83 protein-coding genes, 2 tRNA genes and 1 pseudogene (1 of these 86 cut by a window edge) are annotated in these 100,209 nt (G+C 66.9%); 33 read left to right on the forward strand and 53 right to left on the reverse strand.

All coding sequences use genetic code 11. The features are described 5' to 3' along the window. Window positions 1-114: the end of a UxaA family hydrolase gene (locus N8A90_RS19395; protein WP_262076660.1), read on the forward strand. Its footprint begins 1,413 nt before the window's first position; the window shows 114 of its 1,527 coding nt (coding positions 1,414-1,527); its start codon lies beyond the left edge, outside the window; it ends in the stop codon at window positions 112-114. A gap of 13 nt (window positions 115-127) precedes the next feature. Beyond that, on the forward strand, window positions 128-1,186 hold the full coding sequence (locus N8A90_RS19400; protein WP_262076661.1) for a malate/lactate/ureidoglycolate dehydrogenase: 1,059 nt from the start codon (window positions 128-130) through the stop codon (window positions 1,184-1,186). 124 nt (window positions 1,187-1,310) lie between these two features. Here the strand turns inward: N8A90_RS19400 and slmA are convergent, their stop codons facing one another. Beyond that, the gene (slmA, locus tag N8A90_RS19405; RefSeq protein WP_262076662.1) at window positions 1,311-1,961 is read right to left on the reverse strand and encodes a nucleoid occlusion factor SlmA; all 651 of its coding nucleotides are present in this window, start codon (window positions 1,959-1,961) and stop codon (window positions 1,311-1,313) included. A 138-nt stretch (window positions 1,962-2,099) separates the two neighbouring features. Here slmA and galE point away from each other — a divergent pair, with 138 nt between their 5' ends. Next, window positions 2,100-3,119 (forward strand): UDP-glucose 4-epimerase GalE, encoded by a 1,020-nt coding sequence (gene galE, locus N8A90_RS19410; protein ID WP_262076663.1) that lies wholly within the window; start codon window positions 2,100-2,102, stop codon window positions 3,117-3,119. Here the strand turns inward: galE and N8A90_RS19415 are convergent. Genes N8A90_RS19415 through N8A90_RS19430 form a run of 4 tightly spaced genes read right to left on the reverse strand, consistent with a single transcriptional unit; the run spans window position 3,110 to window position 7,460 of the window. Continuing rightward, window positions 3,110-4,069, reverse strand: coding sequence for a nucleotidyltransferase domain-containing protein (locus N8A90_RS19415; RefSeq protein ID WP_262076664.1), 960 nt, complete (start codon window positions 4,067-4,069; stop codon window positions 3,110-3,112). The genes galE and N8A90_RS19415 overlap by 10 nt on opposite strands. A 52-nt stretch (window positions 4,070-4,121) precedes the next feature. Further along, window positions 4,122-5,015, reverse strand: coding sequence for an acetylglutamate kinase (argB, locus tag N8A90_RS19420; protein ID WP_262076665.1), 894 nt, complete (start codon window positions 5,013-5,015; stop codon window positions 4,122-4,124). Further along, window positions 5,012-6,340, reverse strand: a complete 1,329-nt coding sequence (locus N8A90_RS19425; RefSeq protein WP_262076666.1) for a flippase — start codon at window positions 6,338-6,340, stop codon at window positions 5,012-5,014. The genes argB and N8A90_RS19425 overlap by 4 nt, the downstream gene beginning before the upstream one ends. Before the next feature lie 25 nt (window positions 6,341-6,365). Then, window positions 6,366-7,460: a glycosyltransferase family 4 protein gene (locus N8A90_RS19430; RefSeq protein WP_262076667.1), complete on the reverse strand. Its 1,095-nt coding sequence runs from the start codon at window positions 7,458-7,460 to the stop codon at window positions 6,366-6,368. A gap of 51 nt (window positions 7,461-7,511) precedes the next feature. Here N8A90_RS19430 and N8A90_RS19435 point away from each other — a divergent pair, with 51 nt between their 5' ends. Beyond that, window positions 7,512-8,279, forward strand: coding sequence for a glycosyltransferase family 2 protein (locus tag N8A90_RS19435; RefSeq protein ID WP_262076668.1), 768 nt, complete (start codon window positions 7,512-7,514; stop codon window positions 8,277-8,279). A gap of 34 nt (window positions 8,280-8,313) precedes the next feature. Here N8A90_RS19435 and N8A90_RS19440 read toward each other — a convergent pair whose 3' ends face one another. The 17 genes from N8A90_RS19440 to rfbB form a co-directional block, all read right to left on the reverse strand. Next, window positions 8,314-10,209: a hypothetical protein gene (locus N8A90_RS19440; protein ID WP_262076669.1), complete on the reverse strand. Its 1,896-nt coding sequence runs from the start codon at window positions 10,207-10,209 to the stop codon at window positions 8,314-8,316. A gap of 153 nt (window positions 10,210-10,362) precedes the next feature. Then, window positions 10,363-12,015, reverse strand: coding sequence for an acyltransferase family protein (locus N8A90_RS19445; protein WP_262076670.1), 1,653 nt, complete (start codon window positions 12,013-12,015; stop codon window positions 10,363-10,365). A 182-nt stretch (window positions 12,016-12,197) separates the two neighbouring features. Then, window positions 12,198-13,193 carry a lysylphosphatidylglycerol synthase transmembrane domain-containing protein gene (locus tag N8A90_RS19450; protein WP_262076748.1) on the reverse strand — a complete coding sequence of 332 codons (996 nt, stop codon included), beginning with the start codon at window positions 13,191-13,193 and terminating at the stop codon, window positions 12,198-12,200. Window positions 13,194-13,223: 30 nt separating this feature from the next. After that, complete coding sequence (locus N8A90_RS19455) at window positions 13,224-13,910, reverse strand: glycosyltransferase (protein ID WP_262076671.1); 687 nt, start codon at window positions 13,908-13,910, stop codon at window positions 13,224-13,226. Further along, on the reverse strand, window positions 13,907-15,124 hold the full coding sequence (locus N8A90_RS19460; protein ID WP_262076749.1) for a protoporphyrinogen/coproporphyrinogen oxidase: 1,218 nt from the start codon (window positions 15,122-15,124) through the stop codon (window positions 13,907-13,909). Before N8A90_RS19460 ends, N8A90_RS19455 begins: the two co-directional genes overlap by 4 nt. A 67-nt stretch (window positions 15,125-15,191) precedes the next feature. Beyond that, window positions 15,192-17,201: a hypothetical protein gene (locus N8A90_RS19465; RefSeq protein WP_262076673.1), complete on the reverse strand. Its 2,010-nt coding sequence runs from the start codon at window positions 17,199-17,201 to the stop codon at window positions 15,192-15,194. A gap of 85 nt (window positions 17,202-17,286) precedes the next feature. Beyond that, complete coding sequence (locus tag N8A90_RS19470; RefSeq protein ID WP_262076674.1) at window positions 17,287-18,231, reverse strand: glycosyltransferase family 2 protein; 945 nt, start codon at window positions 18,229-18,231, stop codon at window positions 17,287-17,289. Next, window positions 18,228-19,574, reverse strand: coding sequence for a glycosyltransferase (locus N8A90_RS19475; RefSeq protein ID WP_262076676.1), 1,347 nt, complete (start codon window positions 19,572-19,574; stop codon window positions 18,228-18,230). Before N8A90_RS19475 ends, N8A90_RS19470 begins: the two co-directional genes overlap by 4 nt. A 13-nt stretch (window positions 19,575-19,587) precedes the next feature. Continuing rightward, window positions 19,588-20,529, reverse strand: a complete 942-nt coding sequence (locus N8A90_RS19480; protein WP_262076678.1) for an NAD-dependent epimerase/dehydratase family protein — start codon at window positions 20,527-20,529, stop codon at window positions 19,588-19,590. A gap of 45 nt (window positions 20,530-20,574) precedes the next feature. Continuing rightward, a complete protein-coding gene (locus N8A90_RS19485) occupies window positions 20,575-21,915 on the reverse strand; it encodes a glycosyltransferase family 4 protein (protein WP_262076679.1) in 1,341 nt (446 codons plus the stop codon). Further along, window positions 21,912-24,830 (reverse strand): methyltransferase domain-containing protein, encoded by a 2,919-nt coding sequence (locus N8A90_RS19490; protein ID WP_262076680.1) that lies wholly within the window; start codon window positions 24,828-24,830, stop codon window positions 21,912-21,914. The genes N8A90_RS19485 and N8A90_RS19490 overlap by 4 nt, the downstream gene beginning before the upstream one ends. Window positions 24,831-24,986: 156 nt before the next feature. Beyond that, window positions 24,987-26,210 (reverse strand): ABC transporter ATP-binding protein, encoded by a 1,224-nt coding sequence (locus N8A90_RS19495; RefSeq protein WP_262076681.1) that lies wholly within the window; start codon window positions 26,208-26,210, stop codon window positions 24,987-24,989. Beyond that, entirely contained in the window at window positions 26,200-27,051 is an 852-nt protein-coding gene (locus N8A90_RS19500) for an ABC transporter permease (protein WP_262076682.1), read from the reverse strand. The genes N8A90_RS19495 and N8A90_RS19500 overlap by 11 nt, the downstream gene beginning before the upstream one ends. Further along, entirely contained in the window at window positions 27,048-27,596 is a 549-nt protein-coding gene (rfbC, locus tag N8A90_RS19505) for a dTDP-4-dehydrorhamnose 3,5-epimerase (protein WP_262076683.1), read from the reverse strand. The genes N8A90_RS19500 and rfbC overlap by 4 nt, the downstream gene beginning before the upstream one ends. Continuing rightward, a complete protein-coding gene (gene rfbA / locus N8A90_RS19510) occupies window positions 27,593-28,480 on the reverse strand; it encodes a glucose-1-phosphate thymidylyltransferase RfbA (protein ID WP_262076684.1) in 888 nt (295 codons plus the stop codon). Before rfbA ends, rfbC begins: the two co-directional genes overlap by 4 nt. A 15-nt stretch (window positions 28,481-28,495) precedes the next feature. Continuing rightward, entirely contained in the window at window positions 28,496-29,389 is an 894-nt protein-coding gene (gene rfbD / locus N8A90_RS19515) for a dTDP-4-dehydrorhamnose reductase (protein ID WP_262076686.1), read from the reverse strand. Continuing rightward, window positions 29,386-30,465: a dTDP-glucose 4,6-dehydratase gene (gene rfbB / locus N8A90_RS19520; RefSeq protein WP_262076687.1), complete on the reverse strand. Its 1,080-nt coding sequence runs from the start codon at window positions 30,463-30,465 to the stop codon at window positions 29,386-29,388. Before rfbB ends, rfbD begins: the two co-directional genes overlap by 4 nt. A gap of 323 nt (window positions 30,466-30,788) precedes the next feature. Between rfbB and N8A90_RS19525 the strand changes: the two genes are divergently transcribed. From N8A90_RS19525 to N8A90_RS19550, 6 genes are all read left to right on the forward strand, one after another. After that, entirely contained in the window at window positions 30,789-32,225 is a 1,437-nt protein-coding gene (locus N8A90_RS19525) for a mannose-1-phosphate guanylyltransferase/mannose-6-phosphate isomerase (RefSeq protein WP_262076688.1), read from the forward strand. A gap of 8 nt (window positions 32,226-32,233) precedes the next feature. Next, complete coding sequence (gmd, locus tag N8A90_RS19530) at window positions 32,234-33,358, forward strand: GDP-mannose 4,6-dehydratase (protein ID WP_262076689.1); 1,125 nt, start codon at window positions 32,234-32,236, stop codon at window positions 33,356-33,358. Between the two features lie 10 nt (window positions 33,359-33,368). Beyond that, window positions 33,369-33,863, forward strand: a complete 495-nt coding sequence (locus N8A90_RS19535; protein ID WP_262076691.1) for a phasin family protein — start codon at window positions 33,369-33,371, stop codon at window positions 33,861-33,863. A 97-nt stretch (window positions 33,864-33,960) separates the two neighbouring features. After that, complete coding sequence (locus N8A90_RS19540) at window positions 33,961-34,635, forward strand: TetR/AcrR family transcriptional regulator (protein WP_262076693.1); 675 nt, start codon at window positions 33,961-33,963, stop codon at window positions 34,633-34,635. A 41-nt stretch (window positions 34,636-34,676) separates the two neighbouring features. Beyond that, on the forward strand, window positions 34,677-35,513 hold the full coding sequence (locus tag N8A90_RS19545; protein ID WP_262076695.1) for a hypothetical protein: 837 nt from the start codon (window positions 34,677-34,679) through the stop codon (window positions 35,511-35,513). Window positions 35,514-35,554: 41 nt separating this feature from the next. Next, window positions 35,555-35,812, forward strand: a complete 258-nt coding sequence (locus N8A90_RS19550) for an acyl-CoA-binding protein (protein ID WP_262076697.1) — start codon at window positions 35,555-35,557, stop codon at window positions 35,810-35,812. Here the strand turns inward: N8A90_RS19550 and N8A90_RS19555 are convergent. Then, window positions 35,798-36,931 (reverse strand): aminopeptidase, encoded by a 1,134-nt coding sequence (locus N8A90_RS19555; RefSeq protein WP_410087714.1) that lies wholly within the window; start codon window positions 36,929-36,931, stop codon window positions 35,798-35,800. The two genes, N8A90_RS19550 and N8A90_RS19555, sit on opposite strands and share 15 nt — an antisense overlap. Continuing rightward, complete coding sequence (locus N8A90_RS19560; RefSeq protein WP_262076698.1) at window positions 36,921-39,008, reverse strand: molybdopterin-dependent oxidoreductase; 2,088 nt, start codon at window positions 39,006-39,008, stop codon at window positions 36,921-36,923. Before N8A90_RS19560 ends, N8A90_RS19555 begins: the two co-directional genes overlap by 11 nt. A gap of 58 nt (window positions 39,009-39,066) precedes the next feature. Between N8A90_RS19560 and N8A90_RS19565 the strand changes: the two genes are divergently transcribed. Beyond that, window positions 39,067-40,191 (forward strand): ABC transporter substrate-binding protein, encoded by a 1,125-nt coding sequence (locus tag N8A90_RS19565; protein WP_262076699.1) that lies wholly within the window; start codon window positions 39,067-39,069, stop codon window positions 40,189-40,191. Here N8A90_RS19565 and N8A90_RS19570 read toward each other — a convergent pair whose 3' ends face one another. Further along, the gene (locus N8A90_RS19570) at window positions 40,192-41,601 is read right to left on the reverse strand and encodes a PLP-dependent aminotransferase family protein (protein ID WP_262076700.1); all 1,410 of its coding nucleotides are present in this window, start codon (window positions 41,599-41,601) and stop codon (window positions 40,192-40,194) included. Window positions 41,602-41,698: 97 nt separating this feature from the next. Between N8A90_RS19570 and N8A90_RS19575 the strand changes: the two genes are divergently transcribed. From N8A90_RS19575 to N8A90_RS19605, 7 genes are all read left to right on the forward strand, one after another. Continuing rightward, a complete protein-coding gene (locus tag N8A90_RS19575; RefSeq protein WP_262076701.1) occupies window positions 41,699-42,298 on the forward strand; it encodes a LysE family translocator in 600 nt (199 codons plus the stop codon). Next, window positions 42,295-43,227, forward strand: a complete 933-nt coding sequence (locus N8A90_RS19580) for a DMT family transporter (protein ID WP_262076702.1) — start codon at window positions 42,295-42,297, stop codon at window positions 43,225-43,227. The genes N8A90_RS19575 and N8A90_RS19580 overlap by 4 nt, the downstream gene beginning before the upstream one ends. A gap of 70 nt (window positions 43,228-43,297) precedes the next feature. After that, complete coding sequence (locus N8A90_RS19585) at window positions 43,298-44,512, forward strand: PLP-dependent aminotransferase family protein (RefSeq protein WP_262076703.1); 1,215 nt, start codon at window positions 43,298-43,300, stop codon at window positions 44,510-44,512. A gap of 11 nt (window positions 44,513-44,523) precedes the next feature. After that, the gene (locus N8A90_RS19590) at window positions 44,524-45,165 is read left to right on the forward strand and encodes a glutathione S-transferase family protein (protein WP_262076704.1); all 642 of its coding nucleotides are present in this window, start codon (window positions 44,524-44,526) and stop codon (window positions 45,163-45,165) included. 10 nt (window positions 45,166-45,175) lie between these two features. After that, a complete protein-coding gene (locus N8A90_RS19595; protein ID WP_262076705.1) occupies window positions 45,176-46,087 on the forward strand; it encodes a PhzF family phenazine biosynthesis protein in 912 nt (303 codons plus the stop codon). Window positions 46,088-46,099: 12 nt separating this feature from the next. Then, window positions 46,100-46,792, forward strand: coding sequence for a VOC family protein (locus N8A90_RS19600; RefSeq protein ID WP_262076706.1), 693 nt, complete (start codon window positions 46,100-46,102; stop codon window positions 46,790-46,792). Window positions 46,793-46,821: 29 nt separating this feature from the next. Next, window positions 46,822-47,796 (forward strand): threonine dehydratase, encoded by a 975-nt coding sequence (locus N8A90_RS19605; protein WP_262076751.1) that lies wholly within the window; start codon window positions 46,822-46,824, stop codon window positions 47,794-47,796. Here N8A90_RS19605 and N8A90_RS19610 read toward each other — a convergent pair. Continuing rightward, on the reverse strand, window positions 47,780-51,118 hold the full coding sequence (locus N8A90_RS19610; protein ID WP_262076707.1) for an autotransporter outer membrane beta-barrel domain-containing protein: 3,339 nt from the start codon (window positions 51,116-51,118) through the stop codon (window positions 47,780-47,782). The genes N8A90_RS19605 and N8A90_RS19610 overlap by 17 nt on opposite strands. Window positions 51,119-51,348: 230 nt before the next feature. Here N8A90_RS19610 and N8A90_RS19615 point away from each other — a divergent pair, with 230 nt between their 5' ends. Beyond that, window positions 51,349-52,023, forward strand: a complete 675-nt coding sequence (locus tag N8A90_RS19615) for a histidine phosphatase family protein (protein ID WP_262076708.1) — start codon at window positions 51,349-51,351, stop codon at window positions 52,021-52,023. A gap of 40 nt (window positions 52,024-52,063) precedes the next feature. Here N8A90_RS19615 and N8A90_RS19620 read toward each other — a convergent pair whose 3' ends face one another. From N8A90_RS19620 to N8A90_RS19635, 4 genes are all read right to left on the reverse strand, one after another. Then, window positions 52,064-52,390, reverse strand: coding sequence for a hypothetical protein (locus N8A90_RS19620; RefSeq protein WP_262076709.1), 327 nt, complete (start codon window positions 52,388-52,390; stop codon window positions 52,064-52,066). A gap of 33 nt (window positions 52,391-52,423) precedes the next feature. Then, window positions 52,424-52,669, reverse strand: a complete 246-nt coding sequence (locus N8A90_RS19625; protein WP_262076710.1) for a GlsB/YeaQ/YmgE family stress response membrane protein — start codon at window positions 52,667-52,669, stop codon at window positions 52,424-52,426. A 61-nt stretch (window positions 52,670-52,730) separates the two neighbouring features. Then, window positions 52,731-54,407, reverse strand: a complete 1,677-nt coding sequence (locus N8A90_RS19630; RefSeq protein ID WP_262076711.1) for an ATP-binding protein — start codon at window positions 54,405-54,407, stop codon at window positions 52,731-52,733. Window position 54,408: 1 nt separating this feature from the next. Continuing rightward, entirely contained in the window at window positions 54,409-55,941 is a 1,533-nt protein-coding gene (locus tag N8A90_RS19635; protein WP_262076712.1) for an ATPase domain-containing protein, read from the reverse strand. A gap of 118 nt (window positions 55,942-56,059) precedes the next feature. Here N8A90_RS19635 and N8A90_RS19640 point away from each other — a divergent pair, with 118 nt between their 5' ends. Beyond that, on the forward strand, window positions 56,060-56,689 hold the full coding sequence (locus N8A90_RS19640) for a YbhB/YbcL family Raf kinase inhibitor-like protein (protein ID WP_262076713.1): 630 nt from the start codon (window positions 56,060-56,062) through the stop codon (window positions 56,687-56,689). A gap of 7 nt (window positions 56,690-56,696) precedes the next feature. Here N8A90_RS19640 and N8A90_RS19645 read toward each other — a convergent pair whose 3' ends face one another. After that, on the reverse strand, window positions 56,697-57,548 hold the full coding sequence (locus N8A90_RS19645) for a creatininase family protein (RefSeq protein ID WP_262076714.1): 852 nt from the start codon (window positions 57,546-57,548) through the stop codon (window positions 56,697-56,699). A gap of 301 nt (window positions 57,549-57,849) precedes the next feature. On the opposite strand from N8A90_RS19645, the gene N8A90_RS19650 reads away from it, so the two are divergent. Genes N8A90_RS19650 through N8A90_RS19665 form a run of 4 tightly spaced genes read left to right on the forward strand, consistent with a single transcriptional unit; the run spans window position 57,850 to window position 62,227 of the window. Further along, window positions 57,850-59,901, forward strand: a complete 2,052-nt coding sequence (locus tag N8A90_RS19650; protein ID WP_262076752.1) for a TonB-dependent siderophore receptor — start codon at window positions 57,850-57,852, stop codon at window positions 59,899-59,901. A 13-nt stretch (window positions 59,902-59,914) separates the two neighbouring features. Continuing rightward, window positions 59,915-61,078, forward strand: a complete 1,164-nt coding sequence (locus N8A90_RS19655; protein ID WP_262076715.1) for a PepSY-associated TM helix domain-containing protein — start codon at window positions 59,915-59,917, stop codon at window positions 61,076-61,078. 10 nt (window positions 61,079-61,088) lie between these two features. Next, window positions 61,089-61,811, forward strand: coding sequence for a hypothetical protein (locus N8A90_RS19660; RefSeq protein WP_262076716.1), 723 nt, complete (start codon window positions 61,089-61,091; stop codon window positions 61,809-61,811). Continuing rightward, entirely contained in the window at window positions 61,808-62,227 is a 420-nt protein-coding gene (locus N8A90_RS19665; protein ID WP_262076717.1) for a hypothetical protein, read from the forward strand. The genes N8A90_RS19660 and N8A90_RS19665 overlap by 4 nt, the downstream gene beginning before the upstream one ends. On the opposite strand, the gene N8A90_RS19670 is transcribed toward N8A90_RS19665, so the two are convergent. Together N8A90_RS19670 and N8A90_RS19675 are read right to left on the reverse strand one after the other, a co-directional pair. After that, on the reverse strand, window positions 62,149-62,649 hold the full coding sequence (locus N8A90_RS19670) for an SET domain-containing protein (RefSeq protein ID WP_262076718.1): 501 nt from the start codon (window positions 62,647-62,649) through the stop codon (window positions 62,149-62,151). The genes N8A90_RS19665 and N8A90_RS19670 overlap by 79 nt on opposite strands. Then, on the reverse strand, window positions 62,646-63,575 hold the full coding sequence (locus N8A90_RS19675; protein ID WP_262076719.1) for a LysR family transcriptional regulator: 930 nt from the start codon (window positions 63,573-63,575) through the stop codon (window positions 62,646-62,648). The genes N8A90_RS19670 and N8A90_RS19675 overlap by 4 nt, the downstream gene beginning before the upstream one ends. An 84-nt stretch (window positions 63,576-63,659) precedes the next feature. Between N8A90_RS19675 and N8A90_RS19680 the strand changes: the two genes are divergently transcribed. Then, window positions 63,660-64,670: a zinc-binding alcohol dehydrogenase family protein gene (locus N8A90_RS19680; RefSeq protein WP_262076720.1), complete on the forward strand. Its 1,011-nt coding sequence runs from the start codon at window positions 63,660-63,662 to the stop codon at window positions 64,668-64,670. Between the two features lie 22 nt (window positions 64,671-64,692). Here the strand turns inward: N8A90_RS19680 and N8A90_RS19685 are convergent, their stop codons facing one another. Beyond that, a complete protein-coding gene (locus N8A90_RS19685) occupies window positions 64,693-66,036 on the reverse strand; it encodes a PQQ-dependent sugar dehydrogenase (RefSeq protein ID WP_262076721.1) in 1,344 nt (447 codons plus the stop codon). A 128-nt stretch (window positions 66,037-66,164) separates the two neighbouring features. On the opposite strand from N8A90_RS19685, the gene N8A90_RS19690 reads away from it, so the two are divergent. The 5 genes from N8A90_RS19690 to priA all read left to right on the forward strand — a co-directional run bounded on the left by N8A90_RS19690 (window position 66,165) and on the right by priA (window position 73,757). Beyond that, a complete protein-coding gene (locus tag N8A90_RS19690) occupies window positions 66,165-66,926 on the forward strand; it encodes an alanyl-tRNA editing protein (RefSeq protein WP_262076722.1) in 762 nt (253 codons plus the stop codon). A gap of 48 nt (window positions 66,927-66,974) precedes the next feature. Beyond that, window positions 66,975-69,152: a protein-disulfide reductase DsbD family protein gene (locus N8A90_RS19695; protein ID WP_262076723.1), complete on the forward strand. Its 2,178-nt coding sequence runs from the start codon at window positions 66,975-66,977 to the stop codon at window positions 69,150-69,152. 121 nt (window positions 69,153-69,273) lie between these two features. Continuing rightward, window positions 69,274-69,966: a redoxin domain-containing protein gene (locus N8A90_RS19700; RefSeq protein WP_262076724.1), complete on the forward strand. Its 693-nt coding sequence runs from the start codon at window positions 69,274-69,276 to the stop codon at window positions 69,964-69,966. A 200-nt stretch (window positions 69,967-70,166) separates the two neighbouring features. Further along, window positions 70,167-71,270, forward strand: a complete 1,104-nt coding sequence (gene hemE / locus N8A90_RS19705) for a uroporphyrinogen decarboxylase (RefSeq protein WP_262076725.1) — start codon at window positions 70,167-70,169, stop codon at window positions 71,268-71,270. 378 nt (window positions 71,271-71,648) lie between these two features. Further along, window positions 71,649-73,757 (forward strand): primosomal protein N', encoded by a 2,109-nt coding sequence (gene priA / locus N8A90_RS19710; protein ID WP_262076726.1) that lies wholly within the window; start codon window positions 71,649-71,651, stop codon window positions 73,755-73,757. 27 nt (window positions 73,758-73,784) lie between these two features. Here priA and N8A90_RS19715 read toward each other — a convergent pair whose 3' ends face one another. The 3 genes from N8A90_RS19715 to N8A90_RS19725 form a co-directional block, all read right to left on the reverse strand. After that, window positions 73,785-75,008: an OmpA family protein gene (locus N8A90_RS19715; RefSeq protein WP_262076727.1), complete on the reverse strand. Its 1,224-nt coding sequence runs from the start codon at window positions 75,006-75,008 to the stop codon at window positions 73,785-73,787. Next, the gene (locus N8A90_RS19720) at window positions 75,005-76,654 is read right to left on the reverse strand and encodes a serine/threonine protein kinase (RefSeq protein ID WP_262076728.1); all 1,650 of its coding nucleotides are present in this window, start codon (window positions 76,652-76,654) and stop codon (window positions 75,005-75,007) included. Before N8A90_RS19720 ends, N8A90_RS19715 begins: the two co-directional genes overlap by 4 nt. 302 nt (window positions 76,655-76,956) lie before the next feature. Further along, the gene (locus tag N8A90_RS19725) at window positions 76,957-77,913 is read right to left on the reverse strand and encodes an AEC family transporter (RefSeq protein WP_262076729.1); all 957 of its coding nucleotides are present in this window, start codon (window positions 77,911-77,913) and stop codon (window positions 76,957-76,959) included. Window positions 77,914-78,043: 130 nt separating this feature from the next. Between N8A90_RS19725 and N8A90_RS19730 the strand changes: the two genes are divergently transcribed. Genes N8A90_RS19730 through N8A90_RS19740 form a run of 3 tightly spaced genes read left to right on the forward strand, consistent with a single transcriptional unit; the run spans window position 78,044 to window position 81,722 of the window. Then, entirely contained in the window at window positions 78,044-80,131 is a 2,088-nt protein-coding gene (locus N8A90_RS19730; protein WP_262076730.1) for an ATP-dependent helicase, read from the forward strand. Beyond that, window positions 80,128-80,571, forward strand: coding sequence for a hypothetical protein (locus tag N8A90_RS19735; RefSeq protein ID WP_262076731.1), 444 nt, complete (start codon window positions 80,128-80,130; stop codon window positions 80,569-80,571). Before N8A90_RS19730 ends, N8A90_RS19735 begins: the two co-directional genes overlap by 4 nt. After that, window positions 80,568-81,722, forward strand: coding sequence for a phospholipase A (locus N8A90_RS19740; RefSeq protein WP_262076732.1), 1,155 nt, complete (start codon window positions 80,568-80,570; stop codon window positions 81,720-81,722). The genes N8A90_RS19735 and N8A90_RS19740 overlap by 4 nt, the downstream gene beginning before the upstream one ends. An 82-nt stretch (window positions 81,723-81,804) precedes the next feature. Here the strand turns inward: N8A90_RS19740 and N8A90_RS19745 are convergent. The 16 genes and pseudogenes from N8A90_RS19745 to N8A90_RS19820 form a co-directional block, all read right to left on the reverse strand. Further along, window positions 81,805-81,880: transfer RNA gene (locus tag N8A90_RS19745), tRNA-Phe, on the reverse strand. Window positions 81,881-81,898: 18 nt separating this feature from the next. Continuing rightward, window positions 81,899-82,597 carry a response regulator gene (locus N8A90_RS19750; protein WP_262076733.1) on the reverse strand — a complete coding sequence of 233 codons (699 nt, stop codon included), beginning with the start codon at window positions 82,595-82,597 and terminating at the stop codon, window positions 81,899-81,901. Between the two features lie 72 nt (window positions 82,598-82,669). Then, entirely contained in the window at window positions 82,670-84,988 is a 2,319-nt protein-coding gene (locus tag N8A90_RS19755; protein WP_262076734.1) for a sensor histidine kinase, read from the reverse strand. Further along, window positions 84,985-85,695: a DUF4390 domain-containing protein gene (locus N8A90_RS19760; protein ID WP_262076735.1), complete on the reverse strand. Its 711-nt coding sequence runs from the start codon at window positions 85,693-85,695 to the stop codon at window positions 84,985-84,987. Before N8A90_RS19760 ends, N8A90_RS19755 begins: the two co-directional genes overlap by 4 nt. Beyond that, the gene (rsmB, locus tag N8A90_RS19765) at window positions 85,637-86,989 is read right to left on the reverse strand and encodes a 16S rRNA (cytosine(967)-C(5))-methyltransferase RsmB (protein WP_262076736.1); all 1,353 of its coding nucleotides are present in this window, start codon (window positions 86,987-86,989) and stop codon (window positions 85,637-85,639) included. The genes N8A90_RS19760 and rsmB overlap by 59 nt, the downstream gene beginning before the upstream one ends. A gap of 57 nt (window positions 86,990-87,046) precedes the next feature. Continuing rightward, the gene (locus N8A90_RS19770) at window positions 87,047-87,643 is read right to left on the reverse strand and encodes a lema family protein (RefSeq protein WP_262076737.1); all 597 of its coding nucleotides are present in this window, start codon (window positions 87,641-87,643) and stop codon (window positions 87,047-87,049) included. Window positions 87,644-87,777: 134 nt separating this feature from the next. Next, entirely contained in the window at window positions 87,778-92,010 is a 4,233-nt protein-coding gene (gene rpoC / locus N8A90_RS19775) for a DNA-directed RNA polymerase subunit beta' (RefSeq protein ID WP_262076738.1), read from the reverse strand. A 21-nt stretch (window positions 92,011-92,031) separates the two neighbouring features. Beyond that, window positions 92,032-96,156, reverse strand: coding sequence for a DNA-directed RNA polymerase subunit beta (rpoB, locus tag N8A90_RS19780; RefSeq protein WP_262076739.1), 4,125 nt, complete (start codon window positions 96,154-96,156; stop codon window positions 92,032-92,034). A gap of 290 nt (window positions 96,157-96,446) precedes the next feature. Continuing rightward, on the reverse strand, window positions 96,447-96,821 hold the full coding sequence (rplL, locus tag N8A90_RS19785) for a 50S ribosomal protein L7/L12 (RefSeq protein WP_262076740.1): 375 nt from the start codon (window positions 96,819-96,821) through the stop codon (window positions 96,447-96,449). 44 nt (window positions 96,822-96,865) lie between these two features. Further along, window positions 96,866-97,396, reverse strand: coding sequence for a 50S ribosomal protein L10 (gene rplJ, locus N8A90_RS19790; RefSeq protein ID WP_262076741.1), 531 nt, complete (start codon window positions 97,394-97,396; stop codon window positions 96,866-96,868). Between the two features lie 252 nt (window positions 97,397-97,648). Continuing rightward, a complete protein-coding gene (gene rplA / locus N8A90_RS19795) occupies window positions 97,649-98,347 on the reverse strand; it encodes a 50S ribosomal protein L1 (protein WP_262076742.1) in 699 nt (232 codons plus the stop codon). Further along, entirely contained in the window at window positions 98,347-98,778 is a 432-nt protein-coding gene (rplK, locus tag N8A90_RS19800; protein ID WP_262076743.1) for a 50S ribosomal protein L11, read from the reverse strand. Before rplK ends, rplA begins: the two co-directional genes overlap by 1 nt. A 143-nt stretch (window positions 98,779-98,921) precedes the next feature. Then, complete coding sequence (nusG, locus tag N8A90_RS19805; RefSeq protein ID WP_262076744.1) at window positions 98,922-99,527, reverse strand: transcription termination/antitermination protein NusG; 606 nt, start codon at window positions 99,525-99,527, stop codon at window positions 98,922-98,924. Then, window positions 99,528-99,911: a preprotein translocase subunit SecE gene (secE, locus tag N8A90_RS19810; protein ID WP_262076745.1), complete on the reverse strand. Its 384-nt coding sequence runs from the start codon at window positions 99,909-99,911 to the stop codon at window positions 99,528-99,530. It lies immediately after the preceding gene. A 134-nt stretch (window positions 99,912-100,045) separates the two neighbouring features. Continuing rightward, window positions 100,046-100,121 (reverse strand) — tRNA-Trp (locus N8A90_RS19815). Between the two features lie 9 nt (window positions 100,122-100,130). Further along, window positions 100,131-100,209, reverse strand: a pseudogene (locus N8A90_RS19820) (elongation factor Tu); the annotation flags it as partial.

Below are 100,209 nucleotides of genomic sequence, written 5' to 3' on the forward strand. Positions count from 1 at the left end.
CAGCGCATCTTCGAGCGGGTGCTGGCCACCGCGTCGGGCGAGCCGTCGAAGAGCGAACAACACGGCTACGGCCAGAACGAATTCGTGCCGTGGCAAGTCGGCGCGGTCATGTGATCATCCAACACCTATGGCCCTCCAAATCCAAGCCGCGCGACTGCGCACCCACGTCGCCCGCATCCTCGTTGCGGCGGGCAGTTCCACCACCGAGGCCCAGCAGGTCGCGGCCAACCTCGTGCTGGCCAACCTGAGCGGTCACGACTCGCATGGCGTGGGCATGGTGCCGCGCTATGTCGACGCCGTGGCCGAGGGCGGTCTCAAGCCAAACACCGGCGTCAAGGTGCAGGTCGACATCGGCACGCTGCTGTCGCTCGACGGCCAGGGCGGCTACGGGCAGATCGTCGGCGTGCAGGCGATGGAGATGGGCATCGCGCGTGCGAAGCAGCACGGCAGCTGCATCTTCACGCTCGCGCATGCGCACCACCTCGGCCGCATCGGCCACTTCGCCGAAATGGCCACGGCGCAGGGCCTGGTGGCGATGCACTTCGTCAACGTGCTGTCGCGGCCGGTGGTCGCGCCGTGGGGTGGCGGCGACGGGCGCTTCGGCACCAACCCCTGCTGCATCGGCGTGCCGCTGGCGGGCGCAGAACCCTTCGTGCTGGACTTCGCCACCAGCCGCGTGGCCCAGGGCAAGATGCGCGTCGCGCACAACAAGGGCGAGCGCGTGCCGCCCGGCTACCTGATCGACGAACAGGGCCGCCCCACCGACGACCCCGGCGTGGTCGTGGTGCCGCAACCCAACGGATTGTTCGGCGCGCTCATGACCTTCGGCGAGCACAAGGGCTACGGCATGGCCGTGGCCTGCGAGCTGCTGGGCGGCGCACTCACCGGCGGCGGCACCTGGCACCGGCCGGCCGACACCGCGCGCTCGGTCTTCAACGGCATGCTCACGGTGCTGATCGACCCCGCCAGGCTGGGCACGCAGGCCAGCTTCGAGGCGGAAGCGAAGGCTTTCGTCGACTGGCTGCGCCAGAGCCCGCCGGGCGCCGGTTTCGATGTTGTACAGATCGCCGGCGAACCCGAGCGACGTGCCCGCGCCACGCGCGAGCGCGACGGCATCCAGATCGACGACGCGACCTGGGCCGAAATCGTGCAGACCGGCCAAAAAGTCGGTGTGACAGTTTCGTGAAGTTGTTCCGCGTTTCTGTGGATAACGCTGTGCGCAGCAGTGGGACTACGGCGCGCGAAGCCTGACGCCACGGGGCTTCCCACCGCATTGCCTGTTGCGCGGGCACCCCGCGCCGGGCGCCCCTTCAGAGCATCAGCTGGATCGCAGCGTCCAGGTGCTCCGACGGCAGGCGGCGAAAGCCCGAGCGCGCGAAGCGCTGCAGCCGCCCCACGACGAAGGCGGTGAGCGCGCCCGCGCGCACCTGTGCATCGACGGTCGGCGTGTCCGACCCGTCGGCGATCACGGCGTCGCGCAGGGCCTGCCGCAGCGTCGATTCGATCTTGTCGAAGAACTGGTTCATGCGGCTCTGCAGGCGCTCGTTCTCGTAGACCAGCGCATCGCCCACCATCACGCGCGTCATGCCGGGGTTCTTCTCGGCGAACTGCATCAGCATGGTGACGATGCGGGCGGCCTGCTCCTTGCCGGCGCTTTCGCGCTCGAGGATCTGGTTGACCAGCGTGAAGACGCTCTGCTCGATGAAGTCGATGAGCCCCTCGAACATCTGCGCCTTGCTGGCGAAATGCCGGTAGAGGGCGGCTTCGCTGACGTCGAGTTGCGCGGCCAGCGCGGCGGTGGTCACCCGCTCGGCACCCGGGCGCTCCAGCATGGCCGCCAGCGTCTGCAGGATCTGCACCCGCCGCTCGCCCGGCTTGGGCCGCTTCCGCACGGCCGGGGCCGGCGCATCGGGCGTCGAAGCGGCGTCTGCGGCCGGAGCGCTGAACTCTTCGTTTTCCATGGGCGGCGTGCGCATATGTAAAAAAATGATTCTCGCACAGCGACGTGAGTGCGTGCCAACCCGTCGCGAAAGGAACACACCGACGCGTGCGACCTGCTCGCGCAGAATACGCATTTCGACAGCGAGACCGGACATCCGATGAGCAAGAAGAACATTCTGGTGACAGGCGGCGCGGGCTTCATCGGGAGCCACACCTGCGTGGCCCTCCGCGAAGCGGGCTACGTGCCGATCATCCTGGACCACCTGGGCAACAGCGACGTGCGCGTGCTCGACCGGCTGGCCGCCATCACCGGCCACCGGCCCGCCTTCGTCGAAGGCGACGTGCGCGACCGCGCACTGCTCGACGCGGTGTTCGGCGAGCACGACATCGCCGGGGTGATCCACTTCGCCGGCCTCAAGGCGGTCGGCGACTCGGTGGCCGACCCGATCACCTACTACGAGAACAACGTGCACGGCACCTGGGTGCTGGCCGCCGCCATGCAGGCCGCGGGTGTGAAGACGCTGATCTTCTCGTCGTCGGCCACGGTGTACGGCGAGCCCGACCGTTCGCCCATCCCGGAAGACGCGCCCTGCCGCCCGGCCAACCCCTACGGCCGCTCCAAGCGCATGGTCGAAGAGTCGCTGATCGACTTGCAACTCGCGCAGCCCGACTGGCGCATCGCGCTGCTGCGCTACTTCAACCCGGTGGGCGCGCACGAGAGCGGCCGCATCGGCGAACACCCGCAGGGCAAGCCCAACAACCTGATGCCCTTCGTGTGCCAGGTCGCCGTCGGCCAGCGCGAGAAGCTGGCGGTGCACGGCGGCGACTACCCGACGCCCGACGGCACGGGCGTGCGCGACTACGTGCATGTGATGGACCTGGCCGAAGGCCACGTCGCCGCGCTGCGCCACACCGAGAAGGCGCCGGGCCTGGTCACGCTGAACCTGGGCACCGGCACCGGCGCCTCGGTGCTGGATGTGGTGAAGGCTTTCGAGCGCGCGTGCGGCAAACCGATTGCCTACGAAATAGGCCCGCGCCGGCCCGGCGACGTGCCGGCCTACTGGGGCGACCCGTCGCTGGCCGAGGCCACGCTGGGCTGGCGCGCCAGGCGCGGGCTCGATGCGATGTGCGCCGACAGCTGGCGCTGGCAGCAGGGGAATCCGCGCGGCTACGAGTGAGCCTCGAGGTGCGGGAGGTATTGCGCCAGCATGGCATCCACCGTGTCGGCCTGCAGGGCATCCTTGCGGCGCTTGAGCGGGTCTCGCGCGGCCTGCGCTGCAAGCCAGCGCTTGACCCGAACAAAGGTTCGCGGATCGATGGTTGGCATCCGCGCCATGCTGCCCGACGCTGAAACGACCATCTGACTGAATCGCATTGCGTTCAGCAAGGTCTGTCCGGTGGCGATCTGTACGGGCCACAAGTCTTCCTCGTCGCCGCTCAACCGCAAGGGATGCGGATCGTCTTCGACCGCCAGGCGACGCACGACATCGATCTCGAACCCCTTGTCGTTGACGACGGTGTAGCGTTGCCCGGTGCGCACCCGAAAGGTCTTGTCGGCTTGGCGGAGAACGGCCAGAAAGGACGTGTCCAGACGTTGAAGCCTGCTCCAGAAGTTCAGTCGCTTGCGGGTATCGAAGAGCAGATCCACGTCCTGGGTCGCCGTCGCGCCCGCTTCGAGCATCACGCCGGCAGCCGCTTCGTAGGCATAGAGGGCGTGGGTGCCAATCACCGTGAAGTTCGAGTGCAGGTCCGCCTTGGCGATGGCATTCAAAGTGTCGATGACGATCGGCGGCGCACGCCCGACACGCAAGGCCCGGTTCAATCGCTGCTGCTCGGCCAACGCGGTCTTCAGCTGTCGCACGCGCTCCTCGTCCACGCGCTTTTTTTCGGTAAAGCGCTCGTAGATGCCGACTGTCTCTTCGCCGCGCGGCCCCAGCGAGGTCTGGGCACCGGCCGTCGACGTTCGGATCAGGTAGCTGCGCCCATGCTGTTCCCGCCAGAACATGGAGCCGCGAACCGACGATGCATCGCGAGATGCCTCTTCAAGTGCGCTGAAAACAGCCTCCGCGTCGATGTACTGCCGCACCTGAGCAGCAGACAACTCTGCGAACCGTATCGGAGTTTTCATGCATTTTCCAGATTATCTGGAATTTTACTGAAAACCCATATAAAACAGCAACTTATCGCGCCCGGATCATCGTCCCGTAGGCTTGGTCCGTGAGGATTTCCAGCAGCATCGCGTGCGGCACGCGGCCGTCGATGATGTGCACCGCGTTCACGCCGCTCTTGGCCGCGTCGAGCGCGCCCTCGATCTTGGGCAGCATGCCGCCGGAGATGGTGCCGTCGGCGAAGAGTTCGTCGATCTCGCGGGCGCTCAGGTCGGTCAGCAGGTTGCCGGCCTTGTCGAGCACGCCGGGCGTGTTGGTCAGCAGCATCAGCTTCTCGGCCTTGAGCACGGTGGCCAGCTTGCCGGCCACCACGTCGGCGTTGATGTTGTAGCTCTCGTTCTCCTCGCCGAAGCCGATCGGGCTGATGACGGGGATGAAGGCGTCGTCCTGCAGCGCCTTGACCACGCTCGGGTCGATCGAGACGATGTCACCGACCTGCCCCACGTCATGCATCAGTGCCGGGTCGGCGCGGTCGGCCAGCTTGAGCTTCTGCGCGCGGATCAGGCCACCGTCGCGCCCGGTCAGGCCCACGGCCTTGCCGCCGGCCTGGTTGATCAGGCCCACGATGTCCTGCTGCACCTCGCCGGCCAGCACCCATTCGACGACTTCCATCGTCTCGGAGTCGGTCACGCGCATGCCCTGGATGAAGTGGCCCTTCTTGCCGAGCCGGTTGAGCGCGGCCTCGATCTGCGGGCCGCCGCCGTGCACCACGACCGGGTTCATGCCCACGAGCTTGAGCAGTACCACGTCTTCGGCGAAGTCGGCCTGCAGGGCCGGGTCGGTCATGGCATTGCCGCCGTACTTGATGACGATGGTCTTGCCGTGGAACTTGCGGATGTAAGGCAGCGCCTGGGCCAGGATCTCGGCCTTGTCGCGGGGAGGAATATTGAGGACGGGATCGGTCATGGACGTTCCGGTTCGGAGGTGGGCAAATTGTGCCGCAAGCCCGCACCCGGTGGTCGGATGAACACCGACCGGCGCGCGACGACGAGCAGCAGCACCAGATCGATGCCGACGCGCGTGGTCCAGGCGAAGGCCGCGCCGGGCAGGCCGAATTCGTGCAGCCCGAAGACCAGCAGCGGGAAGTAGATGAACGCTTCGGCCACGTGCAACTGCGCGGTGACGCGTGCCAGGCCGGCCGCCTGGACGGCCGCGAAGGGCACGAAGGCGATGCCGTTGAACAACAGGCCGAGGGCGAGGAGGGAAGCCACCGGCGCGGCGCGGTCGGCGAACGCCTCACCGAGCCACAGCGAGAGCCCCCCGTGCGCGCCGAAGGCCAGCGCCCCGGCGATCGGCACCAGCACCGCGGCCACGAGCAACAGCGACCGGCGGTAGACCTGCGCGGCAGCCGCCATGTCGGTCGCCATCAGCGACGCCAGCCGCGGGAAGAGCGCGCCGGTCAGCGCACCCGGGAGGATGAGCACGCGCAACAGCACCTCCGACGGTACGGTGTAGTACGCCACCACGGCAGCGCCGAGCACGCCGGAGATGACGAATCGGTCGGCCGTGACCATGAGCGGGCTGATGACGTTCGACACCGTCATCCAGGCGCCGAAGGACAGCAGCTGGCGCAATTCCCGCCGCCCTGCACGCACCCCACCGACGCCGCGGCCGAGATACCGGCGCACGGGCACCCAGTGCGCCACGACGAAAACCAGCCGCGCCAGCATGAGCGCGGCGACGATCCAACTCAGCGAAGGCCCGAACAGCATCACGCTGAGCGCCGGCAAGCCGAAGGTGGCGACGCCGAGCACCATGCGCAGGATGTTGACCGCGCGGAAATCCTCGTAGGCCTCGAGCACGCCGCGCAGCCCCACCGTGACGGTGGTCAGCGGCACCGCCGCCGCCGCGATGAGCAGGGCCTGCACGACATCCGCATGCAGCGACGGCGACACCTTCAGCCCCCGCGCCGCGAGCGGCTCGGCCGCCAGCGCCAGCACGATGCCGCCCAGCACGCCCGTCGCGCCCGCGAAGAGCAACCCGGTCTTCACCAGCGCCGGCACCTCGGCCGAGCGACCGGCCACGCGCTTCTGCGCGACCTGCTGCGTCAGGGCGCGCCCCACGCCCAGATCGAAGAGGCTGAAATAGCCAATGAGCGCCCAGATGAGCGTGAGCACGCCGAAGGCTTCGACGCCGATGCTGCGGACCAGATAGGGGAAGAGCGCCGCGCCAACTAACAGCGGGAGCCCGGCGCCCGCCAGGTTCCAGAGCGCGTTGCTTCGCAGGGACATCAACGGCCGGCGACGCGATCGGCGCTCAGGGCCGCAACCAGCGCGGGACCTTGAAGCGGACGATCATCAAGTAGGCAATCACGTAAGTCGTGACGAACAACAGACAGCACCCCATCAGCACCAGCGTGTTGTTCCAGAACAGCACCGCAGGCACCACCGACAGCGCGGCGAACATCCACAGATACGGCGAGGTGCGGTTGTTGCGCGCGAGCAGCTGGCGCGCCTCGTCGTCGCTGAAGGCGACCCGCACGATGCGCCGGAAGATCAGCTGATGGAAATGCAGCGCGTCGGCCATGCCGGGCGACTGGCCGCGCGCCACCTTGCGGTAGATGGAGAACACCGTCTCCCACACCGGGTAGATCAGCAGCAGCATCGGGAACCACGGCGACACCGTGGGGTGCCGCTGCACCAGCGACACGCAGGCCACCGCGATCACCATGCCCCAGACGTAGGCGCCACCGTCGCCCGCGAAGATCTTGCCGCTCGGGTAGTTCCACATCAGGAAGCCCAGCGTGGCGCCGACCAGGCAGATGACCATCGCGGCCAGTTGCCGGTCACCCACCTGCAGCGCCACGTGCGAGATCGCCAGGCAGACCAGCACCGCCACCGTGCCGGCCAGCCCGTTGTAGCCGTCGATGATGTTGAAGGCGTGCGGCAGCCCGCCGATGGCGACCACGGCCAGCAGCACGGCGAAGATGGGCGCGGCGCGCATCCACCCGTCCACCAGCACGAAGCCGGTGCGGTGCACCCCGAGCCCGAGCACCCAGCACAGCAGCAGCGCCGACCCGATGGTCAACGCCAGGCGGTAGCGCACCGGCACGCGCTGCGTCACGTCTTCGGTGATGCCGCTGAGCACCGCCGGCGCGATGCACAGCAGCACCAGGCCCGAGGCCGTGGCCGGCCAGCCGACATTGAACGGATCGCCGAACCAGCCGGCCGAGAGCCATGCCAGCCCCGTGCCGACGAAGACGCCCGCGCCGCCCAGGCGCGGCACATGGCCCTTGTGGAACCGCTGCGGCATGTCTGCCGCGTAGCGCCGCGCGTGCTTACGGGCGCGCCGCATGACCACCAGCACGGCCAAGGCGGAAAAGACGAAGCTGATGACGATCAGGGCAATCATGAGAAAAAGGGAAGGTTCGGGGAACCTAGAATTCCCGAGCGAAATTAGACCATGCCCTTTTCCCCGCCCCTCTCGCCCACCTCGCGCCCCGTCACCGTCTCGATCGTGAGCCATGGGCAGATGGACCTGATCCTGCCGCTGCTCGAACAGCTTGACCGCTTCAGCAGCGCCATGGTCGACAAAATCGTCCTCACGATCAACATCCCTGAGGCTGACGTGCTCGGTGATGCGACTTTCCGGTTTCCGATTGAGCGCATCGACAACTCTGCGCCCAAGGGCTTCGGTGCGAACCACAACCAGGCCTTCCAGCACTGCCAGACGCCGTGGTTCCTGGTGCTGAATCCGGACATCCGCTTCGACCGCGACGTGCTCGCGCCGCTGATCGCAGAGGCCGCCCCCGACAGCGGCTTGCTCACGCCGCGCATCCTGGAGCCCGGCAAGAGTGAACCGGAGCAGCACCGGGCCATCATCACGCCGCTGGAGATCCTCACGCGGCGACGGCCGGGCTATGTGCGGCCGGCCGTGCCGGCGTGGATCCCGGGGTTGTTCATGCTCTTTCGCGCCGAAGCCTATGCAGCCATCGGCGGCTTCGATGAGCGCTTCTTCATGTACGGAGAAGATTTCGACATCTGCGCGCGGACGCAACTCGCAGGCTGGAGATTGCAATCCGTTGAAAACCTCACGGTTGTTCATGAGGCTCGCCGCGCCAGTCACCGAAGCCTTCGACACTTTTACTGGCACGCCACAAGCCTGCTCAAGGTCTGGTCATCAAGGCCGTTCTGGCGCCTTCGCGCGAGATCAAGCATTCCAGCGGGCTAGTTCGGCACTGCAATCAGCGTTGGCTCCCACAGACCTACCGCCGCGACCGCAGGACCGAAGAAACGGCCAAAAGCACGGCAAATGTGAAGATGGGAACAAGCGGGACCATGTAGCGCACCTGGACACCGTCCCATGAACTTGCATCGAGCACGCCCAACAGTGCCGCACGCGACAACACCATCACCGCAGCCAAGCCGCAGAACACGAGCACCGGGACATTGACTCGCCGGGTCACAGCCCAATAAAGGACCGCTCCCAGCAATGCCAGCCTGAGCATGATGTTGATGCCCCCATATACCTTGCCTAGCTTGTGTACCCAGTCGGGCGCCACCTGTCGGCCAGTCAACCAAGACAAGCCCCGTTCGAGCTGCGTCGTAGGTTTGCCATAGATGAGTTCGTCGACTCCCAACGTTGCCTGGAGGGCGCCCTCCGTCTGCGTCATCACGCCTTGGCGCAGGCGCGAAAGCGGAATATCAGTGGATTTGCCGTCGGTGGTTTTCGCGATCAAGCGCAGATCGGAACCTGCGGTAGACAGCCCGAGGTTGAAGGAATAGGCACCCGGCACGTCGGCCCGCTGCGGAGGAGCCAGCACCACCCAATCCGACGGCTCACCGCCGGCCGGGGCGATGCCCAAGGACGATCCGACAGGCAACACGATCCAGCCTCGAACACTGACCGAAGGCAGCGGATTCCTGCGCCCGGCGATCTCGATGAATTCGGCCAGTTGCTTCGGCGTCGCATTTTCATCCGGCGGCCGCACCCAGTCAGGATTTGTTTCGAACAGGAGACCCAGAATGGTCCATGTCGACGACGGCACATGGCCGATCCATTTGTGGAAATCAGGATCGACAAGCGAAGGTATCCAGGATGGATACGCCTTCAATTGCCCTTTGTCGAAGGCGGCCTGGAGTTCGTCGGCAATCGCGGCGTATTTTTGATCCGCGTACCTCGCGTTTCGGTGCCAGCCGGCAATGGCCCCTGCGTCACGCAATGCCCAGTAGAACCAGCCGTTTCCGATCTCACCCTCATGTCCGATGAAGCGCGCGGAGTGCGCAGCCAGCACGCGGCCGGACTCGCCCTCGAAGAAGCCCTGCAGCTCGCGGAAGGTTGGACTGAACTGGTAAGCAAGTTGACGCGACCTGCGGGACACGGTCACATGCAACGGGCCAGGTCCCGCATCGACTCGGCTCAATGCAGCCATCGCACGAACATAGCCGGGCGCCGCCAATTCATAGCGAGCGGCAAGCCCCCAGCGCGCGTAATTCAAACCGACCAGTATGACGCCGACCAACAACGTCGCCAGCAACGGCAAGGCGATCAGGCGCATGCCGAGCGTTGCCCGACTCAGCGACGGCCACCACTGCTTTCGGCGAACAAAAGAGAGCAACACCAAGAGGCCGATGGGCAGCAGGAACAGAGATCCTTCCTTGCGGATGTGGAACGCCAATGCGAACGAAACGGCAAAGAGCGCGGTCGCGACACCCCCTCTGCGACTGGGGGCCGCATCACGCGTATTCCAGATCTCCAGGCTGGACCCCAGCATGAGCGCGACGAGAACCACTAGCAGGGTTTCCGATAGCGCGCGGTCGAACAGCACGATGAGCACCGGATGAAAGACGCAGAAAACCCAGAACGCGGCGCCGAGCCACACCTTTCCGGAGAACCGCGTTAGGGAATAGCCGGCATAGGCCGTCGATGCGATCCAGGCTAGATCGATGCCAAGTCGGGCCGGGATACCGAGCAGGTTCAGCACGGCCAGCCACATCGAGTAGATCGGCAGATGGGCAAATGCCATCAGGTTGTAGTCGCCCCCCCACACCATGCGCGCTGCATTGTGAATGAACCAGTATTCGTCGTAGGGCGCATTGAGGGCCACGACGTCGCGGTCGGCAGTGAGCATCAGCCGAACGAGGACGAGCACCAGGGCCATGCCCATCCACAAGCCCCTCTTCTGCAGTAATCTTGAAGAATAACTGTTGCGCATCAATTGAATATTTGGCGTCATTGAGATCTCAAAATTCCGCCGTCATGTACTTCGATGGTTTTGAAGCAATCAGACGGAGCAAAAGGCTCTGCAGGGCGATCACTCGTTGCAACGATCAAATGGAATGACGAGCCGGTGCCCCTCCCAATCGGTCTTCGAGTGATCGATTTTCATCAATTTTCCATTTTCCCCAACGATTCCGACGGCAAGCGCGGTCGCTTTTGAGGGCACCTGTGCCGGGCGAACAAGCACATTGTCCACCCACATTTTTCCGAGTTTCATGTGGCGTACCCTGTCCGCCTGGCTGTAGTCAGCCTGCCCCAAGATAGCGCCTTCAGGGCCAATGACGTGAACAGCATGGCTTAGCGACGCCGAGACAACGCCTGTTTTCTTCCAAACCAGCCGCGCGATTAGATCTTTTTCGCGGCAAGAAAATGAGACCCCGCGCAGCTCAAAGATTCCAGAGAAATTCGCACCGATGAAATCGGCAGATTGGTCCGACGTCATAGCGCGAGCGGATCTTTCGCCTATCGGGCCAAATCCCTTCCAGTACGAAAATCCAGAGAATGCCATCAGAAACAGCACCGACGCCATTGCCGCATATCCAGACGCTTGAACATGGCGACTGGCGGTTGCAGACTGGCTCCCAACGGATCCGCTTCGCATCAAAATTCGGCGTCCGGGCCGCTCGACGCCAAACCATATCAGATACGAACTTACAAGCAACACGCCGAAGAAAGTAGCCAAACCAACAGAATCGCTCAACCAATAGAAGTCGGCAGCATTCTTTAGATAGAAAGCAAGAAATATATTATGGATTAAGTAAACCGAGAAGCTTATCTCGCCCAAAACAACAAGCAGCGGATTGGTAAGCATTTTTGACACCCAACCACGCCCGACCGCGAACACAAAAACCAATACGCCAAACGCCAGAAATGAGCCACTATGCATCAACCACGTTGCGGCCGCCTGGCCCATCGTCGCTGCCACCTCACGGCTAGCAACACCCGTGTAATAAATCGAGAAAAAACACAGCAGAATGGCGCCGAGTTCCGCTAGGGTAGAAAATCTAAGCGTCCAATTCCAAGCTCGACTCCGCCAAAACCCGGCGACGACAGCCCCGAAGATGAACTCAAAAATTCGAGACACCGGACTGATGTAAATCAAGCCGTTCTGGGTGATCTTCATTCCGTCCGCCGTGGCCGGACTTCCGTAGTCCGGCAAGCCCAGCCTTTCAACCAGCAATAGCCAAGCCAGAAGCGCCGCTGCAGCAAAGAACAACAGGGCGCCCGATGCTTTGGGTTGAAGCAGCATCAGAAGTGGGAATACGACATAGAAAAAAAACTCTGTCGAGACACTCCAGGCGACACCGTTATACGAGAAATAGTAAGCCGATACTGGAATCCACCCCTGCAGCATCGTCAAATGGGCAATTAGCGTCCCCGGACTCCAAACATAGCTTGTAAGGATGGCGCCAATCAGGAACGCGGCCAAGTAGGCCGGAAAGAGACGTGCCCAGCGCGCCCAGAAGAACCGGCGAATTTCCGATGAACTGTTAAACCTCGGGTAGACGTAAGCAAGAATAAACCCTGACAACACAAAAAAGAATGAGACGCCCTGCCCCAGATTCAACGGCATGCTCTTCACGCCGAAAGTTCCGGCAAGATGGTGAAAAACCACCATGATGGCAGCAAAGAACCGAAGCGCCGTGAGCTGATCGAGTCTTTTGCTTTTCGCAGCATCGCTATTCATTTAGAGGAATTTTCTCGATCCAGCATTCTTCGCAATCCCAAGAGCCGCCGATGATGAGTGGAAATGCGGAATTTGTAGCGTTGCCTTTGCGAACGCCATTCCATCCGACCGCACGTGCTTATTGACAGGGCGCGGCTTCGCCCGCCCGCGTACTTAAAACAGACGCACTAACCCTAGGCGCACTAAAGTTCGCCCGCCTTGGAGTCGCCATGCGACGCTTTCAAAGCATCAAGTTGCCCAGTGCGTGCCGCACTGAGGTAGAAGGGCAGCCCCGCCAGACGGGAAAAAGCGCCCAGCGACTGAAAAAGCAGCCCAATCAGCGCGCCATTCCCGATGTTCAACAAATGCGAGAGGAACAGGTCGAAGCCGGCTGTTCCCAAGCCGAAGCCACCGGCGACGCCGAAAATGTTGCTGAAGATCGCCAACGGGAACACCACAAATCCCTTGATCCAGTCCACTTGGTCTCCGACAGCGCGGGCGATGCAGAGCAGCGATAGGCACCAGAACATGTGATTGAAGACCGAAAGGCCCAGCACGGCCGCCATGCTCGCGGGCCTTTCGCGCAACTGATTGAACGCGCCAATCAGTTGGCGTATCCGCGCACCCCAGCTTCTCTTCTCGGAGAGCCTGACCAGCATCGGGAGGTTGTACAACCGCCTCGCGCCCAGAATCCGAAAACCAAGCAGCACCCCAAAGCTGGCGCCAAAGAGACCGAGCAACAGCACATTGCGAGCAGGCATGTCGCGAACAACCGACCAACCGATCAGCGACACGACGCTGGCCAAAAGAAAGAGGCCCAGCAGCCCGAGCACGCGGTCAAACAACACAGCCATGATCGCGCGCGTGCGCATGCCGGGGCCCACATGCTTGACCACATAACCCGCCTTCACGATATCGCCGCCGTTTGAACTGGGCATGGCGAGATCGAAGAAAGACCCGACCATGGTCCAGCGCACGGCCTCACGCAGGCCGACGTCCACACCCTGGCTGCGCAGGATGATCTGGAACCGGTAAGACACGATCAGAAATGGCGGCAGCATCAGCGCCAGTGCCGCCAGCAGCCACGGCCAGGTTTCGCCCAGTTGCCGCAGCGCCTGGGGCTCGATTCGATTGAACGCGAAAAGCAGCCCGACCACGATGACGGCGACACCGGCCTTGAACCATATCGATCCCAACACGCTGCGCAAGCGCCCCTTCGTACCCATACCTCAGTCCCGTCGCTTCAATTCGAACCACAGATAGGCGAGCAGGCGCTTGCCCGTCGGCCAGATCTTGAAGTGGGTTTCACCATAGCCGCGCGCCAGCTCCTGCGTGGGGAACTCGCAGCGCTTCTGGCGCAGCTTGTAAGAACGAACCACCATTTCGATGTCGATGGAGAGGCCATGGTCCAGCACCTTCATGGCAGTGAACGCACTGCGGGTCCAGCCTTTGAAGCCGTGCAGCACATCGCGCACCACATAGCCCTCGCGGCGCCACACCAGCGCGGCCAGCCAGGCCAATCCCAGAACGGCCCATTTGCGCGGGCGCAGAAAGTGTTCATCTTCCTCATTCACCGACCCAGCGACCTGGCGGCTGGCAACCACCAGCTCGTTGCCGGCTTCGAAGAGCGGGCGAAACTTCAGCACGTCTTCGACGGGCAGCGTCCCCTTGGTGAAGAACACCACCACCGCGTCCCCGGTCGCCATGTCGTTGGCATGCACATAGGCCGCATTCAAGCCGCGCTTAGGCTGGCGATGCACGGGAATCCCCATGGACTCCAGATATTCGACGGTGCCATCGGTACTGCCGCCATCCACGGCAAAGACTTCATCGAACTGGTCCCGCGGCAGGCGGGGCACGTCGGCCTCGCAGCCCTTCAGTTCGTTCCAGACAATCAGGCAAAGAGAGACTTTCAAGCTGCCACCTCTTTCGCGGCAAGCGCGCTCGCGACCTGCAGCGCTTCAGCCACTGCCACGTCGGAGTTCATGTGTTCCCAGCGTCCCCAGCGCCCCATGCCCACGATGCCGTGGCCCGCGGCCCATTCGAGAATGCGCGCCACCGTTTCCGGCTTGCCGAGCGTGTTGACGGGGTAGGCGTACTCATTGTGAAAGCGGACCCCTGCGGTCGGCTTGGACCGCGAGGCATTCGTCTCTGTCCAGTAGCCCCGGGCATTCTTGGCGAAGTTGGCCCGGAGAAGGACGCGGTGGTAGGAGACGGATTCGTCGGGCTCATAGGTCCAGTGGGAAGGGCTGTCGAGCGTGTCAGGGCAATAGTCGACATCGATCGGCGCATTGCGCAAGCTACGCACGTCGTCTGCGATCGCCTGTGGGACTGGTGCGCAATCCAGCCAGCAGGTCCAGGGAATCGAAGACACGATCTTCTCGGCCTGCCAACGCCCGTTCACCACGCGGTTTTCAATATCCACGCTCTCGAGCGAACAGTTCGTCACGAGCGAATCGCCGAGGGCCTCGCCCATGCGACGCCATACCTCGCCGTAGCCGAATTCCTTCGGGTAAAGGAAAGTACCGTGCGCCGGCAGCGACCCCATCGGCTTGCCTTCGAGGCAGCTCAGCAAGGTTTCGCGAAACGAAACGTCCGGAAGCTTGTAGAGCCAGTAGGTGCCGAGTGCATCCGGGTCCATCGACCAGATCTTGCGGTTGTAGGGGAGCATGTACTCCTGCGCGATGCGGTCACCCAGCTTCCACTCGATCCACGCGGCGAACGATTCCGGCATCGGTTCCCCACGCACGCAACCAGCTTGGGCAATCGACTCCAGGTAGTCAGCTTGCACCTCGACAGGAAACTGCCAGAGGTTGGCTTCCAGCGGATGGTCGACCTCGATATCTCTCAGGCGGATCTTCGAGACACGATCGAACAATGCCCATTCTTCGCGCGGCATGAAGCGGAAGATGAAGTCCAGCACCTCCTTGCGGCGCACATCGAGGAAGTGGCCGCCACCGATGTCGAGCGGCGCACCGTCGACCTCTTCGGAGCGGCACAAGCCCCCAGAGACGGCCTCTTTGTCCAAGACGACGATCTGGTCGCGAGGCACGCCGGCATCGATCAACGAATGAGCGAGCGTCAAACCACTGGGGCCTGCACCCAGCACTACATATTTTTTCTTAATCATCAATACCCACTTCCATTGAAATGGCATTCTTAGGAATGCCAGGCAACCAACAATTCATTTCGGCACATCAACTCTGGAACGATGGCTTCTTATAAACCCAGAACGACCTAGCCGCCAAAACGACAGCAACAATCCACAACGCAAAAATAGGCGCGACATACCGAGGCTCGACCTCCCAGGCAAGACGATCAAGGACGCCATAAAAAACCAATCGCTGAAAAATCACGCCGACAATGAAAATCAGCAAGACGACCGCCTCATTCGAACGCCTTTGTTGTCCGAAAAATAAGCAAAACACAGCCGCAACACAGGCAAAACAGACCAAAGCGAGGCCCACCGTCTTGACTACACCCCAGCCGACCCAATTCAGGATATCCCTTTGAATTTTAGCGCGAAGGCCTTGACTGGACTCATCTCCGGAAAACGCAAAACGATCGATTGCCGCCAGAAATTCACCTGCTTCCGCTGAGTTCAACTGACGCACCACATCAACCTCGTTGTCGGCGCTCAGCAAAACACCGCGGTTCGTGAAATATCTCAGCTGAAAACCTCTCTGAGTAGACTCCGCATTTTTCACTTCAAACCCAAGCACATTCACCGCCTTTCCCAACCGGGAAGAAAGGCTCGAAGTGACATCGTCCCTGGGATGCAGCGTCGCATCAACCCACGTCGTCACAGACGTGTCGCTGGAAGACGGAACGCCAATTTGCACCCGCGCGGGAATGGTTTCCGCCGATAGAGCGGCGACCCACCCCCGCAATTGGATGTTTCCAACTTTTCGCTCGACCAATGTCGTTCGCCTCAACGCGAGCTCATCAAACTCATCGCTCGCAAATTGCCGGTCGAGCTGATTCGGCATGAAGACGAATACTTTTTCGTACGCAGCGAGCAATCCCGCAGGCAGACTCTTGATAATCGAAAGCGGCCCACCCGAAATAAATGGATGCAGAACAAAACGACGCCTCAAGGCATCGGAAGCATAGGCAGACTCAAGTTCGTTATTCACTTTCCCCCAGAACGCATCCAGACTCTCAACCGTCCGGGGGTTCGGAAGCACAGCGAGCGCGGCATCGTTGAAAACATGCCACACCCATCCATTGCCAATCTCGCCAGCAGGCAGGCCAGCGGCGTGGCTGGCCGCCATATACATATTTTTCTCGTCCTCAATATGGGGCTTCAAGATGGAGAGTGAGGGGCTGGCAGCATATGCCTTGAGTCGAGCCTCCTTGCTCACACTGATTCTCGGCGTCCTGTCGCTTCCCACGTCGATCGCCGCCAAGTTGCTGAGCAACTTCATGTGAGATGGAAGCTGCGGTAGTGTCTTCACCCATACGCCTTGAACAGCCCAATGAAAAGCGGCTGGCGTCGCGCCCAACAGGGCAACAACGCCCACCGTACACAGAAAATTCCTGGCCACAGCCAGCGACTGGGATCTAGAAAGCTGCCATTTTCGCACCCTCCACACAAGGAAGATCGCCAGCCATCCGAGCCACGCAAAAATGATCTCCGACTCGTTTCGCACCACCCCCATGAACCCCAAGACAACGCCCAAGAAAAGGTAGGCTGGAAAGCCAAGGATAGAAACGCCCTGGATCAGGCGAAAAGAAAGACCCATGCAAAGCAGCACAAGGCATACATACAAGGCATCGCTTAACGCGTTGTCAAAGAGGTGAAATGAGACTGGGCTGAAAAACAAAAGAAACATTAGCGCCAGCGAGCAGCGCCTACCAAGAACACGCCCAATCTCTTTACACAGATAAAAACAACAGAAAAGATAAAGCAGTTCGATTGCAATTCTCTGCGGCACTCCAACCAACTTCACAACCAAAAGCCACAATGGATACCCCACCGGCGGGCCAAGCTCCGAAACTCCAGACAAGGCGAACTTGACAAAGACTGCCGAATCATTTGGAAACGCAAGGACCTCGTTTTGCGCAACCAACGTCAGCTTCAAGAGAACGAGGAGCCAGAAGAAAATTCGGCCGCCAACCGAAGAGAAAAAGCCCTCTCCCGACGACCCATTGATCCAGAGATGCTTTCGCGAGCATGAAATCGAGCGCTTTATCAAAGCAGTCACTTATAAATTCCAAATATCGACCAAATAAATATTCGCAGCGCCGGACCGCTCGGCGATATCACTTTCAAGCAAATCCAGAGCCCCGTCATTTACGGCCAAATATTCGCCACAAGTCAAAACAATGCGCCTTTCGCGCACTTTGGATCGCCAACCTCTTTCCCCAGAACTTTGGGATTCCAAGAATCGAATCTCTCTTCGCTCGCCAGGCAATACGTCCCTGAAAGCGAGCGGCGAGCACGATGACACTCGCAATGTTGAGCGCGACGTGAATCGGAAGAAATAGCCAAAACAGCGATCCCGGCATGTTCTTGACAAAAACCCACACCAGATTCCTATGCCCGTGATATGTCGCGAAATTGCTGTGTTGACCACCAACGGCACCTGATCCGACATGGTGGACCACCGCACCGGGCACGTACCAAGCGCGATGCCCCAGCAAACGCATGCGGAATCCAAGATCGACGTCTTCGGCATAGCAGAAGAAATCCTCGTCGAAGCCTTCGCATTCGCGAAACACGTCCAACCGATACATCGCTGCCGCGGCACACGGGGAGAAGATTTCTCTCGCCATCAAATCGGATGGCATGCAGCGTTGGCGATAGCCCGCACGGCGAATTCGCCCGCTGATGAAGTACTGGTCGCCGGTGCCGTCCAGCATGCCGTCCACACCTTCCTGCATTTGCCTCGACCCGAAAGCGGCCACGTCGGGACTGGCTTGCGCCGCATCGAGCAGCGCCTCAAGCCAGCGGGGCTCGGGAAAGGCGTCGGGGTTGAGCAAGACGACGAAGTCGGTCTCGCAGCATGCCACCGCGCGGTTGTTGCCCGCCGCAAAGCCGAGGTTGGTCGGCATTCGCATCAACGTCACGCCGGGCAGTTCGTCCACGCCCTGGAGCGAATCGTCCTGGCTCGCATTGTCGACGACAAAGATGCGATCGGCGGGAACGGTCTGCTCGAGACACAGCCGCAGGCACTTCATCAGCATGGGGCCGCTGTTCCAGTTGACGATGACGATGCTGACGCTGGGCTTCATGCTGCCTGCCAGATTTGCATGAGCTCGCTCACGTAGACGGCGATCGACTTGGGGGGCCTGATGGCGGCGCGCAGGCGAGCTCGCCCTTCAGAGGACGTCAGACGGGTCAGCTGGCGTGCCAGCGCCAACGCGTCGCCCGGCGGGAAGAGCAGGCCGTCGACACCGTCCCGCACGGCTTCCGACAGACCGGGAAAGTCGGACGCCACGACGATCGTTCGCGCAGCCTGAGCCGAATAGATGACCAGCGGCGTGTTCTCGTACCAGAGAGAAGGCACGACCAGCACATCCAGGTCGGCCATGACGTCGGAGATCTCGTCGCTGGCGAAGGTGCCGGCAAACTGGATTCCGGCGATGCCGACAGCGCGTTCTCGAAGCGCATTCACGTAGTCGGGGAATTCCGAAGTCTTGCCGTAGATGCGAAGGCTCGCCGTATCGCGTGGGAGCTGACGAAATGCCTCGACCAGCACGTGTGCGCCCTTGTGGGGCGCCAGCGTGCCGATGAAGCCAAGCCGCAGCGGTCTCGCCGTGTCCCCTTGGTCCCGGTCGGGTATCGGCTGCTCAGGCAATTGGACGCCAAACGGGGCGTCCACGATCCGATGCGGATCGACGCCGTGTTCGACCAGCTTGTCACGCATGAAGGCGTTCGGGGCCACGATGCTCTCCAGCCGGTTGAGCCGAGCAACGGTCTTGCCAAGACGCCGCCCGAGGGCCTGGATGTCATCGATCGCGGGCATCCCGCTTGGCACCGCGGCGAGCGTCAGACGGACCAGCGCATCAGCTGTGCGGGTGGGAATCACGCGCGCCATCGCGCGGATGACGCCGGCCCGCGCAGGGTTCTGGGCGAAGTGCTTGACGCAGTTGCCCGCATTGCGGCTCGGACCGTCGCAAAGCCGACCGTCCGGGTAGCGCAACTGCGCGGTGGGGCAGATCGTCCAGAAGTCAGTCGGCGTCATGGACTGCCGGACGCCCGCCTTCTCGGCCTCGACGATCAGGCCGGTGCCAAGACGATTCAGGTGAAAGTAGTGCACCCGCTGCGGCCTGAAGTCGGCAAGCACGGCGGCGAAATAGCGTGCGGCCAGATGGTTGTCCGATCCCACCTCGATCATCGATGTCTGACCGGCCATCGGCACGTAAGCGTGGTGGAAGCGGTACACCTCGAAGCCTTCGTGCCGGTAGCGGTCGCAACGGCCGGCCTCCGGCAGATCGTTCCGGCCCGGATGGGCCGTGAAGACACGGACATCGTCGCCGCGCTTGCGCAGTTCGCGCGCGACCCCCAGCGTCAACACCTCTGTACCAGCGGTGAATTCGGGAAAGAACTGGTGCACGACCAGGAGGATCTTCACAACGACGCCAAGCTCATCCAGCGGGTCTGGCCAGACTCCGGCGCATCCAGTCGACGGTGCGTTCGATGCCGACCCGCATTTCGATGCGTGGGGACCAGTTCAGCTCTTGCCGGGCCAATGCGTTCGACAGCACGTTGACGGCGACGTCGAATGGGCGACCTGGGCGGTAGTTCACATCGATCGGACGATCCAGGACGTCGCCCAGCATTCCGATCAATTCGTTCAGTGTGACGCCAACGCCCGAACTGATGTTGAAGCACAGCTTTTCGCCCTCGTAGACCAGGGCGCGCGCGAAGGCATCGGCCACGTCATGCACGTGAACGTAGTCCCGGGTCACCGAGCCGTCACCCCAGATTTCGATCGGCAGACCCATGATGGCCCTGTGCGCGAACACGCCGATCGCACCTTGGGCCGTTTCGATGCGCTGCCGCTCTCCATAAGGGTTCGCGACCCGCAGGATGACCGGTTGAATGCCATGCACATGCTGGTAGATGCGCAGGTATTTTTCGATCATCAGCTTCGTGATGCCGTATGACACGAGTGGCTCCGTCGGGTGCTGCTCGTCGATCGGAAGATAGCGAGGCGTTCCATAGACCGTCCCGCCGGACGAAATGAAAACCAGACGTTTCACGCCCTGCCGGACCATGGCCTCGAGCAACTGCAACGTCCCAACCACATTGGACTGCACGTCGTAAATCGGATCGTCGTTCGATCCCTTCGGCAACGTGGTTGAGACCAGATGCACGACCGCATCGACGCCGATGAGCGCCTCGCTCACGTCGTGCGTACTCGAAAGATCACCACCGATCCATTCCACTTGCTCGGGCGCCGAGAACTGCCGATACGGCACGACGCGGGGGCGCTCGAAGATACGCAGCGAATGTCCGTCGGCCAACAACCGGTCGGCAATGGTCGACCCGATGAAACCACCGCCGCCAAATATCAGTATGTTCATTGATCGGCCATCCAAAGGTGCCGCATCGTGCAGTGACGGTGCGGGCTAGTGCGGCGCATCGTAGAGCGCCAGCGTTTCTTGCGCCATCAGCGCGGTGGTTCGAGGGTAGTTGGTCGTGGTGGCGAGCCTGCCCAAGGCATCGGCGTCGGCAACCAGACTCGCCAAACGCTGCGCCAAGTCGTCCACGCTGCCGCGCTCGAACGCATATCCGTTCGACCCCGGCTCCAGAAACTCGGTCATTCCCGCAACATCCGACACCAGCACCGGTGTGTGCGTGGCAAGCGCATTCAAAAGAACCAGAGGGCTGTTTTCATACCAACGCGACGGGATCACCAGCAGGTCCATCCCTTGCAAGATGGTCGCCATCTGTTGCGACGGGAAGGTCCCCATGAATGACACGGCATGGCCCTGCCCCAGGGCCTTGAGGGTGTCCATGTACGCCGGGTCTTGATCCGCCGGTCCGTAGATATGCAGCTCTGCAGCGTTTGCCGGCAGCCGTTGGAATGCCTGAAGCAAAAGGTCCGTGCCTTTGTGCGGGGCGATCTGCCCAATGAAGCCGATCACAGGACGATGGCCCTTGGGCCGAATCGGCTTCGGCGCACGATCGATATCGACGCCGAACCAGATGTCGGTCATCGGCGTCTTGATGCCGTTGGACTCGTATGCGCTCCGCAGGAATCGGGTCGGCGCAACGGCACTGCGATAGCCGCGGTTGTAGAGACCCACCAACGTATCGGGACGCTTTGCAATGTCTTCGATCAGCCCATCGACCGGGCCGCCCCTCATACCAGGAAGGCGTCGCCCAACATTGGCAAGTTCGGCAATCCACCGTGCAGACCGCGGTGTCGTTGCACGCCTGATCCATGGATCGGAATGCGGACTGCGTGCTGCGTCCTTGATGTAACACGCCACGCAGTTCGTTCGGGTTGGCGACGGGCCTGCGCACAACTCGCCATCTGCAGCCTCCAGTTTGTTGTTGAGGCAGAAGCCGAAGAAGTCGGTGAAGGTGGCGTAAGTCGGTATGCCCAGTTCCGCTGTCACCTCGAGCAGCGCCGAGGTGTGATTGATCAGATGCGTCACGTGGATCACATCCGGATCGATGTCGCGCAGCACGCCTTCCAACACGGGACGCATGTCCGGCTGGTAGTACGTTTCCTTGACACGCGTATGCGGAATCTTGTTCTTGTCGATGGATACGACAGGGATGCCCTGGTACTCGTAATGGCTGACCATCGCTTCTGCAGCGCGCTCCCCTTGGAAGACGGCCGAGACAACCACCACCTCATGGCCGGCTGCGCGGTAGTGGTGTGCCAGGCCCAGCGTGTAGGTTTCTGTGCCGTAGAAATGGTCCGGGAAAAAACAGTGGACAAAAAATGCAATTTTCACGAACGTTCCTGCTGCGCGCTCGCTGTCAGTTCCGCATAGATCTGGGTGTAGTGCGCAATCATGGCTTGAACAGAGAACCGTTCTTCAGCTCGCCTCTGCTGCGCGCTGCCGATGTCGCGTCGCAGTTCAGGTGCATCCAACAGGTCGACCACGATCTTGGCCAATGCTGCTTGGTCAGCAGCCGGCGCTAACAACGCCGGGTTCCCGATGATCTCGCCGATGGCGCCAACGTCGTAGCCGACAACAGGCACCTTCATGCTCATGGCAAAAGGTGCGACCTGTCCAAAGCTTTCCTTCCATATCGGCGCGACGAAAACGCTCATGCGTCTGTAGAGATCGGGCAGCGCGTCATAGGGCACATAGCCCGTGAACTCGAAACGATCGGCCACGCCAGCCGCCTTGACCGCCGCCTGGAATGGCTCCAGCAGGCTGCCCCCGCCGACAATCAACACACGCGTCTGCGGACGCAGTTTGGCGATCTCGATAAACGGCAGAATCGCCCCTTCGTTGAGCTTGTCCCGCTCCAGTCGATAAACCATGCCGACACAATCGTCGGGCGCATGCTCATCGCTCGCACGCGTGAACAGGCTGAAGTCAGAGCCGGGATAGACCGTGACATGCCGCGCGTCGGAATCGCCGAACACGCTGCGTACATAGTCACTGACGTACACATAGCGCTCGACCGCGTCCGAACGGTGCGGCTCGATCGGCGTGTTGATGTTCTCGATCACCGGCAAGCCCAGCTGCCGCGCAGCCTCGATCACCTTGGCGTACCACGGCTCATCGCAATCGCCCCAATAGTGCACATGCACGAAATCGGGTTGCGTCCGCTTGAAGTATTCGACCAGTGGCGCAATGTCCGTCGACGACCGACATTCCTCGATTTCCAACGCTTCGTACGCAGGGGGATCCGGGTTGAAGCTGGTCAGCACCGTCTGCCGATAGTTCGCGCCGAGATGCTCGACCAGATCGACCACCAATCTCGACGAGCCACCGGTCATGAAGTTGGCGATGGCATGCACCACCCGGGGTGCGTCTGCGGCGGGTGTACCCGGCACCTTGACGCGGTAGGCGCGGGGCGCATCTGTCTTCTTGGCAGGCGGGGCGGCAGGCGTCAGGCCGAACAGCCGCTGCATGGGTGGCACCAGCCGTGAATGCCAGCGACGGGGCAACAAACCACCGCCGATCGTCGCAGCCACCAGGATCACCTTGCGGAGGCCAAAAGGGTGGACCAACAGCAGTTCACGCAGCCGGAACCAACGGGTCAGTTTCAAGGTTTGCAGTGTCGCGGCGGTGCTTTGCAGTTCCGCCTTCACTTGCTCGTGGCGCGATGTCGCTTCTGCCAGCGCCTGTTCATAGTGCTCGTAGCGGAGTTTTGCTGATGCAGTGAGTTGTTCTTGGCGCAACTGCGCTTCTTGCAACGCTTGGTCCCGCGCCCTGACAGAAGAGTCCAGTCGCTCGACCTGCTCGGCCAAACCGTAGGCAGAAAACCGCAATGCGTTCTTCTTTTTCTCCTGATCTAAAAACTCGTGCACGACGTCCACTGCATCGTCGAACATCACCGCCGCAGCAACATTGGGGAGCGGCTGCTTCGAGCAGAACGCGATGTAGGCGAGCGGAATCAGTCGCTTGCTGGCTTGTTCCTGCAACACCTCGAAAGAGCTAGGCGCTTGCGTCTGCGTTGATTCGAACGAAACGCTGTTGCGTACGCGTTGCTCAACGATATGCAAGTGTTGGAAATGCGGGCCTAGCAGCTCTGCAAATTCTTCGCGCGTCATTTCCCGCAGGTGATACGGGTTTGCGCCGTACATGCCTGTGATCTCGGGGTTGGGTGTGGAGATGACAAATACTCCATCGTCGCGAAGCAGCCGTGCGATTTGCTCAATCGCTCGATGCTGCGTCTGTAGATCGACGTGTTCGATCATCTCGAAGCAGGTGACGACGTCGAACGACGCCGATGGCAGGGTGGCGCCTAGGTCGTCACAACAATGAAACTGAGCGCCAGAGCCAGTGTGCGTGGATCTTGCCCACGCAATGGCTTCAGCATCGATGTCCAGTCCCAACACGCGACCACCTGCCCCCGCCAGCACGGCTGAGCCATATCCGGTGCCGCAACCAAAGTCCAAGACGGCCTTGTCCTGGACAAAACGCTTGGCCAGCGCATAGCGCGGCAGATGCTCGTACTCCGCGATCTTCGACCAAGTGCCTGGTACATAACGTTCACGCATGAATTCGGTGAAGTTACTGCCCTCGGCCTCGACGTGAAGCCCGGCATAGTCGGCCAACGTCTGCTCGCCCGTCGCCCGGGACGGTTGCAGATGCTCGCCACGGACCCGGATCGAATTGAACCCGAGCTTGCTCAGGAGGAACTCGAAGGTTTTCGCCCGGTAGTACAGCAGATGCGACGGGGGATGACGATAGGTCCAGCCAGCCGGGTCAACGCTGGCCTCATGGGACCCTGCATTCGGTGTGGTGATGATGACGCGCGTCTTGGGGGTGATGGCACCAATCGAGAACAACGAATAGAACAATGCGTAAGGGTTCGCCAGGTGCTCGATCACATCGAGGATCAGCACCACGTCGAACTCGTGCGGGATGAGCTCTCCAACCTCCTCGGTGATATAGGCGCGCCCGCCCAGGCGCTTCTGCGCGATGCCGCGGGCATGGGCAGAGATCTCGGTGCCGAAACACTTCCAGCCCAAGGCGGCAGCGGCGTCCAGATGCGCGCCATAGCCGCATCCCACATCGAGGATGGACAACCCGGTCTTCCCTGCGAAGTCCTGATCCAGGATGCGCTTGAGGGCGTCGACCGACCAGCGCGTCTGCTTCTCGTAGTCCTGGTAGCCCCCTGGTTCTCCGCCCTCAAACCACTGCTCGCGGTCGTAATAGGCCTTGAGCTCTTGTTCGTTCGGCATGGGGTACACGTGCTCGGCCCCACAATGCCCGCACCCGAAAATTCGGTACGCATCGACTTCACATAGATCGAACAGAGTGTCACCCCGCAGGCAAACGGGACAACGATGATCATTCATGACGGCAACCACAGGTCAATTCCTTGCTAAACAGATACGCTACTCAGAACCCGTGATCCAGGCACAGGGATGATGAAACTTGCCCCATGTGGGGTAGCTTGAGCGAACCGAGAACGGTGAGCACAAATCCGTCATGGCAAAACAGACGGAAAAGTCTTCGTTGTATGCCGCGACCGAAATCAAATAGTCGCCGGGCACCAAACAAAGAGCACGGAAATCCAAGTAGCCGCGACACACCTGACCCTGCGGGACTTCGTTCCAGAAAACCTGGTCTTCGCGGCTGGTCTGCCCGATCACCCAATCCCCATCCGCTCGATAGATGCTGACAGCGAAGACCAACTTTGGAAGGTCTGCCAACGCTCTGACGGAAAACCCCAGTCGGAACGGCTCACCCAGCATGAACCTTCCGCCTTCGCCGCCCGAGAGAGAGATGTCCACAAACTGGGCCTTCCCCGTGTTCTGCTGCGGCAGCACCTTGGCGCCGCTAACAGCCGAACCTGGCCCTTGGGTAGGCAGACTACTGACGTAGTAGTCCTGCGCGATCCTGATCGGGTCACCGCTGTCGATCATCTCACCATGACTGAGCCAGACCACCCTGGAACACAGCAGCTGAAGCGTTCCCAGATCGTGGGTCACAAACAAGATCGTGACGCCGTCTGCCACAAGGCGCTGGATGAACTCCATGCACTTGTTGCGAAACGCGATGTCTCCGACGCTCAATGCTTCGTCCACGACCAGAATGTCTGGTTGCACGTGCACTGCAACTGAGAAGGCCAAGCGAACCATCATGCCGCTCGAGTAAGTCTTGACCGCTTGATCGATGAATTCACCGATGTCGGCGAACGCTTCGATGGCTGCAAAGCGGGACTCCATTTCCTCCCTGGTCAATCCGAGCACAGCCCCGTTCAGATAAACGTTCTCCCGCCCGGTGAATTCTGGGTTGAACCCGGATCCGAGCTCGAGCAGCGCGGCAATTCGACCTCTGGTTTCGACCCGCCCGGCTGTCGGGGTAAGCGTTCCGCAGATCAGCTGCAGCAAAGTGGACTTCCCGCTGCCGTTGCGCCCGAGAATGCCGATGACTTCGCCCTTCTTCACCTCGAACGAGATGTCACGCAGCGCCCAAAACTCGCGAAAGTAATTTTTCCCGCCACGGCCGGCAAGACGCGAAGAGCGGAAAAATTGCTTGAGCCGATCACGTGGACTGTCGTATATCTGGTAGCACTTACTCAGTCCGGAAACCCGGATGGCGATTTCAGAGGACATCGGCAAATCCTTTGCGTGTCTTCTGAAACCAGAAATAGCCCATCCAGGCGACGCCGATGGCGACGAGCGTGTATACCCCGAGCCCCACCCAGTCCGGTGATTTACCCCAGATCAGCAGCCCGCGGGCCTGCTCGATGATGAACGTTGTCGGGTTGAGAAACAGCCATCCACGAATACCCTCCGGCAAAGCCGACAGGGGATAGAAAACGGGAGAAAGGAACATCATCGCCGCGGTAAGAATCCCCATCGTCTGCCCGACGTCACGCAAATAGACGCCCAGCGAAGCAAGCATCCAGGCGAGGCCACACGCCAGCACGATCAACGGCACCAGCACCAGCGGAACAAAGACGACGGTCCAATGCAACGAACCGCTGAAGATGACGACGGCGACCATCAGCACGCCAAGGCTGATTGCAAGGTGAAATAAGGCAGCAAGAACGCCAATCAACGGCAGGATTTCCAGCGGAAAGATGACCTTCTTGACGAGATTGACGTTGCCCAACACCAGCGTAGGCGCACGATTCAGCACTTCGGCCAACAGGCCATGGACCATCAGGCCCACGAAAAGCACCAACGCAAACTGCGCTTTGCCCTCTTCGCCCCCCCCCCCCCAACGCGCCTTGAACGCCACCGAGAAGACGAAGGTGTAGACCACCAGCATCAAGATGGGATTGAACAGGGACCAGGCCATGCCCAGGAATGACCCCTTGTAGCGGCCCACCACCTCCCGCCGGGTCATCTGCACGATCAACTGGCGATGCTGCCGAATACTCCGCACAAGCGCCGTGAGAGACGTGGGCTGTGCGGCATGGGGGTCGATCACCACGGAAGAATGGGTCATTCGAATAGCTCGGCGGCCGTCAGCATGGGGCTGGACTGATCCTTCTGCGACAGCACAGGCTCGCCCTCGCAAGGCCATTGAATTCCCAGCGAAGGATCGCTCCAAGCAATGGACCGCTCATGCGTGGCTGCGTAATAGTTCGTCGTCTTGTACAAAAAATCTGCCGTATCGCTCAACACCAGGAAGCCATGCGCAAACCCTGGCGGAATCCACATCTGGCGGCTGTTTGCCTCGCTCAGTTCCTCGCCCACCCATTTACCAAAGGTCGGCGACGACTTGCGGATGTCCACCGCCACGTCGAACACGGCGCCTCGGGTGACGCGGACGAGCTTGCCCTGAGCGTGCGGCGGCAGCTGATAGTGCAGGCCACGCAGCACGCCTTTGCTGCTGCGGCTGTGGTTGTCCTGCACAAACACAACTTCCAGCCCGGTGGCCTGGTTGAAGGCGTTTTGGTTAAAGCTCTCGTAGAAAAAGCCCCGCGCATCACCGAACACCTTCGGCTCGATGACGATCACGTCGGAGATGGCGGTGGGCGTGGCCTTCATGCGCGCACGCCCTCTGCCAGCAGATGGTTCAGGTACTTGCCGTAACCATTCTTCTGCAGCGGCGCAGCCAGCTTGCGAAGCTGCTCGGTGTCGATGAAGCCGGCGCGCCAAGCAATCTCTTCAGGGCAGGCGATCTTCAAGCCTTGTCGATGCTCCAGCGTGGCGATGAACTGCCCTGCCTCCAGCAGACTTTCATGCGTGCCGGTGTCCAGCCACGCATAGCCACGCTGCATGATCTGCACGTTGAGCGCGCCGGCGTCCAGGTAGGCCTGGTTGACGGCGGTGATCTCCAGTTCGCCGCGCGCGCTAGGCTTGACGGCCTTGGCGATGTCGACGACCTGGTTGTCATAGAAGTACAGGCCCGTCACGGCGTAGCTGCTCTTGGGGTGGGTGGGCTTCTCTTCGATGCTGCTGGCCCTACCACCGATGTCGAACGCGACCACGCCGTAGCGCTCCGGATCCTGCACGTGATAGGCGAAGACCGTGGCACCGGAAGGCTGCGCATCTGCGTCTGAGAGCAGTTGCGCGAAGTCGTGGCCGTAGAACAGGTTGTCGCCCAGCACCAGCGCGCTCGGCGCCCCCGCAAGAAAGTCCTCGCCGATCAGGAACGCCTGCGCCAGCCCGTCCGGACTGGGCTGCACCGCGTACTGAAGGTTCATGCCCCACTGGCTGCCGTCGCCCAGCAATTGCTGAAAGCGCGGCGTGTCCTGCGGCGTGCTGATGATGAGGATGTCGCGCATGCCGCCGAGCATCAGCGTGCTCAGGGGGTAATAGATCATGGGCTTGTCGTACACCGGCAGCAATTGCTTGCTCATGGCCAGCGTGGCCGGGTGCAGTCGGGTGCCGGAGCCACCGGCCAGGATGATTCCCTTGCGTTTTGTCATTCGTGATGTCCCTTGTTATCCGAGAGTTTCTTGCAGCATCCGGGCCACGCCCGTCTGCCACGCTGGCAGCACCAGCCCGAAGGCCGACTGCAGCTTGGTGGTGTTCAGCCGCGAGTTGAGTGGCCGCTGGGCCGGCGTCGGGAAGTCGGTGGTGGGCACCGGGGCGATCGCGTCGGCCGCGACCTTGATGTCGACGCCGGCCGCGCGGGCGTGCTCGATCACGAAGCGTGCGTAGCCGTGCCAGGTGGTTTCACCGCCTGCGACCAGGTGATACAGGCCCGCCTTCCCGGGATCGGTCAAGGTAGCGCGAATCGCGTGCGCCGTCACGTCGGCCAGCAGCTCAGCGCCGGTCGGCGCACCGAACTGGTCGTCGATCACGGTGAGCCGCTCGCGCTCCTTGGCCAGGCGCAGCATGGTCTTGGCGAAGTTGCCGCCGCGTGCGGCGTAGACCCAGCTGGTGCGAAAGATGAGATGCCGCGGGCAGGCCTGCGCGACCAGCTGCTCGCCTTCCAACTTGGTTCGCCCGTAGACGCTCAGCGGGCCCGTCGGGTCGTCTTCCGTTCGCGGCGCGCTGCCGCTGCCGTCGAAGACGTAGTCGGTCGAGTAATGGACCATCAGCGCGCCGACCTCATGGGCGGCCTGGGCCACGACGCCTGGCGACGTGGCGTTGAGCGTGCGCGCGAACTCGGGTTCGCTTTCGGCCTTGTCGACGGCGGTGTGCGCCGAGGCGTTCACGATCACGTCTGGGCGAACCTTGCGGACGGTGTCGGCCAGCAGCTCAGGCCGGCTGAAGTCGGCATGGAGCTCGGCGCTGTCGAAATCGAGGGCGACCAACTCGCCCAGCGGTGCCAGGCTGCGCTGCAGCTCCCAACCGACCTGCCCGCCCTTTCCCAGCAGCAGCAGCTTCATGCGCGCGTCGTCGCCGAAGGCGCCTCATATTGCTTCTGCACCCAGTCGCGGTAGGCCCCGCTTTGCACGTTGGCCACCCACTCGCCGTTGGCCAGGTACCACTCGACCGTCTTGCGGATCCCGGTGTCGAAGGTCTCGGCCGGCTTCCAGCCCAGCTCGCGTTCGAGCTTGCGCGCGTCGATGGCGTAGCGCCGGTCATGGCCGGGGCGGTCGGTCACGTAGCTGATCTGTTCGCGGTAGCTCTTGCCGTCGGTGCGCGGACGCAACTCGTCGAGCAACGCGCACACGGTGTTGACGATCTCGATGTTGGGTTTCTCGTTCCAGCCGCCGACGTTGTAGGTCTCACCGAGCCGGCCGTCCTGGAGCACGCGGCGGATGGCGCTGCAGTGGTCCTTCACGTAGAGCCAATCGCGCACCTGCATGCCGTCGCCGTACACCGGCAAGGGCTTGCCGGCCAGGGCGTTGACGATCATCAAGGGGATCAGCTTCTCGGGGAAGTGGTAGGGGCCGTAGTTGTTCGAGCAGTTCGTGGTCACCACCGGCAGCCCGTAGGTGTGGTGCCAGGCGCGCACCATGTGGTCGCTGGCCGCCTTGCTGGCCGAGTAGGGGCTGTTGGGCTCGTACTTGTTCTCTTCGGTGAACGCCGGGTCGGTGGCCGACAGCGATCCGTACACCTCGTCCGTCGACACATGCAGGAAGCGGAAGGCATTTTTTTCCGCGGGGGGCAGCGAGTTCCAGTAACCGCGCACCGACTCCAGCAGCCGGAACGTCCCCAGCACGTTCGTCTGAACGAAGTCCTCGGGCCCGTGGATGGAACGATCCACATGCGACTCCGCGGCGAAGTTGACGACGGCTCGGGGTCGGTGCTCGGCCAGCAGGCGGTCAACCAGTGCGCTGTCGCCGATATCGCCCTGGACGAACACATGACGGGCGTCTCCCGCGAGAGACGCCAGCGTCTCCCGGTTGCCGGCATAGGTCAACTTGTCGAGATTGACGATGGGCTCGTCGTGCTGCGCGAGCCAGTCGAGTACGAAGTTGGCGCCGATGAAGCCGGCGCCGCCGGTGACGAGGATCATGTGGGAGGTCGGTGATTAATTTGGGGCACCCTTGTGAGGGCCTGTGGGATTATCCATGGGCTGTGACGGCTGGATGACTGCGTGCCGATGTGGGCAGCCGAAGTGTGCTTCCAAGCGAAACGGAGAGCATTCAGGGTGATTCAGGCATTAGGATTCGCGCAGAAAGCCACAAAGCGATGGTTCCCCACCATAAAAGTCAACACGATTGGAAACAATCTCGCGCTACAGTCTGTTTGCTTTAGTTTTAATCCTGCCATCGGATGCATCGTGACCCCCGCGATCCCGTCCGGCGTTTCCAGGGCCTGCGAGCCCAGGCTCACACAATGACCATCACCATTCATCCTGTCGTCCTGTGCGGCGGCAGCGGCACCCGGCTTTGGCCGCTTTCGCGCAAGGCGTTGCCCAAGCAGTTCGCGCCGCTGATCGACAACAAGAGCCTGCTCCAGCTCACCCTGGAGCGGCTGCGCGAACTGAACAGCGACATCTGCTGCGTGGCGTCGGACGAGCACCGGTTTCTGGTGCAAGAGGCGTTGGACGCCGCCAAAGTCCAGGGCAAGCAGATCCTCGAACCGGTGGCGCGCAACACCGCGGCCGCGATGGCTGCAGCCGCCCTGCTCGCGGACGCCGACGACCTGCTGCTCTTCGCGCCGGCCGATCACCACATCCCGGACGCCGCCCTCTTCGCCCAGACGGTGCGAAACGGCGTCGACGCGGCGCTGGCAGGCCACATCGTGACCTTCGGCGTGGTGCCGAGCTTCCCCAGCACGGCCTATGGCTACATCGAGTCCGGCGCGGCGCTGGCCGGTGCAGTCGATGGCGCCGGGCGCGCAGTGGTGCGCTTCGTCGAGAAGCCGACCGCCGAGGTGGCGCAGGCTCTGCTGCTCAAGGGCGGCTACTTCTGGAACGCCGGCATTTTCCTGGTGCAGGCGCGTGTGCTGATCGACGCGCTGCGCCAGCACGCGCCGGACATCCTGGCCGCCTGCCAGCAAGCGACCAACGCACCGGACGTCGACGGCAGCTTCGTGCGCCTGAACCGCGAAGCCTTCGAGGCCTGCCGCAGCGACAGCATCGACTACGCCGTGCTCGAAAAACACGCCCACATCGCCGTGATTCCGTTCGCCGGCGCCTGGAGCGACGTGGGCAGCTGGAACGCCGTGGCCAACCTGTACCCGGCCAATGAAGACGGCAACCGGCTCAGCGGCATGGCCAGCGCCCTGAATGCGCGCAACACCTTCGTGCACGCGCCGATCCGCCCCGTGGTCGCCCTGGGCACCGAAGACCTGATCATCGTGGACACGCAAGACGCCCTGCTGGTCGCCAGCACCGCCTGCGCCGAACAGGTGAAGGACGTGGTCGCCATGCTCAACCGAGAAGGCCGCCTCGAAGCGACCGAGCACCGCCGCGTCGCACGCCCATGGGGCGCCTACGACAGCGTCGACGCTGCAGAGCGTTTCCAGGTCAAGCGGCTGACGGTCAAGCCGGGCGCCAAGCTGTCGCTGCAGATGCACCACCACCGCGCGGAACACTGGGTGGTGGTCAAGGGCACCGCCAAGGTGACGCGCGACGACGAGACGATCCTCGTGCGCGAGAACGAGTCGGTCTATATTCCCCTGGGCGCCGTGCACCGGCTGGAGAACCCCGGAAAGATCATGCTCGAAGTGATCGAGGTGCAGTCCGGCGGCTACCTCGGAGAGGACGACATCGTCCGATTCGACGACACCTACGGCCGTGTCACCCCTATCACCGCAAAAACAAAATAACGTTAGCCATGACCGCAAAGAAAGCACTCATCACCGGCATCACCGGCCAGGACGGCTCCTACCTCGCCGAATTTCTGCTGGAGAAGGGCTACGAGGTCCACGGCATCAAGCGCCGCGCCTCGTCGTTCAACACCGAACGCATCGACCACCTGTACCAGGACCCGCACGAAAGGAACCGCAAGCTGCACCTGCACTATGGCGACCTGACGGACACCAGCAACCTGACGCGCATCGTGCAGCAGGTGCAGCCCGACGAGATCTACAACCTTGGCGCACAGAGCCACGTGGCGGTGAGCTTCGAGGCGCCCGAATACACGGCCGACGTCGACGCGATCGGCACCCTGCGCCTGCTTGAGGCGGTGCGCCTGCTCGGCATGCAGGACAAGACCCGCTTCTACCAGGCCAGCACCAGCGAGCTGTACGGCCTGGTGCAGGAGATCCCCCAGCGCGAGAGCACGCCCTTCTACCCGCGCAGCCCCTACGGCGTGGCCAAGCTCTACGCCTACTGGATCACCAAGAACTACCGCGAGGCGTACGGCATGTACGCCTGCAACGGCATCCTGTTCAACCACGAAAGCCCGCGGCGCGGCGAGACTTTCGTGACGCGCAAGATCACCCGCGGCATCTGCAACATCGCCCAGGGCCTGGAGCAGTGCCTGTTCGTCGGCAACCTCGATGCGCTGCGCGACTGGGGCCATGCCAAGGACTACGTCCGCATGCAATGGATGATGCTGCAGCAGGGCGAAGCCAAGGACTACGTGATCGCCACCGGCGTGCAGTACAGCGTGCGCGACTTCGTGCGCAAGACGGCGGCCGAACTCGGCATCACGCTCGACTTCGTCGGCACAGGCGTCGAAGAGAAGGCCGTGGTGCGCAGCATCGAGGGCACCGACGCGCCGGGCGTGAAGCCAGGCGACGTGATCGTGTCGGTCGACCCGCGCTACTTCCGCCCGGCCGAAGTCGAGACGCTGCTGGGCGACCCGGCCCTGGCCAAGCAGGACCTGGGCTGGATCCCCGAGATCACGCTGGACGAGATGATCAGCGAGATGGTCGCCAACGACCTCGAGGCCGCGCGCCAGCATTCGCTGCTCAAGAAACACGGCTACAGCGTAGCGGTCAGCCGCGAACACTGAAGGCACCCCCATGGCCACCCAGGACGACAAGTCCAAGGACCCCATCAAGGACTCGGCGCAGCAGATCTGGCTGGCCGGGCTCGGGGCCTTCGCCAAGATGCAGCAGGAGGGCAGCAAGGCCTTCGAGGCGCTGGTGAAGGACGGCGCCGGTCTTCAGAAGAAGACGCAGCAGGCGGCCGAAGAAACGCTGAGCCAGGCCCAGACCCGCATGGCCGGGCTGGCCAGCGAGTTCGGCGCGAAGGCCAGCGGCGGCTTCGGGAAGCTGGAGAACATTTTCGAGGAACGGGTGGCACGGGCGCTGGAACACCTGGGCGTTCCGTCGGCCGCCGAAGTCGCAGCGCTGCGGGCTCGCGTCGAAGAGCTCGAGGCACGGCTGGCCACGCAGAAGCCCGCGGCGGCAGCGTCGCGCAAGCCGCCGAGCCGCGGTTCGGCCAAGGCCGGTGCTGCAGCCGCCAAGGCCGCGAAGCCATCGCGCCGCCGTGCGCCGCGTGCAGACAAACCCTGATCCGGCCCCTGCGACCCTGATCCGGGGGCACGACCCGCATGCGCACACGCCCCCCTTTGCGCTAGAGTGGCCCCCAAGAGACAACCGGGGCTTCCACATGGCCAAGAAGGCGCCGCGCCGCACTGCCGAGCGCATCCTCGAAGCAGCGCTCGACCTGTTCAATCGCTTCGGCGAGCCGAACGTGTCGACCACGCTCGTGGCCGGCGAACTGAACATCAGCCCCGGCAATCTCTACTACCACTACCCGGCCAAGGATGAGCTGATCAACCGGCTCTACAGCCAGTACGAGGCGGAGCTGGACGAACTGCTGCATGCGAGCGAAGGCGTGCACGACGTGGAAGATGCCTGGTTCTTCATGCACAGCCTGTTCGAGCTGCTGTGGCGCTACCGCTTCCTCTATCGCGACCTGAACGACCTGCTGAGCAACAACCGCCATCTCGAGACGCAATTCCAGCTGGTGCTGCAGAAGAAGGCGGCGGCCATCCGGACGCTGCTGGCCGGGCTGGACGCCGCGGGCCACCTGGGCATCGACCCGCGCGAGGTCGACACGCTGGCGCAGAGCATGGTGGTGGTGCTGACCTACTGGCTGAGCTACGAGTACGTGCGCAACCCGCGCGAGGCGCTCGAGCCGGCCCATGCGCAGAGCGCGCTGATGCGCGGCGCGCACCACACGCTGCACCTGATGGCGCCCTACCTCGCTCCCGAGCAGCGGCGGCATCTTCTGACGCTCAGCAGCGCCTACGAGCGCGACGATCTGGCGCTGGCCGCCTGATCGATCCCGACCCACCCGCCCCACACCAGGAGCAAGACGCCATGACTCCCGATATGCGTCCCGTGTCGCTGCTCCCGCCCGGCTGCCATGCGCCGACCGCGCAGGCCGGCCGATGGGCACCGCTGCCCTATGCCGACCTGCCGCGCTTCGATACGCAGCGCCTGCTCGCCGCCTGGCCGCGCCTGCATGCCGGCAACCCGCTGGCCCCGCCCGAGCCGGGGCCGCTGGCCGACGGCTGGGTCTGCTATCACAACGGCGAGTTCGAACGTGCCGCCGCCATCGGCCTGCAGCTCGGCACCGACGGCCTGATGCTGGCCAACCAGGCGACCGCGATCTACGCCAACTACCTCGAGCCGCGCGAGACGGTGCGCCTGGCGCTCTTCCTGCAGGTGGCCGAGCGCGCCGCGGGGCACGCCGCCGCCGAGCCGGGCAACGCCCACGCGCTTTTCTGGGAAGCCTATGCGCTGGGCCGCTATGCCCAGGGCATCAGCGTGGCCCGTGCGCTGGCGCAGGGGCTGGGCACCAAGGTCAAGACGGTGCTGGAGCGCGTGATCGCGCTGGAGCCGCAACACGCCGATGCCTACATCGCGCTGGGCGCCTTCCATGCCGAGGTGATCGACAAGGTCGGCGCGCTGGTCGGCTGCATGACCTATGGCGTGCGCGCCGAAGCCGCGGTCGCGCTGTTCGAGCGCGGGCTGGCCTTGAACCCCTCGTCGGCCAGCGGCTGGATGGAATACGCGCGCGGCCTGCTGATGCTCGAAGGCGACGGGCGCCTGCCCGAGGCCACTCGGCTCTACGAGAAGGCGGCGGCCGTCGTGCCGGCCGATGCGCGCGAGCGCCTGGACGTCGAACTCGCTCGGGCCGGCCTGACGGATTAGGGCTCGCTTAAGATGCCCAGCCCTTTCGCCAACGCCCGCCCATGTCCGACCTGAACTCCCTTTTCGAGGCCGCCCAGGCCAACGCCCAGCTGTTGCCCGAACGCCCGGACAACCCGACGCTGCTGAAGATCTACGGCCTGTTCAAACAGGCCACCGAAGGCGACAACGCCGCCAAGCGGCCGAGCTTCAGCGACGTGGTGGCGCGCGCCAAGTGGGACGCGTGGACCGCGCAGAAGGGCCTGTCGGCGGACGAGGCGAAGCAGAAGTACGTCGAACTGATCGACTCACTGCGCGGCTGAAGGCTGCGCTGCCCGCGCGGTGTGGGTCGGCGGGGCCACGCCCTGCAGCGCGGCGTGGCGCTCGTCCTTCGGCAACGCCGCGAGCTTCCTGACGGCCGCATAGAAGCGCGGCCAGTCGCGGCCCTCGCGCTCGAACAGCGCCTCGAAGCCAGGCACCAGGTCGTCGTAGGCCGCCTGCGCGCCGAAGGTGGCGTTGTTGGCCCGCGCGGCCCAGGCGTCGTAGGCCGCCTGGCGCTGCGGCGGCCAGCCCTTGCGCAGCGCCGCGAAGTCGGCGCGGAAGGCGTCCATCGCCTCGCGCTTCATCGCCTCCACCGCCGCCCAGTCCTTCGCCTTGGCCTGCGGCGAGGTGTAGACCGCCTGCAGCCGCCGCCGCGTGGCGAAGGTGAGCGCGCGGAACTGCTGGCGCCGCGCGTCGTACTGCGCGTACTCGGCGCGCGCCGCCTCGCCAGCCTCGGTCGCGAGCCAGCGGGCGCCGCCGATGCGCTCGACCGCGGTGGCGAAGGATTCGTTGAAGAGCGTATCGCCCGACACGTAGAGCAGCTGGTGCGACAGCTCGTGGAAGATCAGCCGTGCCAGCTCGCCCTCGGGGTAGCCGATGAAGGTGCTCAGCAGCGGGTCGCCGCCGGCCCAGTTGAGCCAGCCCAGCGTCGAATACGCCGGCACCGGGTAGACGGCGGCTTCCCGCCCCTGCGCACGCTGGGCGTCGGCCTCGGCCTTCGCCTGCGCCTCGTCGTAGTAGCCGCGGTAGCCGACACAGCCCGCCACGGGAAAGCACCAGGTCTCGAGCGTCAGCGAATACGGCGGCGCGGCCACCACGTTCCAGACCGCCGCGTTGCGGTGCAGGTCGGCGTAGCCGGTGTAGCTGGGGTTGTCCGGCAGGTGCAGCTCGGTCACGGCGAAGCGGCGGATGCGCTGGGTGAGTTCGAGCTTGGCCTTGAGCGCCGCGGGCGTGGCCGGGTCGTCGAGCCACTGCGGCACCGGCCGCGCCGCGCGCATCACGCCAATGTGGCCGCTGGCCGACTGCCAGTAGTAGCCGAGGTCGGCGCAGCCGGCGAGCAGACCGGTCGCCAGCAGCACGAAGACGGCGGCAACGCGCCGTGCCATCGCCTCAGCCAGCATCGCTTGGCTCGACTTGGACCAGGCAGTCGTAAAAGGTCGGTCCCCGCCCGATGTCGGTCAGGCGCTGGCTGGTGAGCTGGTTGACGTTGGTGCCGTCGAAGCCCAGCTTGCGCCACCAGATGCCCATGCCGTGCACCACGCCCGGCCGCGCGCGGCGCGATACCTCGGCGCGGCAGCGGTGCTCGCCGCGCTGGTTGAACACGCGCACCATCGCGCCGTCGACGATGCCGCGGGCGGCCGCGTCGTCGGCGTGGATCTCCAGCAGCGGCTCGCCCTCGATGGCGCGCAGGCTGGTCACGTTGACGAAGGTGGAGTTGAGGAAGTTGCGCGCCGGCGGCGAGATCATCGCGAGCGGGAACTGCGCCGAGCTGCCCACCGCCTCGTGGTTCGGCACATGGTCGGGCAGACCGTCCTGGCCCTGGGCGGCGAGGCGTTCGCTGAAGAATTCGCAGCGGCCCGAGGGGGTCGGGAAGTTGCCCTCGGCGTAGGGCGCGTCGGGCAGGCGCAGCGTGGTGAAACCGTCGCGGTGCAGCTGCGCGACATCGATCGCACCGGGCGCAAAGGCGGCGGCGCACAGGGCCTCGTCGTCGTCCGAAAAGCAGGGCTCGTCGAAGCCCATGCGACGTGCCAGCTCGCGGAACACCCAGGCGTTGCTGCGCGCCTCGCCTCGCGGCGCCACGGCCGGGCGGTTGAGCAGCACGTCGGTGTGACCGTAGCTGGTGTGGATGTCCCAGTGCTCGATCTGCACCGTGGCCGGCAGCAGGTAGTCGGCGTAGTCGGCCGTGTCGGTGCGGAACTGCTCGAGCACCACGGTGAACAGGTCCTCGCGCGCGAAGCCGGCGGCGACCTTGCCCGACTCCGGCGCCACGGCGACCGGGTTGCTGTTGTAGACCACGACCGCCTTCACCGGAGGCCCGTTCGACAGCGCGGGCGCGTCACCGGTGAGCGCATCGCCGATGCAGCTCATGTTGATGGTGCGCGGCCGGCGTCCGGCCAGCAGGTCGGGCCGCTGCAGCGCGGCGCGGTCGACCGGGTACAGCCCCGAGCTGCTCAGCAGCAGGCCGCCCGCACGATGCCGCCAGGCGCCGACCAGCGCCGGCAGGCAGGCGATGGCGCGCGCCGCATTGCCGCCGCCGTGCACCCGCTGCATGCCGTAGTTCAGGCGGATGGCGGCAGGCTTCGTCTGCCCGTAGTCGCGGGCCAGCGCCACGATCTGCGCCTCGGGCACGCCGCACACCGCGGCGGCGCGGGCCGGCGGCCATTGCAGGGCGCGCTCGCGCAGCGCGTCCCAGCCGACGGTGTGGCGCGCGATGTAGTCGTGGTCGAGCCAGTCGTGGACGATCAGCTCGTGCATCAACGCCAGCGCCAGCGCGCCGTCGGTGCCCGGCAGCAGCGCGATGTGCGCGTCGCACTTGTCGGCGGTTTCGGTCTTGCGGGGGTCGATGCACACCAGCTTCGCGCCGGCGCGCCGGGCCGCCTGCGCGTGGCGCCAGAAGTGCAGGTTGCTGGCGATCGAGTTGCTGCCCCAGATGAGGATCAGCTTCGACTCGGCGAAGAACTCGACCCGCATGCCCACCTTGCCGCCCAGGGTCAGGCTCAGGGCCTCGCCGCCGGCGGTGGAGCAGATCGTGCGGTCCAGCAGCGACGCGCCGAGCTTGTGGAAAAAACGACGATCCATCGATTCGCCCTGCACCAAACCCATGGTGCCGGCGTAGCTGTAGGGCAAAATCGTTTCTGAACTGTTACTTTCGGTTAGATTCTGCAACCGGCGTGCGATGTCGTCGAGCGCGGTGTCCCAGCTGACGCGCTCGAACTGCCCGGCGCCCTTGGGGCCGACGCGCTTCATCGGGTAGAGCAGCCGATCGGGGTGCGCCGTCCGCTCGAGGTAGCGGGACACCTTGGTGCACAGCACGCCGCCCGTGTGCCGATGGTCCGGGTTGCCCTGCAGCTTGACGGCCTGGCCGTCCTGCACGGTGGTGACCAGCGCGCAGGTGTCGGGACAGTCGTGCGGACAGGCGCCCAGCACGGTGACCGAGGGGGTGGGAGACGTCGAAGAAGAAGCGGTGGCAGCGACCATCGGCCGAGTCTAGTTCCAGTCCTTGTTGTTGGCGCGAGCACGCGCGGAGGTTCGACCTATGATCAATCGCAGGCATTTTTCGATGGCGGCCGGTGCGGCCGCACTCGGTGGTTTCCAGCTGGCGCGCGCGCAAAGCGAGGCGCCGATCGTGCTCGGCCAATCCGCGCCCTTCAGCGGGCCGGCCGCGCAGTTGGGCATCCAGTTCTACCAGGGCGCCAAGCTCTACCTCGACCAGTACAACGCCTTGCCGGGCCACCGCGACGTCGAGATCAGGTTCCTCGACGACGGCTACGAGCCCGACCGCACCGTCGCCAACACGCAGAAGCTGATCGCCGAAGACGCCTTCGCGCTGTTCGGCTACATCGGCACGCCGACCAGCCTGGCGGCGCTGCCGCTGGCCGTGAAGGACCGGGTGCCCTTCGTCGCGCCCTTCACCGGCGCCATGGCGCTGCGCGAGCCCTTCCACCGCAACGTGTTCCACCTGCGCGCCTCGTACAACGACGAGACCGCGCTGATCGTCAAGCAGCTGACCAACCTGGGCCTGAAGAAGATCGCGGTCTTCTACCAGAACGACGCCTACGGCAAGGCCGGCCTGGACGGCGCCACGCTGGCGCTGGCGCAGCTGGACCTCAAGCCCGCCGCGCTGGCGACGGTGGAGCGCAACTCGGTCGACGTGGCCGCCGCGGTGAAGACGATCACCGCCGCCAAGCCCGACGCGGTGATCCAGGTCAGTGCCTACAACTCCTGCGCCGCCTTCATCCGTGAAGCCCGCAAGGCCGGCTACGGCGGCACCTTCTACAACGTGTCCTTCGTCGGCACGCAGGCCCTGGCGGACGCGCTCGGCAAGGACGGCGCGGGCGTGGTGGTCACGCAGGTGGTGCCGTCGCCGTACAGCCCGGCCAACGCGATCACGCGCGAATTCAGCGACGTCGCGAAGAAATCCGGCGGCGCCACCAAGCCGAACTTCTCGAGCATGGAAGGCTATCTCGCGGCCAAGGTGCTGACCGAGGGCCTGCGCCGCGCGCCGGGCAAGCTCAGCCGCGACGGGCTGATCCAGGGCCTGGAGAGCATCGACCGCCAGCAGTTCGGCGGCTTCGAGGTGTCCTTCTCGCCGAAGAACCATGTGGCGTCGAAGTTCGTCGAGCTGTCGATGATCACGGGCGACGGGCGCATCCGCACCTGATCAGCCCCGCACCCTGGCGAACACCTTCCAGAAGGCCGCATCCTGCGCCGTCGCGAAGTTGATGCGCATCAGCGTGCTCGGCGGCCGGCGCGCGTGAAACAGCGAGCCGGGCGCCAGCAGGTAGCCCTCGTCGAGCATGCGCTGGGTCAGCGCGTCGGTGTCGACGCCGGTGTCGACCCAGCCGAACAGCCCCGCCGGCTCCGACTCGAAGCGGCAGCCGTGCGCCAGCGCCAGCTTCACCGTGCGCGAGCGCGCGCCGTCGAGCCGCAGACGCACGCGCTCGGCGTGCCGGCGCAGCTGGCCCTGGTCGATGCACCAGGCCAGCGCCCGCTCGAACAAGGCCGGCGTGGTGAGCGTGGCCAGCAGCTTGGTCTCCAGCAGGCGGCCGAACACCTGCGGCGCCGCGGCGAGAAACCCGATGCGCCAGTTGGGCGCGAGGATCTTCGCGAAACCGCTCACGTAGATGGTGCGCTGCAGGCCGTCGAGCACGCACAGCCGCGTGGCGTGCTCGGGCGCGAGATGGCTGTAGGTGTCGTCCTCGACGATATGGAAGTCGTGCTGGTTGGCCAGCTGCAGCACCCGGTGCGCGCTGCCCGGCGACAGGCTGTAGCCGGTCGGGTTGTGCAGCACGCTCACGCTGACGAAGAGCTTGGGCTTGTGCGTTTCGCAGTACTGCGCCATCACCGCCAGGTCGGGCCCGTCGGCGCGCCGCGGCACCGGCAGGATGCGCATGCCCAGCGCTTCGAGCCGGGCGAACTCGATGGCCCAGCCCGGCTCCTCGACCATCACCGGGTCGCCGGCGCGCAGCAGCGTGCGGCTCACGATGTCGAGCGCGTGCGTGGCACCGATGGTGGTGAGGATCTGCTCGGGCGCCGCCGGGATGTTGATGCCCACGAGCTTCTGCGACAGGCTGCGGCGCAGCGCGCCGTCGCCGGCCGGCTCGCCGTACTGCAGCGAGATCTCCTGCAGCGCGCGGGTGCCGGTCAGGCGCCGCAGCGAGGTCGGCATGAAGGTCGAATCCATCCAGTCGGGCGGGAACACGCCCATGCCGGGCTGCGGCTTGTCGCTCTGGCGGTGGAACATGCCGCGGATGAGCGAGCTGGCATCGGCCGGCACGCCGCCCACCCGCGAGATGTTCGCCGGCACACCGTCGCGCGCAGGCCGTGCTTCCAGCGCCGGCGCCGCGTCGCGCACGAAGAAGCCGCGCTGGCGCCGCGCCTCGACCAGGCCCTGCGCCAGCAGCTGGTCGTAGGCCGCCACCACGGTGTGCGGGCTCACGCCCTGCTGCCGCGCGCATTCGCGCACCGACGGCAGGCGCGCACCGGGCGCCAGCAGCCGGGTGCGGATGCGCTCGGCAAAGCGCTCGGCCAGCTGGCTGGTCAGGGACTGGGTGGAGGTTCGTGTCAGCATGCGGGGTTCTGTGTCGTGCATTCGACCGACACAGTCGGCATCTTTGTCTGCGGAACTGTATTGGCACTGTAATGGTCATCAGTCTAGAGTGTGTCCCATGAACTGGCAAGAATTCACGGCGCTGCTGGTGATGGCCGCGGCGATGAGTTTCTCGCCCGGGCCCAACACCACGCTGTCCACCACGCTCGGCGCCAACGGCGGCCTGCCGCGCGCGATGCGCTTCGTGCTGGCGGTGCCGATCGGCTGGTCGTTGCTGCTGGCGCTCTGCGCCGCCGGCGTCGGCGCCCTGGTGATGGCCGCGCCGGCACTCAAGTGGGTGATCAAGGCGCTCGGCATCGCCTACCTGCTGTGGCTGGCCTTCAGGCTCAGCCGCAGCGGCGCGCTCGGCCAGACCGGCGACGACTCGGTGCGGGTCGGCTTCGGCCAGGGCGTGATGCTCCAGTTCCTCAACGTGAAGGCCTGGCTGCTGGCGCTCACGCTGGTGGGCGGCTGGATCGCCGGGCATCCCGACGCGCTGCACCGCTTCGCCATCGTCGCACCGGTGATGCTGGTCTATGCCTTCGTCAGCAACTTCGTCTACGCCTTGGCCGGGTCGCTGCTGCGCGGCTGGCTGGCCACCGGGCGCCGGCTGCTGTGGTTCAACCGCGCGATGGCGGTGCTGCTCGTGCTCACGGCGGCGTGGATGGTGAGAGCATGAGCGCCGTGCCCCTGGAAGACCGCCCCCTCGGCATGCGCCGCGAAACGCTGGGCATGTGGCTGGGTGTGCTCGGCGTGGCGCTCTTCGCGGTCACGCTGCCGATGACGCGGCTGGCCACCGGCACACAGGCCGCGCCGCAGCTCTCGCCCTGGTTCATGACGCTCGGCCGCGCGGCGCTGGCCGGAGCGCTGTCGATCCTGTTCCTGCTCGCCACGCGCGCGCCGCGCCCCGAGCGCCACCAGTGGAAGCCGCTGGGCATGGCGGTGCTCGGCAATGTGATCGGCTACCCGCTGCTGCTCGGCTTCGCGCTGCGCGCCGTGACCGCCAGCCACGCGGCGGTGGTGACCGCCCTGCTGCCGCTGGCCACCGCCGCCATCGCGGCCTGGGTGCTGCACCAGCGCGCGCGCCTGGGCTTCTGGGTCTGCGCCGTGGTCGGCAGCGGGCTGGTCGTCGCCTTCTCGCTGCTGCGTGCCTGGCAGCAGGGCCATGGCTTCGGCTTCGAGTGGGCCGACCTGCTGCTGGTAGGCGCGGTGCTCGCAGCCTCGTTCGGCTACATCTACGGCGCACAGGTCACGCCCGCGCTCGGCGCCGAGCGGGTGATCTGCTGGGTCTGCGTGATGGCGCTGCCGGTGACGCTGCCCGGCGCCCTGCTCACCTGGCCGTCGCAGCCGGTCGCATGGACGGCCTGGGCCGGCCTGGCCTATGTCGGCGTCTTTTCGATGTGGATCGCCTTCTTCGCCTGGTACCGCGGCCTCGCCATGGGCGGCGCGCTGCGGGTGAGCCAGGCCCAGTTGCTGCAACCCTTCCTGTCCATCCTCGCCGCCGTGCCGCTGCTGGGCGAGCCGCTCGATGCGGTCACGCTGGGCTTCGCGCTCGCCGTGGTCGCCACCGTGCTGATCGGCAAGAAACTCTCGCAGGGCCCGCGCTGACGCGGCACACTTTTCGGTTCCTGCTCCGACAACGACCACCACAACCCTCCCCTCGCCTCCAGGAAAAATCATGACGACATGGAAGATGGCCGCCCGCGCCGAGAAGATGAACCCCTCAGTGCTGCGCGAGATCCTCAAGGTGACCGACCAGCCCGGCATCATCAGCCTGGCCGGCGGCCTGCCCTCGCCCAAGACCTTCCCGATCAGCGCCTTCGCCGACGCCTGCGCCCATGTGCTGGCCAACGACGGCGCGGCCGCGCTGCAGTACGCCGCGAGCGAAGGCTACGGCCCGCTGCGCCAGGCGGTGGCCGACATGCTGCCATGGAACGTCGACCCGGCGCAGGTGCTGATCACCACCGGCTCGCAGCAGGGCCTCGACCTGGTGGCCAAGGTGCTGATCGACCCGGGCAGCCGCGTGCTGGTCGAGACGCCGACCTACCTCGGCGCGCTGCAGGCCTTCTCGCCGATGGAGCCGACGCCGGTGAGCGTGGCGAGCGACGACGAGGGCGTGATCGTGGACGACCTCATCGCGAAGTCGAAGGACGCACGCTTCATCTACCTGCTCCCCAACTTCCAGAACCCGACCGGCCGCACCATGAGCGAGGCGCGCCGCGCCGCCGTGTCGGCCGCCGCGGCTGCCGCCAACCTGCCGATCATCGAAGACAACCCCTACGGCGACCTGTGGTTCGACGAAGCGCCGCCGCTGCCGTTGACCGCGCGCAACCCCGATGGCTGCATCTACCTGGGCTCCTTCTCGAAGGTGCTGGCGCCGGGCCTGCGCCTGGGCTTCCTGGTGGCGCCGAAGGCGATCTACCCGAAGCTGCTGCAGGCCAAGCAGGCGGTCGACCTGCACACGCCGATCTTCACGCAGCGCATGGTGGTCGAGGTGATGAAGGACGGCTTCCTGTCGCGCCACGTGCCGACCATCCGCGCGCTGTACAAGCGCCAGCGCGACGCCATGGCCGCCGCGCTGACGCGCGAGATGGAGGGCCTGGACGTGACGTTCAACGCGCCCATCGGCGGCATGTTCATGTGGGCCCGCCTGCCCGAAGGCATCGACACCGTGAAGCTGCTGCCGAAAGCGGTTGAGCGCGGCGTGGCCTTCGTGCCCGGCGCGCCCTTCTATGCCGACGGCCAGGGCGACCCGCGCACGCTGCGCCTGTCCTTCGTGACCGCCAGCGTCGAAGAGATCGACACCGCCATCGCCGCGCTGGCCGCCACGTTGCGCGAGCAACTGGCGCACGATGCCGCCGCCAAGGTGCAGCGCGAGCTGGCCGCCACCTGAAGGAGCGACCCATGCTCAACATCTGGGGCCGCATCAGCTCGATCAACGTGCGCAAGGTGGTGTGGTGCGCGCAGGAGCTCGGGCTCGACTTCCAGCGCACCGAGGCCGGCGGCAAGTTCGGCGTGGTGCAGACGCCCGAGTACCAAGCGCTCAACCCGAACGCGATGGTGCCCTGCATCGACGACGGCGAGGGCGAGGCGCGCGTGGTGCTGTGGGAGTCGAACGTGATCGTGCGCTACCTGTGCGCGAAGCATGCGTCGGGCACGCTCTACCCCGAGCCGCTGTACGAACGCTTCGACGCCGAGCGCTGGATGGACTGGCAGCAGACCGCGCTGAACCCGGTGAGCGCCGGCGCCTTCAAGCAGTGGATCCGCACGCCCGCGGCCGAGCGCGACGCCGCGGTGATCGACCGCTCGGTGACCGCCACCGAGCCGCTGTTCGCGCTGCTCGACGCGCACCTGGCCACGCGGGCCTTCATGCTCGGCGACGCGTTCACCATGGCCGACATCCCGGTCGGCTGCGAGGCGCACCGCTGGTTCGGCCTGCCGCCGGCCGAGTACACCCGGCCGGCCTGGCCCAACGTCGAGCGCTGGTTCGCCGACCTGAAGGCACGTTCCGCCGCGCGCGGCGTGCTCGACCTTCCCCTTGAATGACGTGACGAAGATGAAGACCCGCCCTTTCCAACAAGTCGACGTGTTCACCGCCGTCCCCTACCGCGGCAACCCGCTCGCGGTGGTGCTCGACGGCACGGGCCTGGACGACGCCGAGCTGCAGCGCCTCGCGCAGTGGACCAACCTGTCGGAAACGACTTTCCTGCTGCCGCCGACCGACCCGGCCGCGGACTACCGCGTGCGCATCTTCACGCCCGGCAGCGAGCTGCCCTTCGCCGGGCACCCGACCATCGGCAGTTGCCATGCGTGGCTGCGTGCCGGTGGCCGACCGAAGTCGGGCGACCGCATCGTGCAGCAGAGCGCCGTCGGCCTGGTGCCGATCCGCCGCGACGGCGAGCGGCTCGCCTTTGCCGCGCCACCGGTGACGCGCAGCGCGCCGAGCCCGAGCGTGCTGGCGCGGGTGGCCGCCGCGCTCGGCCTGAAGGCGGCGCAGATCCGCGGGGCGCAGATGCTCGACAACGGGCCGGTGTGGATGGGGCTGCTGCTCGACGACGTCGACACGGTGCTGGCGCTCAAGCCGGACCACCGTGCACTGAAGGAACTGCGGCAGAAGGTCGGCGTGGCCGCGGTGCCGAACACGGCGGACGAGGCGCCTGCGCTCATCGGCCGCTCGAACCGCGAAGCGCGCGCCTTCGGCGCCCGCGGGCAGCCCGCGCCGGTCGGCCTCGAGGTGCGCGCCTTCGCGGCGCCCATCGGCGTCGAGGAAGACCCGGTCACCGGCAGCTTCAACGCCAGCGTCGCGCAGTGGCTCATCGCCGACGGCCACGTGCCCGAGCGCTACGTCGCCGGCCAGGGCCAGTGCATGGGCCGCGACGGACGGGTGCACATCGAACGCGACGCCGACGGCCAGGTGTGGGTCGGCGGCGATGCCGTGACCTGCATCGAAGGCAGCGTGCACCTCTGAGGGAGCCGGCGCATGTCCGCACAGATCGACCACCTCGTCATCGCCGCCCGCACGCTCGGCGAGGGCGTGGCGTGGTGCGAAGCCACGCTGGGCGTGACGCCCGGGCCTGGTGGTGCGCACCCGCTGATGGGCACGCACAACCGGCTGATCTCGGTGGCATCCGACACCTTTCCCCAGGCCTACCTGGAGATCCTCGCGATCGATCCGGCGAAGCAACCGACACGCCCCGCCGGACTGGCGCGCTGGTTCGACCTCGACGACGCGGCACTGCAGGCCGAACTCGCGCAGCATGGGCCGCGGCTGATCCACTTCGTCGCCCGCGTGCCCGATGCCGCTGCGGCGCTGCAGGCGCTCGCGGCGGGGCCGACGCCGATCGACCGCGGCGCGCTCATCGAGGCGTCGCGCGACACGGCGGCCGGCCGGCTCGACTGGAAGATCAGCGTGCGCGACGACGGCCAGCGCCTGCTGTACGGCGCGCTGCCCACGGTGATCGAGTGGGGGCCGGTGCACCCGACCGACACGATGCCCGCGTCGGGCGTCACGCTGACCGGCCTGCACGCGACGCATCCCCGGCCCGACATGCTGCAGGCCGCACACGCGGTCCTGGAGTTGGCGCAGGTGCCGGTGGAGGCCGGCCCGCCCAACCTCGTGGCCGTGCTGCAGACACCGCGTGGACCGGTCACGCTCGAATCGACAGGGATCTGACCTCCATGCTCGCCGCCGCCGAACCCCGCATGAACTTCACCCGCGAAGAGATCGAGGCCGCGCAGCGCACCGTCTACGCAGCCATGCCCCCCACGCCGCAGTACGCCTGGCCGCAACTCGGTGCACGGCTGGGCTGCCGGCTGTGGGCCAAGCATGAGAACCACACGCCGCTGGGCGCCTTCAAGGTGCGCGGCGGGCTGACCTACATGGAAGCGCTGGCGCGCGAGCGCCCCGAGGTACGCCGGGTGGTGAGCGCCACGCGCGGCAACCATGGCCAGTCGATCGGCTTCGCGGCGGCGCGCCACGGGCTGGCGGCGACCATCGTGGTGCCGCATGGCAACTCGGTCGAGAAGAACGCCGCGATGCGCGCGCTCGGCGTGCAGCTCGTCGAGCACGGCGATGACTTCCAGGCCGCCAGCGAGCACGCCGCGGTGCTCGCCGCCGAGCAGGGCCTGCACCGCGTGCCCTCTTTCGCACGCGACCTGGTGCGCGGCGTCGCGACGGCCTACGTGGAATTCTTCGAGGCGCTGAAACGTGCGGGCGAGGTGCCCGACGTGCTGTTCGTGCCCATCGGCCTCGGGTCGGGCTTCGCGGCCGCGGCCGCCGCGCGACGGCACTGCGACGTGCGCACGAAACTCGTCGGCGTGGTGTCTTCGCACGCCACCGCGTACCGCGACTCCTTCCGCGCGGGTCGTGCGATGGAAGCGCCGGTGACCACCTTGCTGGCCGACGGCATGGCCTGCCGCACGCCGGTGCCCGAATCGGTCGAGGTGCTGCTGCGCGAGGCCGACGACGTGGTCGCGGTGAGCGACGACGAGGTGGCCGCCGCGATGCGCATCCTCTTCACCGACACCCACAACGTGGCCGAAGGTGCGGGCGCCGCGGCGCTGGCGGCCGCGCTGCAGCAGCGCGAGCGCTGGGCCGGCCGGACGGTCGGCATCGCCGTGACCGGCGGCAATGTCGACGCCGCCGTCTACGCCCGGGTGCTTACCAGCGCGCCTTGACGCCGATCGATCCCTGCACGCCGCTCTTGATGCGGGCGTCGCCGCCGACGGCGAACATCTGGCCGACTTCGCCGTAGACGCTCCAGGTCGGGTTCAGGGCCAGCGTCATGCCGCCGGCCACTTCGCCCCAGGTGCCGCCGGTGCGCGTGGCGATGTCGGTGGTCGCTGCCGGGCCGACGAAGCGCGCGATGTCGGTGCCGCTCGAAGCGCGGTACAGGTTCAGGCGAGCGTAGGGTTGCAGGGCGCCGAGCGAGGTGCTCATCTCGCCCTTCACCCGCACGCCGGCACGAGCGACCCAGCCGTTGTCGCTGTCCTGCTGCACGCGGGCGCCGGAGATCGACACGTCGTCGAGGTCGACGCGCTGGTAGATGAGCTGCAGCTGCGGCTCGATCGTCCAGCCCTGGCCCAGTGCGAGCGACTGGCCGACTTCGATGGACGCGGTCTGGCTGTCGCCCTTGCCCGATGCGAAGGCGTTGCCTTGCGGCTGCACGGTGTAGCGGTGGTCGCCGGCCTGCAGCACGGCGTCGGCGTAGAAGCCGTTGGCGCCGTACCAGGTCGCATAGGCGCCGAGGTAGCGCGAGCGCAGGTCGTTGCGGCCGACGCCGCCGTACACGCCGCGGGCGAAGCCGTTCACACTGATGTCGCCGTCGAGCTGGCCGACGTAGATGCCGGCGTGCCAGTTGCCGTCGGCCCACAGGTCGGTGCCAACCTGGAAGCCGTCGAGGCGGCCCTTGCTGTCCGGCGAGGTGTCGCCCTGCTGCTTGACCTCGATGCCGGTGCTGATGACACGGCCCCAGGCATTGCGCGCGCCGGTGCTGGCGGCGCCGGCCACCGGCTCGTCGCCCATGCGCTGGTGCAGGTTGCCGAGCATGGCCCAGTCGGCCTGGCGCAGTTGCTGCGGCAGCGCGGCGAAGAGCGGGACTTCGGCGCGGTAGGTCGGCACGGTGACGGCGGGCGCGCTCGGTGCGCTCGGTGCGTTGGGCGTGACCACCGGCGTCGGCGCGGGCACGGTGGTCTCCGAACGCAGGTACCAGTTGTCGCCGGCGCCGCTCGCGTCGGCCGCGTGCAGCGTGTATTCGAAGGCGCCGGCGTCGACGTGGCCGCCAGCCAGGGTGAAGGCGCTCTTGGTGGTCTGCGCGGTGGTGGTCGCGCCGTTGAGCGCGCTCACGACCTCGATGCCGTTGCCCGTGGTCTGGGCGCCCAGGCCGCCGAGGTTGACGACCTGCATGGTGGTGCGGCCGCTGGCGCTGGCGGCGGCGCCATTGAGCACCAGCCGGTCGGTCGCGCTGCTGCTGTCGCCGAGCGCAGTGCCCAGGCGCAGCGTGCCGTTGTTGCCGACGTAGGCGCCGGTGACGGTCAGCCGCGTGCCGGGCGTGCTGCCGACGAGCGACACGGTGCCGCTGTTGGCGAGTGAAGCCACGGTCTGGCTCGCGCCGGCCAGGTCGAGCGTGGCGCCTGCGGCCACGCTGTGGGCCGACGCCGCGCTCAGCGTGTTGGCGGCACCGGCCAGCAGTGTGCCGCTGGCGACGGTGGTGGTGCCGGTGTAGCTGTTGGCGCCGGTCAGCGTCAGCGTGCCGGTGCCGATCTTGACGACGTTGCCGCCCGTGCCACCGGCCACGCCGCCGTCCTGGATCACGCCGCCGATCGTGTCGTTGGCATTCAGGCCCCCGACCGTGAGGGTACGGGCGCCGAGCAGCACGTCGCCGTTGCCGCTGAGCGAGCCGATGGCCGTTGCGGCCGTGACGTTCGACACGTCGACGTTGCCCTGGCTGGTCACGGCCTGCGTGGCCAGCGTGGCCGCGTTGCTCATGCGCAGGCCGGCGCCGGCGTCGACCTGCACCGCACCGCTGCCCAGCGCGCTGGCGCCGTTCATGTCGAGCACGCCGCCCTGGATGGCCGTGCCGCCGCTGTAGCTGTTGGCGGCCGTGAGTTCGAGCGTGCCGGCACCGGTCTTGGTCAGCGACTGGCTGCCGCCGCTTTCACCGATGGCGCCGCTCTGGCGCACATCGCCGTTCGCGACGTTGAGCGCCGCATGGCCGGTCAGCGTGAGGGCGTTCGCGAGATCGCTCATGCGGGTGCCGTCGTAGGCTAGCGTGGTGCCGCCGGCCAGCGAAACGCCACCGGTGCCGACCGCGCTGTTGTTGGCGACGCGCAGCGTGCCGCCTTCGACGCGGGTGCCGCCGGCGTAGGTGTTGGCGCCCGACAGCGTGAGGACGCCGGCGCCGTACTTGACCATGGTGCCGTTGCCGCCGGCGACCAAACCGTCGGAGATCACGCCCGAGAAGTCGCCCGCGCCGGTGCGCAGGGTGCTCGAGCCGAGCCCGATCGTGCCGGTACCGTAGAGGGCGCCGATGGTTTCCACAAGATTCGGCGAGACGAACGCCAGTCCGGGCAGCGTGATGCCGCCGATGGTCGGGCCGAAGGGGCTGTTCACCGTCACGGTCGAGGTGTCGGCGATCTGCTCGTTCTCGCGCAGGGCCACCGTGGCGTTGGGCTCCACCAGCAGATCCCCCTGGATCGAAGTGGCGCCACCGGTGCGCCGCAGCACCAGAACCATGCGCCCCCGCACGGTGGTCAGGCCGGTATAGGTATTGGACTGGTTGCCGACCATGTCGACGTCGCCCCAGTACTGGCTGGAAAAGGGCGCTTCGAAGGTGATGCCGTGGTTGCCCGATACCACGCCGCCCAGCGTTAGCAGGTAGGCCACGGAGGACGGGCCGCCGAAGCTGATGGTCGCATCGGTGTTCAGCGCCACGTTGCCGTTGAGCGTGAGGCCGTTCTCGCGCGAGGTCGGCATCGAATCGGCGCGCGTGTCGAGCGGGTCGACCGAGAAGTTGCCGTTGACCACCACGTCGTTCGCCAGCGTGACGCCGCCGCGCAGCATGCCGCCGTTGATGGTCAGCGTGCCGGTGCCCAGTGAGTCGTTGGCGGTCACCTCGAGCGCACCGCTCTGCAGCGTGGTGCCGCCGGTGTAGGTGTTGGCGACGGGGCCGCCTGCAGACACCCGGTTGCCGAGCACCAGCAAGCCGTCGCCGGTCTTGGTGAAGCCCCCGGCGCCGTCGATCACGCCGGACTGCGTCGCCGTGCTGCCCGATGCGGTCACTTCCAGGTCGGTGTTGCCGGTTGCCAGCGTGAGGCCCGTGGTGTTGTTGCTCCCGGCGGGGTAGACCGTCTGCGCCACGGCGGCGCCGGTGGTCAGGAGTGCGGCAGCGAGCACCACGATGGAGGCGCCGCGGCCACCGCCACGCGCACGATCGACTTCGGACACGGCGACCCAGGCGCCGAGGGCGTGGTTCCAGACACTGCGATAGGACTTGTTCACGGTAGACTCTTCTCTGATGTGCGCCCTAGCACGGTGCAAGAACCGCTGAGCACTGTTATACGAAAGTGCTCAATTCTTTCACAGTTAGAACTTTGTACCTCGTGCATTGACACATCAACGCACCACCGCGTGACATTTGTCACGCATACGTCATGTGCAGCCGCTCCCCAAAGGCGGGCTGAAGTCGCCGCCGTGACGTGGCCGGCGCACCTTCTGGCCAAAATCGCTGCATGGGACACCTCTACCTCGTGCGCCACGGTCAGGCCAGCTTCGGTGCCGACGACTACGACCAATTGAGTGCGCTGGGCCGGCGCCAGGCCGTGCGGCTGGGCGCCTATTGGCGCGAGCGCGGCATGCGCTTCGACGCGGTGATCACCGGCACGCTGAAGCGGCACCGGCAGACCTGGGAAGGGATTGCCGAGGGACTCCGTCTGGAAGCGCAGGACGTGCGCCCCTGGCCGGGGCTCGACGAGTACGACAGCGAGGCGGTGATCGCCACCATCCACCCCGAGAAGTTGCAGAAGCCCGACACGCCCGAGCTGTACCGCCACCACTTCCGGCTGCTGCGCGACGGCCTGGGCGCCTGGATGGCGGGCCGCACCGCCCCGGCCGGCATGCCGAGCTACGCGGATTTCCTGGCGGGGGTGACCACCGCGCTCGACCATGTGCGCGCCGAGCACCATGGCGCGAAGGTCCTGGTCGTGTCGAGCGGCGGGCCGATCAGCACCGCGGTGGGCCATGTGCTGGGAACGCCCCCCGAAACCACCATCGAACTGAACATGCGCATCCGCAACACGGCCGTGACCGAGTTCGTCTTCACGCCCAAACGGCACATGCTGCTGACGTACAACACCCTGCCGCACCTCGACGGGCCGGACGACGAGGACATGGTCAGCTACGCCTGAGGCCGCGCGTCGACGGGCCCGCGCTCAGGCGCTCAGAAACTCAGGCCTGCCAGACCCCGTAGCCGAGCGCGCGCAGGCGGATGCCGAGCTCGACTTCCATCGACCTCGCCTCGTCGTAACCCATCGGGTTGTAGCGCTCGTAGATCGCGGGCAGCAGGTGCAGCCCGTGGTCGGTCACGAAGCGGTTGGCCTGCAGGCCGGCCTTGTGCTTGTCGAAGCGCACGTCCGGGTCGAGCCCGGTCATGCCGACATAGACGAAGGGCTTGCCCAGCACGTAGCCGGGGTTGGCCCGCCGGAAGCGGGCGATGTTCCACACCCGGTCGTCGAGCGCGACGACATAGACGTGGTAGTGCGGGCGCCGTGCCATTCAACGACCGAAGCGTTGCGCTTCGGGGGTGGGCTACTTCCTCTTGAGCATGCCCCAGATGAAAAGCAACACGATCGCGCCGACCACGGAGGCGATGAAGCCGGCGCCCTGACCCACCGTGTACCACCCCATGGCCTGGCCCAGGTACGTGGCGATCAGCGAGCCCGCGATACCGATCAGCGTGGTGACGATGAAGCCCGCCGAGTCGTCGCCGGGCTTGAGTGCGCGCGCGACGAGCCCTGCGACGAAGCCGATCAGAATGGTCCAGACGATGCTCATGATGATTCCCTTGAAGTGAGGCGGGGGGCTGAAAGAAGGACGTGGTGGCCGCGCCGCCGGCTCATGATATCGGCGCCGGCTGCGGGAGCGCCTTCGAGACCGCGCTTGCCAGCGTCGAGATGTCGAAGGGCTTGATGAGGATGGACTGGGTGCCGAGCACGCGCCCCACTTCGGCCATGTCGGCGTAGCCGGTGGCGAGGATGACCGGAATGTCGCCGACCATCTCGCGGGCCTTGGCGATCACCTCGGCGCCGTTCAGGCCGGGCATCGCGTAGTCGATCACCAGCAAATCGTGCGGTGCCGCGCTCAGTGCACGCAGGCCGGCGGCGCCATCGGCCGCTTCGCTGACCACATAGCCCAGCATCGACAGACTCTCGACGATGGCACGCCGGACCTCGGCGTCGTCTTCGATCACCAGCACCCGCTGGCGCCGCGCGGCGTGGTCCTGCGGCGCACTCGCGATGGTCGCGCTGGCGGCCGACGCCCGTTCGTGCGAGGCCGGAAACACCATCTCGACCTGCGTGCCCTGGCCTTCCTCGCTGCGAACCAGGGCCAGGCCACCCGACTGGCGCGCGAAGCCATAGACCTGGCTCAGGCCCAGCCCGGTGCCGCTGCCCACCGGCTTGGTGGTGAAGAAGGGATCGAACACCTTGGAGAGCAGGTGGGGCGGAATGCCCATGCCGTTGTCCTGGATCGACACGGCGACATAGTCGCCCGGGGGCAGTTCGCCGACGCCGGGGCACAGCCGCGTCGAGATCGACAGCGTGCCGCCGTTGGGCATGGCATCGCGCGCATTCACCGAGAGGTTGAGCACCGCCATCTCGAGCTGGTTGGCATCGAGCACGGCCCAGGCCGGCTCCGCGCACAGCGCAAGCTCGACCTGCACCGACGGCCCCACCGACACCACGACCAGTTCGCGCATGCCGTCCAGCAGCAGATTCACGTCGGTCAGGCGCGGCAGCAGCGACTGGTTGCGCGCAAAGGACAGCAGCTGCCCGGTGAGCTTCGCGCCGCGCCCCACCGCCCCCTTGGCGCGCGAGGCGATGCCCAGCACCTTCTCGTCCTTGGCCACGCGCGAGACCAGGTCCAGGTTCATGTTGACCACGTGCAGCAGGTTGTTGAAGTCGTGCGCGATGCCGCCGGTGAGGCGGCCGATGGCCTCCATCTTCTGGACCTGGATCAGCGCCGCCTGGGCGCGCTCGCGCTCGGCGATCTCGGCCATCAGCCGGTCGTTGGCCCCGGCCAGTTCGTGCGTGCGCGCGGCGATGCGCACCTCGAGCTCGGTGTTGAGGCGCTCGACCTCGGCCCGGGTGTCCTCGAGCTGCTGCAGGTGCAGCCGCGTGGCGTACTGGCGCCGGCGGGCCCGCACGGCGGCATCGGCGGCGCGCGCCAGCGTCTCGGTATGCACCGGACGCTCCAGCACGAAGGCGTTGCCGAGGGTCTGGAGCAGCGCGAGCGCCTGGCGCGAACGGCCGCCGGCGTCGCGCGAGGCCAGCACGATGAAGGGGAAGTCCGACCAGCTCGGCTGCGCCATGAGCCAGGCGCGCAAGGGCGCCTCCGGCACCTGCAGCAGCGACTCTTCCGTCAGGATGGCCGCCGCAGCGCCCTGGTCGAGGGCGGCCAGCATGGCATCGGCCGACGCGCAGACAACGGCCACCAGCTGGATGTCGTGCAACACCTGCTGCACCACGGCCGCATCACGCCCGCGCGGCGCGTGGATGAGAACCCGGCGCTCCACCTCAAGTCCTGGCGATGAGCGACTCGTCGCCCAGCAACGGGATGCCGCCCCGGTAGGTCGGCACGCCGCCCAGCACGCCCTCGAAATCGGTGAGTGCCGGGCCGACCTCCACACCCAGATCGCCCAGGCGGAACTCCCGGATGCTGAGCTCGTGCCGGTTGGTGCGACTCTTCACCACCGACACCGCCTTCAGGAGGCTGCCGCGCGCTTCGAAGAAGCGGAACAGCACGATGGCGTCCGACAGGTACGACAGGTCGAGGTCGCTGCGCACGTCGCCGATGATGCCGTGCTGGCCGAGCACCAGCAGCGTGACCACGCCCTGCTGGTTCAGGAAGCTCAGCAGTTCGTGCATCTGCAGCAGCAGGAACTTGGCGCCGGGCATGGCCTGCAGGTAGGCATTGAGGCTGTCGATCACGATCATGCGGGCCCCGCGCTCCTGCACCGCCAGCCGCACCATGTTCGAGAACTGGCCGGGCGACATCTCTGCCGGGTCGAGCGGGAGCACCTCCAACTGCCCGTTGGCGATGAATTCGTCCAGCGGCAAGCCCAGCGCCCGGCAACGGTGCAGCAGCGTGCCCATGCCTTCGTCGAACAGGTAATACGATGCCCGCTCGCCGCGCCGCAGGGCGGCGACGACCGCCGACATCGCGGTCGTGGTCTTGCCCACGCCCGAGGGGCCGATGAACAGGGTGTTGCTGCCCCGGGCCAGGCCACTGCCGAGCAACTGGTCGAGCGCCGGCGTGCCCGTGGTCGCGCTCGCGGCCTCGAAATCGGTGCGGTGCTCGGCCGCGATCAGCCGGGGGTACACCTGGATGCCGCCGGTGTCGAGATGGACGTCGTGCTCGCCGCCGCGATAGCGCACGCCCCGCATCTTCACGATGCGCAGATGGCGCCGCACCGGGCCGTAGTCGCCGGTGGCCTGGTCGAGGCCCAGCACCCCATGGGCAATGCTGTGCAGTTGCAGGTCGCCGCCCTGCGAACTCATGTCGTCGAGCATCAGCACGGTGCAGTCGCGCGACGCGAAGAAGTGCTTGAGCGCCAGGATCTGGCGCCGGTAGCGCAGCGGGTCCTGCGCCAGCAGGCGCATCTCGGACAGGCTGTCGAACACCACCCGCGTGGGCGACAGGCGGGCGACCGCCGCCATCACGTCGCGCGTGGTCTCGCCGAGTTCGACCTCGGCCGGATAGAGGATCGACTGCTCGGCCGAGGCGCTCAGGCCCTCCTCGTTCACCAGTTCGTACAGCTCGATGCCATCGAGCGACCAGCCATGCGACTGCGCCACGATGGCCAGCTCGCTGGCCGTCTCGGACAGGGTGACGTAAAGCCCCCGCTCGCCGCGGGCACGGCCCTCGATCAGGAACTGCAACCCCAGCGTGGTCTTGCCGGCGCCGGGCGTGCCCTCCACCAGATAGAGGTGACCGCTGGGCAGGCCGCCGCCGAGCACGTTGTCGAGGCCGGCGACGCCGGTGCTCGCGCGGGACGGGGACGCGTGGGACGGCAGAGGGGGTGTCGAGATGGAGGGCGCGTCAGGCATGTGCAGGTCAGCGATCGAGCGACCGCAAAGTGAGACGGGATTCTGCCGAGGTCCGACCGTGTTGGCTGTCCAACCGCGTCCTACATCCTGACGGACAAGAGCGCGCTATACCGTCGGCATGCTGGAAAAACTCCCCGATGTCATCGGCCATGCGCTGCACGGCGTGCGTGCCGGCCTCGACGAGGTCGTCTTCAATACGCTCGGCCTTCGCGAGGGCATGGCATCGATCGCCCTGACGAGCCTGGCCTTCGCCGATCACGCCCCGCTGCCGGCGCGCTACACCGCCGACGGCGAGGGGCTGTCTCCGCCCCTGCAATGGACCGGTTTGCCCGGCGGTGCCGCGTCGCTGGTGCTGCTGGTGGAAGACGCCGATTCACCGACGCCCCACCCCCTGGTGCACGCCATCGTCGTCGGCCTGCCGGCCGAGGACGGCGCACTGGCCGAAGGCGCCCTGCCCAGCGCCGACCACGAAGGCACCGGCCTGCACGTCGGGCGCAACTCCTACCTGCAGGCGGCCTGGCTGCCCCCGGACCCGCCGCCGGGCCACGGCGTGCACCGCTACGCCTTCCAGATCTACGCCCTGCGCACGGTGCCCGTGTTCTCCGACAGCCCCGGCCGCGACGAACTGATCGATGCGCTCCGCGCGCATGCGATGGCCAGTGGCCTGCTGATCGGCACCTGCGAACGGCCCGACGGCTCGATCCGCATCGAGGAAGACGTGCCGGCCGGGCCGGTGATCGCGGGCTGAGCCCGGCTCAGCCGGCCGCGGGCCGGCCGACCATCGAGAGCGGCAGGCGCGAGATTTCCGCCAGCAGCGCTGCGAGCGACCGGGCCGCGGCGTCGACCACCGTCCGGCCCTTCGCCGCCGTCGCGGCGGCCGCATTGCCCGCGGCGCCCTCGGCGTTGTAGTCCTCCATGGCCCAGCCCAGCTTGGCGCTGCGGCCGTTGCCCAGGATCGGGTAGTCGGCCGCGCGCGCCTGCGACGCCGAGCCGAAGTCGCGGGCCGCCTGCATGGCGACCTGGTCCGGTGCGAGCGCCCGCATCATCGAGGTCTCGATCTCGCCGGCGTGCACGCCGAAGCGATGCTCGTCGGCGCTGAACTGCGCGCCCGCCTCGCCCAGCGGCAGGTTGAACCAGCTGACGCCGTAGACGATCAGCCCGTGCGCGGCGCGCAGCTCGCGCGCCACGATGTCCATCGCGCCGACATGGCCGCCGTGCGCGTTGAAGAGCACCAGCTTGCGCACGCCGGCCCGCGCCACGCCGGCGCCGATCTCGCGCCAGAGGCGGATCAGCGTCTCCGACGACAGCGTGAGCGTGCCGGGGAAATTGGCGTGCTCGGGGCTCAGCCCGATGTGCTGGCTGGGCAGGAAGAGCGCTGGCAGGTCGGCCGGCAAGAGCGGCAGCGCCGCGGCGACGATGCCGTCGACCAGCACCGAATCGACGCCCAGCGACAGGTGCGGCCCGTGCTGCTCGGTCGCCCCCAGCGGCAGCACCGCGACGGTGGTGGCCGGGTCGAGCGCCGCGAAGTCGCGGGTCGACAGCTGCGACCAGAAACGGCGCGGCGCGGCAGGGGCCGCAGGGGTGGCAGGGATGTCCGGAGGCGTCATGCACGGGATCTTAGAACCTGCCCGACATCGCCGCGCACCAGCCGTGTCGCGCCGCAATGGCGCGGACGCGCATGTTTACAACCGCTTTACAATCGCCGCTCCTGCCAGCCAACGTCCCGGAAAGCCACGTGAGCCAGCGTCTTTGAACGTCTGTTCGCTCATCTTCTTCGGGACTTCCATGTCGTTTCTGCCCTCGCGCACGGCCCTTCCACCGAAGGCCGCATCCGTCCGCGGCCGCCTCTGCGCCGCAATTCCTTCCCGCCCGTCCGCCCGCAAGACCGGGTGGTTCGCCCTGACGCCGATGGCGCTGTGCCTGGCGCAGGCCGCGCTGGCCCAGGCGGACGCGACCCCGCAACTGCAGGAAGTCCGCATCAACGCCAGCACCGAGCAGGACATGGGCTTTGCGCCCGTCGAAGCGCAGACGGCGGGCAAGGCGCCCATGCGGCGGCTGGAAACGCCCCAGTCGGTGAGCGTGGTCACGCGCGAGCAGATGGAGTCGCGGCAGGTCACCAACGTCCAGCAGGCGCTGCAGACCGTGGCCGGCGTGAGCCCGGTGAACTTCGGGCGCCGGGGGTTCGACGACATCAACATTCGGGGCTTCCGCTCCACCGAATCCATCCTGGTCGACGGCCTGGTGCAGAGCCCCGGCATGTGGGCCAAGCTGCAGCCCTATGGCTACGAACGCTTCGAGGTGCTCAAGGGCTCGGCCTCGGTGCTTTATGGGCAGGTGCAGCCGGGCGGCATCGTCAACGCGGTGAGCAAGCGGCCCCGAAAGGAAGCACTGAGCGAAGTGGGCATGGAAGTGGGCAGCTTCGGCCAGCGCACGCTCCAGGCCGACCTGAACCGGCCGCTGTCCGAATCGGGCAAGACGGCGCTGCGCATCAATGCGCAGGTGTCCAACGCCGACGACCCCACGCAGTTCGTCTACCGCAAGGACCGCTGGTTCGCGCCGTCGCTGTCCATCGACCTCGGCGCGCAGACCGACCTGGTGCTGTTCGCCACCTACAGCCGCAGCGAATGGATGCGCCAGCAGGGCATCACGCCCTACGGCACGCTGCTGCCCAACCGCAACGGCACGCTGTCGACACGGCTGTTCACCGGCGACCCGAGCTTCGGTGTGTACGACGTGGAGAGCACCACCATCGGCTATGCGCTGGAGCACCGGTTCTCGCCCGCAATGACCTTGCGCCAGAACGTGCGCTACGAAAGCGAGAAGGGCACCGGCAACTTCGTCTCCAACCAGGCGCTGCAGGCCAACCAGCGGCTGCAGAACCGCCAGGCGACCCGGCAGTACATGGACGACGACATGTTGGCCACCGACACCTCGCTGCTGTCGCAGTTCTCGGCCCTGGGGCTTCAGCACCGCTTGGTGGCGGGGCTGGACGCGCGCACCAGTCACTCTTACCAAGGGCAGCGCCGCTGCGCCATTGGTGCGCTCGACCTGTTCAATCCGGTCTATGGCATGGCCGCTACCTGCCCCGCGAATCTCACGAGCGACGCACCAGAAAAGCTCAGCGTAATGGGTCTGTATGCGCAAGACCAGATCAAGTTCGGCCAGGGCTGGACGGCCCTGCTGGGCCTGCGCCGCGATTGGTCCACGAATGACATCAATGACCGGGTGGCTCAACAGCAGACGCGCCAGAAGGACAACGCCACGACGCTGTCGGCGGGGCTGGTGTACGAGTTCACGCCCGGCTGGTCGACCTACGGCAGCTATGGCGAGTCCTTCCTGCCCGTGTCGGGACTCGCGTTCGGCGGCACGCCCTTCGTGCCCGAAACCGGCAAGCAATGGGAGGCGGGCCTGAAGTACGAAGCGCTGGACGGCCAGGCGACCGGTGCGCTGGCCGTGTTCGACCTGGTGCGGCAGAACGTGACCACGTCCGACCCGGTCAACACCGGCTACAGCGTTCAGACCGGCGAGCAGCGCGCACGCGGCCTGGAGGTGGAACTGGGGGCGGACCTGCGCAACGGCTGGAAGCTCACCAGTGCCTACACCTACACCCAGACCAAGGTCACGCGCGACAACAACGCCGCCATCGTGGGCCTGCCGCTCAACCTCACGCCCCGCCACGTGCTCACGGCGTGGGCCACCTACAAGCTGCCGCAGTACCAGCGCGTGACGTTGGGCCTGGGCGGCCGCTATGTGAGCGAGCAGGTCGGCTCGTACCCCTTCACGCTGCCGTCGTACTTCGTGGCCGATGCCTCGATCGTCTACGTGGGCGACAACTACCGCATCACGGCGGGCGTGAAGAACGTGTTCGACAAGGCGTACTACGACGGCGCGATCAACGCCAACGTGGTGTCGCCGGCGTTGCCGCGCACCTTCAGCCTGGGCATGACCTACTTCTTCTGAGCACGGCCGTTCCATGACCAGCCAGCGCACATTGAACCGCCTGTTCGTCCTGCATTTCTGGGCCGGCATCGTCACCGGACTGCTGATGTTCATCGTGTGCTTCTCGGGCGCGGTGGTGGTCTTCAAGCACGAGATCGACCTGTGGGCCAACCCTTCGCTGGCGCAGTTGCCCCGCTCGGCCGAACCGGCGCCGCTCGACGTGGTGCTGGCGCAGCTGCAGGCGCGCTACCCCGGCGCCACGGTGGAGACCATCGCGCTGCCCGACGCGGTCAACCCGAGCTACTTCGCCTTCGTGCGCGAACGCGGCGCGCCGGCCAGCCTGCGCACCAAGGTCGCGCTGCGCTCGGACACGGGCGCGGTGGTCGGCCCGGTGGACAGCCAGCTCGGCCAGTACCTGCGCATGCTGCATGTGTTCCTGTTCTTCGGGCCGCGCTGGATCGTGGGCTTCCTGGGCGTGGCCATGCTGGTGCTCATCGGCACCGGCATCGTCATCCACCGCAAGATCCTGGCCGAGCTGTTCACGCAGCGCTGGGGGCGCAGCTTCCGGGTGGTGATGTCCGACCTGCACAAGTCCGCCGGCATCTGGGGGCTTGGCTTCCACATCCTGATCGCCGCCACGGGTGCATGGATGGGCCTGGCGCCGCTGTTCGAGCAGGGCTACAAGTACGTGACGACGACCGCGGGCAGCGCGGCGGCCGCGCCCCTGCAGCCGGCGCGCCGCGAGGGCGCAGACGCCGCGGCACCGGCGGTTCCCATGCGATCGCTTGACGCGCTGTACACCACCGCCCGGCAAGCCGTCCCGGGGCTGGAGGCACGCTATGTGTCCCTTCGCCGCTGGGGCACGGCGGCCGCCGAGGCAAGCTTCACCGGTAACCTGCGCGGCCATCTGGCCAGCACCGCGCGCGTGGACATCCGCGCGGCCACGGGTGCGCTGAAGAAGGTGCACGACCCTCGCACGCAGGGCTTCTGGGCGCTGGTCGACGGCCTCATGGAGCCGCTGCACTTCGGCGACTTCGGCGGGCTGGCGCTGAAGTGGCTGTATTTCATCCTGGGCATGACGCCTGCGTTCCTGTCGATCTCGGGCACGCTGATCTGGCTGGACGCGCGCCAGCAGCGCCGCCGCGCGAGCCAGCCTGCCCCGGCGAACAGCGACAGCGGTGTCGTGGCCACCGGCTGACGGATCGGCCATGCAACGCTTCTTCCTGGCCCTGCACGCCACCATGCCCGCGGCCCTCGTGGTGGCCGTGCTGGCGCACCTGTTCCCTCCCGCGGGCCTGGCACCGCTGGCACAGCGCCCGGTGTGGACGGTCTGGGCGCTGATCGGTGCGTGGCTGCTGCTGTCGGCGCTGGCCGCAGGGGCCTTGCGCACGCTCGCGCTGTGGCGCGTGTCGCTGGCCGGTGCCGGCGCCCTGCTGGCGGTGGCCGGCGTGCTCGGCCGGCTGCAAGGCAGCGCCCACGCAACGGCCATGCTCGCCGGCCTGGTGGCCATCGGATTGGTCTGCCTGGGCATCGCAGCCTTCGTCGGCCCGCAGCGAGTGCAGGCGCCCCGCCACACGGCGACGCGCCAGGGACCACCGCCCGAGCGCGGCCGGTTCGCGATGCCGGCACACCTGCCGTTCTGGCTCAGCGGCGTGCTCGCGCTGGCGTCTTTCCGCCTGGCCCATGTCGTCGCGACGGAGCCTGCGCGCTCGTCCGGGATGCTGGGCCTGCTGCTGGCCTTCTTCGTGGCGCTGCCCGCCGCCACGCTGCGCCACTGGACGCCGCGCATCGCGGCGTTGCTGTGGGCGCTCGCGGCGCTGGCCTATGGCGGCCTGGCGGCGAAGGCGGGGCTGGTGCAGTGGAGCGTGGCGTCGGCCCTGTGCGCGGTGGCCGCCTGCCTGCAGCTTCGCCGTTCAGCGGGGGCTGCATGAACGAGCTCGTCAGCGCCAGCGTCGCATTGGCATCGTTGCACGCCCTGGCGCTCTGGGCGCGCACGGCGTCCACGCGTGCCTGGGGCGACGGCGCGCCTGCATCGCATCGGCGCGCCTGGGCCGTGGCGCTGGGCACCGTGGCCCTGCAGGGCATGGCCGCCGTCGCCACCACCGGGATCGCCGCCGGCCTGGCGCTGGTGCTCGCCTCGTGGATGCTGCTGGGCTGGCTGCTGGTGCTGTCCATGAACCAGTGGCCCGCCGGCACCCTGCGATGGGCGCCGCGCCTAGGCGCCGCCGGATGCGCGGGCTGCGCGCTGGCGCTGGCCTGGGCACTTCTTCAGGGGCCGCCGACCTGGTCCGGCACCTCTTCGGGCGGCGCCAGCATGGTGCCTCGACAGGTGGCGGCACCGCAGTAGCAGACGTAGTCGCTGGCCAGCGAGCCGTCGTCGGCGGTCAGGCCGTAATCGATGAAGAGTTCGTCGCCGGCGTCGACCGCCACCAGCGTCTGGAACCTGAGCACCAGTTCGCCGCTGTCGTCGTAGTCCTCGACGGCTTCGCAGTTCGGGTCGCAGGAATGGTTGAGATGCCGCGTCGCGTTGCCGCCCTTGGCGCCGTCGATGGTCTCGTCGTTCGACAGCTTGAAGAGGTAGGTGAGCTGGTCGTTCCAGTCCTTGGCGGCGATCTGCGCGGGCGTGTAGCGGCGCCCTTCGTAGAGACCGAGGAAGGCCTCGGCCGGGAGGTCGCGCGTGGCGAAAGCGCCGAGGCCGTGGATACCGCTCTGCGCGACGCGAATGCAAGGGGTGGACGACGGCGAGGAGGTGGACTTGCGCTTTTTCATGGGGGGCTCTGCACGCAATTTTCGCGCGCGGCCATGACAGCGAATCGCTCCGCCAGAAAATCGACCAGCGCCCGCACCCGCGCCGGCACGAAACGCCCGCTGGGCAGCAGCGCATGCAGCGGGTACGGCTCGGTGTCCCAGTCGGGCAACAGGGAGACCAGCGTGCCGGCCGCCTCGTCCTGCCGCACGTCGAGTTCCGACTTGAAGGTGATGCCGCGGCCGGCCAGCGCCCACTGCCGCGCGAGCGAGGCGTCGTCGGCGAAGCGGTCGCCGTCGACACGCACTTCCGTCCACAGCCCCTGCTTCGCGAAGCGCCAGACGCGCTGGCGCCGGCCGCCGCGGTGGAAGGTCAGGCAGTTGTGCCGATGCAGGTCCTGCGGCGTCTGCGGCGTGCCGTGCTTCTTCAGGTAGGCGGGCGAGGCCCACAGGCGCGGCCGGCTCATCGCGAGCTGGCGCGCGACCAGCCGCGAGTCGGCCAGCGGACCGTAGCGCAGGGCGACGTCGACCTCGTCGCGCATCACGTCGAGCGGCCGGTCGCCCACCGACAGCGCGAGTTGCACGCCCGGGTGCGCGTCGAGGAAGTCGTCGAACCACGGCAGCAGCGTGCCGCGCGTGAGGTCGGAGGGCGAGGCCACGCGCACCGCGCCGACCAGCGCGCCGCCCTCCGCCGTCACCAGCGATTCGCCTTCGGCCAACAGGTCGAGCGCGCGGGTGGCGTAGTCGAGCAGTGTCTGGCCCTGCGGCGTGAGGCGCATGGCGCGCGTGGAGCGCTCGAACAGCCGCGCGCCGAGTTGCGCCTCCAGCCGCTTGAGCGCCGCGCTCGCCGCCGCCGGCGTGATGCCGAGCGCCCGGCCCGCCGCGCTGAGCGTGCCGCCCTGGGCGGTGAGCACCAGCACGCGGAGGTCGGCGAGATTCTCAATCTTCATTTGAAACTGATGTGGGTTCCCGGCAGCTTATCAAACGAAGAGCGGGCAAATACAGTGAACGCATCGTTCATTGAAAGGTTCGCCATGAAGGCCATCGGTTACTACGCCCCCCTCCCCATCGACGACCCTGCGTCTCTGCAGGACCTGACCCTGCCCGAGCCGGTGGCCGGTCCGCGCGACCTGCTGGTGCGCGTGTCCGCCATTTCGGTCAACCCGGTCGACACCAAGGTGCGCCGCAACGCCGCGCCCGAAGCCGGCCAGGCCAAGGTGCTGGGCTGGGACGCGGTCGGCACGGTCGAAGCCGTCGGCGATCAGGTAACCGGCTTCCGGATCGGCGACCGCGTGTACTACGCCGGCTCGATCACCCGCCCCGGCGCCAACGCCGAACTGCATGTGGTCGACGAACGCATCGTGGCGCGCGCGCCCCAAAGCCTCGACGACGCGCAGGCCGCGGCGCTGCCACTGACCACCATCACCGCCTGGGAACTGCTGTTCGACCGCCTCGGCGTGCCGCAGGGCGGCGGTGCCGGCCAGACGCTGCTGATCACCGGCGGCGCGGGCGGTGTGGGCTCGATCCTGATCCAGCTCGCACGCCAGCTGACGCAGCTGCGCGTGGTCGCCACAGCCTCGCGCGTCGAGACGCGGCAGTGGTGCCTGAGCCTCGGCGCCCATGCGGTGATCGACCATTCGAAGCCGCTGGCGGCGGAACTCAAGGCCGCAGGCATCGGCCAGGTCGACCTGGTCGCCAGCCTCACGCAGACCCAGCAGCACTATGCGCAGATCATCGAGAGCCTGAAGCCACAGGGAAAGATCGGCGTGATCGACGACATGGCCGTGCTCGACGCGATGCCGCTCAAGACCAAGAGCCTGTCGCTGCACTGGGAGATGATGTTCGCCCGCTCGCGCTTCGAGACGCCCGACATGGCCGAGCAAGGCAAGCTGCTGGCAGAGGTCGCGGCGCTGGTCGACGCCGGCCGCATCCGCACCACCGCCAACGCGAGCTTCGGCACCATCAACGCCGCGAACCTGCGCCGCGCCCACGCGCTCATCGAGAGCGGCAAGGCGCAGGGCAAGGTGGTGCTGCAGGGCTTCTGAGCCCCTGGCCCCTTCGGGCCGATCAGCGGCCCGGCGCCTTCGCCACCCGCCACACGGTGTTGCCCACGTCGTCGGCCACCAGCAGCGCGCCGGCCTTATCGAGCGCGACGCCCACCGGCCGGCCCTGCGCCTTGCCCTCGGCATTCAGGAAGCCGGTGAGAAAGTCCTTCGGCTGGCCCGTCGGCTGGCCGCCGATGAAGGGCACGAAGACGACCTTGTAGCCCGACTGCGGCTGGCGGTTCCACGAGCCGTGCTCGCCGATGAAGGCGCCGGTCGCGTACTCCGCCGGCATGCCGCGCGGGTTCGAGAAGGCCAGGCCCAGCGGCGCGACGTGCGTGCCCAGCGCGTAGTCGGGCGCAATGGCCTTGGCCACCTTGTCGGGCTGCTGCGGCTGCACGCGGATGTCGACGTTGCCGCCGTAGTAGCTCCAGGGCCAGCCGTAGAAGGCGCCGTCCTTCACCGAGGTGAGGTAGTCGGGCACCAGGTCGCTGCCGATCTCGTCGCGCTCGTTCACCACGGTCCACAGCGTCTTGGTGTCGGGCTCCCAGCCCATGCCGTTCGGGTTGCGCAGGCCGCTCGCGAACAGGCGCTTCTCGCCGCTCTTCGTGTCCACCTCCCAGATGGCAGCTCGGCCTGCTTCGGCCTCCAGGCCGTTCTCGCCGACGTTGCTGTTGGAGCCGACCGTCACGTAGAGCTTGCTGCCGTCCTCGCTGGCGATGACGTTCTTGGTCCAGTGGTGGTTGATGCCGGCGGGCAGATCGGTCACCTTCACCGGCGCGCCGGCGGCGGCCGTCTGGCCCTCGGTGTACGGCACCTTCACCAGCGCGTTGGCGTTGGCGATGAAGAGTTCGTTGCCCACCAGCGCCATGCCGAAGGGCGACTGCAGCCCCTGGATGAAGACGTTGCGCGTCTCGGCCACGCCGTCGCCATCGGTGTCGCGCAGCAGCGTGATGCGGTTGGCGCTGGGCACCTCGGCGCCGGCGCGCCTCATGACCTTGCCCTGCACGAAGTCCTTGACCATGCCGATCGGGCCCTTCTTGGCTTCCGGCGCGCCGGGCTCCTTGGGCGGTTTGTTGCTTTCGGCCACCAGCACGTCGCCGTTGGGAAGCGTGTAGACCCAGCGCGGGTGGTCGAGCTGGCGGGCCAGGGCCGTGACCTTGAAGCCGGCCGGCGCGATCGGGCCGGCGGTGTCGGTCCAGCCGATGGCCTCGGAAACCTTCACCGTGGGGATGAAGGTCTTGTTGGGCGCGGGCAGCTGCGGCGTCGGGCCGACGCCGGCCTCGAAGGGCAGGCGCGCCGTTTCGCCGCAGGCGACGATGGCGGCAGCGGCCACGGGAATCAGACAGAGGCGGGTCCAGCGGTGCATTGAGGTCTCCTTGAGGTGCGGTTTCGTTGGGACGCATGGTGGGCGACCGTCCCTCCGCCGACTGTCGGCTGTGGGCGCTTTCGGGCGTGGTCCGGCTCGAAGACCGAGGCGCCGCTACCATCGGCGGCATGACCGAAGACCTGTTCCGCGCCGACGCCTACCTGCAGGAATGCGCATCGCGCATCGTGCGCCTCGACGAGGCGGGCATCGTGCTCGACCGCACGGTGTTCTACCCGCTCGGCGGTGGCCAGGCCGGCGACACGGGCACGCTGCTGCTGGGCGATGGCCGCACGCTGGCGATCGCCGACACGCGCAAGGCCAAGGACGCCGAGGGCAAGCCGACCGACGAGATCCTCCACGTGCCGGCACCCGGCCAGGAGGCGCTGCTCGCAGCGCTCGCACCCGGCGACGACGTGACGGCCCGCATCGACTGGGAGCGCCGCCACCGGTTGATGCGCTTCCACACCGCCACGCACCTGCTCTGCCACCTGGTGGCGCAGCCGGTCAACGGCTGCTCGATCACGCCGGACTACGCGCGGCTCGACTTCCACATGACCGACCCGCTGGACAAGGACGCGCTCACGGCCGGCCTGGCGCAGCTGGTCGGCGCGGCGCATCCGCTGGCGGTCGGGGCCATCACCGATGCCGAACTCGACGCCAATCCGTCGCTCGTCAAGAGCATGAGCGTGCAACCGCCGCGCGGCACGGGCACGGTGCGCACCATCCGCATCGGCGGCGATGGCGAGGGCGAGGGCGGCGTGCAGATCGACTTCCAGCCCTGCGGCGGCACGCACGTGGCCAACACCGCGGAGATCGGTGCGGTGGTCGTGACCAAGATCGAGAAGAAAAGCGCGAACAGCCGGCGCGTGGTGCTGGGCTGGGCGGCCTGAGCGGCGCCACCAGGAACCTTCTCCCTCTCTCCCGCTCCGACTGCCGGCATGCTTCGCACCCTCCTCTCCCGACTCTTCGTCGCCGCGCTCGCCCTGGCCGCCGTGCTGCCGACCGCGGCCCAGTTGCAACCCAAGGCCTCGCCGGTCGTCACCACGCCGCATGTGCGGGCCGAACTGATCGCGCATGCGCCGGACGGCGTGGCGCCGGGCGCCAAGGTGTGGGTCGGGCTGCAGATCACGCACCAGCCCGAGTGGCACACCTACTGGAAGAACGCCGGCGACTCCGGCCTGCCGACCGAGCTGACGTGGACCCTGCCCCCCGGGATGGTCGCCGGCGACATCGCCTGGCCGGTGCCGAAAAAGATTCCAATCGGCAACCTCGCGAACTACGGCTACGAGCACACCGTGCTGCTGCCGGTGCAGCTCAAGATGGCGCCCGACTTCAAGCCGGCGGCCGCATTGATCGGCGCGGGCGGCATCGACATCCGGCTGAAGGCCTCGTGGCTGGTCTGCCGCAAGGAATGCATTCCCGAGGAGGGCGAGTTCGCGCTGACCCTGCCGGCGCAGGGTTCGACCGCGCTGCACAAGGCCGACTTCGACGCGGCCTTCGCGGCGCAGCCGGTGCCGCTCGCGCAGCCTGGCACCATCGCCGTGGCCGACAAGGCGCTGAACGTGCGCATCGACGGCCTGCCGCCGGCCGCGCGCGGCAAGACGCTCGAGTTCTTCCCCGAGACCGCGGAGGTGATCCACACCGCCGCCGTCTTCGGCAAGGACTGGACCCAGGCCTGGCAGGGCGACAGCTGGACCGCGACGATCCCGCTGGCCGACCAGCGCAGCGCCAGCCCGACGACGATGCCGGTGGTGCTGGCGCTGGCCGAGGCCGACCGCCACGACGGCGCCCCGATCGCCTGGCGCACCGAGGCGCCCGTCACCGGCGCCTGGCCGGCGACCGCCGCCTCGGCGCAGGTGTCGCCGGCGCTGCAGGCGGCGCTCGACGCCAACACGGCGGCGCCGCAGCCGCAACCGGCGGGCAGCTTCGCGATGGCGCTGCTCGGCGCTCTGCTGGGCGGCCTGTTGCTCAACCTGATGCCCTGCGTGTTCCCGGTGCTGGCGATCAAGGTGCTGGCCTTCGCCAACCATGCGGGCGACCGGCGCGGGCACCGCAGCGCCGGCCTGGCCTACACGGCCGGGGTGATGGTCACCTTCCTGGCGCTGGGCGCGGCCATGCTGGCGCTGCGGGCCGCCGGCGAGCAGCTGGGCTGGGGCTTCCAGCTGCAGTCGCCGGCCGTCGTCGCGGTGCTGGCCGCGCTGTTCACGCTCATCGGCCTCAACCTGGCCGGCGTGTTCGAGTTCGGCTTCCTGTTGCCGCGCTCGCTGTGCGCCGCGCAGATGAAGCATCCGGTGGCGAACGACTTTCTCTCCGGGGTGCTGGCGGTGGTCATCGCCTCGCCCTGCACCGCGCCGTTCATGGGCGCGTCGCTCGGCTTCGCGATCGGGCTGCCGGCCGCCCAGGCGCTGATGCTGTTCGCGGCGCTGGGCCTCGGCCTGGCGCTGCCCTATCTGGTGGCGGGCTTCGTGCCGGCCGTCGTGCGCCTGCTGCCCAAGCCGGGCGCCTGGATGGACACGCTGCGCCGCGTGCTCGCTTTCCCGATGTTCGCCACCGTCGCCTGGCTGGTCTGGGTGCTGGGCCAGCAGAGCGGCATCGACGGCGCCGGCGCGCTGCTCGGCCTGCTGGTGTGCCTGGCCGCGGTGGTGTGGTCGTTCACGTTGCGCGGGCGCACGCGCATCGTCCTCGCCAGCGCGCTGCTGGCGTGCACCGCGGCGCTGGCGCTCGCGATCGGCGGCAACATCGTGCGGCCGGCCGAGCCGGCGGTGGCGGCGAGCGGCGCCCGCTGGCAGCCCTGGTCGGCCGCGCGGGTGGCCGAACTGCAGGCGGCCGGGCGACCGGTGTTCGTCGATTTCACCGCGGCCTGGTGCGTGACCTGCCAGTACAACAAGAAGGCCACGCTGAGCGACGCCGACCTGCTGGCCGACTTCGACGCCCGCCAGGTCGCGCTGCTGCGCGCCGACTGGACCCGCCAGGACCCGGCGATCACCGCCGCGCTGAACGCGCTGGGGCGCAGCGGCGTCCCCGTGTACGTGCTGCAGGCGCCGGGCAAGGCGCCGGTGGTGCTGACCGAAATCCTGAGCAAACGCGACCTGAAGGCGGCGCTGGCCGCCTTGTGAAGAAGCGCCTCGCGCAGGGTGTCGATTTCATGACCCTGTCGACGCTACGGCTTGTCACAGGCGGGTGAAGAAATCGGCCTAAGCTGCGGCCGTTATTTGGTTTTTCAGGAGTCTGCAGACCATGCCATCCCTGTCATCGTCCGCCGCGCGATCGGCCCGCGCCGCCCGCCACGCCGGTGCCGCCCTCAACCGGGCCTCCCGCCGCGCCGTGATCGCCGCCGCCGTCGCGCTGGGCAGCACGCTGCTCATCGGCGCACCGGCGCATGCCGCGCCGGCCGTCGGCCAGAAGGCCCCCGATTTCGTCGCCATGGACACCCGCGGCGCGCAGCACAAGCTCTCCGATTTCGCCGGCAAATACGTGGTGCTGGAATGGACCAACCCCGGCTGCCCCTTCGTGCGCAAGCACTACGGCAGCGGCAACATGCCCGCCACGCAGAAGGCCGCCACCGCCAAGGGTGTGGTCTGGCTGGCCATCAACTCCACCGAACGCGCCGCCAGCGACTACCTGCAGCCGGCCGCGTTCGACGGCTGGATGAAGACGCAATCGGGTGCGCCGACCGCCGTGCTGATGGACGAAGACGGCAGCATCGGCCAGGCCTACGGCGCGCGCACCACGCCGCACATCTTCATCATCGACCCGAAGGGCACGCTGGTGTACGCCGGCGGCATCGACAGCATCCCGTCGTCCCGGCCCGACGACATCCAGGCCGCCACCAACTACGTGACCCAGGCCCTGGGCGAGGCCTTCGGCGGCAGGCCGATCAGCACGGCGGCAACCCGGCCGTACGGCGGCTCGATCAAGTACAAGGGCTGAGAAGCTGTGACCGAATCATCCACGCCCGCTCGACGTGCCCTGACGACGCCCCTCGTCGTTGCAAATGCTCGCCATAGCCCCGGCTATGGCTGCGCTTTGCGCCTCGATGGACGCCGCCCTGGCGCGCCGCTCGGACGCGGCCCATTCATTCACAGCTTCTGACGGGGCACAGCGCGGCGCGCATCCTCGACAATCGGGGGATGCCCTTCGCCCCCCTGCTCAACGACACCTTCCTGCGCGCCTGCTGGCGCCAGGCGACCGACCACACCCCCATCTGGCTGATGCGCCAGGCCGGGCGCTACCTGCCGGAGTACGTCGCGACGCGTGCCAAGGCGGGGAGCTTCATGGGGCTGGCCACAAACGTCGACTACGCGACCGAGGTCACGCTGCAGCCGCTGGAGCGCTTTCCGCTCGACGCGGCCATTCTGTTTTCCGACATCCTGACCGTCCCCGACGCGATGGGCCTGGGCCTGTCCTTCGAGGCCGGCGAAGGCCCGCGCTTCGCGCGGCCGGTGCGCGACGAGGCGGCCATCGCCGCGCTCGCGGTGCCCGATCTCGACAAGCTGCGCTACGTGTTCGACGCCGTGACCTCAATCCGCCGCGCGCTGAACGGCCGCGTGCCGCTGATCGGCTTTTCCGGCAGCCCCTGGACGCTGGCCTGCTACATGGTCGAAGGCGCCGGCTCGAGCGACTACCGGCTGGTGAAGACGCTGATGTACAGCCGCCCCGACCTGATGCACCGGCTGCTGACGGTGAATGCCGACGCCGTGGCCGCCTACCTCAACGCCCAGATCGACGCCGGCGCCCAGGCCGTGATGCTGTTCGACAGCTGGGGCGGCGTGCTGGCCGACGGCGCCTTCCAGGAGTTCAGCCTGGCCTACACGGCGCGCGTGCTAGCCGGCCTCAAGCGCAATGGCGCCGACGGCCAACCGGTGCCGCGCATCGTCTTCACCAAGGGCGGCGGCCTGTGGCTCGACGCCATGGGCGCGCTGGACTGCGAGGTGCTGGGGCTCGACTGGACCGTCAACCTCGGCGCCGCGCGCGCGAAGGTCGGCGAAGGCGCGCAGGGCAAGGCGCTGCAGGGCAACATCGACCCCAACGTGCTGTTCGCGCCACCGGCACGCATCGAGGCCGAGGTCGCCAAGGTGCTGCAGAGCTTCGGCACGCCGCACGCGGACCGCACGCAGCCCGGCCCGACGCACATCTTCAACCTCGGGCACGGCATCAGCCAGTTCACGCCGCCGGACCATGTGGCGGCGCTGGTCAGCGCTGTCCACGCCCAGTCGAGGCTGTTACGAGCATGAGCGCTCGCTTGCATTTTTTCACGCTTTAGCGGCGTGTAGGTCGAAAGGGTTGTTTCCGCGTTTGTCAAGCGAACCGGTCATGCGCGATTGACTTATGCACAAAACCCGTGTTGCGGTGCGCAAAAATATCCGAGGCCGCCAGCCCGTCGCTCCCAAAGCGATAGCACCGCTAAGTTGTTGATTCATAACGAATCAACACAATGCTTTTTTTGCGGGCAGTCTAACCAGAGCCTTGATTTTCAAGGGCTGGCGGCGTGTGGAGCATAGATATCAACAAAGTTATCCACACATTCTCTGGACGGATTGCAAACCGCAAGAAAATCAACTACTTAAGGCATTTTGCTCAAAGTCGCTTTAACTGAGAAAGGTTTCCTGAAGGTGGCAGACACCTGGCGGATCGAGGTCGCGCTCCACACGCCCGCGCATGCGGCGCTGGACGATCGGCTGAGTTACACCGCCCCGACCGCCCTGCCGGCCGGCACGCTGGTGCGCGTGCCGCTCGGCCGGCGCGAGGTGCTGGGCGTGGTGTGGGATGCCTTCCCGCTGGATGCCGGTTCGCCGGAGCCAGGCGCCATGACGCTCAAGCCGGTCGCCGGCGCGCTCGACGACCTGCCGCCGCTGGGCAGCGCCTGGCGCGCGCTGGTCGCCTTCGCCGCCCGCTACTACCAGCGTTCGCTGGGCGAGATCGCCCTGTCCGCGTTGCCGCCCCAGTTGCGCGACCTGAGCGGCGTGCAGCTGGCGCGGCGGCTGAAGCGGCGTCGGGCCGACCCCGCCGACGCGGCGGTCAGCGCGGCACCGGCGGCCGACGCCACACCGGAGCAGGCCGAAGCGCTGCGCCGCATCGAGGCCGAGGCCGGCCCCTTCCTGCTCTTCGGCAGCACCGGCAGCGGCAAGACCGAGGTCTATCTGCAGGCGGTCGCCCGCCTGCTGGCGCGCGCGCCGGACGCCCAGGCGCTGGTGATGGTGCCGGAGATCAACCTCACGCCGCAGCTGGAGGCGCGTTTTCGCGCGCGTTTCGGCAGCGAGGCCGTGGTGTCGCTGCACAGCGGCATGACCAACCCGCAGCGCCTGGGGAGCTGGTTGTCGGCGCACGCCGGCCAGGCGCGCATCGTGCTGGGCACCCGCATGGCGGTGTTCGCGTCGATGCCGACGCTGCAGCTCATCGTGGTCGACGAGGAGCACGACCCCAGCTACAAGCAGCAGGAGGGCGCGCGCTACTCGGCGCGCGACCTCGCGGTGTGGCGGGGCCGGAACGAGGGCGCCAAGGTGATCCTCGGCTCCGCCACCCCCTCGCTCGAGAGCTGGCACCAGAGCCGCCCCGCCGAAGGCGACGACCCGGGCGGCCGCTACGTGCGCCTGGCGATGCCCTCGCGCGTCGGCGCCGGCGCCCTGCCGGCGGTGCGCCTGGTCGACATGGCGCTGCAGCCGCCGAAGACGGTGCTGTCGGCCGGGCTGCTCGACGCCATCGGCCAGCGCATCGCCCGCGGCGAGCAGAGCATGGTCTTCCTGAACCGCCGCGGCTATGCGCCGGTGCTGGCCTGCGGCGACTGCGGCTGGAAGAGCGAATGCCCGCACTGCAGCGCCTACCGCGTCTTCCACAAGATCGACCGCACGCTGCGATGCCACCACTGCGGTTTCGCCGAGCGCGTGCCGCGGGCCTGCCCGGCCTGCGGCAACCCCGACATCGCGCCGGTCGGCCGCGGCACGGAGCAGCTGGAGGAGCATCTGGGCGAGCTGCTCGCACCGGTGCACCGGCCCGACGGCAGCCCGGTGCGCGTGGCCCGCATCGACGCCGACAGCACGCGCAAGCAGGGCGCGCTCGAATCGCAACTGGCGGCGGTGCATGCCGGCGACGTCGACGTGCTGGTCGGCACGCAGATGATCGCCAAGGGGCACGACTTCCGGCGCATCACGCTGGTGGCGGCGGTCAACCCCGACGGGGCGCTGTTCTCCAGCGATTTCCGCGCCCCGGAGCGGCTGTTCAGCCTGCTGATGCAGTCGGCCGGCCGGGCCGGGCGCGACGCGGCCTACCTGGCCGCGCAGGGCGCGACCGCCGAGATGTGGATCCAGACCAGCCACCGCGACCACCCGCTGTTCGCCGCGCTACGGCGCCACGACTACCCGGCCTTCGCCCAGGGCGAACTGGCCGAGCGCCGTGCAGCGGCAATGCCGCCCTTCGCCTACCAGGCGCTGCTGCGCGCCGACGCCAAGACGCAGGAGGCGGCGCAGGCCTTTCTGAATGCCGCGAGCGTCGCGGCCGACGTGCTGGAAGGCGCCGACCACGTCACGCGCTATCCGGCGGTGCCGCTCACGATCCAGCGCGTGGCCAATGTCGAGCGGGCGCAGATGCTGGTGGAAAGCGGCTCGCGCGCCGCGCTGCAGCGCCTGCTGGCGCAGTGGCAGCCGCTGCTGCACGGCCTGCGCCGCACGCCCGAGGGCAAGGGCGTGATCCGCTGGCTGATCGACGTCGACCCGCAGCAGATCTGATGCAGGCAGACGCGGGCGCAGGCGCGGTCAGGCGCCGCAGCCGACGATCCTGAACTCGACGCGCCGGTCGAGCGCATCGACCGCGTTGTCGGTGCCGCTGCCGATGATGTTCTCGCGGAAGCCCTTGCCCGAGGCCCTGGTGCGCTCGCCCAGCACGGCCGACTCGGCGACGAGCCTCTGGCGGACGACGTTGGCGCGTTGCAGCGACAGCGCATCGTTCACCGGCTCGCTGCCGGTGCGGCTGGTGTGGCCGATCACGTCGAGGCAGGCGCCGGCCTGGGTGCTGAGACCGGCGATCTGGCGCAGCCACATCGCGTAGGGGCCGCTCACCTTCGGGTCGGACCAGAACGCCGTGCCGCCGGGGTTGAACAGGAACTTCACGCCCAGCTGCTTGTTGCGGATGCCGTAGTCCACGATCTTCGCGAAGGCCTGCTCCGCCTCGGCCGTGCGGTCGAGCTTGACCGCGCTGAGGTAGATGCCGCTGAGCACCCGCAACTGGTCGCCGGCCGGCGAGGCACCGGCGGCGTTGTACTGCGTGAAGGCCTCCTGGTAGCGGGCGGCGTTGTACAGCGTGGTGGCCTCGTCGATCACCGGCGCGGCGGCCAGGTGGCCGAGATACTGGGCATCGGCGCGTTGGCCGGGCGGCGTGGCGGTGGTGCGCACGTAGCCGTCGATCACCCGGTCCTGCGCCAGCACCGGGCTGTCCTGGTCGTAGGCGAGCGGCGTGGCGTCGACGCCCTGCGTGAGCGCCAGCGCCGAGGCCTGGGCCACCACGCTGCCGCTGCGCACGTCTGTGAGCGCCAGCCGGATCGTCAGCGGCCCGGCCACGCCAGCGGGCTGGCGGCTGAGCGTGCCAGTGAGCAGGTAGGCGGCCTTGGCCAGGTTGTCCTGGCGGAACGGGAGGATCTGCACCGTGTCGTGGCCGGCAGCGAGGCGATCGGCGACGCGGCGCTGCAGCGTCTGGGTGGCGACAGTCTGCTGGCCGGTGCCCGCGTCGATCATCGGGTCGAGCACCAGGCTGCGCTTCGACAGGAAACCCGCCATGCCGGTGGTCTGTGCCATCAGCGCGTCGGTGGCCTGCACGGCCGCCTGGTCGAGCGGCAGCGCGGTGGTCGAGCGGCTGGCCTGCGGGGTCGCACAGCCGGCCAGCGTGACGGCGAGCGACACGGCGGCGGATGCCAGCACGCCCCGAAGCCTGCGTTTCGCAGCCGTGGTGGCCGAGGTGGTGGCGGTGGTGATAGTCATGGTCATGGTCGGCACTCCCTGGTGAGAAAAGACAGCTCCGCGGGGCGCAGCGTTTCGAGCGAGGCCCGTTGAAGAAGCTCGGTGCAGCGCCGGCTGGATCCGGCGACGCTTGCGGGTGGCGGCTTGGCGGCTTCGCGCACGGGCCGAGCCGGGGTCGGCTCGCGCTGTGCAGCGGCCGGCGCCGGTGCCGGGCGCGGCGCGGCGGCCGGCGCTTCCGGTACGGTCGCCGGCGCTTCGGCGGGCGCCTCGACAGGCGCTTCGGCCGGCGCGGGTTTCGGCGAGGGCGCCGCGACAGCGGTGGGGGCCGGCTGTGCGTCCCGCGGCGGGGGCACCAATACCGGCACGGCCTCCGGCAGCGGCCTGGGGGCGCGCCAGGGGAGCAGTGCCCAGGCGCCCACAGCCATCAGGAGCACAGCGGCAAGGACGTAGCGCCCCCGGGGCTTGCGCTGCGGGGACGCGGGCGTCGAGACCGCTGCGGTGTCCGGCGCGGGCGCCATCGCGGGTGGGGCGGGCGTCTCAGCCACAGCGCCGAGCACCGGCGCCGTCAGGGGCGTCGGCAGGCTGTCGGGCTCGATGCCGACGGGCGCCACGAACGCCGCGGGCGGTGCCGCGGCCGACCACGGCGCATGCGCGGCATTCGGCCCCCTCAGCCGCAGCCAGAACGCCGCCGCGCTGGCCGGCCGATCGGCGGGCCGCAGCGCGAGTGCGGCATCGATGGCTGCGAGGAAGTGCGCGCTGTAGCCGTCCTGCGCGCAGCGGGACAGCGGCCGATGCCGGTCGTCGATCCAGCGCTCGACCGCAGGCATCGGCGGCTCGCCCGTGATGGCCGCATAGACCACGCCCGCGAGCGCATACAGATCGGTCCACGGCCCCTGCTTGAGCGTCGGCGCCTCGCCATACTGCTCGATGGGGGCGTAGCCCGGCTTGATCACCACCGTCGGCGAAGCAGCCGCCTGGTCGGCCACCCGGCGCGCAGCGCCGAAGTCCAGCAGCAGCGGCCCGGCCGGGGTGAGCAGGATGTTGTCCGGCGCGATGTCGCGGTGGTAGCAGCGCACTGCGTGCAGGGTGCTCAGCGCGTGCAGCAGCGGACGCAGCCAGTCGAGCAGTTCGTCTTCGGTCGGGCGGCGGCCCAGCGTCTGGAGCGCATGGGCCAGCGTCGGCCCCTCGTAGAAGGGCATGACCATGTAGGCCGTGCCGTTGGCCTCCCAGAAGCGCAGCACCTTGACCAGCGACGGATGGTCGAAACGCGCGAGCAGCCGGGCCTCGTTGACGAAGCTGCGCAGGCCGGTACGGAAGGCTTCGGCATGGCGCGGCGACTTCACCATCACCGCCTGCGAACTGGTGCGCGACGCCAGCGCGGCGGGCAGGTACTCCTTGATCGCCACATGGCGCTCGAGCGTGGCGTCGTAGGCCAGGTAGACGATGCCGAAGCCGCCTTCGCCGATCAGGCCGACGATCTCGCAATCGAGGAGCCGGGTGCCTTCCGGGAGGACGTGGAGACTGGTGGACCCGCGGCGGTCGCCGGGCGTCGCTGCCGCCAGGTCCAGCGCGGCCATGTCGCCCAGCACGGTGGGCGGGTCGATCCGCGACGGCGGACGGCCGGCCACGGCCTCGGCGTCCCACGGCCACTCGATGCGCGGCTGCGGCGTCATGGCACGCACCGCCCTGCCGATGGCCGCGCCTGCGCAAACGCCCCGGCAGCCGCCGGGCCTCGCGTCGTCGGCCGGCACGTGCACGCGCCGAGCGCCCGGCGCTCGTCGATGCGAACTTGCGTCGCTGTCATGTGACTCCCTGTTTTGCGGGCGACTCTAACAGCGACCGAGTACCAAAGCACTCAAACTAGTTCACGTTCGGCGCCGTTCAGCGGCCCCCGCGTCGACGAGCGCCCCACCCGAAGCGGCATTGCGTGACGTCCTTCCGCTCGCGCGGCCCGGCTGCGCGGCGGCTCAGCCTCTCAGGTCAGCCAGCGCACGGCCAGCGGGAAGGTCACGAAGGCCGCCACTGTCGTCCACAGGATGATGCGGGCGATGCGCCCGTTGTCCGCGCCGAAGCGCTCGGCCAGCATCGACACGTTGCTGGCGCTCGGAAGCGCCGCGACCAGCACGATCACCGTCAGCGCCGAATCGCCGAGCGGCAGACCGAGCGCGATCGCCGCGCGCCCCAGCCCATAGACCAGCAGCGGATGCAGCAGCAGCTTGGCGGCCACGACCGGCAGCACCTCCCCCATCGGCGCGCGGCGCCCCTTCGACAGCAGGGCCGATCGTGCCAACACCGCGCCGATCGTGAAGAGCGCGGCCGGCGATGCGGCATCCGCCAGCATGCCGACCGTGACATCGAGCGGCCCCGGCAGGTTGAACTGCAGCGCGGAGGCCAACGCGCCGAAAAGAATCGACCACGGCAGCGGGTTGATCACCATGCCGCGAAAGGCCTGGCCCAGCGCATGCCGCGCGCCGGCCTCCCCCGCCGCGTCGAGCCGCGACAACGCGATGCACAGCGACGAGGTCACGACCATGTCGAAGATCATGCTGATGATCGCGGGCGCCGCCGCCTGGCTGCCCAGCAGCGTCGCCAGCAGCGGCACACCCATGAAGCCGGTGTTGGGGAAGGCGGCGACCAGCGCGCCGAAGGCCCCGTCGTTCCAGCCGATGCGGCCGCGGCGCGTGACGAGCAGCGTCAGCGCCACCACCAGCAGCGCGCCCACGCCCCAGACCAGCGCCACGCTGCCGTCGAGCAGCTTGTCGATCGGCGTGCGCGCACCGAAGCGGTAAAGCATGCAGGGCAGCGCGAAGTACAGGACGAAGACGTTCAGCCCGGGAATCGCATCGACCGGCAGGATGCGCCGGCGCGCCGCCAGGTAGCCGGCCGCGATGAGCGCGAAGAAGGGGAAGGTGACGGCGAAGATCTGCAGCACGGCCGCGATTGTCGCCAAGACCGCAGGTGCCGGCGGCGGGAGGCCCGCCGGTATCATTGCGCGCTTCCCCGCCCCACCCCGCGCCCTCCCCGCTTTTCGCGCGCCGCGTCTGCGCCACCCCGATCACCGAATGTCTTCCGGTCTGAACATCGCCCAGCAGGACGCCGTGAACTACCTGCACGGCCCGTGCCTCGTGCTCGCCGGCGCGGGCTCGGGCAAGACGCGCGTGATCACGCACAAGATCGCGCGGCTGATCCAGGCCGGCATGGCGCCCAAGCGCATCGCCGCCATCACCTTCACGAACAAGGCCGCCGCCGAGATGCGCGAGCGCGCCAAGGGGCTGATCGGCCGCGACGCCAAGCACGTGGTGGTGTGCACCTTCCACGCGCTGGGCGTGCGCATGATGCGCGAGGACGGCGCGGTGCTCGGCCTGAAGCCGGCCTTCAGCATCCTCGACAGCGACGACGTGACGAAGATCCTGAAGGACGCGGGCGGCACCACCGACGCGGCCACCGCCCGCATCTGGCAGTGGACCATCAGCAAGTGGAAGAACATGGGGCTCAACGCGGCCCAGGCCGAAGCCGCCGCGGCCGACGACAACGAGCGCATCACGGCGCAGATCATGGCGCGCTACGAAGAGCGGCTCACGGCCTACCAGAGCGTCGACTTCGACGACCTCATCGGCATGCCGCTCAAGCTGCTGCGCGAGCACGACGAGGTACGCGCGAAGTGGCAGGCCGCGCTCGGCCACGTGCTGGTCGACGAGTACCAGGACACCAACGCCACGCAGTACGAGGTGCTCAAGGCGCTGGTCGGCACGCGCGGCCACTTCACCGCGGTGGGCGACGACGACCAGTCGATCTACGGCTGGCGCGGCGCCACGCTCGACAACCTGAAGAAGCTGCCGATCGACTACCCGACGCTGCAAGTCATCAAGCTGGAGCAGAACTACCGCTCGACCAGCGCCATCCTGCGCGCGGCCAACAACGTGATCGGGCCCAACCCGAAGCTGTTCCCGAAGACGCTGTTCAGCGAACTGGGCGAAGGCGAGCCGGTGCGCATCGTCGACGCCGACAACGAGGCGCACGAGGCCGAGCGCGCGGTGGCACGCATCCAGAGCCTGCGCCAGAACTCGCAGCACAAGGAATTCCGCGACTTCGCGATCCTCTACCGTGCCAACCACATGGCGCGCGTGTTCGAGCAGGCGCTGCGCAAGGCACAGATTCCGTACAAGGTGTCGGGTGGCCAGAGCTTCTTCGACCGCGCCGAAATCAAGGACCTGTGCGGCTGGTTCCGCCTGTGGACCAACAACGACGACGACCCGGCCTTCCTGCGCGCAGTGACCACGCCCAAACGCGGCATCGGCCACACCACGCTCGCCGCGCTCGGCACCTTCGCGAGCCAGTACAAGCTGAGCCTGTTCGAGGCGCTCTTCAGCGCGTCGCTGCCCGCCGTGATGCCCAAGCGCACGCTCGAAGGCCTGCACGAGTTCGGTCGCTACATCAACGACCTGCAGTACCGTGCCAAGCAGACGGTCGGCGCCGAGGCCGCACGCGCCTTCCTGGCCGAGTGGCTCAAGGAAATCGACTACGAGAAGCACCTCTACGACGGCGAAGACAGCGAGCAGGCCGCGGCCAGCCGCTGGACCAACGTGCTGGAGTTCTGCGACTGGATGGCCGCCCGCTGCGGCGGCGAGATCGACGACGCCTCGGGCGCCAACGTCGAGAGCGAGCGCAAGAACCTGCTGGAGGTGGCGCAGACCATCTCGCTGCTGTCGACCATCAGCGAGCGCGAGCAGGACCAGAACGTGGTGACACTCTCCACGCTGCATGCGTCCAAGGGCCTCGAGTGGCCGCACGTGATGCTCATCGGCGTGAACGAAGGCCTGCTGCCCTTCAAGCTCGACGATGACGACGGCCGCCAGCAGAAGGTGAGCGACGACACCCTCACGCGCCTGCAGGAAGAGCGCCGCCTCATGTACGTGGGCATCACCCGTGCGCAGCGCAGCCTGGCCGTGAGCTGGACCAAGCGCCGCAAGAAGGGCCGCGAGATGATCGCCGCCCAGCCCAGCCGCTTCATCGCCGAGATGGCGCTGGACAAGAAGACCACCCGGGAAGACCCGCGCGAGAAACTCAAGGCGCTGCGCGCCGAGTTCGCGCGGAAGGTGCAGGACGGCGCAGCCGCCGCCGCGGCCGCTGCGGGAGCCGCCGACGCATGAGCGCGCGGCCCTGGTTGCTCGCCCTGCTGCTGTGCGGCGCCCTGCCTGGCGCAGCCGTGGCGGCCCCGGCCGCCGAGCCGTCCGCCACGGCGTGCCCGGCGAACGCCACCGAGCTGCCCGTCGAGGCGCTCTACGGCCGCTGGGAGGCGCGCTTCGGCGATCTCCCGGCGCCGGCTGACGTGCAGATGGGCAAACATCCCGAATACGCCGGCAGCGTGCGTGGCACGATCGCCCGCGACGGTCGAAGCGCCCAGCTCTCGGGCGATATCGACGACGCGGGTTTTCTCATCCTCGACGAATCCCAGGACGGCCTGAGCATCAGTGCCGTGTGGGCCGGCGAACTGCAGCCCGGCACCTGTGGCCGCGAGTTCCGAGGCACGTGGCGCAATTCGAGCGACGACCGCACTCAACCCTTCGTTCTTCGAAAGATCGGACCATGACCCTGCAACGCATCCCCCTCACGGCCCTGCTCGCCATGCTCGGCGCTGCCGCACAGGCCCAGCCGGCCGACAAGCCCGCGAGCCCGCTCGCCACGTCGGACCTGACGTGGCAGCAATGCCGGCAACTGGCGGGCAGCAACGAGGCCCGCCTGGCCTGCTTCGACCGGTGGGCCCAGCAGCAGACCCTGCCGGCAGCCGTCATCCCCAGCGCACCGCCGGTGCTCGCCAGCACGCAGCCCGCGGCGCCGGTCGATGCCGCGGTGCCCGCCACGCGCGTGGTCTCCGTCGCCACCGAGCAAGGCTGCCGCGACCGCCAGTACTCGGCGCTCTCGCGCGTCTGGGAACTCGAGGAGGGCAGCGATTGCGGCACCTTCGGCTTCCGCGGCTACCGGCCCCTCTTCGTCGGCGCATCCGCGGCCACCCACAAGCCCGACACCCCCACATCGCCCGCCGCCGGACACGACGGCGTGGCGACGGACTACCAGGCCAACGAGATGCGCATCGGCCTGTCGGTACGCACGAAGCTGGCGCAGGGCCTGCTGACCGGCAACGACCCACAGCGCAAGGATTCGCTGTGGTTCGCCTACTCGCAGCAATCGACCTGGCAGCTATTCAACGGCGACCTCTCTCGCCCCTTCCGAACCACCGACCACGAGCCGGAGATGATGTACGTCTACCCGACCGACGTGAAGCTGCCCGGCGGCTGGCGCTGGCGCTACGTGGGCCTGGGGGTGGTTCACCAGTCCAACGGCCAACCGCTGCCGCTGTCGCGCAGCTGGAACCGCACCTATCTGATGGCCGGCGCGGAGCTGGACGACCGCTTCCAGATCACCGGCCGCATCTGGCAACGCTGGCACGAATCCGCCGAGGACGACGACAACCCCGATATCGCCAACTACATCGGCCGTGCCGAAGTGACGGGCCGCTGGAACTTCAACCGCGACAACACCCTGGGCGTGACCGTGCGCAACAACCTGCGCGACAGCGGCAAGGGCTCGGTGCGCCTTGAGTGGCTGAAGGCCATCGGCGACCCGGTCACCAGCAACCTGCGCTTCCACACGCAACTCTTCTATGGCTACGGCGACACGCTGGTCGACTACAACCGCAAGCGGACGGTGCTGAGCATCGGGTTGAGTTTGGTGGACTTCTGAGGTGGTGATCTCGCCGCCGTTGCGGCGGGGTGGGGCCAACGAAAAAGCCCTTGAATCCGGGAGGATTCAAGGGCTTCGTATTTGGTGGCCTGGGGCGGAATCGAACCACCGACACGCGGATTTTCAATCCGCTGCTCTACCAACTGAGCTACCGGGCCTTGGTGTGCAGCCTGCGATTATACAGCGCTTCGGCGGCCTCTTGAAAGATCGACGCCCAACTGCTTGAGTTTTCTGTAGAGGTGGGTGCGCTCGAGGCCGGTCTTCTCGGCCACGCGGGTCATGGAACCGTTTTCCATCGCGAGGTGGAACTCGAAGTAGGCCTTCTCGAAACCATCGCGCGCGTCGCGCAGCGGCCGGTCGAGGTCGAAGCTCTGGCGCGACTGCGGGCCGCTGTCGACCACCGCCGCCACCATCGCCATGGGCTGCACCAGCGATGGGTCGCCGGCGGTGGTGACGACCGCCGACATGCCGCTCATGGCGGGCACGACGCTGGCCGCCGCGCGGCGTGCACTCTCGCGCGCCAGGCCCTGCTCCACCGCCTTGAGCAGCTTCTGCATGGTGATGGGCTTCTCGAGGAAGGCGAAGGCGCCGATGCGGGTGGCGTCGACCGCGGTGTCGATGGTGGCGTGGCCGCTCATCATGACGACGGGCATGCTGAGCAGGCCGGCGGTGGACCATTCCTTCAACAGCGTGACGCCGTCGGTGTCGGGCATCCAGATGTCGAGCAGCACGAGATCGGGCCGCGCGCGTTGACGGGCGGCACGCGCTTCGGCGGCATTCTCGGCGAGTTCCACATGGTGGCCTTCGTCATTGAGAATCTCGAAGAGCAGGTCCCGGATGCCCAGCTCGTCGTCGACCACGAGGATATTTGCCATGAGTCTTTTTTGCTGCTGCGTTGTGCGAGGTGAGACGTGTCCGTCGGCCGGGCCATCCTCGCGGCGCGGGGCTCAGGCGGGAGATGGCTTCGAATCGTCGGTGTGAGCGAGCGCTACCTGCGGTTCGCCGGCCAGGGCGAATGATAACGAGACTTGCGCGCCTGCCACAGCCCCATCGACGGTGCGGTTGGAAAGCTCGATGCGCGCGCCGTGTTCGTCGGCGATCTTCTTGACCACCGCGAGGCCCAGGCCGGTGCCCTTGCTCTTGGTGGTGACGTAGGGCTCGAAGGCGCGCTTGAGGATGTTCTCGGCGAAGCCGGGGCCGCTGTCCTGCACGGTCAGCCGCACGCGCCGGCCCGAATCGCCCAGGCGTGTGCGCACCACGACTTCGCCGGTGCGCCCCTGGGCGGCGGAGGCCTCGGCGGCGTCCTGCGCGTTCTGCAGCAGGTTGTGGATCACCTGGCGGATCTGCTGCGCATCGCCGCGGATCGGGGGGCAGCGCGGATCGAGCTCGCAGTGCAGCGCGTTCGGCGCGTTCTCATGCCCATAGAGCTGAAGCACATCGGTCACCAAGGCATTCAGGTCGACCGGCTTGAGGTCGGCCGCCGGCAGGCGGGCGTAGTCACGGAACTCGTTGACCAGCCGCTTCATCGCGTCAACCTGGTCGACGATGGTCTTGACCGACTTGGTGAGGATGGCCTGCTCGGGTGGCGGCACCTTGCCGGAGAGCTTCATCTCGAGGCGCTCGGCGGACAGTTGAATCGGCGTGAGCGGGTTCTTGATCTCGTGGGCCAGTCGGCGTGCGACCTCGCCCCAGGCCTGCGCGCGCTGGGCCGAGACGATCTCGGAGATGTCGTCGAACACCAGCAGCCGCGCGGCGCCCGGCAATTCGGCGCCGCGCGCGACGATGCTGATCGCGTCCTGCGACATGCCCGAATTCCCCGCGTTCAGTTCAAAAGCGTGCTGCCAGTGGTCGAGGCCGTGCTGCGCCCGCTCGACCTCGAAGTCGTCGAATTGCTGCTGCACGCTCTGCGCGAAGCTGGCCAGGCCGGGCACGTCGGCGAAGGGCTGGCCTTCGTAGGCGGCCAGGGGCGCACGCAGCACCCGCGTGGCGCCCGGGTTGGTCGACAGCACGCGACCGGTCTCGTCGAGCACGATCACACCCGAGGTGAGGTTGTCGAGGATGGTCTGCAGGTTGCCCCGCGCGGCATCGAGTTCGCCGACGGTCTTCTCGACGGCGGCACGGGCATCGGCCAGTTGCTGTGTCATGACCGCGAACGAGCGTGTAAGGCCACCCAGCTCATCCTTGCCCTGCAGCACGGCGGTCGGGCGCAGGTCGCCGGCGGCCACCTGGCGCACGCCATCGGCCAACACCAGTAGCGGGCGGGCCAACCCGTTGCCGAAGAGCACGGCGAGCAGCACGGCGCCGAACACCGCGAGGAACAGGCACAGGGTCAGCGTGCCGATGTACATGCGGCGCAGCCCGTCTCGCGCGAGCGAACGCTCCTGGTACTCGCGGTTGGCCTCCTGGACCGCCAAGGCGTTGGCCACCACGGCGGGCGGCAAGGGCTGCACCACCTCCAGGAAGCGCGGCTCGGTGTTGAACTCGAAGCCCGAGCGCTGCACCAGGGCCAGCGCCCGCACCGACGCCGGCGGCTGCGTGCCCTGCGTCGCGGGCGTTTCGTCGAGACCCTCGATATGGGCCACCGCCCGGTCGGCCCGCGCCTGCCGGAACTGCTGCGGCGTCGGCCGCTCGGGGTTGAGCTGGAAGCGCGATGCGCCCGCACCGGCCACCAACTGGCCGGCGCCGGTCCAGAGCACCACGTCGGTGGCGCCGAGCTGATCGCGGATGCGTTCGAGCATCAGGCCGGCGCTGGTGTCCGGCACGTCGGACAGCTGGTTGCTGGCGCTGCGGGTCTTGCTCATCAGGTCGGCAGACAGCGAATCGAGCGTCGCGCGGCCGAGGTTCAGGCCGGCGTCGAGCGCGCCCTCGACCTTGACGTCGAACCAGCTCTCGATCGAGCGCGAGACGAACTGGTAGGACACGAAGTACACCAGCACGCCCGGCACCACGCCGACCAGCGCGAAGATGGCCGCGAGCTTGATCAGCAGCCGGCTGCCGAACTTGCCCTGCCGCAGCCGCCGCAGCAGCCGGAAGATCACCCAGCCGAGCACCAGCGACAGCAGCACGGCCACGACGACGTTGATGCCGAAGAGCCGCGCGTAATTCTCTTCGTACAGCGTGCGGTTGTTGGTCGACAGCGCCAGCAGGAACATCAGCACCAGGCCGACGGCGGTGACCAGCGCGGCGATCACGCCGATCGCCCAGCGAACCGCCTTGGCGCGGCGTGCAGCCGGGGAGGCCGGAGCGCTGTGCGGCTCGGTGCTCACCGCGGCTTCTCCATGACCAGGCGCGCGCTTCGCTCGGCGGCGATGTCCCACTCGGACTGGCCGACCATGCCGATCTGGAAGGGGCGCGGCAGCTGCGTGGTGTCGAGCCGGAAACGGAAGACGACCGGGTGCGGACCGTCTTCGCCGATCTCGGCCACGTCGCCCAGGCGCAAGCGCCCCACGCGCTTGACCGCATCGAGCGCCTCGTCGAGGCTGTCGAAGTTCTGGTTGAGCGACACGCCGAAACCGGCATTGGCGGTGATGGGTACCGGCGCCACGTTGAGCCGCCAGCGGCGCGTCAGCGGCTGGTAGGCCAGCCGCATGTAGCGGCTGACCTGGGCCACCTTGCGGTCGGTCCAGTACCAGCGCTCGCGGTAGAGCTCGGCCTCGGCGACGAAGTGCAGGGCAATGCCCTTGTCGAGCACGTCCTCGACCAGGGTGGGCAGCTCGAACTGGACCGTGGCGCTGAGGTAGACGCCGTCATCGCCGTTTTCCAGGCGCATCTGGGTGACGGAGGCGCCGGGCGACTGCGCCGCCACGGGCCAGACCATGCCCAGCCAGAGCACGAGACCGAGGAGCAGCAGCAGCGCGATCCAGGTCGACGACGCGCCGCCACCCGCTGCGCGCCTGCCCCCGCCGCGACGCGGGTCAGCGGGCGTGCTTTTCGAGCAAGGCGTAGAAGAAACCGTCGTGATCACCCAGGTCATTGTCCGGGACGCCACGGACATTCCCCCCGCTTTGGGGCAGCAAATGGCCGGGCGACGGCTTGAATCGGGCGTCGGTGTTGTGCGCAAGAAACGCCTCGATCTGGTGCGCGCCCTCTTCCCGGAACACCGAGCACGTGCAATAGAGCAGCCGCCCGCCCGGCTTCAGCAGTGGCCAGAGCGCCGCCAGCAGCATGGCCTGCTGGAGCGCGAGCTGCTCGGTGTCGCTCTCCCGGCGCAGCCAGCGGACGTCGGGATGGCGCCGGACGATGCCGGAGGCCGTACAGGGCGCATCGAGCAGGATGGCGTCGAAGGGCTGGCCGTCCCACCAGTCGGCCGGACGGCCGGCGTCGGCCACGACCACCCGCGCCTGCAGGCCCAGCCGCGCCAGCGTCTCGCCGATGCGACGGCTGCGCTGCGCGTCGACTTCCAGAGCGGTGACCTCGATCGGCATGTCGCCGGCGCGCTCCAGCAGATGCGCCGTCTTGCCGCCGGGAGCGGCGCAGGCGTCGAGCACCCGCAGCATCGTGCCCGGTGCGGGCGCCGCCAGGCCGTCGAGCAGCAGCGGCGCAGCGAGCTGGGCGGCCGCATCCTGCACCGACACCTCGCCGTCGGCGAAGCCCGGGAGCTGCTGCACCGGCTTCGCCTGGCGCAGCTGCACGCCGTCATCGCCGACGGCGCGCCCGTCGAGCCCGACGCTTTTCAGCGCCAGCAGATAGGACGCCACGGAAGTCTTGCGCCGGTTGACCCGCAGCGTCATGGGCGCCTGCTGGTTGTCGGCGGCCAGCACGCGCTGCCATTCGCGCGGGTGGTCGCGCCGCAGGCGCTCAATCCACCAGCGGGGATGGTTCCACTGCGCGACCGGTTCCTTCTCAGTGGCCGCGACCAGTTCATCCCGCTCGCGCAGGAAGCGGCGCAGGCAGGCGTTGATGAAGCTGGCCTGCGCCCGCGTGACGGGGTTGCGCTTGGCGGCTTCGACGGCCTGGTCGACCAGCGTGAAGGGCTCGTAGGGCGAGGACTCGGCCTCCCAGGCAAGCGCCAGGGCCGTGCACAGCAGGGCATCGGCCGGCGGTGGCGGCGTGCGCTTGGCCAGATGGCGGCGCAGCGCCTCCGCACGGCCGAGGCGGCGCAGCACCTGGAAGCCGAGCGACTGCACGCCCGGCCGCATCGCCGGCTCGATGGCCTCGAAGGCGACGGTGCCGGACGTGCCGGCGCGGATCGCAGCCAACGCCTGGGCGGTGAGCTGCAACTGGCGCCAGAGCGGCGGCGAGAGGGAAGATTCGGAGAGGTCTGACAAGCGATGGATGGTAACAACGGCGTCCGTGGACGCCGCGGGGTGAAAAAAGCCGGGGCGTCAGTTCAGTTCGGCCGCCCGTTTCAGTTGCATCACCCATGCCACCAGCACCGCCGGGATCTGACCGACAGCCGCGTTGTACTGCCGGACCGCCTGGTTGAACTGACTGCGGGCGATCTCGGCGGCCGCCGAAGGCTCCGGCCAGGCGATCGTGCCGGGGACAGGAACGGGCGTGGCGTCGATCACGACACCGCCCAGTGGAACGGGCCGCGACAGCGTGCCGTCGGCGTCGAAGCTGACGACCTCGTCCGGAAAGAGCCGCTGCCAGGCGGCCAGCATGACGTGCAGCGCGGTCGCCAGCGCGGCCATGCGCTCCGGGTCGAGCGGGCGCTGCCGCGTCGCGCCCAGCAGCGTCGTCAGCTGGAGGGCGGTGGCGTGCAGCTGCACGATGGCATGGCGGCCGAAGACGGCGTCATCGGCCGCCAGCGCACGCGCCTGGACGAATTCCAGCTGGCGCGCCAGGGTGGCGTCGAGCGTGGCGTAGGCCTGCAGGGCGGCCGAGCGCAGACGCACCAGCCGGTTGTAGGCACCCACGAACCAAAAAAGAAGCACGGCCGCGGCGATCCACCACGGCAGCTCCGGCGGCAGACGGCCCATCACGGCGCGTCCACCTGCCACACCCCGGGGCGCCGCATGCGCGCCGCGGGGAGCAGAACCATAAAAACGCCCCCGGCCCGCGAACGGACAGGGGGCGTCTGGGGGCCGATCATGGCCTGCGGATCAGCGGCCGGTTACTCGGTCGCCGCGCCTTCGCTGGCAGCATCGGCCGTGGTCGCGTCGTCCGAGCCGTTGCCGGCCAGTTCGGCTGCTTCGGACTCGGCGATGGCGCGGCGCTCGGCCTCGTCCATCTGGTCCTTCGCGCGGCGTGCCTGATGGTAGGCCATGCCGGTGCCGGCCGGGATCAGACGACCCACGATGACGTTTTCCTTCAGGCCGCGCAGCTCGTCGCGCTTGCCCATGATCGCGGCTTCGGTCAGCACGCGCGTCGTTTCCTGGAAGGACGCCGCGGAGATGAACGAGTCGGTCGAGAGCGATGCCTTCGTGATACCGAGCAGCAGGTTGGTGAACGTCGCGGGGATCTTGCCTTCGGCGCGCAGGGCGTCGTTGGTGTTGAGCATTTCGCTGCGTTCGACCTGTTCGCCCGAGATGTAGTTCGTGTCGCCGATGTTGTCGACCACGACGCGGCGCAGCATCTGGCGAACGATCACCTCGATGTGCTTGTCGTTGATCTTCACGCCTTGCAGGCGGTACACGTCCTGCACTTCGTCCACGATGTAGCGCGCCAGTTCTTCCGAACCCAGCAGGCGCAGGATGTCCTGCGGGTCCGCCGGGCCGTCGACCACGGACTCGCCCTTGTTCACCACCTGGCCTTCGTGCACCAGGATGTTCTTTTCCTTCGGCACGAGTTCTTCGTAGACGCCGCCTTCGGGGTCGGTGATCTGCAGGCGCAGCTTGCCCTTGGTCTCCTTGCCGAACGACACGGTACCGGTCATCTCGGCCAGCATGCCCTTGTCCTTCGGCGAACGGGCTTCGAACAGCTCGGCCACACGCGGCAGACCGCCGGTGATGTCGCGCGTCTTCTGGCCTTCGACCGGGATGCGGGCCAGCACTTCGCCGGGGCCCACGTCCTGGCCGTCGCGGATCTGCACCAGCGCGCCGATCGGGAAGCCGATCGTCACCGAGTGGTCGGTGCCGGGGATCTTCACCTCGGCGCCGGAGGCGTCGATCAGCTTCACCTGCGGACGCACGACCTTGGCAGCGCCGCGGCGCTTCGGGTCGATCACGACCAGCGTCGACAGGCCGGTGACTTCGTCCACCTGCTTGGCGACCGTGAGGCCTTCCTCGACGTTCTCGAACTGCGTCTTGCCGGCGAACTCGGTGATGATGGGGCGCGTCAGCGGGTCCCAGTTGGCGAGGATGAAGCCGGCCTTGACCTGCTGGTCGGCCTTCACGGCCAGGATGGCGCCGTACGGCACCTTGTGGCGTTCGCGCTCGCGACCATGCTCGTCGTGGATGATGATTTCACCCGAACGCGAGATCACGACCAGCTCGTTCTTGCTGTTCGTCACGTAGCGCATCGTGGCGTTGAAACCGATCGAACCGTTCGACTTGGCCTCCACGCTGGAAGCAATCGCCGCACGCGACGCCGCACCACCGATGTGGAAGGTCCGCATCGTCAGCTGCGTGCCGGGTTCACCGATCGACTGCGCGGCGATCACACCGACCGCTTCGCCGATGTTGATCAGGCCACCGCGGCCCAGGTCGCGGCCGTAGCAGGTGGCGCAGATGCCAAAGCGCGTTTCGCACGTGAGCGCGGTACGCACCTTGACCTCGTCGACGCCCTGGGCCTCGAGCATCTCGATGTTGTCTTCGTCGAACATCTCGCCGGCATTGAGCAGCACGGCCTGGGTCTCGGGGTGCAGCACGTCGTCGGCGGCAGAACGGCCCAGGATACGGTCGCGCAGCGATTCGATGACTTCACCGCCTTCGACGATGGCACGCATCACGTAACCGCCGTGCGTGCCGCAGTCCTGTTCGATCACGACCAGATCCTGCGTCACGTCGACCAGACGACGCGTCAGGTAACCCGAGTTCGCGGTCTTCAGCGCGGTGTCGGCCAGACCCTTACGGGCACCGTGGGTGGAGATGAAGTACTCCAGCACGTTCAGACCTTCGCGGAAGTTCGCGGTGATGGGCGTCTCGATGATCGAGCCGTCGGGCTTGGCCATCAGGCCCCGCATGCCGGCGACCTGGCGGATCTGCGCGGCAGAACCGCGCGCACCCGAGTCGGCCATCATGTAGATCGAGTTGAAGGACTCCTGCTCGACGTCCTTGCCGTGGCGATCGATGGCGCGCTCCTTGGAGAGCTTGGCCATCATGACCTTCGACACTTCGTCGCCGGCCTTGCCCCAGATGTCGACCACCTTGTTGTAGCGCTCGCCGGAGGTCACGAGACCGGAGACGTACTGCTGTTCGATCTCCTTCACTTCCTTGGCCGAGCGCTCGATGATGCCGTGCTTCTCGGCGGGCACCAGCATGTCGTCGATGGCGATCGAGATACCGGCCTTCGTCGCGAGACGGAAACCGTTCTGCAGCAGCTTGTCGGCGAACACCACGGTCTCTTTCAGGCCGCACTTGCGGAACGAGACGTTGATGAGCTTGGAGATTTCCTTCTTCTTGAGCGCCTTGTTGATGTTCGAGAACGGCAGGCCCTTCGGCAGGATCTCGGACAGCAGCGCGCGGCCCACGGTCGTGTCCACCAGCGCGGTCGACGGCGTGAATTCGCCGGTTTCCTTGTCCTTGGTGTACTCGGTGATGCGCACGGCCACCTTGGCGGTCAGCTCGACCTCGTTGGCGTCGAGCGCACGCTGGACTTCACCGATGTCGGAGAAGATCAGGCCCTCGCCCTTGCCGTTGATGCGGTCGCGGGTCGTGTAGTACAGACCCAGCACCACGTCCTGCGACGGCACGATCGACGGTTCGCCCGACGCCGGGAACAGCACGTTGTTGGAGGCCAGCATCAGCGTGCGGGCTTCCATCTGCGCTTCCACCGACAGCGGCACGTGGACCGCCATCTGGTCGCCGTCGAAGTCGGCGTTGAACGCCGCGCAAACGAGCGGGTGAAGCTGGATCGCCTTGCCTTCGATCAGGATGGGCTCGAAGGCCTGGATGCCCAGACGGTGCAGCGTCGGAGCGCGGTTCAGCATGACCGGGTGCTCCTTGATGACCTCTTCCAGGATGTCCCAGACCACCGGCGTGCCGGATTCGACTTCCTTCTTGGCGGCCTTGATCGTCGTCGCGATGCCCATGGCTTCGAGGCGCGAGAAGATGAAGGGTTTGAACAGCTCGAGCGCCATCAGCTTGGGCAGGCCGCACTGGTGCAGCTTGAGCGTCGGGCCCACCACGATGACCGAACGGCCCGAGTAGTCGACGCGCTTGCCCAGCAAGTTCTGACGGAAACGACCGCCCTTGCCCTTGATCATGTCGGCCAGCGACTTCAGTGCGCGCTTGTTGGCGCCCGTCATGGCCTTGCCGCGACGGCCGTTGTCCAGCAGCGAATCGACCGCTTCCTGCAGCATCCGCTTTTCGTTGCGCGCGATGATCTCCGGGGCCTTGAGCTCCAGCAGGCGGCGCAGACGCGAGTTGCGGTTGATGACGCGGCGGTACAGGTCGTTCAGGTCGGAGGTCGCGAAGCGGCCACCGTCCAGGGGCACCAGCGGGCGCAGGTCCGGCGGCAGCACGGGCAGCACTTCGAGCACCATCCACTGCGGCTTGATGCCCGACTTGCGGAAGGCCTCCAGCACCTTGAGACGCTTGGAGTTCTTCTTGACCTTGACTTCGGAGCCGGTCAGGTCGCCGCGCAGGCGTTCGATCTCGCTGTCGAGCTCGATGCCTTCCAGCAGGTCCTTGATGCCTTCGGCGCCCATCTTCGCGACGAACTCGTCGCCGAATTCCTTGCGCTTCGTGTCGTAGTCGTCCTCGGACATGATGCTGAACTTCTTCAGCGGGGTCATGCCGGGGTCGGTGACCACATACGCTTCGAAGTACAGCACGCGTTCGATGTCGCGCAGCGTCATGTCGAGCACCAGGCCCAGGCGCGACGGCAGCGACTTCAGGAACCAGATGTGCGCGCACGGTGCAGCCAGGTCGATGTGACCCATGCGCTCGCGACGCACCTTGGTCTGCGTGACTTCAACGCCGCACTTCTCGCAGATGACACCGCGGTGCTTGAGGCGCTTGTACTTGCCGCACAGGCACTCGTAGTCCTTGATGGGGCCGAAGATCTTGGCGCAGAACAGGCCGTCGCGTTCGGGCTTGAAGGTGCGGTAGTTGATCGTCTCGGGCTTCTTGACTTCGCCGAAGGACCACGAACGGATCTTCTCGGGCGAAGCCATGCGGATGCTGATGGCATCGAAATGCTCATCGGGCGTGAATTGCTTGAACAGGTCGAGTAATGACTTCATGGGACTCTTTCCTTGTCTTGCTTATGAACGTTCGAGTTCGATGTCCAGGCCCAGGGAACGGATTTCCTTGACCAGCACATTGAACGATTCCGGCATGCCGGCTTCGATGGAGTGTTCGCCCTTGACGATGCTCTCGTACACCTTGGTACGGCCTTGCACGTCGTCGGACTTCACCGTCAGCATTTCCTGCAGCACGTAAGCGGCGCCGTAAGCCTCGAGCGCCCACACTTCCATTTCGCCGAAACGCTGGCCGCCGAACTGGGCCTTGCCGCCCAGCGGTTGCTGCGTGACCAGCGAGTACGGGCCGGTCGAGCGGGCATGCATCTTGTCGTCCACCAAGTGGTGCAGCTTCAAGAAGTGCATGTAGCCGACGGTGACCGGGCGCTCGAACTGGTCGCCGGTGCGTCCGTCGTACAGATAAGCCTGCGTGCGGGTGTCGGTCAGGCCCTTGAGCTTGGCGATCTCTTCCGGGTAGGCCAGGTGCAGCATGCCGCGGATCTCTTCCTCGGTCGCGCCGTCGAACACCGGCGTCGCGAAGGTCACGCCGTTCGACAGGTTGCCGGCCATCTCGATCACTTCGGTGTCGCTCAGCTTGCCGAGGTCTTCCTTGCGGCCAGCCCCGTTGTAGAGCTTGTCGAGGAAGGCGCGGAGTTCCGCGATCTTGGCCTCGGCCTGCAGCAGGTCGCCGATGCGCTGGCCGATGCCCTTGCCGGCCCAGCCCAGATGCACTTCCAGCACCTGGCCCACGTTCATCCGCGAAGGCACGCCCAGCGGATTCAGGCAGATGTCGCACGGCGTGCCGTCGGCCATGTGGGGCATGTCTTCGACCGGAACGATCTTCGACACCACACCCTTGTTGCCGTGGCGGCCGGCCATCTTGTCGCCGGGTTGCAGACGGCGCTTGACGGCCAGGTAGACCTTGACCATCTTGAGCACGCCCGCGGGCAGCTCGTCGCCTTGCGTGAGCTTCTTGCGCTTTTCTTCGAACGCGAGGTCGAAGCTGTGGCGCGTCTGCTCCAGCGAATTCTTGATCGACTCGAGCTGCGTGGCCACTTCGTCGTCCGCCGGGCGGATGTCGAACCAGTGGAACTTCTCGATCGACGACAGGTACGCCTTGTCGAGCTTGGTGCCCTTGGCGAGCTTGTTCGGACCGCCGTTGGCGGCCTTGCCGGTCAGCAGCTTCTCGATCCGGTCGAACGCGTCGGCTTCGACGATGCGCAGCTGGTCGTTCAGGTCGAGGCGGAAGCGCTTGAGCTCGTCGTCGATGATCTGCTGGGCGCGCTTGTCGCGCGTGATGCCTTCGCGGGTGAACACCTGCACGTCGATCACGGTGCCTTGCGAGCCCTGGTCGACACGCAGCGAGGTGTCCTTCACGTCGGAAGCCTTCTCGCCGAAGATGGCGCGAAGCAGCTTCTCTTCCGGCGTCAGCGTGGTCTCGCCCTTCGGCGTGACCTTGCCGACCAGCGTGTCGCCCGGCTGCACTTCGGCGCCGACATAGATGATGCCGGACTCGTCCAGGCGGTTGAGCTGCTGCTCGGCCAGGTTCGGGATGTCGCGCGTGATTTCCTCGGCACCCAGCTTGGTGTCGCGGGCCATCACCACCAGCTCCTCGATGTGGATCGAGGTGTAGCGGTCTTCGGCGACGACGCGTTCGGAGATCAGGATCGAGTCTTCGAAGTTGTAGCCGTTCCACGGCATGAAGCCGATCAGCATGTTCTGGCCGAGGGCCAGTTCGCCGAGGTCGGTGGACGCACCGTCGGCCACCACGTCGCCCTTGGCGATCTTGTCGCCGCGCTTGACGATCGGGCGCTGATGGATGTTGGTGTTCTGGTTCGAACGCTGATACTTGATCAGGTTGTAGATGTCCACACCGACTTCACCGGCGGCCGCTTCGGCATCGTTCACGCGCACCACGACACGGGTCGCATCGACATAGTCGACGATACCGCCGCGGGTCGCGGTCACCACGGTGCCCGAGTCGACCGCGGACACGCGCTCGATGCCGGTACCGACGAAGGGCTTCTCGGGGCGCAGCACCGGCACGGCCTGACGCTGCATGTTGGCGCCCATCAGCGCGCGGTTCGCATCGTCGTGCTCCAGGAAGGGCACGAGCGAAGCCGCCACCGACACGATCTGCGCGGGCGACACGTCCATGTACTGGACGCGCTCGGCGCCCACCAGGATCGATTCGCCGGCTTCACGGGCGGAGACCAGGTCGCCGGTCAGCTTGCCGTCCTTGTCCAGGGCCGCATTGGCCTGGGCGATGACGTACTTGCCCTCTTCGATGGCCGACAGGTAGTCGATGTCCATCGTGACCTTGCTGTCGACCACGCGGCGATACGGCGTCTCGATGAAACCGTATTCGTTCAGGCGGGCGTACAGGGCCAGCGAGTTGATCAGGCCGATGTTCGGGCCTTCGGGCGTTTCGATCGGGCAGACGCGGCCGTAATGGGTCACGTGCACGTCGCGCACTTCGAAGCCGGCACGTTCACGCGTCAGACCGCCCGGGCCAAGGGCCGACACGCGGCGCTTGTGGGTGATCTCGGACAGCGGGTTCGTCTGGTCCATGAACTGCGACAGCTGCGACGCACCGAAGAATTCCTTCAGCGCGGCCGAGATCGGCTTGCTGTTGATCAGGTCGTGCGGCATCAGCGGCTCTTGCTCGGCCTGACCCAGACGCTCCTTCACGGCCTTCTCGATACGGGCCAGGCCGGTGCGGTACTGGTTCTCGGCCAGTTCGCCGACGCAACGCACGCGGCGGTTGCCCAGGTGGTCGATGTCGTCGACTTCGCCGTTGCCGTTGCGCAGGTCGACGAGGATCTTGACCACAGCCAGGATGTCCTCGTTGGTCAGCACCATCGGGCCGGTCGATTCGTCGCGGCCGACCTTGGCGTTGAACTTCATGCGACCCACGCGCGACAGGTCGTACGTGTCCGGGTTGTAGAACAGGCGCTGGAACAGGGCCTGCACCGCGTCTTCCGTCGGCGGCTCGCCGGGGCGCATCATGCGGTAGATGGCCACGCGCGCGGCGAACTCGTCGACCGTTTCGTCGATGCGCAGCGTCTGCGAGATGTAGGCGCCCTGGTCCAATTCGTTCGTGTAGATGACCTGGATGTCCTGCACGCCGGCCGTGCGCAGCTTCTTGAGCAGCGCTTCGGTCAGCTCGTCGTTGGCCTTGGCCAGGATCTCACCGGAGTCGGCATCGACGATGTTGCGGGCGACCACGCGGCCGACCAGGAAGTCTTCCGGCACGCTGATGTGGGTCGTGCCCGATTGCTCGAGTTCACGCGTGTGGCGCGCGGTCACGCGCTTGTCCTTCGCGACCACGACCTTGCCCGACTTGTCGGTGATGTCGAAGCGCGCGACTTCGCCGCGCAGGCGCTCGGAGACGAACTCCATCTGCGCGCCGCTGTCCATCAGGCGGAAGTTGTCGTTCACGAAGAAGTTCGCGAGGATCGATTCCGGGTTCAGGCCGATGGCCTTCAGCAGGATCGTGACCGGCATCTTGCGGCGACGGTCGACGCGGAAGTACAGCATGTCCTTCGGGTCGAACTCGAAGTCGAGCCACGAGCCGCGGTAGGGAATCACGCGGGCCGAGAACAGCAGCTTGCCCGAGCTGTGCGTCTTGCCCTTGTCGTGTTCGAAGAACACGCCTGGCGAACGGTGGAGCTGCGACACGATGACGCGCTCGGTGCCGTTGATGATGAACGAGCCCTTCTCGGTCATGAGCGGCACTTCGCCCATGTAGACCTCCTGCTCCTTCACTTCCTTGACCACCTTCGACTGCGAGGTCGACGACTCGCGGTCATAGATGATGAGCTGGACCTTGGCACGCACGGCCGACGCGAAGGTCAGGCCCCGCGTCTGGCACTCGCGCACGTCGAAGGCCGGCTTCGCCAGGTTGTACTCGAGGAACTTCATCTCCACGAAACCGTTGTGCGAGACGATCGGGAACGCGGCGTCGAACGCGGCCTGCAGGCCTTCGACCGTGCGCTTCTGCGGCGCGATGCCCGCCTGCAGGAACGCGGTGTACGCGTCTTTCTGCATCTGCAGCAGGTAAGGGATTTCAACGACGCTGTCGCGGCTGCCGAAATTCTTTCGGATGCGCTTGCGTTCGGTGTAACTGTACGTGGACGTTTGGGCCATGAGAGCTCCGGTGCTTGAGATCTTGCGCGACTTGTCAACAGCGCTTTCGCGCCGCTGCTTGGCGGCTGGCCACTACCAGCCGTTGGCGGACAGTGATGCGTTGCACATCACCCGAACCAAGGGGTCTTCTGCAGTCGGGGTCAGAAGACACTCGAAAGCTTCTTTTTGGGCTTTCCGGCGGCCGGTCGGTCGTCGGAGGAGCGGCAAGAAGCCGGCTTTCGGGTGCGCTCTGAAAGCGGCAAAGGCTGGAGGGCTCTTTCGAGCACCTCCAGCCCTTCAGGGAGACCGAATTACTTCAGTTCCACCTTGGCGCCGGCATCTTCCAGCTTCTTCTTGGCGGCTTCAGCGTCAGCCTTCGACAGGCCTTCCTTGACAGCCTTGGGAGCGGCTTCCACCAGGTCCTTGGCTTCCTTGAGGCCCAGGCCGGTGATTTCGCGCACGGCCTTGATCGCCGACACCTTGTTCGCGCCAGCATCCATGAGCATGACGTTGAACTCGGTCTTTTCCTCGACCACGGCGGCAGCAGCGCCACCGCCGGCTGCGGGAGCCGACATCGCAGCGGCGCTCACGCCGAACTTCTCTTCGATGGCCTTGACCAGGTCGTTGAGTTCCAGGACCGTCATGCTGTCCAGCGCGGTCAAAAATGCGTCTTTATCGAATGCCATTTTGGTTTCCTAACAATTGGGTTGAATTTCTCGAACGCAAGGCTTTAAGCAGCTTGCGCTTCGGCCGGAGCCTCGGCCGGTGCTTCGCCACCACCACGCTTCTCGGCCAGCGCCGCGAGAACGCGGGCGGTGCGGGAGATGGGGGATTGCATCAAGCCCAGCAATTGCGCCAGCAGCACTTCCTTGGAAGGGATGTTGGCCAGTTGCTTCACGCCATTGACGTCCAGGGCCTTGCCGCCGAATGCACCGCCGCGAATCACCAACTTGTCGTTGGTCTTCGCGAAATCGGCCACCACTTTCGCGGCGGCCACGGCGTCTTCGGAGAAGCCATAGATCAGCGGACCGGTCATCTGGTCGCCGACGATCTCAAATGCGCTTCCGGCGACAGCACGGCGTGCCAGCGTGTTCTTCAACACGCTGAGCGTCACGCCCTGGCTGCGCGCGGTATTGCGCAATTTGGTCATGTCAGCCACCGTGATACCACGGTATTCCGCCATCACGAGCGTTTGAGCTTTTGCGGCGAGGCTGGTCACATCACTGATGACCGCTTCTTTCTCACTGCGATTCAGACTCAAGGTCTACTCCTTTTAATGCGTCCCTCGGCCTGGGCCTCGAGACGCGCTTCATGCAGCGACCAACTGTTTCGGAAACGGATTCCTTGCAGCGGGATCGCCATCTGCGCTGGTGAGCCCCCGAGGGGATTCGATTAAGTGCAGCGAACTGCACGCCAGCGGTCTTGGATGGCCCAGCGCGCCCGTCATCCGAAGACGACGCCGCGCTGGCCCACCACATCGCCGCACCCCGAAAGGCACGGCAAATTCTTCAGATCAGCTCTGTGCGATCGACTGGGTGTCGACGCGCACGCCCAGGCCCATCGTCGAGGACACAGCGACCTTGCGCAGGTAGACGCCCTTGCTGGTCGCCGGCTTGGCCTTGACCAGCGCGTCGATCAGCGCCGCCAGGTTGCCCTGCAGCTTGTCGGTGTCGAACGAACGACGGCCGATCGTGCCGTGCACGATACCGGCCTTGTCGACACGGAACTGCACCTGACCGGCCTTGGCGTTCTTCACGGCCGTGGCGACGTCCGGCGTGACGGTGCCGACCTTCGGATTGGGCATCAGGCCGCGCGGACCGAGGATCTGACCCAGCGTACCAACGACGCGCATGGCGTCGGGGGCAGCGATCACGACGTCGAACGGCATGTCGCCGGCCTTCACCATGGCAGCCAGGTCGTCCATGCCGACGATGTCGGCACCGGCGGCCTTGGCTTCTTCCGCCTTGGCGCCCTGGGCGAACACGGCGACGCGCTTGGTCTTGCCGGTGCCGTTGGGCAGCACGACGGCGCCACGCACGACCTGGTCCGACTTCTTCGCGTCGATGCCCAGCTGCACGGCCACGTCGATGGATTCATCGAACTTGGCGGTGGCGGCTTCCTTCACGAGACCGATCGCATCGACCAGCGCGTACAGCTTGTTGCTGTCGACCTTGCCGACCGAGGCTTTTTGCTTCTTGGTGATCTTGGCCATTACACGCCCTCCACAGTCACGCCCATCGAACGGGCAGAGCCGGCGATGGTACGAACGGCGGCATCCAGGTCGGCTGCCGTCAGGTCCTTCATCTTGGTCTTGGCGATCTCTTCGAGCTGTGCGCGCGTGATCTTGCCGACCTTGGTGGTGTGCGGCGTGGCCGAACCCTTGTCCAGCTTGATGGCCTTCTTGATCAAGGTGACCGCGGGCGGTGTCTTGATGATGAAGGTGAAGCTCTTGTCCGCGAACGCGGTGATGACCACCGGCAGCGGCAGACCCGGCTCGACGCCTTGGGTCTGGGCGTTGAACGCCTTGCAGAACTCCATGATGTTCAAACCACGCTGGCCCAGTGCGGGACCGATGGGTGGTGACGGGTTGGCCTTACCAGCTGGCACTTGCAGCTTGATGAAGCCGACGATTTTTTTCGCCATGCTTTGCTCCTTGCGGGTGATATCGCCTCGGCACTCGGCCACGGCTCCCCGGGGTTGACGACTCTAGGATGACGTTCCCTGCCGAGTCGGGAGGCAGGAAACCGGAAAAGACGATGCCGACAAAACCGGCACCGTCCGTTGGATCAGGTCTTCTCGACTTCCGCAAAGCCCAGTTCGACCGGGGTGGCGCGTCCGAAGATCATCACGGACACACGCACCTTGTTCTTTTCGTAGTTCACTTCTTCCACGGTGCCGTTGAAGTCGGTGAACGGGCCCTCCTTGACGCGCACGAATTCACCAACGGTGAACTCGACCTTGTGGCGCGGCTTCTCGGTGCCCTGCTGCATCTGGCTGACGATGTCCTCGACCTCTTTCTGCGAGATCGGGGCGGGGCGGTTCTTCGCGCCACCGACGAAGCCCGTCACCTTGTTGGTGTGCTTCACCAGATGCCAGCTTTCGTCGTCCATGATCATCTCGACCAGGACGTAGCCGGGAAAGAAACGGCGCTCGGTCGTGCGTTTCTGGCCGTTCTTGATCTCGACGACCTCTTCGGTCGGCACCATGATTCGGCCGAACTTGTCCTGCATCCCCGCGCGGTTGATGCGCTCGGTGATGTTGCGCTCCACCGCCTTCTCCATGCCCGAATAGGCGTGAACGACGTACCAGCGGAAGTCCGGGTTGGTCGGAGCGGCCAGCACCGAAGTGCTTTCCGGTGTGGCTTCTGGCGTGGTTTCGACAGCGTCAGTCATTTATTTTCTCCAGCCCAGAATGAGGTCGAAGAACACCCACTCGAGGGTCTTGTCGGTCGCCCACAGAAAAATCGACATGATCGCCACGAAAGCGAACACGTACGCCGTCATCTGAATGGCCTCCTTGCGGGTGGGCCAGACGACCTTCTTGACTTCGCGCCAGGCATCGCGGCCGAAGGCCCACAGCTGCCGGCCGCTTTCGGAACTCGCAAAGGTGCCCACGGCGGCCGCCAGCCCCACGAGCAGCGCACCCCACTGCACCAGCGAACCCAGGCGCGACAGCAGGTAGAAGGCCACGACCGCGCCCACGGCCAGAACGACCGCTGCAGCCAGTTTGGCTTTGTCGGCGCCGGTGCTCACGGTTTCGATTTGAGAAGTGGCCATTTCGGCAGATTTCCTGCGGCCTTGCGGCCTTCGATTCAAAGTGTCTCTTGAGACGGCGAAGCCCATCGGGTCACGATGGGCTTTTTAGCCTCGCCATCGGGTCAAACGATGGGCTTTTTAGGGTGCCACCTGGGTGGCAGGGGCAGTAGGAATCGAACCTACAACCTTCGGTTTTGGAGACCGACGCTCTGCCAATTGAGCTATACCCCTGTGCAATCCTTAGATGTCGAGGATCTTGGCCACGACGCCCGAACCCACGGTACGGCCGCCTTCGCGAATGGCGAAGCGCAGACCTTCT

Source organism: Variovorax sp. N23, assembly GCF_025486315.1.
Taxonomy (GTDB): domain Bacteria; phylum Pseudomonadota; class Gammaproteobacteria; order Burkholderiales; family Burkholderiaceae_C; genus Variovorax.

Bases quoted from the DNA above. Each gene is read 5' to 3' on its own strand.
- N8A90_RS19400 (WP_262076661.1), top strand. From the start codon at position 128: ATGGCCCTCCAAATCCAAGCCGCGCGACTGCGCACCCACGTCGCCCGC.
- slmA (WP_262076662.1), bottom strand. From the start codon at position 1,961: ATGGAAAACGAAGAGTTCAGCGCTCCGGCCGCAGACGCCGCTTCGACG.
- galE (WP_262076663.1), top strand. From the start codon at position 2,100: ATGAGCAAGAAGAACATTCTGGTGACAGGCGGCGCGGGCTTCATCGGG.
- N8A90_RS19415 (WP_262076664.1), bottom strand. From the start codon at position 4,069: ATGAAAACTCCGATACGGTTCGCAGAGTTGTCTGCTGCTCAGGTGCGG.
- argB (WP_262076665.1), bottom strand. From the start codon at position 5,015: ATGACCGATCCCGTCCTCAATATTCCTCCCCGCGACAAGGCCGAGATC.
- N8A90_RS19425 (WP_262076666.1), bottom strand. From the start codon at position 6,340: ATGTCCCTGCGAAGCAACGCGCTCTGGAACCTGGCGGGCGCCGGGCTC.
- N8A90_RS19430 (WP_262076667.1), bottom strand. From the start codon at position 7,460: ATGATTGCCCTGATCGTCATCAGCTTCGTCTTTTCCGCCTTGGCCGTG.
- N8A90_RS19435 (WP_262076668.1), top strand. From the start codon at position 7,512: ATGCCCTTTTCCCCGCCCCTCTCGCCCACCTCGCGCCCCGTCACCGTC.
- N8A90_RS19440 (WP_262076669.1), bottom strand. From the start codon at position 10,209: ATGGCCCTGGTGCTCGTCCTCGTTCGGCTGATGCTCACTGCCGACCGC.
- N8A90_RS19445 (WP_262076670.1), bottom strand. From the start codon at position 12,015: ATGAATAGCGATGCTGCGAAAAGCAAAAGACTCGATCAGCTCACGGCG.
- N8A90_RS19460 (WP_262076749.1), bottom strand. From the start codon at position 15,124: ATGATTAAGAAAAAATATGTAGTGCTGGGTGCAGGCCCCAGTGGTTTG.
- N8A90_RS19470 (WP_262076674.1), bottom strand. From the start codon at position 18,231: ATGAAGCCCAGCGTCAGCATCGTCATCGTCAACTGGAACAGCGGCCCC.
- N8A90_RS19480 (WP_262076678.1), bottom strand. From the start codon at position 20,529: ATGAACATACTGATATTTGGCGGCGGTGGTTTCATCGGGTCGACCATT.
- N8A90_RS19490 (WP_262076680.1), bottom strand. From the start codon at position 24,830: ATGCCGAACGAACAAGAGCTCAAGGCCTATTACGACCGCGAGCAGTGG.
- N8A90_RS19495 (WP_262076681.1), bottom strand. From the start codon at position 26,210: ATGTCCTCTGAAATCGCCATCCGGGTTTCCGGACTGAGTAAGTGCTAC.
- N8A90_RS19500 (WP_262076682.1), bottom strand. From the start codon at position 27,051: ATGACCCATTCTTCCGTGGTGATCGACCCCCATGCCGCACAGCCCACG.
- rfbC (WP_262076683.1), bottom strand. From the start codon at position 27,596: ATGAAGGCCACGCCCACCGCCATCTCCGACGTGATCGTCATCGAGCCG.
- rfbA (WP_262076684.1), bottom strand. From the start codon at position 28,480: ATGACAAAACGCAAGGGAATCATCCTGGCCGGTGGCTCCGGCACCCGA.
- rfbD (WP_262076686.1), bottom strand. From the start codon at position 29,389: ATGAAGCTGCTGCTGCTGGGAAAGGGCGGGCAGGTCGGTTGGGAGCTG.
- rfbB (WP_262076687.1), bottom strand. From the start codon at position 30,465: ATGATCCTCGTCACCGGCGGCGCCGGCTTCATCGGCGCCAACTTCGTA.
- N8A90_RS19525 (WP_262076688.1), top strand. From the start codon at position 30,789: ATGACCATCACCATTCATCCTGTCGTCCTGTGCGGCGGCAGCGGCACC.
- gmd (WP_262076689.1), top strand. From the start codon at position 32,234: ATGACCGCAAAGAAAGCACTCATCACCGGCATCACCGGCCAGGACGGC.
- N8A90_RS19535 (WP_262076691.1), top strand. From the start codon at position 33,369: ATGGCCACCCAGGACGACAAGTCCAAGGACCCCATCAAGGACTCGGCG.
- N8A90_RS19540 (WP_262076693.1), top strand. From the start codon at position 33,961: ATGGCCAAGAAGGCGCCGCGCCGCACTGCCGAGCGCATCCTCGAAGCA.
- N8A90_RS19545 (WP_262076695.1), top strand. From the start codon at position 34,677: ATGACTCCCGATATGCGTCCCGTGTCGCTGCTCCCGCCCGGCTGCCAT.
- N8A90_RS19550 (WP_262076697.1), top strand. From the start codon at position 35,555: ATGTCCGACCTGAACTCCCTTTTCGAGGCCGCCCAGGCCAACGCCCAG.
- N8A90_RS19555 (WP_410087714.1), bottom strand. From the start codon at position 36,931: ATGCTGGCTGAGGCGATGGCACGGCGCGTTGCCGCCGTCTTCGTGCTG.
- N8A90_RS19560 (WP_262076698.1), bottom strand. From the start codon at position 39,008: ATGGTCGCTGCCACCGCTTCTTCTTCGACGTCTCCCACCCCCTCGGTC.
- N8A90_RS19565 (WP_262076699.1), top strand. From the start codon at position 39,067: ATGATCAATCGCAGGCATTTTTCGATGGCGGCCGGTGCGGCCGCACTC.
- N8A90_RS19570 (WP_262076700.1), bottom strand. From the start codon at position 41,601: ATGCTGACACGAACCTCCACCCAGTCCCTGACCAGCCAGCTGGCCGAG.
- N8A90_RS19575 (WP_262076701.1), top strand. From the start codon at position 41,699: ATGAACTGGCAAGAATTCACGGCGCTGCTGGTGATGGCCGCGGCGATG.
- N8A90_RS19580 (WP_262076702.1), top strand. From the start codon at position 42,295: ATGAGCGCCGTGCCCCTGGAAGACCGCCCCCTCGGCATGCGCCGCGAA.
- N8A90_RS19585 (WP_262076703.1), top strand. From the start codon at position 43,298: ATGACGACATGGAAGATGGCCGCCCGCGCCGAGAAGATGAACCCCTCA.
- N8A90_RS19590 (WP_262076704.1), top strand. From the start codon at position 44,524: ATGCTCAACATCTGGGGCCGCATCAGCTCGATCAACGTGCGCAAGGTG.
- N8A90_RS19595 (WP_262076705.1), top strand. From the start codon at position 45,176: ATGAAGACCCGCCCTTTCCAACAAGTCGACGTGTTCACCGCCGTCCCC.
- N8A90_RS19600 (WP_262076706.1), top strand. From the start codon at position 46,100: ATGTCCGCACAGATCGACCACCTCGTCATCGCCGCCCGCACGCTCGGC.
- N8A90_RS19605 (WP_262076751.1), top strand. From the start codon at position 46,822: ATGAACTTCACCCGCGAAGAGATCGAGGCCGCGCAGCGCACCGTCTAC.
- N8A90_RS19615 (WP_262076708.1), top strand. From the start codon at position 51,349: ATGGGACACCTCTACCTCGTGCGCCACGGTCAGGCCAGCTTCGGTGCC.
- N8A90_RS19620 (WP_262076709.1), bottom strand. From the start codon at position 52,390: ATGGCACGGCGCCCGCACTACCACGTCTATGTCGTCGCGCTCGACGAC.
- N8A90_RS19625 (WP_262076710.1), bottom strand. From the start codon at position 52,669: ATGAGCATCGTCTGGACCATTCTGATCGGCTTCGTCGCAGGGCTCGTC.
- N8A90_RS19635 (WP_262076712.1), bottom strand. From the start codon at position 55,941: ATGCCTGACGCGCCCTCCATCTCGACACCCCCTCTGCCGTCCCACGCG.
- N8A90_RS19640 (WP_262076713.1), top strand. From the start codon at position 56,060: ATGCTGGAAAAACTCCCCGATGTCATCGGCCATGCGCTGCACGGCGTG.
- N8A90_RS19645 (WP_262076714.1), bottom strand. From the start codon at position 57,548: ATGACGCCTCCGGACATCCCTGCCACCCCTGCGGCCCCTGCCGCGCCG.
- N8A90_RS19650 (WP_262076752.1), top strand. From the start codon at position 57,850: ATGGCGCTGTGCCTGGCGCAGGCCGCGCTGGCCCAGGCGGACGCGACC.
- N8A90_RS19655 (WP_262076715.1), top strand. From the start codon at position 59,915: ATGACCAGCCAGCGCACATTGAACCGCCTGTTCGTCCTGCATTTCTGG.
- N8A90_RS19660 (WP_262076716.1), top strand. From the start codon at position 61,089: ATGCAACGCTTCTTCCTGGCCCTGCACGCCACCATGCCCGCGGCCCTC.
- N8A90_RS19665 (WP_262076717.1), top strand. From the start codon at position 61,808: ATGAACGAGCTCGTCAGCGCCAGCGTCGCATTGGCATCGTTGCACGCC.
- N8A90_RS19670 (WP_262076718.1), bottom strand. From the start codon at position 62,649: ATGAAAAAGCGCAAGTCCACCTCCTCGCCGTCGTCCACCCCTTGCATT.
- N8A90_RS19675 (WP_262076719.1), bottom strand. From the start codon at position 63,575: ATGAAGATTGAGAATCTCGCCGACCTCCGCGTGCTGGTGCTCACCGCC.
- N8A90_RS19680 (WP_262076720.1), top strand. From the start codon at position 63,660: ATGAAGGCCATCGGTTACTACGCCCCCCTCCCCATCGACGACCCTGCG.
- N8A90_RS19685 (WP_262076721.1), bottom strand. From the start codon at position 66,036: ATGCACCGCTGGACCCGCCTCTGTCTGATTCCCGTGGCCGCTGCCGCC.
- N8A90_RS19690 (WP_262076722.1), top strand. From the start codon at position 66,165: ATGACCGAAGACCTGTTCCGCGCCGACGCCTACCTGCAGGAATGCGCA.
- N8A90_RS19695 (WP_262076723.1), top strand. From the start codon at position 66,975: ATGCTTCGCACCCTCCTCTCCCGACTCTTCGTCGCCGCGCTCGCCCTG.
- N8A90_RS19700 (WP_262076724.1), top strand. From the start codon at position 69,274: ATGCCATCCCTGTCATCGTCCGCCGCGCGATCGGCCCGCGCCGCCCGC.
- hemE (WP_262076725.1), top strand. From the start codon at position 70,167: ATGCCCTTCGCCCCCCTGCTCAACGACACCTTCCTGCGCGCCTGCTGG.
- N8A90_RS19715 (WP_262076727.1), bottom strand. From the start codon at position 75,008: ATGACCATGACTATCACCACCGCCACCACCTCGGCCACCACGGCTGCG.
- N8A90_RS19720 (WP_262076728.1), bottom strand. From the start codon at position 76,654: ATGACGCCGCAGCCGCGCATCGAGTGGCCGTGGGACGCCGAGGCCGTG.
- N8A90_RS19730 (WP_262076730.1), top strand. From the start codon at position 78,044: ATGTCTTCCGGTCTGAACATCGCCCAGCAGGACGCCGTGAACTACCTG.
- N8A90_RS19735 (WP_262076731.1), top strand. From the start codon at position 80,128: ATGAGCGCGCGGCCCTGGTTGCTCGCCCTGCTGCTGTGCGGCGCCCTG.
- N8A90_RS19740 (WP_262076732.1), top strand. From the start codon at position 80,568: ATGACCCTGCAACGCATCCCCCTCACGGCCCTGCTCGCCATGCTCGGC.
- N8A90_RS19750 (WP_262076733.1), bottom strand. From the start codon at position 82,597: ATGGCAAATATCCTCGTGGTCGACGACGAGCTGGGCATCCGGGACCTG.
- N8A90_RS19760 (WP_262076735.1), bottom strand. From the start codon at position 85,695: ATGACCTGGGTGATCACGACGGTTTCTTCTACGCCTTGCTCGAAAAGC.
- N8A90_RS19770 (WP_262076737.1), bottom strand. From the start codon at position 87,643: ATGGGCCGTCTGCCGCCGGAGCTGCCGTGGTGGATCGCCGCGGCCGTG.
- rpoC (WP_262076738.1), bottom strand. From the start codon at position 92,010: ATGAAGTCATTACTCGACCTGTTCAAGCAATTCACGCCCGATGAGCAT.
- rpoB (WP_262076739.1), bottom strand. From the start codon at position 96,156: ATGGCCCAAACGTCCACGTACAGTTACACCGAACGCAAGCGCATCCGA.
- rplL (WP_262076740.1), bottom strand. From the start codon at position 96,821: ATGGCATTCGATAAAGACGCATTTTTGACCGCGCTGGACAGCATGACG.
- rplA (WP_262076742.1), bottom strand. From the start codon at position 98,347: ATGGCCAAGATCACCAAGAAGCAAAAAGCCTCGGTCGGCAAGGTCGAC.
- rplK (WP_262076743.1), bottom strand. From the start codon at position 98,778: ATGGCGAAAAAAATCGTCGGCTTCATCAAGCTGCAAGTGCCAGCTGGT.
- nusG (WP_262076744.1), bottom strand. From the start codon at position 99,527: ATGACTGACGCTGTCGAAACCACGCCAGAAGCCACACCGGAAAGCACT.
- secE (WP_262076745.1), bottom strand. From the start codon at position 99,911: ATGGCCACTTCTCAAATCGAAACCGTGAGCACCGGCGCCGACAAAGCC.